The 113,120-nt window shown below is 64.9% G+C and carries 106 protein-coding genes (2 of these 106 cut by a window edge); 65 read left to right on the plus strand and 41 right to left on the minus strand.

Annotation, left to right across the window (positions count from 1 at the left end):
* A protein-coding gene (locus AC5P88_RS12820) for a hypothetical protein (RefSeq protein ID WP_495225216.1) crosses the window boundary here: on the minus strand, nt 1-343 show its start. It extends 968 nt beyond the left edge of the window; the window shows 343 of its 1,311 coding nt (coding positions 1-343); the start codon lies at nt 341-343; its stop codon lies off the left edge, out of view.
* Between the two features lie 144 nt (nt 344-487).
* Between AC5P88_RS12820 and AC5P88_RS12825 the strand changes: the two genes are divergently transcribed.
* Together AC5P88_RS12825 and AC5P88_RS12830 are read left to right on the plus strand one after the other, a co-directional pair.
* Nucleotides 488-2,062, plus strand: coding sequence for a S15 peptidase family protein (locus AC5P88_RS12825; protein WP_106548454.1), 1,575 nt, complete (start codon nt 488-490; stop codon nt 2,060-2,062).
* Nucleotides 2,063-2,349: 287 nt separating this feature from the next.
* Nucleotides 2,350-3,087, plus strand: a complete 738-nt coding sequence (locus AC5P88_RS12830; protein WP_495225217.1) for a hypothetical protein — start codon at nt 2,350-2,352, stop codon at nt 3,085-3,087.
* 202 nt (nt 3,088-3,289) lie between these two features.
* Here AC5P88_RS12830 and AC5P88_RS12835 read toward each other — a convergent pair whose 3' ends face one another.
* A complete protein-coding gene (locus AC5P88_RS12835; RefSeq protein ID WP_495225218.1) occupies nt 3,290-4,930 on the minus strand; it encodes a fatty acid--CoA ligase in 1,641 nt (546 codons plus the stop codon).
* Nucleotides 4,931-5,059: 129 nt separating this feature from the next.
* On the opposite strand from AC5P88_RS12835, the gene AC5P88_RS12840 reads away from it, so the two are divergent.
* Nucleotides 5,060-5,734, plus strand: a complete 675-nt coding sequence (locus tag AC5P88_RS12840) for a response regulator transcription factor (protein WP_106548457.1) — start codon at nt 5,060-5,062, stop codon at nt 5,732-5,734.
* 4 nt (nt 5,735-5,738) lie between these two features.
* On the opposite strand, the gene AC5P88_RS12845 is transcribed toward AC5P88_RS12840, so the two are convergent.
* Genes AC5P88_RS12845 through AC5P88_RS12860 form a run of 4 tightly spaced genes read right to left on the minus strand, consistent with a single transcriptional unit; the run spans nt 5,739 to nt 12,674 of the window.
* Complete coding sequence (locus AC5P88_RS12845) at nt 5,739-9,071, minus strand: hybrid sensor histidine kinase/response regulator (protein ID WP_495225219.1); 3,333 nt, start codon at nt 9,069-9,071, stop codon at nt 5,739-5,741.
* A 35-nt stretch (nt 9,072-9,106) separates the two neighbouring features.
* On the minus strand, nt 9,107-9,592 hold the full coding sequence (locus AC5P88_RS12850) for a MaoC family dehydratase (RefSeq protein WP_495225220.1): 486 nt from the start codon (nt 9,590-9,592) through the stop codon (nt 9,107-9,109).
* Nucleotides 9,589-10,467 carry an alpha/beta fold hydrolase gene (locus tag AC5P88_RS12855; RefSeq protein WP_106548460.1) on the minus strand — a complete coding sequence of 293 codons (879 nt, stop codon included), beginning with the start codon at nt 10,465-10,467 and terminating at the stop codon, nt 9,589-9,591. The genes AC5P88_RS12850 and AC5P88_RS12855 overlap by 4 nt, the downstream gene beginning before the upstream one ends.
* Before the next feature lie 32 nt (nt 10,468-10,499).
* Nucleotides 10,500-12,674 (minus strand): TonB-dependent receptor, encoded by a 2,175-nt coding sequence (locus tag AC5P88_RS12860; protein WP_106548461.1) that lies wholly within the window; start codon nt 12,672-12,674, stop codon nt 10,500-10,502.
* 221 nt (nt 12,675-12,895) lie between these two features.
* Here AC5P88_RS12860 and AC5P88_RS12865 point away from each other — a divergent pair, with 221 nt between their 5' ends.
* On the plus strand, nt 12,896-13,900 hold the full coding sequence (locus AC5P88_RS12865; protein ID WP_106548462.1) for an extracellular catalytic domain type 1 short-chain-length polyhydroxyalkanoate depolymerase: 1,005 nt from the start codon (nt 12,896-12,898) through the stop codon (nt 13,898-13,900).
* Here AC5P88_RS12865 and AC5P88_RS12870 read toward each other — a convergent pair.
* Nucleotides 13,881-14,774 (minus strand): AraC family transcriptional regulator, encoded by an 894-nt coding sequence (locus tag AC5P88_RS12870; RefSeq protein WP_258392025.1) that lies wholly within the window; start codon nt 14,772-14,774, stop codon nt 13,881-13,883. The genes AC5P88_RS12865 and AC5P88_RS12870 overlap by 20 nt on opposite strands.
* A 303-nt stretch (nt 14,775-15,077) precedes the next feature.
* Nucleotides 15,078-16,004, minus strand: coding sequence for a ParB N-terminal domain-containing protein (locus AC5P88_RS12875; protein WP_106548463.1), 927 nt, complete (start codon nt 16,002-16,004; stop codon nt 15,078-15,080).
* 191 nt (nt 16,005-16,195) lie between these two features.
* On the opposite strand from AC5P88_RS12875, the gene AC5P88_RS12880 reads away from it, so the two are divergent.
* The 3 genes from AC5P88_RS12880 (at nt 16,196) to AC5P88_RS12890 (ending at nt 18,990) form a co-directional block, all read left to right on the plus strand.
* The gene (locus tag AC5P88_RS12880; RefSeq protein WP_164146301.1) at nt 16,196-16,357 is read left to right on the plus strand and encodes a hypothetical protein; all 162 of its coding nucleotides are present in this window, start codon (nt 16,196-16,198) and stop codon (nt 16,355-16,357) included.
* Nucleotides 16,358-16,433: 76 nt separating this feature from the next.
* A complete protein-coding gene (locus AC5P88_RS12885) occupies nt 16,434-17,135 on the plus strand; it encodes a lasso peptide biosynthesis B2 protein (RefSeq protein WP_459047754.1) in 702 nt (233 codons plus the stop codon).
* A gap of 13 nt (nt 17,136-17,148) precedes the next feature.
* Complete coding sequence (locus tag AC5P88_RS12890; protein ID WP_495225221.1) at nt 17,149-18,990, plus strand: asparagine synthase-related protein; 1,842 nt, start codon at nt 17,149-17,151, stop codon at nt 18,988-18,990.
* Here AC5P88_RS12890 and AC5P88_RS12895 read toward each other — a convergent pair.
* From AC5P88_RS12895 to AC5P88_RS12910, 4 genes are read right to left on the minus strand one after another with little or no spacing between them, the layout of a single operon-like run.
* On the minus strand, nt 18,987-19,673 hold the full coding sequence (locus AC5P88_RS12895) for an ABC transporter ATP-binding protein (protein ID WP_239503918.1): 687 nt from the start codon (nt 19,671-19,673) through the stop codon (nt 18,987-18,989). The genes AC5P88_RS12890 and AC5P88_RS12895 overlap by 4 nt on opposite strands.
* A 36-nt stretch (nt 19,674-19,709) precedes the next feature.
* Nucleotides 19,710-21,068: an ABC transporter permease subunit gene (locus AC5P88_RS12900; protein ID WP_164146320.1), complete on the minus strand. Its 1,359-nt coding sequence runs from the start codon at nt 21,066-21,068 to the stop codon at nt 19,710-19,712.
* Nucleotides 21,065-22,528, minus strand: a complete 1,464-nt coding sequence (locus tag AC5P88_RS12905) for a DUF3526 domain-containing protein (protein ID WP_495225222.1) — start codon at nt 22,526-22,528, stop codon at nt 21,065-21,067. The genes AC5P88_RS12900 and AC5P88_RS12905 overlap by 4 nt, the downstream gene beginning before the upstream one ends.
* Nucleotides 22,529-22,535: 7 nt before the next feature.
* Nucleotides 22,536-24,926, minus strand: a complete 2,391-nt coding sequence (locus tag AC5P88_RS12910; RefSeq protein WP_495225223.1) for a TonB-dependent receptor plug domain-containing protein — start codon at nt 24,924-24,926, stop codon at nt 22,536-22,538.
* On the opposite strand from AC5P88_RS12910, the gene AC5P88_RS12915 reads away from it, so the two are divergent.
* From AC5P88_RS12915 to AC5P88_RS12945, 7 genes are all read left to right on the plus strand, one after another.
* Complete coding sequence (locus AC5P88_RS12915; protein ID WP_495225224.1) at nt 24,910-26,739, plus strand: ABC transporter ATP-binding protein; 1,830 nt, start codon at nt 24,910-24,912, stop codon at nt 26,737-26,739. The genes AC5P88_RS12910 and AC5P88_RS12915 overlap by 17 nt on opposite strands.
* A 75-nt stretch (nt 26,740-26,814) precedes the next feature.
* Nucleotides 26,815-27,978, plus strand: a complete 1,164-nt coding sequence (locus AC5P88_RS12920; protein WP_239503916.1) for a serine hydrolase domain-containing protein — start codon at nt 26,815-26,817, stop codon at nt 27,976-27,978.
* Nucleotides 27,975-28,802 carry a S1 family peptidase gene (locus tag AC5P88_RS12925; RefSeq protein ID WP_478445999.1) on the plus strand — a complete coding sequence of 276 codons (828 nt, stop codon included), beginning with the start codon at nt 27,975-27,977 and terminating at the stop codon, nt 28,800-28,802. The genes AC5P88_RS12920 and AC5P88_RS12925 overlap by 4 nt, the downstream gene beginning before the upstream one ends.
* A gap of 270 nt (nt 28,803-29,072) precedes the next feature.
* Entirely contained in the window at nt 29,073-29,738 is a 666-nt protein-coding gene (locus AC5P88_RS12930) for an RNA polymerase sigma factor (RefSeq protein ID WP_478445998.1), read from the plus strand.
* On the plus strand, nt 29,735-30,772 hold the full coding sequence (locus AC5P88_RS12935) for a FecR family protein (protein WP_495225225.1): 1,038 nt from the start codon (nt 29,735-29,737) through the stop codon (nt 30,770-30,772). The genes AC5P88_RS12930 and AC5P88_RS12935 overlap by 4 nt, the downstream gene beginning before the upstream one ends.
* 108 nt (nt 30,773-30,880) lie before the next feature.
* Nucleotides 30,881-33,337 (plus strand): TonB-dependent siderophore receptor, encoded by a 2,457-nt coding sequence (locus AC5P88_RS12940; protein WP_495225226.1) that lies wholly within the window; start codon nt 30,881-30,883, stop codon nt 33,335-33,337.
* Between the two features lie 70 nt (nt 33,338-33,407).
* Nucleotides 33,408-35,273 (plus strand): PepSY-associated TM helix domain-containing protein, encoded by a 1,866-nt coding sequence (locus AC5P88_RS12945; protein WP_478445995.1) that lies wholly within the window; start codon nt 33,408-33,410, stop codon nt 35,271-35,273.
* A gap of 87 nt (nt 35,274-35,360) precedes the next feature.
* Here AC5P88_RS12945 and AC5P88_RS12950 read toward each other — a convergent pair whose 3' ends face one another.
* The gene (locus AC5P88_RS12950; RefSeq protein ID WP_478445994.1) at nt 35,361-36,164 is read right to left on the minus strand and encodes an endonuclease; all 804 of its coding nucleotides are present in this window, start codon (nt 36,162-36,164) and stop codon (nt 35,361-35,363) included.
* A 66-nt stretch (nt 36,165-36,230) separates the two neighbouring features.
* Here AC5P88_RS12950 and AC5P88_RS12955 point away from each other — a divergent pair, with 66 nt between their 5' ends.
* Nucleotides 36,231-36,740 (plus strand): hypothetical protein, encoded by a 510-nt coding sequence (locus AC5P88_RS12955; protein ID WP_459047741.1) that lies wholly within the window; start codon nt 36,231-36,233, stop codon nt 36,738-36,740.
* A 167-nt stretch (nt 36,741-36,907) separates the two neighbouring features.
* Nucleotides 36,908-37,936, plus strand: a complete 1,029-nt coding sequence (locus tag AC5P88_RS12960; protein WP_111113802.1) for a tetratricopeptide repeat protein — start codon at nt 36,908-36,910, stop codon at nt 37,934-37,936.
* Nucleotides 37,937-38,045: 109 nt separating this feature from the next.
* Here the strand turns inward: AC5P88_RS12960 and AC5P88_RS12965 are convergent, their stop codons facing one another.
* The 3 genes from AC5P88_RS12965 to msuE are packed head-to-tail and all read right to left on the minus strand — an operon-like array spanning nt 38,046 to nt 40,741.
* Complete coding sequence (locus AC5P88_RS12965) at nt 38,046-39,080, minus strand: methionine synthase (RefSeq protein ID WP_106548479.1); 1,035 nt, start codon at nt 39,078-39,080, stop codon at nt 38,046-38,048.
* 39 nt (nt 39,081-39,119) lie between these two features.
* A complete protein-coding gene (locus tag AC5P88_RS12970) occupies nt 39,120-40,097 on the minus strand; it encodes a DUF1852 domain-containing protein (protein WP_106548480.1) in 978 nt (325 codons plus the stop codon).
* 56 nt (nt 40,098-40,153) lie between these two features.
* Complete coding sequence (gene msuE / locus AC5P88_RS12975; protein WP_495225227.1) at nt 40,154-40,741, minus strand: FMN reductase; 588 nt, start codon at nt 40,739-40,741, stop codon at nt 40,154-40,156.
* A gap of 75 nt (nt 40,742-40,816) precedes the next feature.
* Here msuE and AC5P88_RS12980 point away from each other — a divergent pair, with 75 nt between their 5' ends.
* The 5 genes from AC5P88_RS12980 to AC5P88_RS13000 all read left to right on the plus strand — a co-directional run bounded on the left by AC5P88_RS12980 (nt 40,817) and on the right by AC5P88_RS13000 (nt 47,194).
* A complete protein-coding gene (locus tag AC5P88_RS12980; protein WP_099552177.1) occupies nt 40,817-41,731 on the plus strand; it encodes a LysR family transcriptional regulator in 915 nt (304 codons plus the stop codon).
* Complete coding sequence (locus AC5P88_RS12985; RefSeq protein ID WP_495225228.1) at nt 41,731-42,600, plus strand: methylenetetrahydrofolate reductase; 870 nt, start codon at nt 41,731-41,733, stop codon at nt 42,598-42,600. Before AC5P88_RS12980 ends, AC5P88_RS12985 begins: the two co-directional genes overlap by 1 nt.
* Before the next feature lie 823 nt (nt 42,601-43,423).
* A complete protein-coding gene (locus AC5P88_RS12990; RefSeq protein ID WP_106548484.1) occupies nt 43,424-43,855 on the plus strand; it encodes a BLUF domain-containing protein in 432 nt (143 codons plus the stop codon).
* Between the two features lie 40 nt (nt 43,856-43,895).
* Nucleotides 43,896-44,414: a hypothetical protein gene (locus AC5P88_RS12995; RefSeq protein ID WP_495225229.1), complete on the plus strand. Its 519-nt coding sequence runs from the start codon at nt 43,896-43,898 to the stop codon at nt 44,412-44,414.
* A 131-nt stretch (nt 44,415-44,545) separates the two neighbouring features.
* A complete protein-coding gene (locus AC5P88_RS13000) occupies nt 44,546-47,194 on the plus strand; it encodes an excinuclease ABC subunit UvrA (protein WP_495225230.1) in 2,649 nt (882 codons plus the stop codon).
* Nucleotides 47,195-47,259: 65 nt separating this feature from the next.
* Here AC5P88_RS13000 and AC5P88_RS13005 read toward each other — a convergent pair whose 3' ends face one another.
* Complete coding sequence (locus tag AC5P88_RS13005; protein WP_111111694.1) at nt 47,260-48,162, minus strand: LysR family transcriptional regulator; 903 nt, start codon at nt 48,160-48,162, stop codon at nt 47,260-47,262.
* A 109-nt stretch (nt 48,163-48,271) separates the two neighbouring features.
* Here AC5P88_RS13005 and AC5P88_RS13010 point away from each other — a divergent pair, with 109 nt between their 5' ends.
* The 5 genes from AC5P88_RS13010 (at nt 48,272) to AC5P88_RS13030 (ending at nt 53,710) form a co-directional block, all read left to right on the plus strand.
* On the plus strand, nt 48,272-49,393 hold the full coding sequence (locus tag AC5P88_RS13010; RefSeq protein WP_495225294.1) for a 4-oxalomesaconate tautomerase: 1,122 nt from the start codon (nt 48,272-48,274) through the stop codon (nt 49,391-49,393).
* A gap of 76 nt (nt 49,394-49,469) precedes the next feature.
* Nucleotides 49,470-50,528 carry an ABC transporter substrate-binding protein gene (locus tag AC5P88_RS13015; protein ID WP_111111692.1) on the plus strand — a complete coding sequence of 353 codons (1,059 nt, stop codon included), beginning with the start codon at nt 49,470-49,472 and terminating at the stop codon, nt 50,526-50,528.
* 14 nt (nt 50,529-50,542) lie between these two features.
* Complete coding sequence (locus tag AC5P88_RS13020; protein ID WP_057504056.1) at nt 50,543-51,376, plus strand: ABC transporter ATP-binding protein; 834 nt, start codon at nt 50,543-50,545, stop codon at nt 51,374-51,376.
* Nucleotides 51,360-52,136: an ABC transporter permease gene (locus tag AC5P88_RS13025; protein WP_005409726.1), complete on the plus strand. Its 777-nt coding sequence runs from the start codon at nt 51,360-51,362 to the stop codon at nt 52,134-52,136. Before AC5P88_RS13020 ends, AC5P88_RS13025 begins: the two co-directional genes overlap by 17 nt.
* Nucleotides 52,137-52,270: 134 nt before the next feature.
* Entirely contained in the window at nt 52,271-53,710 is a 1,440-nt protein-coding gene (locus tag AC5P88_RS13030; protein WP_495225232.1) for an OprO/OprP family phosphate-selective porin, read from the plus strand.
* Between the two features lie 25 nt (nt 53,711-53,735).
* On the opposite strand, the gene AC5P88_RS13035 is transcribed toward AC5P88_RS13030, so the two are convergent.
* Both AC5P88_RS13035 and AC5P88_RS13040 read right to left on the minus strand, forming a co-directional pair.
* The gene (locus AC5P88_RS13035) at nt 53,736-54,983 is read right to left on the minus strand and encodes an arsenic transporter (RefSeq protein ID WP_286073603.1); all 1,248 of its coding nucleotides are present in this window, start codon (nt 54,981-54,983) and stop codon (nt 53,736-53,738) included.
* Between the two features lie 191 nt (nt 54,984-55,174).
* The gene (locus AC5P88_RS13040; RefSeq protein WP_495225233.1) at nt 55,175-57,751 is read right to left on the minus strand and encodes a glycoside hydrolase family 3 protein; all 2,577 of its coding nucleotides are present in this window, start codon (nt 57,749-57,751) and stop codon (nt 55,175-55,177) included.
* A gap of 216 nt (nt 57,752-57,967) precedes the next feature.
* On the opposite strand from AC5P88_RS13040, the gene AC5P88_RS13045 reads away from it, so the two are divergent.
* On the plus strand, nt 57,968-59,014 hold the full coding sequence (locus AC5P88_RS13045; RefSeq protein ID WP_111203256.1) for a LacI family DNA-binding transcriptional regulator: 1,047 nt from the start codon (nt 57,968-57,970) through the stop codon (nt 59,012-59,014).
* Between the two features lie 63 nt (nt 59,015-59,077).
* On the opposite strand, the gene AC5P88_RS13050 is transcribed toward AC5P88_RS13045, so the two are convergent.
* Both AC5P88_RS13050 and AC5P88_RS13055 read right to left on the minus strand, forming a co-directional pair.
* Nucleotides 59,078-60,538 carry an MFS transporter gene (locus AC5P88_RS13050; RefSeq protein WP_495225234.1) on the minus strand — a complete coding sequence of 487 codons (1,461 nt, stop codon included), beginning with the start codon at nt 60,536-60,538 and terminating at the stop codon, nt 59,078-59,080.
* Nucleotides 60,539-60,652: 114 nt separating this feature from the next.
* Nucleotides 60,653-63,319 (minus strand): TonB-dependent receptor, encoded by a 2,667-nt coding sequence (locus tag AC5P88_RS13055; protein WP_111111687.1) that lies wholly within the window; start codon nt 63,317-63,319, stop codon nt 60,653-60,655.
* A gap of 418 nt (nt 63,320-63,737) precedes the next feature.
* On the opposite strand from AC5P88_RS13055, the gene AC5P88_RS13060 reads away from it, so the two are divergent.
* Complete coding sequence (locus AC5P88_RS13060; protein ID WP_495225235.1) at nt 63,738-64,937, plus strand: serine hydrolase domain-containing protein; 1,200 nt, start codon at nt 63,738-63,740, stop codon at nt 64,935-64,937.
* Between the two features lie 74 nt (nt 64,938-65,011).
* On the opposite strand, the gene AC5P88_RS13065 is transcribed toward AC5P88_RS13060, so the two are convergent.
* Together AC5P88_RS13065 and AC5P88_RS13070 are read right to left on the minus strand one after the other, a co-directional pair.
* A complete protein-coding gene (locus AC5P88_RS13065) occupies nt 65,012-65,611 on the minus strand; it encodes a fasciclin domain-containing protein (RefSeq protein WP_495225236.1) in 600 nt (199 codons plus the stop codon).
* 49 nt (nt 65,612-65,660) lie between these two features.
* Nucleotides 65,661-66,074 carry a winged helix-turn-helix transcriptional regulator gene (locus tag AC5P88_RS13070; protein WP_286073598.1) on the minus strand — a complete coding sequence of 138 codons (414 nt, stop codon included), beginning with the start codon at nt 66,072-66,074 and terminating at the stop codon, nt 65,661-65,663.
* A 95-nt stretch (nt 66,075-66,169) separates the two neighbouring features.
* Here AC5P88_RS13070 and AC5P88_RS13075 point away from each other — a divergent pair, with 95 nt between their 5' ends.
* A complete protein-coding gene (locus tag AC5P88_RS13075) occupies nt 66,170-67,099 on the plus strand; it encodes an aromatic alcohol reductase (protein ID WP_495225237.1) in 930 nt (309 codons plus the stop codon).
* 42 nt (nt 67,100-67,141) lie between these two features.
* Here the strand turns inward: AC5P88_RS13075 and AC5P88_RS13080 are convergent, their stop codons facing one another.
* The 4 genes from AC5P88_RS13080 to ptsP form a co-directional block, all read right to left on the minus strand.
* Nucleotides 67,142-68,395 (minus strand): carbohydrate porin, encoded by a 1,254-nt coding sequence (locus AC5P88_RS13080; RefSeq protein ID WP_495225238.1) that lies wholly within the window; start codon nt 68,393-68,395, stop codon nt 67,142-67,144.
* An 81-nt stretch (nt 68,396-68,476) separates the two neighbouring features.
* Nucleotides 68,477-70,180, minus strand: a complete 1,704-nt coding sequence (locus AC5P88_RS13085; RefSeq protein ID WP_106548490.1) for a PTS fructose transporter subunit IIC — start codon at nt 70,178-70,180, stop codon at nt 68,477-68,479.
* Between the two features lie 87 nt (nt 70,181-70,267).
* Entirely contained in the window at nt 70,268-71,224 is a 957-nt protein-coding gene (locus AC5P88_RS13090; RefSeq protein ID WP_495225239.1) for a 1-phosphofructokinase family hexose kinase, read from the minus strand.
* On the minus strand, nt 71,221-73,731 hold the full coding sequence (gene ptsP / locus AC5P88_RS13095; protein ID WP_495225240.1) for a phosphoenolpyruvate--protein phosphotransferase: 2,511 nt from the start codon (nt 73,729-73,731) through the stop codon (nt 71,221-71,223). The genes AC5P88_RS13090 and ptsP overlap by 4 nt, the downstream gene beginning before the upstream one ends.
* A gap of 156 nt (nt 73,732-73,887) precedes the next feature.
* Here ptsP and AC5P88_RS13100 point away from each other — a divergent pair, with 156 nt between their 5' ends.
* From AC5P88_RS13100 to AC5P88_RS13115, 4 genes are all read left to right on the plus strand, one after another.
* A complete protein-coding gene (locus AC5P88_RS13100) occupies nt 73,888-74,871 on the plus strand; it encodes a LacI family DNA-binding transcriptional regulator (RefSeq protein WP_286075894.1) in 984 nt (327 codons plus the stop codon).
* A gap of 107 nt (nt 74,872-74,978) precedes the next feature.
* Nucleotides 74,979-75,599, plus strand: a complete 621-nt coding sequence (locus tag AC5P88_RS13105; protein WP_258392069.1) for a hypothetical protein — start codon at nt 74,979-74,981, stop codon at nt 75,597-75,599.
* A 46-nt stretch (nt 75,600-75,645) separates the two neighbouring features.
* Entirely contained in the window at nt 75,646-76,047 is a 402-nt protein-coding gene (locus tag AC5P88_RS13110; RefSeq protein WP_258394039.1) for a Rap1a/Tai family immunity protein, read from the plus strand.
* 104 nt (nt 76,048-76,151) lie between these two features.
* Nucleotides 76,152-76,601, plus strand: coding sequence for a GNAT family N-acetyltransferase (locus tag AC5P88_RS13115; RefSeq protein ID WP_258392071.1), 450 nt, complete (start codon nt 76,152-76,154; stop codon nt 76,599-76,601).
* Between the two features lie 97 nt (nt 76,602-76,698).
* Here the strand turns inward: AC5P88_RS13115 and AC5P88_RS13120 are convergent, their stop codons facing one another.
* Nucleotides 76,699-77,094: a response regulator gene (locus AC5P88_RS13120; RefSeq protein ID WP_495225241.1), complete on the minus strand. Its 396-nt coding sequence runs from the start codon at nt 77,092-77,094 to the stop codon at nt 76,699-76,701.
* A 203-nt stretch (nt 77,095-77,297) separates the two neighbouring features.
* On the opposite strand from AC5P88_RS13120, the gene AC5P88_RS13125 reads away from it, so the two are divergent.
* Nucleotides 77,298-77,651, plus strand: coding sequence for a hypothetical protein (locus AC5P88_RS13125; protein ID WP_495225242.1), 354 nt, complete (start codon nt 77,298-77,300; stop codon nt 77,649-77,651).
* A gap of 130 nt (nt 77,652-77,781) precedes the next feature.
* Nucleotides 77,782-78,102, plus strand: coding sequence for a hypothetical protein (locus tag AC5P88_RS13130; protein WP_258394037.1), 321 nt, complete (start codon nt 77,782-77,784; stop codon nt 78,100-78,102).
* On the opposite strand, the gene AC5P88_RS13135 is transcribed toward AC5P88_RS13130, so the two are convergent.
* The gene (locus AC5P88_RS13135) at nt 78,099-78,437 is read right to left on the minus strand and encodes a hypothetical protein (protein ID WP_495225243.1); all 339 of its coding nucleotides are present in this window, start codon (nt 78,435-78,437) and stop codon (nt 78,099-78,101) included. The two genes, AC5P88_RS13130 and AC5P88_RS13135, sit on opposite strands and share 4 nt — an antisense overlap.
* Nucleotides 78,438-78,533: 96 nt before the next feature.
* On the opposite strand from AC5P88_RS13135, the gene AC5P88_RS13140 reads away from it, so the two are divergent.
* The 4 genes from AC5P88_RS13140 to AC5P88_RS13155 are packed head-to-tail and all read left to right on the plus strand — an operon-like array spanning nt 78,534 to nt 79,638.
* Complete coding sequence (locus tag AC5P88_RS13140) at nt 78,534-78,749, plus strand: hypothetical protein (protein WP_106548496.1); 216 nt, start codon at nt 78,534-78,536, stop codon at nt 78,747-78,749.
* 56 nt (nt 78,750-78,805) lie between these two features.
* Complete coding sequence (locus tag AC5P88_RS13145) at nt 78,806-79,075, plus strand: hypothetical protein (RefSeq protein WP_106548497.1); 270 nt, start codon at nt 78,806-78,808, stop codon at nt 79,073-79,075.
* A gap of 60 nt (nt 79,076-79,135) precedes the next feature.
* Nucleotides 79,136-79,351: a hypothetical protein gene (locus tag AC5P88_RS13150; protein ID WP_495225244.1), complete on the plus strand. Its 216-nt coding sequence runs from the start codon at nt 79,136-79,138 to the stop codon at nt 79,349-79,351.
* Entirely contained in the window at nt 79,339-79,638 is a 300-nt protein-coding gene (locus AC5P88_RS13155; RefSeq protein ID WP_495225245.1) for a hypothetical protein, read from the plus strand. The genes AC5P88_RS13150 and AC5P88_RS13155 overlap by 13 nt, the downstream gene beginning before the upstream one ends.
* A 13-nt stretch (nt 79,639-79,651) precedes the next feature.
* On the opposite strand, the gene AC5P88_RS13160 is transcribed toward AC5P88_RS13155, so the two are convergent.
* On the minus strand, nt 79,652-79,936 hold the full coding sequence (locus AC5P88_RS13160; RefSeq protein ID WP_495225246.1) for a hypothetical protein: 285 nt from the start codon (nt 79,934-79,936) through the stop codon (nt 79,652-79,654).
* Between the two features lie 240 nt (nt 79,937-80,176).
* On the minus strand, nt 80,177-81,130 hold the full coding sequence (locus AC5P88_RS13165; protein ID WP_111112679.1) for an alpha/beta fold hydrolase: 954 nt from the start codon (nt 81,128-81,130) through the stop codon (nt 80,177-80,179).
* Between the two features lie 168 nt (nt 81,131-81,298).
* Between AC5P88_RS13165 and AC5P88_RS13170 the strand changes: the two genes are divergently transcribed.
* From AC5P88_RS13170 to AC5P88_RS13180, 3 genes are all read left to right on the plus strand, one after another.
* Nucleotides 81,299-81,868: a TetR/AcrR family transcriptional regulator gene (locus tag AC5P88_RS13170; RefSeq protein ID WP_111112677.1), complete on the plus strand. Its 570-nt coding sequence runs from the start codon at nt 81,299-81,301 to the stop codon at nt 81,866-81,868.
* A gap of 116 nt (nt 81,869-81,984) precedes the next feature.
* Nucleotides 81,985-82,407: a nuclear transport factor 2 family protein gene (locus tag AC5P88_RS13175; RefSeq protein WP_495225295.1), complete on the plus strand. Its 423-nt coding sequence runs from the start codon at nt 81,985-81,987 to the stop codon at nt 82,405-82,407.
* 230 nt (nt 82,408-82,637) lie between these two features.
* The gene (locus tag AC5P88_RS13180; protein ID WP_329859891.1) at nt 82,638-82,949 is read left to right on the plus strand and encodes a hypothetical protein; all 312 of its coding nucleotides are present in this window, start codon (nt 82,638-82,640) and stop codon (nt 82,947-82,949) included.
* 17 nt (nt 82,950-82,966) lie between these two features.
* On the opposite strand, the gene AC5P88_RS13185 is transcribed toward AC5P88_RS13180, so the two are convergent.
* From AC5P88_RS13185 to AC5P88_RS13195, 3 genes are all read right to left on the minus strand, one after another.
* Entirely contained in the window at nt 82,967-83,437 is a 471-nt protein-coding gene (locus AC5P88_RS13185) for a hypothetical protein (protein ID WP_495225247.1), read from the minus strand.
* Entirely contained in the window at nt 83,438-83,794 is a 357-nt protein-coding gene (locus AC5P88_RS13190; protein WP_329859895.1) for a hypothetical protein, read from the minus strand.
* A 459-nt stretch (nt 83,795-84,253) separates the two neighbouring features.
* Complete coding sequence (locus AC5P88_RS13195) at nt 84,254-85,009, minus strand: tetratricopeptide repeat protein (RefSeq protein WP_495225248.1); 756 nt, start codon at nt 85,007-85,009, stop codon at nt 84,254-84,256.
* Between the two features lie 224 nt (nt 85,010-85,233).
* On the opposite strand from AC5P88_RS13195, the gene AC5P88_RS13200 reads away from it, so the two are divergent.
* The 9 genes from AC5P88_RS13200 to AC5P88_RS13240 all read left to right on the plus strand — a co-directional run bounded on the left by AC5P88_RS13200 (nt 85,234) and on the right by AC5P88_RS13240 (nt 95,836).
* Complete coding sequence (locus tag AC5P88_RS13200) at nt 85,234-85,545, plus strand: hypothetical protein (protein WP_495225249.1); 312 nt, start codon at nt 85,234-85,236, stop codon at nt 85,543-85,545.
* A 73-nt stretch (nt 85,546-85,618) separates the two neighbouring features.
* Nucleotides 85,619-86,083 (plus strand): hypothetical protein, encoded by a 465-nt coding sequence (locus tag AC5P88_RS13205; RefSeq protein ID WP_495225250.1) that lies wholly within the window; start codon nt 85,619-85,621, stop codon nt 86,081-86,083.
* Nucleotides 86,084-86,443: 360 nt separating this feature from the next.
* Nucleotides 86,444-89,092: an RHS repeat domain-containing protein gene (locus tag AC5P88_RS13210; RefSeq protein WP_495225251.1), complete on the plus strand. Its 2,649-nt coding sequence runs from the start codon at nt 86,444-86,446 to the stop codon at nt 89,090-89,092.
* A gap of 13 nt (nt 89,093-89,105) precedes the next feature.
* A complete protein-coding gene (locus tag AC5P88_RS13215) occupies nt 89,106-93,020 on the plus strand; it encodes an RHS repeat domain-containing protein (protein WP_495225252.1) in 3,915 nt (1,304 codons plus the stop codon).
* 2 nt (nt 93,021-93,022) lie between these two features.
* Nucleotides 93,023-93,367: a DUF6984 family protein gene (locus AC5P88_RS13220; protein ID WP_495225253.1), complete on the plus strand. Its 345-nt coding sequence runs from the start codon at nt 93,023-93,025 to the stop codon at nt 93,365-93,367.
* Nucleotides 93,368-93,547: 180 nt separating this feature from the next.
* Nucleotides 93,548-94,033 carry a hypothetical protein gene (locus AC5P88_RS13225; RefSeq protein ID WP_495225254.1) on the plus strand — a complete coding sequence of 162 codons (486 nt, stop codon included), beginning with the start codon at nt 93,548-93,550 and terminating at the stop codon, nt 94,031-94,033.
* Nucleotides 93,976-94,347, plus strand: coding sequence for a virulence factor TspB C-terminal domain-related protein (locus tag AC5P88_RS13230; protein WP_495225255.1), 372 nt, complete (start codon nt 93,976-93,978; stop codon nt 94,345-94,347). The genes AC5P88_RS13225 and AC5P88_RS13230 overlap by 58 nt, the downstream gene beginning before the upstream one ends.
* Entirely contained in the window at nt 94,344-94,979 is a 636-nt protein-coding gene (locus AC5P88_RS13235; RefSeq protein ID WP_495225256.1) for a TraX family protein, read from the plus strand. Before AC5P88_RS13230 ends, AC5P88_RS13235 begins: the two co-directional genes overlap by 4 nt.
* Nucleotides 94,980-95,041: 62 nt before the next feature.
* Nucleotides 95,042-95,836, plus strand: coding sequence for a hypothetical protein (locus AC5P88_RS13240; protein ID WP_495225257.1), 795 nt, complete (start codon nt 95,042-95,044; stop codon nt 95,834-95,836).
* A gap of 41 nt (nt 95,837-95,877) precedes the next feature.
* On the opposite strand, the gene AC5P88_RS13245 is transcribed toward AC5P88_RS13240, so the two are convergent.
* Together AC5P88_RS13245 and nudI are read right to left on the minus strand one after the other, a co-directional pair.
* Nucleotides 95,878-96,237, minus strand: a complete 360-nt coding sequence (locus AC5P88_RS13245) for a DUF3653 domain-containing protein (protein WP_495225258.1) — start codon at nt 96,235-96,237, stop codon at nt 95,878-95,880.
* Between the two features lie 556 nt (nt 96,238-96,793).
* A complete protein-coding gene (gene nudI, locus AC5P88_RS13250) occupies nt 96,794-97,225 on the minus strand; it encodes a nucleoside triphosphatase NudI (protein WP_057502819.1) in 432 nt (143 codons plus the stop codon).
* A gap of 180 nt (nt 97,226-97,405) precedes the next feature.
* Between nudI and AC5P88_RS13255 the strand changes: the two genes are divergently transcribed.
* Entirely contained in the window at nt 97,406-99,589 is a 2,184-nt protein-coding gene (locus tag AC5P88_RS13255) for an AsmA family protein (protein ID WP_495225259.1), read from the plus strand.
* 74 nt (nt 99,590-99,663) lie between these two features.
* Nucleotides 99,664-100,149, plus strand: a complete 486-nt coding sequence (locus tag AC5P88_RS13260) for a TspO/MBR family protein (RefSeq protein WP_495225260.1) — start codon at nt 99,664-99,666, stop codon at nt 100,147-100,149.
* A gap of 16 nt (nt 100,150-100,165) precedes the next feature.
* On the opposite strand, the gene AC5P88_RS13265 is transcribed toward AC5P88_RS13260, so the two are convergent.
* The 5 genes from AC5P88_RS13265 to AC5P88_RS13285 all read right to left on the minus strand — a co-directional run bounded on the left by AC5P88_RS13265 (nt 100,166) and on the right by AC5P88_RS13285 (nt 102,857).
* Nucleotides 100,166-100,459, minus strand: a complete 294-nt coding sequence (locus tag AC5P88_RS13265; protein WP_495225261.1) for a hypothetical protein — start codon at nt 100,457-100,459, stop codon at nt 100,166-100,168.
* Nucleotides 100,460-100,535: 76 nt separating this feature from the next.
* Complete coding sequence (locus AC5P88_RS13270) at nt 100,536-100,754, minus strand: hypothetical protein (RefSeq protein ID WP_495225262.1); 219 nt, start codon at nt 100,752-100,754, stop codon at nt 100,536-100,538.
* Between the two features lie 101 nt (nt 100,755-100,855).
* Complete coding sequence (locus AC5P88_RS13275) at nt 100,856-101,548, minus strand: Rossmann-fold NAD(P)-binding domain-containing protein (RefSeq protein ID WP_495225263.1); 693 nt, start codon at nt 101,546-101,548, stop codon at nt 100,856-100,858.
* Between the two features lie 17 nt (nt 101,549-101,565).
* Entirely contained in the window at nt 101,566-102,237 is a 672-nt protein-coding gene (locus AC5P88_RS13280; protein WP_286075846.1) for a ChrR family anti-sigma-E factor, read from the minus strand.
* The gene (locus tag AC5P88_RS13285) at nt 102,234-102,857 is read right to left on the minus strand and encodes a sigma-70 family RNA polymerase sigma factor (protein ID WP_106548536.1); all 624 of its coding nucleotides are present in this window, start codon (nt 102,855-102,857) and stop codon (nt 102,234-102,236) included. Before AC5P88_RS13285 ends, AC5P88_RS13280 begins: the two co-directional genes overlap by 4 nt.
* Before the next feature lie 132 nt (nt 102,858-102,989).
* On the opposite strand from AC5P88_RS13285, the gene AC5P88_RS13290 reads away from it, so the two are divergent.
* From AC5P88_RS13290 to AC5P88_RS13345, 12 genes are all read left to right on the plus strand, one after another.
* Entirely contained in the window at nt 102,990-103,757 is a 768-nt protein-coding gene (locus AC5P88_RS13290; RefSeq protein WP_495225264.1) for a hypothetical protein, read from the plus strand.
* Between the two features lie 81 nt (nt 103,758-103,838).
* Nucleotides 103,839-104,789 carry an acyl-CoA desaturase gene (locus tag AC5P88_RS13295; protein ID WP_106548537.1) on the plus strand — a complete coding sequence of 317 codons (951 nt, stop codon included), beginning with the start codon at nt 103,839-103,841 and terminating at the stop codon, nt 104,787-104,789.
* A 1-nt stretch (nt 104,790) separates the two neighbouring features.
* Entirely contained in the window at nt 104,791-106,068 is a 1,278-nt protein-coding gene (locus AC5P88_RS13300) for an NAD(P)/FAD-dependent oxidoreductase (protein ID WP_495225265.1), read from the plus strand.
* Nucleotides 106,065-106,832, plus strand: coding sequence for a DUF1365 domain-containing protein (locus AC5P88_RS13305; RefSeq protein ID WP_495225266.1), 768 nt, complete (start codon nt 106,065-106,067; stop codon nt 106,830-106,832). The genes AC5P88_RS13300 and AC5P88_RS13305 overlap by 4 nt, the downstream gene beginning before the upstream one ends.
* Complete coding sequence (locus AC5P88_RS13310) at nt 106,829-108,088, plus strand: class I SAM-dependent methyltransferase (protein ID WP_495225267.1); 1,260 nt, start codon at nt 106,829-106,831, stop codon at nt 108,086-108,088. Before AC5P88_RS13305 ends, AC5P88_RS13310 begins: the two co-directional genes overlap by 4 nt.
* 1 nt (nt 108,089) lies before the next feature.
* Entirely contained in the window at nt 108,090-108,638 is a 549-nt protein-coding gene (locus AC5P88_RS13315) for a DUF2878 domain-containing protein (RefSeq protein ID WP_106548541.1), read from the plus strand.
* Nucleotides 108,635-109,420, plus strand: a complete 786-nt coding sequence (locus AC5P88_RS13320) for a DUF1295 domain-containing protein (RefSeq protein WP_495225268.1) — start codon at nt 108,635-108,637, stop codon at nt 109,418-109,420. Before AC5P88_RS13315 ends, AC5P88_RS13320 begins: the two co-directional genes overlap by 4 nt.
* The gene (locus tag AC5P88_RS13325) at nt 109,417-110,490 is read left to right on the plus strand and encodes an SAM-dependent methyltransferase (protein WP_495225269.1); all 1,074 of its coding nucleotides are present in this window, start codon (nt 109,417-109,419) and stop codon (nt 110,488-110,490) included. Before AC5P88_RS13320 ends, AC5P88_RS13325 begins: the two co-directional genes overlap by 4 nt.
* 8 nt (nt 110,491-110,498) lie before the next feature.
* Nucleotides 110,499-111,032: a lipocalin family protein gene (locus AC5P88_RS13330; protein ID WP_495225270.1), complete on the plus strand. Its 534-nt coding sequence runs from the start codon at nt 110,499-110,501 to the stop codon at nt 111,030-111,032.
* Between the two features lie 96 nt (nt 111,033-111,128).
* On the plus strand, nt 111,129-111,635 hold the full coding sequence (locus tag AC5P88_RS13335; RefSeq protein WP_495225271.1) for a GNAT family N-acetyltransferase: 507 nt from the start codon (nt 111,129-111,131) through the stop codon (nt 111,633-111,635).
* A 15-nt stretch (nt 111,636-111,650) separates the two neighbouring features.
* Nucleotides 111,651-112,523 (plus strand): response regulator transcription factor, encoded by an 873-nt coding sequence (locus AC5P88_RS13340; RefSeq protein WP_495225272.1) that lies wholly within the window; start codon nt 111,651-111,653, stop codon nt 112,521-112,523.
* A gap of 2 nt (nt 112,524-112,525) precedes the next feature.
* On the plus strand, nt 112,526-113,120 hold the start of the coding sequence (locus tag AC5P88_RS13345; protein ID WP_495225296.1) for an ATP-binding protein. The gene runs 1,712 nt beyond the window's last position; the window shows 595 of its 2,307 coding nt (coding positions 1-595); its start codon is at nt 112,526-112,528; its stop codon lies beyond the right edge, outside the window.

Consider the following 113,120-nt stretch of genomic DNA (forward strand, 5'->3'; position numbering starts at 1 on the left):
GCAGCTGCGTCCAGCGCGTGCCGGACCAGTCGACAGCGGTGTTGGCGATGATCGCATCGGGTGGAAGCTGGCCGACGAAGACCTTTCCACGTGCCTGCAGGTTGCCCTGTGCATCTGCATGGGATGCCGTGACGCGTCGGCTGCTGCGGTCTACCAGCATCATCGGCCCACACAGTGACGCTCCCCAAAGTTGGCCGTTGTCGGCCTGGCACAGCATCTGCGCCTCCTCGAAGATCGCCTCGGCGGCCACGTCGGACAGCTCCGCCCCGTCCGCGGACACGGGACCGACGGCACCCAGCATCAGGGCGGCAAGCGGGAGCGGCCGGGACCTCATGGCATCCATCCATCCTTTGGGAGGCTCCGTCATAGCATTGGTGCAAAGTTCACGACAATGCAGCAAACGTCATGCTGCGTCGCAAGGTGCCAGCCACCATTCGCACTGGTACGGTCCAACCCGTTGCACCACCACCGACGGGGAGAGACGACGATGCGCAAGGTTCTGCTGCTGTTGATCCTGCTGACCGGGCTGGCGCCCACCGCCTGGGCGGCGACGGTCAAGACCACCCATCGCACCATTCCCAGCTGGGATGGAACGCCTCTCGGGGCCTTCGTCATCGAACCGCAGGACGCGGGCAATGGCCGCTACCCGCTGCTGGTGATGCCCAGCAGCTGGGCGGTGCCCAGCGTGGAGTACGTGGGGGTGGCACAGTCGTTGGCGCGCCGTGGCTACGTGGTGATCAGCTACAGCTCGCGTGGCTTCTGGGAATCGGGCGGCAGCATCGACATCGCCGGGCCGGCCACGGTCGAGGATGTCAGCGCCCTGATCGACTGGGCGCTGGACAACACCCGGGCCGATCCCACGCGTGTTGGCGTCTCGGGCATCTCGTACGGCGCCGGCACCAGCCTGCTGGCCGCAGCACGCGACCCGCGCATCAAAGCGGTGGCGGCACTGAGTGGCTGGGCCGATCTCCAGGCCTCGCTGTACAGCAACGACACCCCCAGCGCACAGGGCATCGCGCTGCTGGTGGCGGCTGGCCTGGCCACCGGCCGTCCGGGACCGGAGCTGACTACCATCAACCGCAATGTGCTGGTGGGCAACTACCAGGGTGCGGTGGACTCACTGTTGCCTGTGGCGGCGCAGCGCAGCCCCGGGGCCAGCATTGATGAGATCAACGCCAACCAGCCGGCGGTGTTCCTGGCCAACGCCTTCAACGACAGCCTGTTCCCCCCGGGCCAGCTGGTGGACTTCTTCAACCGCCTGAAGGGCCCCAAGCAGCTGCAGCTGCGCCATGGCGACCACGCGCTCAACGAAGCCTTCGGCGCACTGGGCATTCCCAACGAGGTCTATGACTCGGTTGGCGACTGGTTCGACCACTACCTCAAGGGTGAAGCCAATGGCATCGACCGGCAGCCTGCGGTGCAGCTGAAGTCGCAGAAGGGCAGCTGGAGCACGTATCCGAACTGGCAGGCGACCAATGCCGGCGCCATCAGCTATGCGCTTACCGCACCCAAAGGACTGCTGCTGCCCACCGGCGGCCTGGCCGAGAGCGGAAGCAGCACCGGCTGGAACTACCGTATCGGCAGTGGCCTGCTGACCGCCGCCAACTCGGGCGTGGCGATGGCCTCCGGCGCGCTGCAGATGATCAATCTGCCGCCAGGCGCCTATGTTCCGTTCGTGGGCCGAAACGCCGCCGGCGTCTGGCAAGGGCCGGTCCAATGGAGTGCACGTCGCCTGGACGGCGCGCCGGAGGTGCGCTTGACCGTCACGCCCAGCCGCGCCAACACCACGCTGTATGCCTACCTGTATGCGGAGGATGTGCTGGGCAACGGCCAGCTGATCAGCCATAAGCCCTACACGCTGCGCGGCGCCACGCCGGGCCAGCCGAAGACGTTGGACCTGCGCCTGGAAGCGAGCAGCTGGAACATTCCGGCTGGCAGCCGCCTGACCCTGGTGGTTGATACGGTGGATCTGCGCTACTCGGGCATCAGCCAGTTGGGAGGCACGGTGACCTTCAGCTCGCCAGCCAACGCACCTTCGGTGCTGAAGGTGCCGCTGCATTGAAGTGGTACCGCGCCGTATGAGTGCCGTGATACGGCGCGTGATCGCCAGGAGTGGGCTGTGAAGGTAGAGGTGGACTAGACTGAATCAAGTGCCGGTGACGGATCGCCGGCTCAGGAGATGACCGGATGGGCATGCCAACGCCTGCATCACATCCTGCGGCTCGCGGAGCGCTCAACCGCTGGTTGCTGACATTCGCCGCCATGTTCGCAGTGGCCGTGCTGACCTACCTCATCTCGGCACTGTTGCCGTTGGCCAGGCCACACGGAGCCTACGCAGGAATGGGGCTGATGATGCTGCTGCCGATCCTGCTGCTGTGCGCGGTGGTTGCTGTGCTGCTGGGTGCCACGGTGACGGCGGCGGTTGCCATGCGTGCTGGTGTGCGGCGGTTCGGTCTCATCCTGGTGCTGTTGTCCGGTGCATGCCTCAATGTTGTCAGCTTCTTCGCTGGTTACGACTCACCGTTGTTCGACCCGCTGGCGGTGTCCAGCGAGGAGTTGGCCGCCCAAGAGGCGAAGTTCGAAGCGATGGCAGCGCACCGTGCTCGTCTGGAACCTGCGATCGAGCAGGACGATCCAGCGCCCTTGCTGGCCGCCCTGGAAGAAAACGCGCCGACGCTGAGTCCCGCCAAGTTGCTCTGCCTGGTGCGGACCAATGTGATCGAAGGGAAGGGCAGCGAAGGGCTGCCTGCGGTCAGCGAGGCACGTCACAAGTTTCTCCAGGCCGTGGCGGAGGCCGCCTGGAGCAAGGCGCTACCGGGTACGGAACGCCGCGCGATCGGCCTGCTTGCGCTCGATGCGGCCCTGCGTCACGGCACGAGCCAGGACGTGGAGAAGTGGCTTGATCGGGGTGTCGATCCGCGCAACGTCGACTGGGCCAGGCAGGTCACCGCCTTCACTGAACCGGCTGGCATGTGCCGCACCTTCGAGCGCTGGCCGTTGAGCACGCTGGAATACAACGAACGCGATCCCGACCGCAAGCGCGACCTGCTGCTCAAGCATGGGGTGAATGCCCTGGCCAACCAGTAGCAGGCACGCGATCCTGCCGAGCAGGGCGCACCGGCAGTGCAGGCCTGAATCCAAACGGCCCCTTTGGTGCATCCAAGTACCGAAGCCCGCTATCCACGAGCATGCCCGGCCAGCGCGGGCTGTTGGGGCTGGGGATTGCCTGGTTGGTGTCCGTCTGGGCGCTGCTCGGGGACGCGTCGCACTGAGCTGGGGTGCAGCCGCCTCAACCGGCTTCCATCCTCGGATCATGCAGCACACGCAATCGCTTCTTGTTGATCTTGCCCACACTGGTCCGCTCGATCGAATCAACGAACCGGACCTGCTCGGGGATCGCAAAGCGCGAGATATCCCCCGAGCGGCTGCGTGCCGCGACCAGCTCGATGATCTCCGCTTCGGTCACCTCGCTGCCCGCCTGCCTGACCACCAGCGGCAACGGCCGCTCGCCCCATTTCGTGTCGCTGATGCCGATCACGGCGACCTCGCTGACGGCTGGATGCAGCGCGATGATGTCTTCCAGTGCAAGCGAGGAAATCCACTCGCCGCCGGTCTTGATCACGTCCTTGATGCGGTCGGTCACGCGCAGGTAGCCGCCCTCATCGATGTTGCCGATGTCACCGGTATGCAGGTAGCCGCCGGCCCACAGCGACGCCGAGGCCTCCGGATCATGCAGGTAGCCCTGGGTGAGCCAGGGTGCGCGCGCCACGACTTCCCCGGTGGCGATGCCGTCGTGGGCAACATCCGCCATGTCCGTATCGACGATGCGCAGGTCCACCAGCGGCACCGGCAGGCCGGCCTTGGTCCGCAGTGACAGCACCTCATCGGCATCGGTCACGGTATCCACATCGATCTGGGCGATGGTGAGCAACGGGCAGGTCTCTGACATGCCATAGCCGCCGAAGATGTCGATGCCCCGTGCCAATGCACGCTGCGCGAGCGCGCGGGGCAGGGAGGCGCCGCCGATGATCACCTTCCAGTCCTGCAGATCGGCCTGCGCAGCGTCCGGGTGCTCCAGCAGCATGTGCAGGATGGTCGGCACGCAATGCGAGAAGGTCACCTTCTCGCGGGCGATGAGTGCCAGCAGGTTGGCGGGGAGATAGCGGCCCGGGTAGACCTGCTTGATGCCCATCAGCGTGGCCACGTAGGGCAGGCCCCACGCGTGCACGTGGAACATCGGGGTGATCGGCATGTAGACATCGTCGCGATGCAGGCGTCCCTGGCGGGGGGCGCTGCCAAGTGCGGCCATCGCCGACAGCGAATGCAGCACCAGTTGCCGGTGGGTGAAATAGACACCCTTGGGCCGCCCGGTGGTTCCCGTGGTGTAGAACACCGTGGCACGGGAATTCTCGTCGAAGTCCGGGAAGCGGTTGAGCGGCATGGCCTGGCGCAACCCTGCTTCGTACTCGCCAACGAAGCCCGGTGGCAGTGCGCCACCCGCATCATCCAGCAGGATGCGCGTGTGCAGGTCGGGCAGCTGATCGCCGATGGCGTCCAGCAACGGCAGGAAGTCCCGGTTTGCCAGGATGACCCGTGCGCCGCTGTGGTTCAGCGTATACGCGATCTGCTCGGGCGCCAGGCGTACATTCACCATCATCAACACCGCGCCGATCATCGGTACCGCGAAGTAGGCCTCCAGGTAGCGGTTGCTGTCCCAGTCCATCACCGCCACGGTATCGCCGTGCTTCACGCCCAGCGAGGTCAGCAGGCCGGCCAGTTGCGCGATGCGTGCCTGCAGGGTGCGATAGTCGAAGCGGACATGCTCGCCGTAGACGATTTCCTGTTCCGGGCTTACCGCCAGCGGCATCAGCAACAGCTGCTTGATCAGCAGTGGGTACGCATGGGCGTCGGAGGTCGAGGTGGATGACATGGGGGGTCCTTGTGGAGGGCGTGTCGGTCACTGGACGTCTCTACGCCACACTAGCCATCCTGCCGTCCTGCACCAGCGTACCTAGGTACCTGTGCCCAGCCGCGGGCGATTTGCTAATCTCGCCTGGACATGCCGACCCTGCTCATCGCCGACGACCATCCCTTGTTCCGCGCGGCGCTGCATCGCGCGGCCGAAGAGGCGGTCGCCGACCTGCAGATCCGCGAAGCCGATTCGCTGGACAGCGTGCTCGATGCGCTTGAGGGCCAGTCGATCGACCTGATGCTGCTGGACCTGCACATGCCGGGCAACCACGGGCTTGCAGGCCTGGCGACCATCCGTGCGCTGCAGCCGGGGCTGGCGATCATCATCGTATCGGCCAATGAGGAACCGCAGGTGATCCGGCGTGCCATCGACCTTGGCGCGGCCGGTTATCTGCCCAAGAGCTCGGGCCTGCACGAGCTGCAGGCGGCGCTGCAGTCGGTACTGGAGGGCGAACGCTGGATTCCGGCCCTTCTGCGTGAGCCGGTGGCGCGCGTGGCGCCGTTCAGCAGGGACGCCGACCTGGCCGCGCGGCTGGCCAGCCTTTCCGCTCACCAGTACAAGGTGCTGGGCCTGGTGGCCGAAGGGCTGCTCAACAAGCAGATTGCTGACCGGCTGGGTGTGCAGCTGCGCACGGTCAAGGCACACATGACGCGCATCATGGAGCGGCTGGGGGTACGCAACCGCGCGCAGGCCATCCGCGTACTGCACGAAATGGGACTGGCCGATCCCTCCCGGCAGATCGAAGAAGCGCCTGGGCCCTGATGGATCAGGGCGTGGCCGCAGTGCTCGCGGCCAGCAGGTGGTTGATCGCCCAGCGGAGTGCAAGCGGCTTGAACGGCTTGCTCAACAAAGAGAGCCCCGCGCCACGGACTGCATCGCGCGTCGCGCTGCCGGTGTCCGCACTGAGGATCACTGTCGGTCGCAGCCCATGCATGGCCGTCAGTCGCTTCCACAACGCGACACCGGTATCGCCGTCATCCAGGTGATAGTCGAACAGCCACAGCGCGGCCTCATGCGCTGATGCTTCGATCACATCGGCGCCGGTTGCCGCAATGACATCACAGCCCCAGGAGTGCAGCAGCTGGCGCATCGCCTCCAGCGCAACCGGGTCGTTGTCCACCACCAGCACGCGGATGCCCTTGAGGGCGGTGCTGCCATTGACCATGGGTCCGCTGCGCGGTGCTTCCGGACGCTCAGCGCGTGTCACGCTGAGCGAGAAGGTCGAGCCGCGATCCGGCACGCTGCGCAGGTGCAGGGGGGCATGCAGCAGACCGGCGATACGGTGTGCGATGGTCAGGCCAAGCCCCAGGCCCTGGCCATTGCTGCGATCGATCCGGTGGAATTCCTCGAAGACCACCGCCTGTTGCTCCGGTGCAATGCCGGGGCCGGTGTCATGCACGCCAATCGACAGCCTCTGGCCCTGGCGGCGCACCCCCAGCAGCACGCCGCCACGGCGGGTGTAGCGGATGGCATTGGCCAGGAAGTTCTGCAGCACCCGGCGCAGCAGCAGCGGATCGCTGTGAACCCAGGCGTGGCTTCGTACATAGCCGAACTGCAGGCCGCGGGCGGCCGCGAGCACGGCGAACTCCTGTGCAAGCGGATCCAGTACGTTCGACACGGCGAACGGTCGAGGATCGGCCACCAGCCCACCGGCTTCCAGTCGAGAAATGTCCAGCAGGCCCGACAGCAGGTCATCGGTGGAATCCAGTGCACCACGGATCTGGCGCAGGAAGCTGTCGAGGAACTCCGATTCGATGTGCTGCGACATCGCATCGGTCAGCAGCTGCGCGGCATGCAGGGGTTGGATAAGGTCGTGGCCTACGGCAGTCAGGAAGCGGGTTTTCGCCACATTGGCGCGCTCGGCTTCCTGCACTGCCTGTTCCAGCCGTGCCGTGCGGTCCTGCACGCGGTGCTCGAGGGTTTCATTGCTGCGCTTGAGTGCATCTTCCGCCCGGCGGAACGCCGTGACATCGGTGAAGGTGGCCACATAGCCGCCACCCGGCATCGGGTTGCCGCGGATCTCGACGATGGTGTCGTCGGGAAAAACCCGCTCGGACAGGTGAGGCGTGCCACGCCGCATGTGTGCAACGCGGCGCTGCAGCGCCTTGTCGGGTGTGTCACCGGGGCTTTCACCGATCTTCAGCTGGTCCAGCGCCCATGCCGTGAGGTTGACCACGGGTTGCCCGACCTGCAGCAGTTCCGGCGGGAACCTGAACAACGCGGCGTAGCGGCTGTTCCAGGCCACCAGCTGCAGCTGTGCATCCACCACGCTGATGCCCTGGCTCATGTTTTCCAGTGCGGCTTCCAGCAGGCGCTGGTTGAAGCGCAGCACCTGGGTCGCTTCGCCAACGGCGCGTGTCACCGCATCCAGCGGCGCGGCGCCACCCTCGCGTGCGGCTTCGACCAGCAGCCGTGCCATGCCTGCGCCCACCACGGCCGTCAGCTCACGCTCGACGGCGGTAACCCGGTCATCATCCAGCATCTGCCCGGCGTGGCCCTCCAGCAGCTGGCGCGCACGCTCCTGGCCGAGGAAGCGCCCGGCGGTCCTGCGCAGGGAAGCGGCAGCCACCGCATCCCGCCTCCGGGGCAGCGGCGGACGCACGGCGCGCGACACAAGGGCAACCGTCAGCAGGTTGATCGCCAGGCTGGCGCCCATGCTGATCGCGATATGGCCGGGTTGCACGCGCAGCGAGACCACGGCCAGCCAGTGCAGTCCATCGGGACTGGCCGACGGTGTCGCTGCCGGGATCACCATCGGCAGCAGTACCAGCCACAGCCAGGCCAGCGAACCCAACACGATGCCGGCCATGATGGCCGGGGAAGGCGTGCGTGGGCGGTACACGGCCAGCAGCACCGCGGGCGCCAGCTGCGAGAGGGCGGTGAAGGACATCAGGCCGAAATCACTGAGTGCCTCGGTATCGCTCATCGCGCGGCTGTACAGCCACGCCATCAGGAACACGGCGAGGATGCCGGCACGTCGGAACGCCAGGACACGCGGGCGCAGGTCGGCATTGGCCACACCGCCGATGCCGCCGAGCAGGTGCGACCCGAATCCATGGTTGCCAAGCATGATCGACAGGGTCAGCCCCGAGAGGATCATCATGCCGGTGGCCGCGCTCAGGCTGCCCAGGTAGGCCAGCAGTGCCAGCAGGTGATGACCACCGGCCTGGGGCAGGGCCAGCACATACAGGTCGGGCGATACCGATGCCGGCAGCTGCGCCGCACCGGCCAATGCCATCGGCACCGACGGCAGCCCGATCAGCAGCAGGTAGACCGGGAACATCCAGCGTGCCGTCTTCAGGTCCGAGGTCTGGCGAAGCTCGACCACGCCGACATGGAACTGGTGCGGCAGGGTGAATGCAGAGATGGCGCCCAGCGCAACCATGGTGAGATAGTCCGGCACGATGGCCGGTGGCGGCAGTTGTGCCATCTTTTCCAGCAGCGGCGTGCCGGCCGCGTGCACCGACAGCGCGGCATACAGGCCGATGGCCAGCAGCGCGGTCAGCTTCAATACCGATTCCAGACCCAGAGCGACCACGATGCCGCGGTTCGGTTCGGTGGCCGATGCCTTGCGCGCACCGAACAGCAGGGTGAAGGCGGCCATCGTCAATGCGAACCAGAAGGACATGTCCAGCTGCCAGCCCGCAGCTGTGAAACGATCACCCAACAGTGCCCCCAGCCCTTGGCTGACCGCTCTCAGCTGAAGCGCGATGTAGGGAATGATGCCGAGCAGCGCGACCAGGGTGATGGTGAAGCCAAGGCCACGATCCGCACGCAGCCGTGCGACCACCAGGTCGGCGATGGTGGCACTGTTGTGCTGCTTGGCCAGTCGCCCCAGGCGGAGCAGGAAGGGCAGGCCGAACGCGAAGATCAGCGCCATGCCAGCGAGGGTGGGTGGAATGGGGAAGCTCCATTGCAGCCCCTGCGACGCCGCGCCGTAGTACGTCCATGCGGTGCAGTGCACCGCCAGGGACAGTGCGTAGATGAGCGGCCATGCCTTCGAAAGCCGATGCCCCCGGCGCTCGCCCCACAGGGCCACGCCAAACAGCAGTGCGGTCCACGCAATGCAGGCCAGCAGCACGAAAGAGGGCGTCAACATCGCTCCAGTGTAGGCAGAAGCCGGGCGCGGCAGCGCTAGGCCGCGAGCACGATCAGTGACAACTGCTCGGCAACCAGTGCCATATCACCATCGGGAAGCCGTTCGACACTCTTGTGCTGGGTCAGCAGCCACTGCCCGGGCTGGCGCAGCTCCAGCGAGAGCAGCCGCGAGCGGACGCGCACCTTCGAACCGCTCGGCACCGGCGCCAGGAAGCGCACCTTGTTCAAACCGTAGTTGAGCACGTGGGCGATGCCGGGGAAGCCGGCGAGGGCGGCCACGTCGTCTTCCACGGTCAGTGAGAGCAGCAGGAAGCCATGCGCGATGGTGCGCCCACCCGCCAGCTGTGCCTGCGCCCGCGCCGGATCGACATGGATCCAGTTGTGGTCGCCGGTGGCATCGGCGAAAGCGTCGATGCGCGACTGGGCGATGCGGGTGGCGCCACTCAGCCGCTCGCTGGCCGCCCATTGCTGCAACGCCTGCAGGGCGGCCGGCAGGGCGGCGTCGTTGCCCTGTGGGCTCATTCCACACGCTCCAGCAGGGCCAGGATCGCACCGCGCGCCTCAGGCTCGGACAGCATGGGCGCGTGGCCGACATCCGGCACCTCCACCAGCCGGGCACTCTCCGACGTCGCCGCCATCTGCCGTGCAACGTCGGCCGGCAGGATGTCGGACAGGGCGCCACGCACCACCAGCACCGGCACGCGCGAGGTCAGCCCGCGCACCGCGCGCCACAGCACCGGCCGCAGCAGCCACAGCACCCACGGTCGCGTGGTGCGGATCACCGCCGGGTCGTAGTCCAGTTCCAGCAGTCCATCGCTGCGCGTGCGGAAGGTACGCACCGCCATCTGTCGCCAGTCATCGGTGCTGAAGCGCGGGAACGCGGCCTTGCCGATCGATGCCACATAGGCAGTGGCCTGCTCGAGATCCATCGGCGGCACCGGCTTGCCCGCGTACTTGCCGATCCGTGCCAGCGCCTCGCGCGGCACCTTGGGGCCGGCATCGTTGAGGACCGCACCAGCGATCCGCTCCGGCGCGCGCGAGGCGAGGGTGATGGTCACCAGTACGCCCAGCGAGGTGCCGACGAACACCGCCCTGTCGATGTTCTGCGAGCGCAGCAGCGCTACCAGGTCGTCGGCATAGGTGCGTGGGTTGTAGCTGGTGGGATCATGAGCACGCTCCGACCCCGCGCGCCCCCGCAGGTCGACCGCGATCACGCGCCAACCGCCGGCAGTGAGCGTATCGGCCAGCGCATCGAAATCGGCACCATTGCGGGTCAGGCCGGGAATGCAGACCACGGTGCCGCGCGGTGCCGTTCCGGTACCCGGTGCATGGTCGCGCGCATGCAGGCGCAGGCCATCATTGCTGTTCCAGTACAGATCTACGTAGGACTGCATCATGCAGGGGCTTCCTGGAAATCGTAACGGATGCGCTAGAAATCGTAACGGACGCTGAGGCTATATTGGCGCGGCGGGCCATAGAAGCCAATCAGCGTGCCGACCGCCGGGATGTTGTAACCGGTGGTGCGGTATTCCTTGTCGGCCAGGTTGGTGCCCTGCAGCGAGAAGGTCCAGGCGTCATCCAGGCGCCAGATCACACCGGCATTGACCAGTCCATAGCCGTCCTGGCGGATCACCGGGCTCAGGTCGGTGGTGGGCCAGACCTCGCTCTGGTAGCTGTAGCTGACCCGTGCAGAAAGGTTGCTGCCGTTGGCCAGGTCAGTGCGGTACTCCACGTTCAATGCACCCGAGAATTCGGGCGCATTGGTGAACTTCATCTGCCTGGCGACGTTGACGCCGCGATCGATGTACTCATCGTACTTCGTGTCCAGCCAAGCCAGGTTGCCGGAGATCAGCCAGTGCTGGCTGGGCAGGTACTGGTACTCGACTTCCAGGCCCTTGACGGTGCCGGCGCCGGCATTGGTGAAGTCGCCGAAGAAGGAATCGTCGATGCCATCGCCATTGGTGTCCAGGCCGGTGAACACCGACAGCTGGATATCCTTGTACTTGTTGTAGAACGCCGACAGGTTCAGGAACAGGCGCTGGTCGAAGAAGGCCATCTTGCTGCCGACCTCGTAGCTGTCCACGGTCTCATCGTCGAAGGGCTCGGCCGAGCGTGGCACCGCCACCGCGTTGGCGCGGATGTTGTAGCCGCCCGACTTGAAACCGCGCGTGGCCAGCCCGTAGACCATGATGTCCGGGGTGATCTGGTAGTCCAGCGAAACCTTGGGCGAGACGTTCTTGAAGTTGGTCTTCTTGTCGAAGTCCGCCGTCACCGCCACCGGCCGGCTGAAGCCCGGGTCAGCATAGAGGCGGTTCAGCACGATCGCGCGCTTGTCCTCGTCGGTGTAGCGGGCACCCACATCAAGCTTGAGCCTGCTGGTCAGGTCGAACGTCCAGTCCGCGTACAGCGCGATGCTGTCGGTCAATACCTTGCCCTGGTTGTCGGCGAACTGGGCGCTGAAGTAGTTGTTCTGGATCTGGCCGCCGGCCTCGCCACTGAACTGGTACAGGCCGACCACGCCGCGCACCCGTCCGCCGGCATCGTAGTTCAGCTGCACCTCGTTGCTGACCTGCTCGTCGTGGTAGGTGCCGCCCACGTCGGCCAGCTTGATCGGCGTGGTGTCGAAGTCGATGTTGGCCTCGCTGTCCGACTCACGCTTGGCCACCACATACTTCACGGCGATGTCGTCGTTCGGTCGCCAGTTCACCGTGGCCGAGGCGCCCTTGGTTTCCACGTTGTTGAGATTGCGCATGCCCGAACGGATGTCGTAACGGCTGTCCATCGGCGGGTAGGCGCGCAGGAACGGATTGGGCGCCAGCATCTTCGAGCCGCGCATGCCGGACTGGTCGTCGATCCAGTCCAGTGCGAACTGCACGTCGAAGTCATCGCCGGCGTACGCCCCCAGGTTCACGCGCGCCGCGTTGATCTGCTTGTCGCTGACTGGCTGGCCGTTGAAGGTGTTCTCGCCAAATCCATCGTGGTTCATGCTGGCCACCGCCACGCGGGCACGCAGGCCGCTGTCGGCACCGCCGATCGGACCGCCGATGGCTGCCTTGGCATCCAGCTGGCTGTAGTTGCCCACGGTGACCTGGGCGAAGCCCTCGGTCTTGGTGGGCAGGCCGCGCGAGATGTACTTGATCGCCCCACCGATGGTGTTCTTGCCGTACAACGTGCCCTGCGGGCCGCGCAGCACCTCGATGCGCGAGACATCGAACACGTCCAGCAGCGCCCCCTGCGGCCGCGCGATGTAAACGTCATCCAGATAGATGCCTACGCCCGGGTCGGCGCCCCAGGTGGGATCGGACTGGCCGATGCCGCGGATGTAGGCGGTAACCGTGCTGCTGGCGCCACGGGCGGCGTAGATGGTCAGGTTCGGTACCTGCGCATCCAGGTCGCTGATGTCCTGGACATTCATCCTGTCCAGAGCCTCGGAGGTGAAGGCGGTGACGGCAACCGGCACCTCCTGCAGCGTTTCCTCGCGCTTGCGTGCGGTGACCTTGATGCTGTCCAGGTTCGTGGGTGAAGCGGTCCTGCCTGCCGCCGGCACGGCCTCTGGCGTGTCCTGTGCCAGTACCGGCCCGGAGGCCAGCAGTGCGCCGATCATGAGACTCAAACAATTCCGTTTCATCCGGTCCTCCCCCAGGCAAGTGCTCACAGATGGCCCATTGCCACCCCTGCAGCGAAGGCTAGCGGTGTCATCCGGCAGCGGCGAGTGGACCTAGGTCCAGTCGGCAGTGGCCGCCGGATGCGGATACTGGGCGTGCCCCCAGCCGGACGCGCTCCCCGGTACCACTTCATCCACGACTCACGCATGAGGATCTGGCCATGAAATCCGGAATCGATTCGATCAAGGCGGTACTGCTGGCGCTGTGCTGCTGGCTGGCGTCGACAGGCACCGTGCTCGCCGCGGGCGCTGCCGGGCATTGGGACATCGGCCTGTACGGAAACCTGTTCGGCGCCCGCGAGTACCAGGTCTGGGTGCCTGCCGGCTACAGCGACCAGAAGCCGCTGCCGTTGCTGTTGGTGCTGCACGGCTGCGTCAACGGCCCCAACCTGATGGGCGAGGCCTCCGGCTTCAACGATGTGGCCGACACCGAAGGTTTCATCGTGGTCTATCCGCGCCAGAACGTGACCTCCAACCCGGCGCGCTGCTGGAACTGGCAGCTGCCGATCAACCAGGCCCGTGACAGCGGCGAGGCGTCGATCCTGGCCGGCATCGTGGACAAGGTGAAGGCCGGTTACAGCGTCGATCCGCACCGGGTCTACGTCACCGGCATTTCCGCCGGCGGTGCTATGACCTCGATCATGCTGGCCTGCTATTCGGACGTGTTCGCCGCTGGTGCCATCCATTCCGGCGGCATGTTCAAGGGTGCGACCACCATTTCCGGCAGCGCCTACGCGTTGCTGGCCGGCAGCATCTATTCGCCGGACAGCAACGGTCGGCTGGCCTGGCAGTGCTCGGGCTCACCGTCGCCGCGCCCGCTGCCGGTGCTGGTGTTCCATGGCAGCGCCGACCTCACCGTCAACCCGGTGAACGGCCAGCAGGCGGTGCGCCAGTTCCTGCAGACCAACGACCTGGCCGATGACGGCCAGGACAACGACTCGGTGAAGTACGTGCCGACCAGCACCTACCATGGCCAGGTGCCGGGTGGGCGTGCCTATACGGTGGACACCTATGCCTATGGCGGTCGCACGCTGGCACAGCACTATGTGGTACAGGGCATGGGGCATGCGTGGAGTGGCAGCCAGTCGGGCTTGCCGTTCACCGACCCGAAGGGCCCGGATGCCACGTTGATCACCTGGTTGTTCCTCAAGGATTACCAGCGCTGAGGGGCAGGGCGGTCACTGACGATGCGGGAGCCGGAGGCTCCCGCACCGCCTGGGTTTCAGCGCCTGGTCCGCGCAGCCGGGCACCCCGTTCGGCAAGGAATCGCTTGGGCGGGGCGCCCACCGTCTTTCGGAACATGGTCACGAACGCGCCCGAACTGTCGTATCCCAGGTCATCGGCAATGGCTTGCACCGTACGGCCCTTGGCCAGCATCGGCAACGCGACCACCACATGCAGCTGTCTGCGCCAGCGCCTCACGCTCAGACCCGTCTCGCCGGAGAACAGGCGGGACATGTTGCGCTCGCTCATTCCAATCCGGCTCGCCCACATCTCAAGCGTGGCCCGCTCGGCCGGGGCGGCCAGCATCGCATTGGCCAGCTTCCGCAGCCTTGGGTCGGAGGGCATGGGCAGGTGCAGCCATTCCGGCGGTGCCGCGATGAGTTCGTCCAGAAGCACAGCCATCAGGCGAGCGTCCGCACTGCCGGCTGCGTACCGCCAGGGAAGCTGTGAGGTTCGTTCAAGCAGGGCACGCATGAATGGACTGATCGCCATTGCGAGGCAGTGTGTCGGCAATCCAGCGATAGCCCCAGGCTCCACGAATACAACGAAGCCATGCGGCTTTCCCGTGCTGCTGGCCCGATGGGACAGCCCTCCGGGAATCCAGATCGCCCCCTGTGGCGGGACGACCCACAGGCCTGCAGGGGTCTCCAGCGTGATCAATCCGCTCGTGGCTACCAGGAGCTGGGCTTTCCGATGCTCATGGAAGGGCATTTCCCAGGCGTCGGTGATGGGGTCCACGCCCAGCACCATGACCGGGCTGTCGACGAGATCGGGGTAGTCCGCGCCGATACCCGCCAGTTCGACAGCTGACGTCACCACTGCATCGCCCTGCACAGCAAGGCGAGGGGGAAGTGCGCGCTGTCAATCTTCATGGTCCGCCTGCTGCGGTTCGCGCCTGTGCCAGACACAGACGAATCCCATCAGGACATGAACGATCGGCAGCTCCTTTCGTCCGGTTTCGGCAATCAGTGTGGTTGCACGCATGCTGGCATCCTCTTCTGTCGAGGATCAGAAGCGTATTGGGCCAAGCGGGGGGCGTCATTCGACAGTTCCGCCAGGTGATTCAGCAATCCGGCCATCTGCCGTGCAGCGGCCCTGACCAGTGCTCCGCCCGATGCGCTACAGCGCCGGAACCGTGATCCTCTGCAGGTCGAGCTTTGCCCGCAGGGCGTAGTGCTTGCGGGTGACCGGCACGACACAGGTCAGGCGGGGGTCAACGTAGTCCTTGAAAAGGGGCGGCCGCGGCGACGAAAGGTAGAACCCGCGATCCTGCCTGACCGCCGCCGGCAGCAGAACCTCGCTGAGGTCGCCGTCGGATGCATCTGTGACAAGGCAGGGCACATGGCGGAAGCCGAGCTTGCGCAGCAGGTACAGGCGGTGGGAGCCATTGGTCAGGATCACGCGCTTGCCGAACCGGGTGGCGCTGATCAGGTTGTCACTGAAACCGAGATAGATGACGACGGCGTGGCTGGCAGCGCCGAACGGCTCGTAACCGGTGATGGTGGCCGGATCGAGGGTCGCCACATCGAGGAAGCGCAGGTCATTGGATGCGGACGCAAAGGTGTAGCTGCCATCGGACTGGGTGAACCGGACGCCGGGGTGTGCATGGGGTCCGCTGCGGGAGACGAGCTGCATCACCTCCTGCGCGGTGGGCGAGGCGGACATTGCCGCTGCCAACTGATCGATGTGACGCAGATTGATGCATTCCTGGAAGATCACCAGTCGATCGATCTCGACCATCTGCCAGGAGCGCGGCAGCACGCTGGTCATGCCGTGCATCGAGGGTTGCCGCAACGCCTGATCGGCCAGCGGCATCATCTCCTCGGGCAACGGCTGGACAACAATGGCGTCCGCCTCATTCGCCTCGCCCTGGCGCAGGCGATGCACGTCGTTGCGTGCGGCCTTCCAGTCGGCCACCAGCGCGGCCTCGTCGAAACATCCGGGCGGGCAGCGCTCCCTGATGAAGCGGACGAAGGCCGGCAGCGGAAACAGTCCCTTCAATAGAACGGTCGCGTCCAGGCCGTCGTCAGTGATCTCGCTGCTCATCCATTCTCCACCCCGGGGATTGCATCAACGGCCAGCAGGCCGCGCCATTCGTCACGCCAAAATAATATGTTATATCGTAACATTTCGGTGCCTTGACGGCAATCGCCCTGCAACGTGCGTGGCGATGGTGGCTTGGCTGCTCCGTATCCAATGCAACGTCTGGATACATCCACTGACTAGAGGAGATGTTCATGAACGAGCTGATTGAGCTGGGTGTAGTGGCAGGACAGCAGAACCCTGAAGGACAGGGTGTGGGTGGTGAACTGATCGAGCTGGGCTCGGTGGTTTCGGAAACGAAGGCGCACAACCACGGCACGTTGTGGGATGGCGTCTTCCCGACCACCTCGCCCTGATCTGCCGCGCAATGCAGTCACTGCGGTGCATGCCCTGCATGCACCGCTTCTTGGTCCCAGGGCAGGAGAGCACGTGATGGAGCAGGGCGCCGCCCCCTATTTCCTGTCGAAGCAGGCGCATGTCTGCGTCACCGCTGATGCGATGGTGATCCTTGACCAGGGCACGGGAAAATATCTCTCCATCGACAGGCGTGGCGCCGCAAGCCTGGGAGGCCTGGTTCTCGACTGGCCCTTGCCCCCCGATGGGCAACGGATGCCAAAGCTCCTCCAGTCGCTGATCGATCGCCAGCTGATCACCCGGGATCCACGTCAGGGCAAGTCCGCCGCCAGCCCCAGTCTGGAACTGCCACGGCACTGGGTGCGCGAGGGTGAGCCTAGGGGATGCCCGAAGATCACCGCGCGCGACGTGGGAAGGTTCGTGGCGTCGGCTGCCCATGCCGCGTGCTGCAGGGCGGTCCTGCCTTTCAGCGCCACCGTGTCATCGGCCCGCAGGCGCGCCGACATCGCCCAAGGCAAAGCGGCAAGCCTCCAGGAGCTGGCCTTCCTGGTCCGGGTGTTCGATTGGCTCCGGCCCGTCGCCTTCAGGAAGACCGACGAGTGCTTTCTCTACTGCCTGGCGATGAGGGAATTCCTGTCGAAGTACGGGATCGTTCCTGCCTGGGTGTTCGCGGTCAGGACACAGCCGTTCGCTGCGCACTGCTGGCTGCAGCACGGTGACCACGTGCTGACCGATATTCCCTTCAACCTGCGCCGGATGGTTCCCATCCTGGTGCTGTAACGAAACCCGTCGCATGTATCGATACATCGCCGTGCTCTGGAACACGTTCTCCGAATCCGCAACGGCCCAGGCAGGGCAGGCGGTGGCAAGGATCGAGGCCACGCTGCCCGGTGCCAGCTGCGTGATGAGCGGAAACGGGGCTGCGATCTACGCGCAGACTGATAATCCCGGCTATTTCGAATGCAATCGATCCGGTTCCCTGGCGGTGCTCGGAACGCTGTTCCACAAGCATTTCGGCGCAGGTATCGTACCTGGGCGCGTAAACCTCGATGCGGACTCGGCCGACAGCGCCTGCAGCAGCCTCGGCCGCAGCATCGTCGAGCAGTACTGGGGCCGGTACGTAGCGTTCGGCTACCAGGCGCAGACGGCGAGCTGGTTTGTCCTGCGCGATCCCACTGCGGAGATCCCGTGCTACATGACCACGGCGGGTCAGTTGACGGTGGTCTTCTCCAACATGGAGGACTGCCTGGGGCTGGGCCTGCGCGATTTCAGCGTGGACTGGTCGTTCCTGTCCTACTCCCTGCTGTACCCGTTTCGTGATGGCCTGCAGACCGGCTTCGAGGAGGTCACTTCCGTTGAGGCCGGCGAAGCGGTCTCGATCCGCGATGGCGAGCCGGTCGGTCGGCAATGCCAGTGGGACGTGGTGCGCCTGGCCCGCGACCAGCCTGTCGAGGACATCGACGAGGCCGTGCAGCTGGCCCGTTCAACACTGCTCGGCTGCATCGGCGCGCTGGCCGGACAGCACCGGAAAATCCAGTTGCAGCTGTCCGGTGGACTGGACTCCTCGATCATCCTGGCGGGCCTGCTGCATGCGCCCTCCGCTCCCGAGGTGACCTGTATCCATCATTACGATGACGGTATCGGTGCGGACGAGCGGCGGTTCGCACGAATGGCGGTCGAAGGGGCCCGGCAATCCTCGGGCAGGCACTGCGAATTCATCGAGTATCGGCGGCAGCCACACTGCGCGCTGGAAGAAATCATGACCTTCCCGCGGACAGCGCGGCCAGCGCATTGCTCCGGCTATCTCCTCCATCGACGCGACGTGGACTTCGACGGCGACACCGTACAGTTCACCGGTGTCGGCGGCGATGCAGTGTTCCTGCGCTTCAAGGGCAACGCCGCTGCGATCGACTACGCCTGGCGTCGTGGCATCGACCGGGGATTCTTCCGCGTGGCCTTCGAAACCGCGCAGTCCGGCGACTCGCTGTACGGCGTACTGCGGGATGCGCTCGTCCATGGCCTGCTCAGGCGTCCGGCCAGCATCAACGGCCGATGGGGCAAGCCCTGCCCATGGGTGCGGGTGGAGCGCGCCGAGCAGGATGGCATGCAGCCGGCCTGGCTGCGGCATGCCGTGGAGCAGCGGCATCACGTATCCCCCTACAAGCTGGCCCATATCGGCCGGATGATATTCCCGACCAGTGTGCTTGATCCGTTCGAAGGGGCGGGACGCTGGCATGGCGTTTCACCGATCAGCGCGCAGCCGCTTGTCGAGTTGTTCGCGCGCATACCGCTGCACCTGCTCATGGCGGATGCGGAGGACCGCACCATCGCGCGGCGTGCGCTGAAAGGCCTGTTGCCGGAGGCGCTGCTGTCGCGAAAGGTGAAGTCGTACCTGGATGATCACTCCGTGGCCGTCACCCAGGGGCACCAGCCGTTCATCCGCAGTCTGCTGGTCGATGGGTTCCTGGCCAGGCGTGGCTACCTGGACAGCGCGCTGGCCGATGCGGGCATCCGGCGGGTCAGCCCGGATCATTCGTCGCAGGTGCTGGGCATCTTCGGCCCGCAGATCAACATCGAAGCCTGGCTGAGGCGCTGGTCCGGCCAGGCGGGCCAGCAGGTTGCCGGCGCGGTCTAGGCGTTCCGGCTCATCTCTTCCAGGTAGAGGCTCTCGAGATCGTTTGCGGTGATCGTGCTGGCATCCAGCGTCCTGCGCAGGCGGCCGGCGCGCATCAGGCCGATCGTGGTCGCCACCTCGCGGGCCCGGAACAGATCGTGGGTCGCCATCAGGATCGCCGTGCCGCGGTCACGCTCCCGCACGATCAGCTCGTGGAACTCGGCCGATGCCGTGGGGTCCAGGCCAGAAGTCGGCTCATCCAGCAGCAGCGCCTTGGCTTCCTTGACGATGGCCAGTGCGATGCCGACCTTCTGCCGCATGCCCTTGGAATAGAGGCCCACGCGTCGGCCAAAGGCCTCGGTTGCCAGCCCGGCGGACCTGAGCGCCTGCTTCAGCCGCGCAGGTGAGCGTTCCTCGACACCGGCCAGGCGGGCGAAATAGTCCAGGTTCTCATAGCCGGTCAATTCGTCGTACAGCGCCACGGTCTCCGGGATGTACAGCAGCAGCCGGCGTACCTCTTGTGGCTGCCGGTGCGCGCTGAATCCGTCCACATCGGCCGAGCCGGAGGTGGGCTTCAGGAACCCGAGGAACAGTTTGATGGTCGTCGACTTGCCCGCGCCGTTGGCGCCCAGCAGGCAGAAGATCTCACCCGGCTTCACCTCGAAGCTGACGTCGTCGAGCGCCCGATGCGCGCCGTGTTCCATGACCAGGCTTTTTGCATACAGCATGTGGATGTTTCCTCAGGGTGTAGCCAGCCGGCCGCGCAGCGTGGCGGCAGCAAGCAGGACAATCAGGCTGGCGATGATCAGTGCGGCAAGGTCGGCCAGGACACCCCGCTGGGCAGCGCCTGCGGTGTCGCGGAACTTGAAGCGGGGGAGCGCCTCGTACTCGTCGAGGGTCTGCGGCAGGTCACGGTCCAGATAGCCCTTGTGCAACAGCCGCCGCGCCTGCCAGAAGGTGTGGACCTGACGCTGGAACTCGAGCGCGCGCCCCGAGTCCGAGCCCGCAATGCGATCGAGCGCATCCTGGGTGGCCACGGCGGGCAGCAGCAGCCGCACCCTGTCCAGTACGCGGCGATGCGCTGCCTCCGCCTGCGCATGCGAGGCGATCAGCCTGGCCAGCTCAAGATCGGCGGCAACCCGGTCTGCATAGGCCTGGCGCACTGCATCGGGGATGACGGGTGATGACGAATGCCGGGGTGCCGGTCGTGCGAGGTGCTCGCGCTGCTGGCGCTTGGCGATGTCTGACTGCCTCGCCTTCACTTCCGTGGCGAACTGCATCTGCGACGGTGGCGGCGCGATCAGGTTCACCGCGGCCAGGGTCAATGATGGGGCCATGACCACGATCAGCAGCCACAGCGCGCCGGCGGCGATGGCCGCCTCGGTGGTGCGGCGGCAAAGGCACGCGATCAGCAGCGCCAATGCCAGCCAGAAAGCACCGTAGGCGAATACGGTCAGGGCCAGCATGATCAGCCCCACAGGGCTTCGGGCGCCTGACCAGACGGCCATGGCGATGATGATGGCCAGCGTGGGCAGCAGCACCATCAGGCCACGGGCGAGGGCCTTGACCACGAGCAGCCGCGTCGCCGAAACCGGCTGCGACAACACCAGCGCCGCGATCCCGCGCTCGCGCTCACGCGACCACAGGTCATGGGTGGCCACGAGAATGACCAACGGCAGCAGGAAGACGATGACGAAGGCCAGATCGAACCGCCCTGCCGCCCGTGCCGCCGGATTGCCGATGTCGGCCCAGACATGCTTGAGCAGTTGGGTCGGATCGCCCAACGCGACCACATCGGCGGTGTAGGGGTAGGCATCTGCCTGGCCGATCGACAGCGATGCCATCTCACCGGGCACAAGCACCGGCTGCACGCGGGGCAGCACCGACGGTGCCTTGCCGACGAACGCGCGGCTGCGATCCCGGGTCTGCTGCTCTTCCTGCTTGATCAGTGCGATGGCCGCCTCGCGCTGGTCCACCCACGCGCGGCCGTTCCATGCGGCGTAGGCGCCCAGCCCCAGCAGGAGGACGAGCAGCACCGGCAGCGCCCGGTCACGCAGCAGGCGACGGATCTCGTAGCGGGCAATCGACGCCGCGCTCATGGCGATCTGCCCAGTTGCCGCGACGAAATGACGACCGCCATGAGGCCGAGCACCAGCCAGGCCAGCAGAATGGCGAGGTTCACGCCCTGGATTGCGGCGATGCCTGCCAGGCTCTGCCGCGGCGCCTGGTACTGCACCGGGCGGGTGATGCCGGCGATATCGGCCAGATGCTTCCCGCCCCCTGGCGCCTTGTGCAGTTTCACTTCCTGGTTGAGTGCCTGGATCAACCGGTAGCGGTAGTCCTCCACGCCACGCAGGAATGCCAGATGTGCCCGGAAATCCGTGCCCGCGAACCCACGCGACCAGGACTGCAGCGCCAGCGTTGGAGAGGCAATGGCGAACAACCGCTGCGTGGCATCCTGCTGCTGGTAGGTGGCATGCAGGTTGTCGAAGTGGCGGTTGTAGACGCGGGTGGAGTTCGCCTCGGCAAACTCCAGGGCCACGCCGCGGAAGTTCACCGGCAGGTCGTCCACGCTGTCGACGCGATAGCGCGCCATCAACGCCGTGCGCAAGGCATCCAACCGCTTGTCCGCCGGGTCGTGGCCATCCGCACCGTTCTCCGCTTCTTCGGTGACGCCGGCCCTGAAGGATGGTGCGGAAGGGGTCGGATGCAGGGATTCGGCCACGGCGGGCGCCACCCTCGGCACCAGCAGCGTGGACACTACCCAGAAGCCCAGCAGCACCACCAGCGACGTCCGGGCGGAGCCGGCAAGTGCCGACACGCCCACGGTGAACGCGCAGAACACCAGCAGATAGAGCACATAGGCCGCGGCAAGTGCGAGCAGGGCGGCGATATCGGCGGCGCCGCCGTACTGGATGGACAGCCCTGGAAGGCTGATCAGCAGCATGGCCATCACCAGCAGCAACGAGGCGGCCGCCAGGGCAATCAATCGCCCGCTGATCAGCACGCCGGCCGAGGCGCCGGTGCCGAGTTCCTGGCGCAGCGTCTCCCGGGCTACATCGCCGGACAGGCTGGCGAAGCCGGCCAGGATGATCAGCAGCGGTGCCACAACCTGCAGCGCCCATGCGGCGGAGAAGCCCTGGAAGCGACTGAGCGCGGTGCCGGCGTCCACGGCGCGGTGCCGTGCCGGGTTCTGTGCATGGCCCTCGATGAACACCGAGGTCCCCAGGAAATCCGTCAGCCCGGGGTCCAGCGCCGCCAGCGGCCGCACCGGGGCAGGAATGGCACGGCCGACATGGGCGGCACTGTGGGGGTCGATCGTGCCCTGGCTGTCCCACAGCCGCGCCTCTTCCTCGCTCACTGCGTGGCGCTCCTGCGCCTGCAGGGTCATGCGTGCGGCACCGCTGAGCACCGACGCACCTGCAATCAGCAACAGGGCAACGGCGAGCCACAGCACGCGCCGCTCGCGCCACATCAGCGTGAGCTGGGTGGACGCGACAGCGAAGGCCTGCTGGATGGCCAGCGTGGGCCTCGACGGGGCAGGGGAGTGGGCACGCATGCGGGGCCTACCAGCGATGCGTCAGCGTCATGGACAGGAAACGCCCCAGCGCTGTCGCGTTGGTGGGGTCGTAGCCGGTATTGATGCTGTTGATGATGAACGGCGGGTCCCGGTCGAACAGGTTCTGCACGTTGAACGCGAGCGAGGTGCCACGCTGCCGGTCCGCAGACGGACCGAAGTGATAGGCGAGGTTGAGGTCGACGGTCGTCCATGAGCTGACATGGGGGCGGGCGAGGTTGGCCGGATCGCGATAGCTGTCCACGTAGTTGACGAACAGCCCAGCCGCGGCCTGCTGCCGGCTCAGTGCGATGCCTCCACGCAGCTTCAGGTCCACCGGGTAGTACACCGCGTTCACCGCATCCACCTCGGGCGAGGTGCTGGTCACGCGCCGCTTCGAATCGATGATGTACTGCCCGGCCAGGTCGATGGCGATGTGGGTCTGGCCGGCGTCGAAGCCATAGGAAGTGCTGAAATCGATGCCGCGCTGCCGGGTAAAGGCGTTGTTCCGGAAGCGGTTGTCGAGGATCACCTGGCTGTTGGTTTCGTCCGTTCCGGCGGGCAGCGCATACGGGCCCACGCGCGAGACGAAAAGGCCCAGCCCCGACACACCCAGCTGGCGTGCCTGCTGGATCTGCTGCTGCGTGGGGTTGGTGGTCAGGATGTCCGCGTAGGGGGCCGTGGACTGAAGGAACAGCGAGGGAAAGCTACCGCCGAAGCCACTGCCGATGCGGTCGTCGTAGTCGATGTGGTAGTAGTTCGCGTCGATCTTGAGGCCAGGCACTGATGGCGGCGCGAACGAGAAACCGCCGGTCCAGGTCTTGGCGCGTTCGGGGCCCAGATCCGGGTTGCCGTTGGACAGCATCATGAGGATCGTGTTGCCGCCGGGCGCGGCCGGGTTGGGCACGTTCGCCACCACCACGGTGTTGTTCAACTGCATGTCCTGGTACACCGGCGCCCGGTAGGAGCGGCCATGGCTGGCGCGGAACGACAATCCCTCGGTCGCCTCCCACAGCACGCCGAATTTTGGATTCAGCGTGGAACCGAAATCGCTGTAGTCGTCATAGCGCGCCGCTGCGGTCAGGGACAGGCTGCGCACACCCGGCAGGTCCTTCAGCAGCGGAACGTTGAGCTCGGCAAAGGCGGACCTGACGGTGCGCTGCAGGTCGAGCGGCTTTTCCAGGCCGCGGTGATCGAGCAGTTCGTAGCCATCACGACGGTAGCCCGCTCCGAATGCCGCACGTACGCCGCCGGCGGGCAGGTTGAACAGTTCACCGTCGGCAACCACGTCCAGGTAGCGCGATTCGGAATTGGTGTTGGTGGGCGGTGCGGTACTGGCGGAGCTGCCGGTGATGGTGGTGCGCTGGTAGGAAACATCGCTCCTGCCGAACCCGGAATCCAGGCGTGCCTGCCACGCATTGGGAAGATCCAGGGTGAGGCCGGCGAACAGGTCGAACTGCCGCGTGTGCGGGAACAGCCGCGTTTCGTCGGCCGTGCCGGAGATGGTGGTATCCATCTCGCGCTTGGCAAAAGAGCCGGTGACGTTCAGGGTCAGCACATCACTGAGCTGCTGCACGCCGTCTACGTACAGGCTGTGCCGCTTCGATCCTGGATAGAGGTCGTAGGGCTTGACCCGCACGTTTCTCGAGAAGTCCTTCTCAACCGCAGGCAGGTTGCCCTGCTTCAGGAACTCGTAGCTGGCCAGCATGTGGCCACCTTCCCACGACCAGCCTGCCGACTGCGATGCCTGGTACTCCTCCATGCTGCCGGCAGTCACCGTGCCGTAGCGCACAGCGGTCTCGTAACCGGTGAAGTCGCGCCGCAGGATGATGTTGACCACGCCCCCGACCGCATCGGTGCCGTAGATGGCCGAGGCGCCATCGGTAAGGATTTCCACGCGTTCGACGGCACTCAGCGGGATCAGCGAGACATCGACGTACTGGTAGCGGTTCGATGAGGTCACGCGGTGGCCGTTGACCAGGGTCAGCGTGGTGCCGGTACCCAGCCCGCGCAGGTTGAGGGCGGTGCCCTGGCCGAAGTTGTTGCCGGTATCGCGGTCGACCCCGAGGTTGGCAACGTTCGCACCGTTGGCGCCACCGCCGAAGTTCTGCGGCAGTTTCTCGAACAGTTGCTGCACGGTGGCCGCGCCAGTGCGGTCGATGGCCTCCCGGTCGATCACGATGACCGGGGAGGCGCCGCCCCCCACGGCGTTGCGGATGTTGCTGCCCACCACCAGGACCTTGTCCAGGGTGGCGGTCGGGGACTCGGGCAGCGGGCCTGCCGCGCTTGAACCACGGCCAGCGACCGTGCTCTGTGCCGCCGCCGGCAGGCTGGCCAGCAATGCAGCAGCGATGCCGAGGGCCAGGCGTGCACGCGGCGTAGCAGTGGATACGTTCGTCATTCCCCGGTCCATCGATCCCATCCGAAAGTGGTCTGCAACGCGGCTGCGCCGCCCCAGATGGCGATGTTATATCATATCATTTGAGCGAATGATGGGCCAACGCCGTGGGTCTGCTGGAACGACATCGATGACGAAGATCGCAGTTCCGCCGCCAGTTGCCGAAATCCTGGCGGCGTACTGGAAGGCTGATCGCCGGCTGTTGCTGCTGATCGCCTGCAGTGTCCTGCTATCCAGTCTTGCAGGTGTTGCAGCGCCGTACCTGTTCTCGCGCCTGATCGACCGCCTGCCCATCGATGGAGTCAACGCGCTGGCAGGGGGATTCCTGCTCTACGCCGTCGTGCTGGGCGTGGGCGGTGCCCTGCAGAACACGGTGCAGTACCTGTCGTTCCTCAGTGGCGAGAATCTCGGCTTCATCACCAGCACCCGCTACTTCGCCCGACTGCTGAAGAAGACCAACAGCTTCTTCCTGGACCACAATCCCGCCGAGCTGCAATCCGCCGGGGAAAAAGGCCGTGGCGCACTGAAGATCGTCGTGCAGCTGGGCCTGGTTGCCTTCATTCCCAGCGCGTCGCAGATCCTGCTGACCCTGGTGACGCTGGGCGCGTTGATCAACCTGCAGGTGGTGGTGATCGTGCTGGCTTACGGCACGGTGGCCGTCACGCTCTCGGCCATCGCCACCCGCCGTGTCCGCATCCATCGCGAAGCCGCCGTCGAGGCCGGGCAGCAGAATGCACGTTTCGTTGGCAACGCCATGAACGCCATGGAAACGCTGCGCCAGTTCGGCGGCAGCGCCTGGATGGTGCAGCGCTTCGAGCGGAAGGCCCAGGATGTGCGTGACAGCTGGCGCGCCTACGTGCTGCAGCGGATAGGCTTCATCGCCCTGCTGGGCATCGGCCTCGCAGTGGAGTTCATTGTGACCTTCCATCTGCTGCTGCCGCGCTACCAGAGCGGGACGCTCAGCGTCGGCGACATCGTCCTGTTCAATCTGCTGCTGCTCCAGTTGAACATGCCGTTCGAGATGATTGCCCGTTCCATCGACGACGTCGCGCGCTCCTGGAGCATGCTGGGCCCGCTTTCAACCCTGTGGGCGGCGCCCGAAGAACGGCAGGTGGCCCATGCCCAGCGCTTCGCCGGAGGCAATGGCCGGCTGGAGTTCCAGCGGGTCAGCCATCGCTACGGCAACGGGCGCGGGGTGGACGATGTCTGTTTCCAGGCCGGGCGGGGCGGCATCACCTTCCTGATGGGCCCCACCGGGTCGGGGAAGTCGACGCTGTTCAAGCTGGCCCTGAAGTCGATCGATCCCCAGCGTGGCCGGATTCTCGTGGATGGCGTCGAGCTGTCCGATATCGATCGTGCTGCGTGGCATTCCGCTGTCGCGGTGGTTCCCCAGGACGTCATCCTGCTCAATGAAAGCCTGGCCGACAACATCCTGCTGGGGCGTGCGCGTCATGATGGCCGGCTGCGGCATGCCGCACGCAGGGCCGCGATCCTGCCATTGATCGAGGCGTTGCCCGAGGGGCTTGAGACCACAGTGGGCGAGCGTGGCCTGAAGCTTTCCGGCGGGGAGCGGCAGCGCATTGCAATCGCGCGTGCGCTGTATGGTGAGCCGGCAATCCTGTTCCTGGACGAAGCAAGCTCTGCCCTGGATGAAGCCACCGAGCGCGAGATCATGGACCACATCCGTGCCATTGCCAGTGACGTCACCGTCGTGGCCATCACCCACCGGCGCAGCATCGTGACCGCGGCCGATCGGCTGATCGATCTCGGGGAGGGCCACCAAGGCAGGGCAGGGGCGCGTTCCGCCCCCGGGTGATCGGCCTGGCAATGGGCTATCGTGTGCGCTCTTTCCCGATCGCCCTTCAAGCGCCAGCGCATGGAAGCCCTTTCGATGACCGTTCGAAACCGGCGTTGGCTCAACACCTTCGCCCTGTCCGCCGCCCTGCTTGGCGCAGGCTGCTCCGCCGCGAAGGCTCCGCCGAAGGATCTGGGGGCGGACATCGACCAGGTCGCGCAGACCCTGATCGAGCAACCGCTGCTGCACGCGGCCTCCATCGGAGTGGTGTACCGGGGCAGCACTTTCATCCGCCATCGCGGTGACATGGAAACCGGCAAGCCAGGGCCGCCCACCGACGCAACCGTTTACGAAATCGGCTCGTTGAGCAAGACCCTGGCCGGCACCCTGATGGCCAACGCGGTCCTGGAAGGCAGGCTGGGCCTGGAGGATGACATCCGCATGTACCTGCAGGGCGACTATCCGAACCTGCAGTACCAGGGCCATCCCATCCGCGTCCGCCACCTGCTGTCGCATACCAGCGGCCTGCCGAACATGCTGCCGGAACGTGCGAACACGGTGCTGGAGGATTTCACCGACCACCGCACACCGGCTGAACTCAACGCGATCTACGCAGGCTACGGCAAGGCCGATTTCCTGAAGGACCTGCACGCCGTGCAGATCCCGCGGTTGCCGGGGAAAGAGTACGCCTACTCCAGCGCCGGCACGCAGCTGTCCGCGCACATTCTGGAACGGGTCCATCAGCGTGACTACGAGCTGCTGCTGCGTGACTTCTTCCGTGATTCGGCCGGCATGACGGGCGTCAGGATCAACCTGGGCGATGCCGAAACGCCACGGCTGGCCGTCGGTTACCACAGCGACAATCCGCTACCGACCACACCGATGCCGCAGCTGCCATGGGGCGCTTCCGGAAACGTGAAGGCAACCGTCCCCGACATGGTGAAGTATCTCCAGTTCGAGCTGGCCAACGGTCCCGTCGTAAAGGAATCACACCGTACGCTGGCCACGTTCGACGACGACTTCAGCATCGGCTATTTCTGGAACATCGTTTCCGGCGACGATCGGAAAGGCGTGTACTACGCCCATCACGGTGGCGTGCCGCGCTCGCAGTGCTACATCTACATCATTCCAAAGCACGATCTTGGCATCTTCGTCATCACCAACCAGAGCGGCGACCAGACGGCACACGCCATGGAAACGGCGATCGATACGCTGGTCGAAAGAATTGCGGCACGGGATGGCAAGGGAGGGCTTCGATGATCCGCCGCCTCTTGCTGGTGCTTGCGATGCTCCCGTTCGCCGCGGCTGCCGTGGTCATCCGCGACGATGTTGACGATGCCCGATACCGCATCGAGGCATCCGCGTTCCCGGCGCTGGCCGACATGCCAGGCGAGGGCCACGGTGTCCTCATCGCCCCCGGGTGGGTGCTGACCGCGGCCCATGCAGCGCCGATGGAAGGGATGGGCGCAACCATCGCCATCAACGGGAAGCGCTACGGCGTTGATCGGGTTTTCCTGCATCCAGGCTTCAAGCGGATGCCGGACGCCTTGGGCAAGGAGGCCATGGCAACGGGAAGTCCCTCCAGGATCCACGCCTTCCTGGCCACGTCGGACGATATCGCGCTGATCAGGCTGGCAGCGCCGGCCAGCGACGTGCCACCGGTAGCGCTCTATCGGGGCACGGGCGAGGCCGGGCAGGTTGCAGCCCTGATCGGGAAGGGCGCTACCGGCAACGGCGCCACGGGCCTGGTGCCGAACGGGTCGCATCGCACGACCCTGCGCCGGGCGTACAACGCCATCACCGGCGGCAACGAACGCTACCTCTGGTACCGGTTCGATCGGCCGCCGCAGGGCCTGCCGCTTGAAGGCGTGCTCGGCAACGGCGACAGCGGTGGCCCGTTGCTGATCGAGGATCAAGGTGCGTGGAAGCTGGTTGGCCTTGGGTCCTGGATCACTGCCGTTCCCGAGCATGCCCTTGAAGCGGGCTTCTATGGCCAGGTGGTCCACAACGTTCGCGTGTCCAGCTACATCGACTGGATCGAGGACGTGATGTGCCGCAACGGCGGCGCCTGCCGTCAGCCGTGATACCGGCGCTGGCAGGGGTTGCCCACTGACCCTGGCGTGGCTGCCTGCCAGGCCTTGCATCGGTCCTGCTGGACTTCAACTCGGGCAGGGGGTGTTTCAATTGCAAATGACTCGCATTACACTCCGGCCACTTCCCCATTGTTGACGCCTGCCGCCCACGTCGGCAGTACATCCGGCTACCCCAGTGACGTTCACGCCCCTCCTGTGCCGATCGCAGATCTCTGCAACGGGGATACCGTGTCTGCGCTAGGTCGCGACACGGCGGAGGATATGGAGGAGCCCGACGCATCATCGGTCGCGGCAGCTCGCCCGGATGCCGACAGCACCGCCACTGGCGGCATCCTGGCCAAGGCCTATGAACGTTGGCGGCGGCCGATACTGCGCAGCCTGACCCGCTTCAGAGGCAGCGTCGTCGACAGCGAGGACGCGCTGCACGACGGTGCGGTGAAGTGGATCGCGGCCCATCCGGCGCTCGATTCCTGCGAAAAGCAGGGCGCCTATCTCCGCCGGACGGTGATGAACACCGTGGCCGACGAATACCGCGAACATCATGCCGGCCGCCGCCTTCAGGTCGTGCCTCTGGCAGACGCTGAGGAAGCCGGCCACGCGATGGCCGGCGATGAATCACAGTGCCCGTTGCAGGTCACTGCACAACGGCAGCGCCTGCAGCGCCTGGCGGAGGCGCTTTCCGAACTGCCCGAGCGTCAGCGCGAGGCCTTCGTGCTCTGCCGCTTTGATGGCTTGACCCAGGAAGACGTGGCCACCCGCATGCAGATCTCCCGGCGCATGGTGGTCAAGCATCTGTCGCGTGCGGTGGCCTACTGCGAAGTGCGGGTACGCTATGCGTCCCTGGCGCAGATGCAGGCACTGCATCGGCCAACCGGGGCGGGCGAGGTGTTGGCGCCTGCCACTGATGCTGATCTCTCCTGCCGATGAATGACACTCCTCCTGCCGCAGGTTTCGATCCGTTTGCCCTGCATGAGGCGGCTGCTGCGTGGCTGGTGCGCCAGCAGGATCCGGACTGGCAGCCGGAGGATGAGGCGAGCCTGCAGCGGTGGCTGGCAGAGAGCGAAGCGCACCAGCAGGCGTTCGCCGAGGTGGCCAGAACCTGGCACGACCTGGGCCAGCTGCCGCGCCCCATGCTGGCCTCGGACGGGCCTGCGGCGCTCGCACCAACGGCACCTGCAGCTCCGCGACGGGACGGGAGGGCGCGGCGTGGGCGGTCCTGGCAGCTGCCCCGCGCGGCGACCGCTGCGGCGGTGGCGATGCTGGCCCTGGGCTACGTCGGCTGCGGTTGGTACACCGCACCCAGCTATGTGCAGGACGTGGCCACTGGCGCGGGCGAGATCCGTGACCTGCAACTGCCGGATGGCTCGCGGATTTCGCTCAATGCACGCAGCTCGCTGGCCGTGCATTTCTATCGATCCCGTCGTGAAGTCGTGCTCAGCCAGGGCGAGGCGTTCTTCGAGGTCGCCCCGGCGGCCGACCGGCCCTTCACCGTAGATGCGCAGCGCAGCAGGGTGACCGTGATTGGCACGGCCTTCAACGTGCGCAATGCGCCCGGCGAAGTCGTGGTCAAGGTGCTGCATGGGCACGTGCGGGTACAGCCGGATCGGTCCGAGGGCACCGCGCCGGTCAGCCTGCACGCCGAACAGGGCCTGGCCGTTGCCACGTTTACAGCCACCTATCGCCCCATTGCGGCAAACGCAGAGAGCATCGGCGGCTGGCGCAACGGGCGCCTGGTGTTCCGGCGTACTCCGCTGGACGAAGTAGCGCAGGAAGTCGGGCAGTATCTGGGCCATCCCGTCACGCTGGGCCAGCCTGGGCTGAAGTTCCTGCCCGTCTCCGGGTACGCAGCCACCGACGCCCCGGCCATCTTCCTGGAGGCGTTGCCGGATCTGTTGCCTGTGCAGGTGACCCGCAATGCCCAGGGCGGCTATCGCATCGACGAACGGCCTGTGACCCGCTGACGCCGCGAGGAAAAATTCTTCCGGCGCGGGTTCCCACTCCACCGCCATTTTCCGTTTACCCCAGTGAGGCCAGTGGTGGCCAAGCATGATGGAGCGGTAATGGGGTACATGAAGATCAAGCGCGCACTTGTTGCCCGCGCGTTTTCCATGGGCGTACAGGCCAGGCGCCTGCCGCTGCTCGCGCTATGCATTTCCAGCGCGCTGGCAGCGCCAGCCATCGCACAGGCACAGCCCGCCGCGCGCATGCAGTTCGCTATTCCGGCGCAACCGCTGGATGCTGCACTGCGCAGCTTCTCCGAGCAGTCACGACAGCAGGTGCTGTTCAGTGAGTCAGCGGTGGCCGGCCGCCGCGCCCCGGCCTTGAATGGCAGTTACACGCCGCAGGAAGCACTGGCGCGCCTGCTGGAGGGGAGTGGGGTGCGTGTCAACGCCAGCCGCCCCGGCGTGTTCACCCTGGTGCAGGAAGCGGCATCACCTGGCCGCGGCAAAGACACCCAGACCACGCTGCAGACGATCAACGTGACCGCCAACGCCCCGAGCGATGGCGCCTATACCGTGCGCGAGCTCAGCCTGGGCAAACTGGGCCAGACCATCCGCCAGACCCCGCAGTCGGTCAGTGTGATCACCCGCCAGCAGTTGGATGACCGCAACCTCACCACACTGGACGAGGCGCTGGCACAGACCACCGGCGTGACCAAGACCGCCCGCAACTTCGGCAACCACAAGTTCTCGATCCGCAGCTTCACCGTCGATGACAACAACTACCTGGTCGATGGCGTCGCCGGCATCGTCTATGCCCCCGTGGGCTGGCTGCCCATCGACACCGCCGTACTGGAGCGGGTTGAAGTGCTGCGCGGTGCCGGCGGCATGATGCTGGGCGCAGCCGACCCCAGCGGGGCGATCAACATGGTGCGCAAGCGCCCGCGCGACCAGGCCCATCTCGATCTGGCGGCCACCCTGGGCTCATGGGACAACTACCGCCTGGAGGTTGATGGCGGCGGCCCGCTCAACGCGGCGGGGAGTGTGCGCGGCCGTTTGGTTGCGGCCTACCAGGACCGTGGATACTTCCAGCAGGGCACTTCGTCGAAGGCACCGGTCGCCTATGGTGTGATCGATGCCGACCTGGGTGCAGACACCACGCTGACCTTCGGCCTGCGTCATCAGCAGAGTGACACCGACGGCTACTGGCTGTTCGGCCTGCCGCGCTACACCGACGGCGGCGCACTGGACATCAAGCGTTCCACCTCGCTCATCCAGGACTGGAACCGGCAGGAAGGCTCCGTCGACGAAGCCTTCGCAGAGGCGGAGCACCGCTTCAACGAGCGCTGGAAGGCGCGCCTGTCGGTGAACCGCACCGAGTCCGACCTGGACCAGCGCGTTGCGGTTCCGCTTGGCGGGGTGGACCGCGCCACCGGCGTCGGTTCGCGCTTCTACGACATCTATTTCAACCGCTCGCGCGTGCGCAGCGATGGCATCGACCTGCACACCACCGGCAGTTTCGACGCCTTTGGCCGCAGCCACCGGGTATTGCTGGGCGCGATGTGGTCGCGCCAGCGTACGCGTCAAAGCTCGGCGGACCTGGCCATCGACGTGCCGATCGATGTCTACGCACCGGACCACAGCGCCATCGCGCAGCCCAACCAGCCGGCATGGGACTGGGCGGAGAACGCCCGCGCCCAGCAGAGCGGCGTGTACAGCAACCTGCGCCTGCAGCTGGCGGAGCCCCTGCACCTCACGCTGGGCGGCCGGCTGAGCTGGGTGAAGTACCAGTCCAGCGATGGCTTCAGCGGTGCCAGGAGCCGTGACTACGAACAGAAGCACGAATTCACTCCTTACGCCGGGCTTGTCTACGACCTGGGGCCGCAATGGTCGGTCTACGCCAGCTACGCCGATACCTTCCAGCCGCAGAGCTCGTATGTCACTTCGTCCGGCTCGGTGCTGGACCCGGCCATCGGAGCCAACTACGAGCTGGGTGTGAAGGGCGAATTGAACGATGGGCGCCTGAACGTGTCTGCTGCGGTGTTCTCCATCCGCAAGACCGGCAACGCCGTGGTGGACGAGTCCGACCCGGGCAGTTGCCGTGGCTCGCTGGCTTCGTCCGATTGCTACCGCAATGGCGGCAAGCTGCGCAGCAAGGGTTTTGAGCTGGAAGCCAGCGGCGAACTGGCACCGGGCTGGCAGATGATGGCCGGCTACACCCACGTCACCAGCCGTGACGATGAGGGCGCGACCATCAGCGCCGAGACGCCCCGCCACCTGCTGCGCCTGTCGACGTCCTACCAGCTGCCCGGCAAGTGGAATGCGTTCTCCGTGGGTGGTGGCGTGTCGGCGCAGAGCAGCTACTCCTATCCGGCCTACGACGACCCGGACTGGCGCATGGGGGCGGCGGGGCGCGCCGTGTGGGACCTGCGTGCCGGCTATCGGATCAATCCGCGCTGGAGCGTTGGCCTCAACGTGGCCAACCTGTTCGATACGCGCTACTACGCCATGCTCAGCCAGATACGCCGGGGCAACTTCTTTGGTGAACCCCGCAACGTGACGCTGACGCTGCGCGGCTCGCTGTGATTCTCCACAACCGGCGGGGCGGCAGCGTGCCCGCCACGGGAACGGCATGAAGGCAGGTTTCCGCCAAAGCATGTCGTGGCTGCATACCTGGTGTGGCCTTACCAGTGGCTGGCTGCTGTGCGCGATCTTCCTGACCGGTACGCTCAGCGTGTTCCGTGAGCCGATCACGCGCTGGATGGAGGCCGGTCCCGTGCCGGCCTCCTCGCCAGCGATGGACTCGGGAGCGCAGGCGGCACGTGCGCAGCAATGGCTGGCCACCCACGCCGCCAATGCGCAGGCATGGCAGATCCGCTGGCCTGCCCAGCAGGGGTGGCCGCTGGAACTGTCATGGGAGGAGGGCGACGGCATCGCGCACGAACGCTGGGTGGATGCCAGCACGGGCATGCCACACCCTCCACCTCGCCTACGGGAAACCGAGGGCGGGCGCCATTTCATGTCCTTCCACTACACCCTGCACGGTGGCATGGCCGGCTACTGGCTGGTCGGCTGGATCACGGCCTGCATGCTGCTGGCGCTGGTCTCCGGCGTAGTGGTGCACAAGCGCATCTTCAAGGATTTCTTCACCTTCCGCCCCGGCAAGGGCCAGCGCAGCTGGCTGGATGCGCACAACCTGAGCGCTGTGCTGACTCTGCCTTTCCTGTTCATGATCGGCTACACCGGGCTCGCATTCTTCTACAGCAGCTATCTGCCGTGGCCCGTGCATGCGACCTATGGCGATGCAGATGGCGCATACGCGCGCTATGAAGCCGAACTGGCGCCCGCACAGCCGGTTCCGCCCGCAATCCTGGTTTCCACCGCACGACTGCCGGACCTGCCGCAACTGCTGGCGCGCGCGCAGGCCATCAGCGGGCAATCGCCGGCACAGATCATCATCCAGACGCCCGGCACCGTGCACAGCGTGGTGGAAGTGGTGGGTCGCAAACCGGTGGAAGGCGCGGACAGGCGCCTGCTGACCGAGGCCAGTCGGATCACGTTCGATGCTGCCAGCGGCACACTGCTGCAACAGCACGCATCGCACCCGCATGGCGTGGGTGCCGCGCAGGTGCACGAGAGCATCGAAGCACTACACAAAGCGGATTTCGGCGGTTGGCCGATGAAGTGGCTGTACTTCATCAGTGGCCTGCTGGGCACGGCGATGATCGCGATCGGTACGCTGCTGTTCTCCATCAAGCGGCGCAAGCGCAGCGAGCATGAGTTCGGTGCGCCTACGACGGGCATCTACCGATGGATGGAAGCGTTCAATGTGGTGTCGTTGGCCGGCATCGCGCTGGCCAGCATTGTCTACTTCCATGCCAATCGCCTGCTGCCGTTGGCAATGACTGACCGTAGCGGTTGGGAGATACGCATATTCCTGCTGGCCTGGGCGGTCTCGTTGCTGCATGCCTTGTGGCGCCCGCCACGCCGGGCATGGATCGAGCAGCTGTGGCTGGCCGCGGTGCTGTGCCTGGCGCTGCCGCTGGTGAATCTGGCCACCACCGGCCAGCATCTGGTGATGTACCTGCAGCGGGGCGCGTGGCAGCAGGCCGGCGTGGAGCTCACCGCACTGGCATTCGGCCTGGTGTTGGCACGAATGGCGGTGATGCTGCAGCGGCGTTGGCCGCAGGTGCAGGAGGCGCCACGCAACGCCAAGCCCGTGGAAGGGCGAGGCGCCGGCTATCGCTGGCAGGTGGCGGGTCGCGTGCTGGCCGCTTCGGCCGGCGGCTACGCGTTCACCGCGGCAACCGCCACCGCAGTGGCCTTGGGGCTGCCTGCGCTGACAGATGTGCGGCCGGCGGTCTCCGTGTTGGCCAGCTCGCTGCTGGGGTTCGTGCTGCTGGTGGCGGTGGCCGTGGGCGTATTCAGTGCCCGCAGCATGGGCAGGGCGTGGCTGGCGTTGGCCGTGGGTGGCGGCTTCATGGCGTTGTGCATAGCGTTGCTGCGGTCCGGTTCAATGTGACCCGTCACGCTGAACGCAGTTCTGTTCGTGTGGCTGTGCGAAGGCGCCTCGCCCACTGGCCCAGGTGGGGCCTCGGCCAGCATTCCACTAGAGCGCGATGATCTTCACCGACGCACTGACCAGTGGACTTGCAAGCACGCTGTAGCCATCACGATCAAAACCGACTGCTGGCGTATCGAGCCTTCGCGCTGCTGCGATCGTTGGCGCCGAGCCCAGGTACGTCCAGTTACGCACCACATGGATCTGCCGCATGTCCTCCGAGCGCTCGTCGATGCCAATCGCGCCTGCGTAGGGCCATGCCCGCCGGTGGTAGCCGGCCAGGCCACCTCGCAGGCGTTCGTCATGAGCCGAGGCCTGTTCGCTGCTGTTGCAGGCACCCGCGCAGCGCCTGAGCAGGTGGCGGAAGCAGGGCGCCCCGGCACGCACCGATTCGATCCCCAGCCGCCCGTAGCAGAGCTGGTGCTCGTCCGCCAGGCGCTGCAGTGCGGCGATGGCGGCATGACGGCCGGGGAACAGTCCATGGGCCTGAGCAGGATCGGCGCCGTGGACATCCTCGATGCGGACCCCGTCAGCCGCCAGCACGATCGTGCACAGTCGCTTGTTGCGGCGAAGCTTCCTGTTGAACAGTGGCTTGGCCTGCTTGATCAGCCGCGCTTCCAGCAGCTGCGCCCCGATGTCACCGGCGGTACGGATGCAGGAAAACCCGTCGGTCCTGCCGACAAGCCGTTGTTCGTCCGGCGCCCGAAGGTGGTCCAGCACCCGTCGCCGGATGTCCACGCTCTTGCCGATGTACAGCGCGGCTCCCGCCTCATCGTGGAAGGTGTATACCCCAGGCAACCGGGGCAGCGATGCGGCCTTGGACACGAGATCGCGATGGAGGATGTTGCGCATGGAAGACATCGGGCAACAGGGTAGCGCGTCCAGGCAGCGGACAGCCGGTGCCTTCTTGAACGATTCATGGTCGATGATCGCGGTGCCATCGCAATCTCAATCCGTGCGACAGCCGATCGTATTCTTCCGGCCATGGATTCCCGCCTTGAGATCGCAGATTCAATGTCCGTCCCCCGGCATTCCGGCTGGGTGCAGAGCGGCGAACGTTGGGACCTGTGGTGGAATGGGCGCTCCGTAGCGAACATCGTGCCGCATGCAGTGCTTGGCTTCCGGGTGTGCCTGGAAGCACGCAGAGTGCCCAGGGCAAAGATCGTTGCAGCAGCGAATGCACGGCAGGCCAAGCGCTATGCCGAGCGCTGGTGCGCTGCACGACTCTGCCCGCAGCTGCGGCTGCGCGATGCGGTGGCGAGGCTGGTGGGTGCCACACTCGAAGCGGGCAGATCGTCACCAGTACAGTCGCGGCAGCAACGGCAGCAGGCCCGTCGGTTGGCCGAGGCCGGAGCTGGGGAAGTGGCACGGATCAAGAAGGTCCTGGCGCTGCGAAGGGCAGTACCAGCACCTATAATCGCGCCCTGAGCATCGATCGCCACCCTCGATGCTCGGGGTTCCGGGGGATGCCGTGACCACGCGCGTAGGAATATTTTCCGTTGCGGAAGCCCGGAAAGGTGCAGCGCGCATGGCGATAGTGGGCGGCAAAGCCTGAGTTTGATTTGCACGCGGTATTTTTCTGGAATTGATGAAGAGTGAAGAAGTTCATGGAAGATTCGATTGGAGCCCGGGTTCGCACAGTTCTGTGCACGGGCCTGTTTGTTTTCGCCTGCAGCGCCCACGCGCTTGGCAATGACGAAGCGGCCTCGTTGAAGAGCGTGCTGGCAGCAGCCGAGACCGGCAGCGCAGATGCCGAGAATGATCTTGGAGATCGCTACAACCAAGGCAACGGTGTGGTCAGGAACCCGGTGACGGCGGTTGAGTGGTATCGCAAGGCTGCTGAGCAGGGCCATGCATCTGCCCAATCCTCCCTTGCCGTGATGTATCTGAACGGAACCGGGGTTCCCAAGGATCTCGCGCAAGCACTGTTCTGGGTGCGCAAGGCGGCGGAGCAAGGCAACGGTCTTGCACAGTCCGACCTGGGGATGATGTACCTGGAGGGATTGGGCGTGTCAAAGGATGATGCGCAGGGCCTCTTCTGGATCCGCAGGTCGGCCGAAGGAGGAGCTTCCGCGGGGCAGTACAACCTTGGCAGCCTGTATGAGCGCGGCGGCGCGGGCCTCACCAAAGACCGGGCCGAGGCCATGCGCTGGTACACCAAGGCGGCCGTCCAGGATCTGAAGGGAATTCTGGTCAGCGATGCTCGCCAGAAGCTGTGCTCGAGTGGCAAGGAGGGCCAGGTGTGGTGTGACCAGATCGAACCCCCGCCGAGGTTCAACTCGGTTGAGGAACTGATGGCAGCTGCCAAAAGTGGCGACGCCGAGGTTCAGGCCGTGCTCGCGACCATGTATGCCGATGGTATCGGCGTGCCGAAGGACGATATCCAATCAGCCGCCTGGTTCGGCAAGGCGGCAATGGCGGGCTACGCGCCCGCCCAGTTCGAACTCGGGAACCTGTATGCCAGCGGGCAGGGCGTGCCCAAGGACAGGGATGAGCAGATCTACTGGTACTGCGAGGCTGTCGCACAGGGACATGACGGGGCGTTTACCAATCTCCAGATAATGAGCGCCCTCGAACTGTTCGATCCGAAGGACTGCCCGGAGCGCCGTGCACGCAGGCGATGATTGCCATCGGGCAATGACTGCCATCTCACCCGGACCTCACGCAGAGGCCCGGGTGCAGGAAGGCCTCACACCAGGGGACGGCCGGTATTTCCGCTCAACCGGTGCCTGATCACGCCGAAAGCTCCTCACGCACGATCTTCGCCCCGGCGCTGAGCGCGCGCAGCTTGCCGCGCGCCACTTCGCGCGCCAGCGGTGCCATGCCGCAGTTGGTGCTCGGGTAGAGCTTGTCGGCATCCACGAACTGCAGCGCCTTGCGCAGCGTGTTGGCCACGTCTTCCGGCGTCTCCACCGTATTGGAGGCCACGTCGATGGCGCCCACCATCACCTTTTTGCCGCGCACCAGTTCGATCAGGTCGATCGGCACGTGCGAGTTCTGGCATTCCAGCGAGATGATGTCGATGCTGGAGGTCTGCAGCTTGGGGAACGACTCTTCATACTGGCGCCATTCCGAGCCCAGTGTCTGCTTCCAGTCGGTGTTGGCCTTGATGCCGTAGCCGTAGCAGATGTGCACGGCCGTCTGGCACTTCAGGCCTTCGACGGCCCTCTCCAGCGCAGCCACGCCCCAGTCGTTCACTTCGTCGAAGAACACATTGAAGGCGGGCTCGTCGAACTGGATGATGTCCACGCCGGCGGCCTCCAGTTCCTTTGCCTCTTCGTTGAGGATCTTCGCGAACTCCCAGGCCAGTTTCTCGCGGCTCTTGTAGTGCGCGTCGTACAGCGTGTCGATCATGGTCATCGGGCCGGGCAGGGCCCACTTGATGGGTTGCGCGGTCTGGCGGCGCAGGAACTTCGCATCCTCCACGAACACCGGTTTCGGGCGGCTGACCGCGCCAACCACGGTCGGCACGCTTGCATCGTAGCGGTTGCGGATGCGCACGGTCTCGCGCTTCTCGAAATCGACACCACTGAGGTGCTCGATGAAGGTGGTGACGAAATGCTGCCGGGTCTGTTCGCCGTCGCTGACGATATCGATGCCGGCGTGCTGCTGCTCCTGCAGGGACAGGCGCAGTGCATCCTGCTTGCCTTCAATCAGGCCATCGTCCTGCAGTTTCCAGGGTGACCAGAGCTTCTCGGGCTCGGCCAGCCAGGAGGGCTTGGGCAGGCTGCCTGCGGTGGAGGTGGGAAGCAGTTTCTTCGTCGACATTGCGTCTTGTTTCCTGGGGGCGAATGGGGAATCGGTGGATCAGCGGGCAGCCCACTGCTCAAGCACGGCGCGGTACGGCTTGATGAAGTGTTCTTCGGTGAACCTGCCCTGCTTGACCGCCAGCTGGCTGCGCTCTTCGCGGTCGTAGACGATGCGGGTCGAGGAGTAATCCTGGTGCTTCAGGCTGGGCTGGTAGACCTTGCCTGCCACGGAGTTGGCGTTGTAGATCTCCGGGCGGTAGATCTTCTGGAAGGCCTCCATCGTGCTGATGGTGCCGATCAGCTCCAGGTTCGAGTAGTCGCCCAGCAGGTCGCCCTGGAAGTAGAACGCCAGCGGTGCCACGCTGCCCGGCGGCATGAAGTAGCGCACCTGCAGGCCCATCTTGTCGAAGTACTGGTCAGTGGGAGAGAACTCGCCCTGGCGATACTCCACGCCCAGGATCGGGTGGTGGTTCTCGGTGCGGTGGTAGGTCTTGCTGCTGGATACGCTGATGCAGATCACCGGCCCCTTGCTGAAGTTGGCACGGTAGGCGTCGGACTCCAGGAAATGCTTGAACAGCTTGCCATGCAGGTCGCCGAAGCCTTCCGGAATGCCAAAGGTGGCCTTGCCTTCGTTGCTGGCCGGCAGCACCACACTGAAATCGTAGTCGCGCACGTAGGACGAGAAATTATTGCCGACGATGCCTTCGGTACGGGCACCGGTGCGGGTGTCGACGATGGTCGGACGCAGCACCTCGATCAGCGGGAACGGATCGCTGCCATCACCGCCATCGATGTGCATCTCCACCGAGATGATGTCCAGCTCGACCGCGTAGCGATCCGCGCTGGGGTTGTCCCAGTGCGCCAGATCGTTGAAGCGGTTGTTGATCATGCTGATCGTGTTGCGCAGGTTTTCCTGGCGGGACGCACCGCGGGCCAGGTTGGCGAAATTGGTGGTGATGCGCGTCCCGTCAGCAGGCTGGTAATCCTCGTTGAAGGGGATGCGCGTGATGCTGAAGGTAAAGGTGTCGGTCGTCATGGGTGGCGTTCCGTAGTGCGGGATGACATCCGGAGGCGGGCGAAGGCATCCGGCATTCAAAGTGCTGCGGCGGCCTCGAGGGCAGCGGCGCGATGGCGGGGCAGGGCCAGCAGCGGCAGGGCCCGCCGCACCGCCAGCCGTGCCCGCTCGATCAGGGCATCGTTCTGCACGCGGCCGTCGGCGAAATCGCGGTCGGTGGCGTAGACGCCCAGTGGCAGGGTGCGCGCCTGGAAGAAGCTGAAGAGCGGGCGCAGCTGATGGTCGATCACCAGCGAATGGCGCTCGCTGCCACCGGTGGCGGCCAGCAGGATGGGGGTGTCGACCAGTGCGTCCTGGTGGACGAAGTCGAAGAAATGCTTGAACAGCCCGGTGTACGAGCCGCGATAGACCGGCGTGCTCACCACCAGCACATCAGCCTGCTCGACGGCGGCCAACTGCCGTTCCACGGTGTCGGGCAGCTGCGAACGCCAGAGCGCGCCGGCCAGCTGCGGGGCCAGTTCGCCCAGCTCGACCAGGTGCTGCTCGCTATGGATGTCTTCGCCGATCAGGCCCAGCAGATGCTCGGCCAGGGTGGCGGCCCTGGAGGGGCGCTGCAATCCGCCGGAAACGGCGACGAGTCGAAGGGGGCGGGTAGGTGAAAGCATGACCCGATGCTAGCTACGCCCTTCCATGACGTAAAATGGTATTACTTCACCAATCCATGAGCAGGATTCATCATCATGCTGGAGCGGATCCACCTCAGTATCGTGCAGCAGGTCGAGCAGCAGGGCTCGCTCACCGCCGCCGCCGGCGTACTCAACCTGACCCAGTCGGCCCTGAGCCACAGCATGAAGAAGCTGGAGCAGCAGCTGGGCACCGACGTCTGGCTGCGCGAAGGCCGCAGCCTGCGGCTGACCCAGGCCGGGCAGTACCTGCTGGCGGTTGCCAACCGGGTGCTGCCACAACTGGATCTGGCCGAGGAGCGGCTGGGCCAGTTCGCACAGGGCGAGCGGGGCGCGCTGCGCATCGGCATGGAATGCCATCCCTGCTACCAGTGGCTGCTGAAGATCGTCTCGCCGTACCTGGCCGCGTGGCCGGACGTGGACGTGGACGTCAAGCAGAAGTTCCAGTTCGGTGGCATTGGCGCGCTGTTCGGCTACGAGATCGACCTGCTGGTCACCCCGGACCCGCTGCTGAAGCCGGGCCTGAAGTTCATTCCCGTATTCGACTACGAACAGGTGCTGGTGGTGGCCAGCAACCACGCCCTGGCCAAGGTGGACCACGTAAAGCCGCGCCAGCTCGGCCAGGAAGTGCTGATCAGCTACCCGGTGCCGTTCGAGCGCCTGGACATCTACAACCAGTTCCTGCTGCCGGCCGGTATCACCCCGCGACGGCACAAGGCCATTGAAACCACCGACATCATGATGCAGATGGTGGCCAGCGGCCGCGGCGTGGCGGCCATGCCACGCTGGCTGGTGGAGGAGTACGCCGCCCGCATGGATGTGGTGCCCGTTCGCCTGGGTGCGAAGGGCATCCCCAAGCAGATCTACCTGGGTGCACGCGAGGCGGATACCGGTATCGACTACCTGCAGGCTTTCATCGAACTGGCACGGAACAGCACGCCGCTGGCCAGCAATGCGCGCGGGGGCACGTAATGGCCGCACCTACGTCGCTGCGGGCGCGGGCCTTTCTGGATGCCTTTTCGCTGGAGGTGAGCGCCAAAGCCATGCCCGCGCTACACGCGGAGGCTGCCCGCATTCCACGCGGCACGACAATCTCCATTCCCTGGCTGGCCAGCGAGGACGACGACGCACGACTGGCTGCGGCGCGCAGGGTGCGTGAGCTGGGCTTCGAGCCGATGCCGCATCTCTCGGCCCGTCGCATCGGGTCGCGTGTGGTGCTTGAACGGTTCCTGCAGCGCGCCGCCAACGAGGCCGGTGTCGCCCAGTGCCTGTTGATCGGCGGCGATCTGGCCACGCCCGCCGGCCCATTTGCTGATAGCGCTTCGATCATCGAGACCGGGCTTCTGGAGAGGGCCGGCATCAAGGCCGTCGCCATCGGCGGCCACCCCGAGGGCCATCCGGTCATGGGCAGTGTCGGGTGCTGGCAGGTGCTGGAACACAAGTGCCAGGCCATCGAAGCGCGCGGCATGGCGCCGATGATCATCACGCAGTTCGCCTTCGATGCCGACATCGTTCTGGCCTGGTTGGACGCGCTGCGCGCCCGTGGCATCGACGTTCCGGTGCTGGTCGGCGTGCCGGGTCCGGCAAGCATCGCGCGGTTGGCACGCTACGCCGCAATGTGCGGGGTGGGTGCCAGTGCATCCATGCTGGCAAGGTACGGCATCTCGATCGGGCGGCTGCTCGGGACCGCAGGGCCGGAAGTATTCGTGGACCACCTGGTGAGCCGTTTGACTGACGCCCACGGGTTGGTCAGCCCGCACTTCTTTCCGTTCGGTGGTATTGCCCAATCACTGGACTGGATCAAACGGCACCGGCCGCAGGCATCGGCAGTCGGCGGCTGACGGGCCATCGATGACGGCTACCGGGCAGCGCATGTGGTTGCCCGGTCCCGTCCCGGTCAGCCCTGCCGGTGTCGTATCTCGGACGGGCAACTGATCAGGCCGGCATTGCTGATGGCCTGGCGCGTACCGCATGCGCGGCACGCAAGCACCGTTCCCCCTCTTACATGCTCCATCTCCTGCTCACCCCAGACACTGGTTGCGCCGCACGCCGTGCAGGTTGCTTCGATCTGCAGGGCCCGGGCCAGGTCGCCCTCCGCGCCTGGTCTGTAGGTGAGGTCGGTGATCTTGAATATGCCGGTATGACTCATTGGAACGCCGTTGTGGGTCTACTACGGGAAGATATCGATGCAGAGGTGTCGGGCGCGTCGGCGCGGTGTCGAGAAGCGGTGCGGGTCAACTCAGGGGTCACTACGCAACGTGAATTCCTCCAGCCGTGCACGGCTGACGGACTGGTGGTTGCCACACCCCGGGCAGCTGAGCGAAGCGGCGCCGTTGAGGTCGACAAGCCCATGATCAGGAATGGCCCGGAATTGCCTTGAGCATTTCAGGCAGGAGCAATCAATCCGGGTGACCTGCAGCAGGGTGCCATCCTCACGCGCCACTCCTTCGACGCTGACTACATAGAACTGTCCGATGTCTCGCATGAAGATGAACAATGCTCTGAACGTTTGGGGCGCCCATCATGCCGTCTGACGTGCCGTACGGCGCAGCCATCGACCGTCCTTATTCTGAAGAGTTAAGAATCAGGATCAGGGGGCAGGCTTGTGCCGGGTGCTAGAGTGTGAGCGGGTGCCGATGTGGCGCCATATTCAAGGCGAAATTCATGCCCATTCGGGCCGTTGTATATGCAAGTCAAGCAGTAGAAGGTCTTTCGATCGATCGCCTGGAGGCGCTCGTGGCCGATGCCGCGAGGTTCAATAAAGTTGCAGGCGTGACGGGCGTGCTGCTGCACGACGGCACGCGATTCGTGCAGTACTTCGAAGGGCCGGAAGATGGCGTGGCCAGCGTCTACGAGCGCGTGCTGCAATCGGCCAGCCATACGGATGTCGTGGAGCTGGCGCGGGGGCGCGTCTCCACCCGGCAGTTTCCCTATTGGTCGATGCACCAGCTTCCTGCCGATCAGCTTCTGGTCGGCAGACTTGCAAGGGCCGACTGGTCACGCTTCAAGAGAAGCCAGCCCGAGGAGATCGCAGGCTCCGCGTGGGGAATCGATGTGCTTGCCGCGGCGGTAGCGCCCTACGTGCACGCCGCCTAGTTTCGGCTTCGGCGACCACTTCATCGAGGTGTGCAGTGACATGAAGGTTCTCATCGCGCTCATCGCTGCACTGCTGGCTGCGGGCCCGGCGCTTGCCGACTCCCCGCTGCCGCCGCCGGAGAGGTTCACGGCATGTTCCCCCGCTCGAAATCTCTGTGCTGATTCCGATCCGGCCCTCAATTCAACGCGGGTAACACCACATGCATCGGGCCAGGATGCCTGGCTGATACCCGGATGGCATCGCTGGTTGTTCCCATCGGACGATGGGGAGTCGGTTGTGGTCGGCTACGAGGGCATGAACCTGGTTCCGGCTGACGTGACGTTGAGCGAGCCGGTGCTGCATTTCTACAATCGCGGCCGCCTGGTTCGCACCGTTACGCTCGATCAGTTGTATCGGCGCACATCGCAGCTTCGGCGCACTGTCTCACACCTCTCGTGGGTGACCAACATCGGCTTCAATCGCTCCAACCAGTTCGTCGTCGAGCTGGTCAATGGAGAGAAGGTGGCGTTTGCTCCCAGAACGGGGGCCCGCGAGCCGGTTCGGCCGGACGGGCGCTGACAGTCCGTTATGGGTGTTCGGAAGTCACGCATGGCGTGACCGCGCCATGCCCCATGTTCACCCCGCAGCAGCGAGAATGCACCATCGGGCGCGCCTCACGCGCGCTTTCCTCTGCCCGCAGGATCGCGAAGATGTCCAAGCCCCCCTTTGGTGAATCGTCATGTGCCGCCGCTGCCAGCGGTTGCGTCGAGGTACGCGGCGCGCGCGAGCACAACCTCAAGAATGTCGACGTCTCCATTCCGCGCAACGCATTGGTGGTGTTTTCCGGCGTTTCGGGCTCCGGCAAGTCATCGCTGGCCTTCGGCACCGTCTTCGCCGAAGCGCAGCGACGCTACTTCGAATCCGTTGCGCCCTATGCGCGGCGCTTGATCGACCAGGCCGGCGTGCCCGATGTGGACGCCATCGACGGGCTGCCACCGGCAGTGGCGTTGCAGCAGCAGCGCGGCGCGAGCAATGCGCGTTCATCGGTGGGCAGTGTCACCACGCTCTCCAGCCTGGTACGCATGATGTATTCGCGTGCAGGCGCATATCCGGCCAACCAGCCGATGCTCTACGCGGAAGACTTCTCGCCCAACACGCCGCAGGGCGCCTGCAGTACCTGCCACGGGTTGGGGCATGTCTACGAAGTGACCGAAGCCTTGATGGTGCCGGACCCGTCGCTGAGCATCCGCGAGCGCGCCATCGCCTCCTGGCCGCCGGCATGGCATGGCCAGAACCTGCGCGACATCCTGGTCACGCTCGGCTACGACATCAATGTGCCGTGGAAGACGCTGCCGAAGAAGGATCGAGACTGGATCCTGTTCACCGAGGAAACACCCACCGTGCCGGTCTATGCCGGCTTCACGCCTGCCGAGACCCGGGCAGCGCTCAAGCGAAAGCTCGAACCGAGCTACATGGGCACGTACACCGGCGCGCGTCGTTATGTGCTGCATACCTTCGCCAATACCCAGAGCGCGCTGATGCGCAAACGGGTTTCCCGCTACATGGAAGGCAAGCTGTGCCCGGCCTGCCACGGAAAGCGCCTGAAGCCGGAGGCGCTCTCGGTCACCTTCGCGGGTGTGGATATCGGTGAGTTCATGCGGTTGCCTCTGGATCAATTGGCAGATCTGCTGGAGCCCATCGCGCGAGGTGACTTCAGCGCGCACAGCCGGGGCGAACGCACCAGCAAGACGACCACGCGACGCGACCGCAGCCAGCGAGCGGCCAGCGGTCGCGCCGTCCACGCTGCGGCTCCGGATGTACGCCTGACCTCGGCCCTGTCCGAAGAGAAGCGGCTGGCTGCACAGCGGCTGGCGGGCGGGGTCATGGGGCGGGTGCGGCAACTACGGGAGCTTGGCCTGGGCTATCTCTCGCTGGACCGCGCCACGCCCACCCTGTCCGCTGGCGAACTGCAGCGCCTGCGGCTGGCCACCCAGCTCAGCTCGCTGCTGTTTGGCGTGCTGTATGTGCTCGACGAACCTTCGGCCGGCCTGCACCCGGCCGACAGCCAGGCGCTGTACGACGCGCTGGACCGGCTGCGTGATGGCGGAAACTCGGTGTTCGTGGTCGAACACGATCTGGAGCTGATGCGCCGCGCGCAATGGCTGGTGGACGTGGGGCCGGAGGCCGGCGAGCGGGGAGGGCGCGTGCTTTACAGCGGCGAACCTGATGGCCTGCGCCAGGTACAGGATTCGCGCACGGCCCGGTATCTGTTCGACCAGGTGCCTGCACCCGCCAGCCGCCAGCGCAGCGCCGGGAACTGGCTGGAGCTGAAAGGCATCCACCGTCACAACCTGCAGGGCGTGGACGCGCAGGTGCCGCTGGGGTTGCTGACGGCAGTGACCGGCATTTCCGGCTCGGGCAAGTCCAGTCTGATGGCGCAGGCGCTGCCGGAGCTGATGCTGCTGCATCTGGGGCACGAACCCGCGGACGATGGTGCCGAGGCCTCACCCACGGACGGGCCGACCGTGATCGAAACCACCCGAGGCCAACTGGCCGGTGATGTGGACGCCATCCAACGCGTGGTGCAGGTGGACCAGAAGCCGATCGGCCGCACACCGCGCTCCAACCTGGCCACCTATACCGGGCTGTTCGATCACGTACGCAAACTGTTCGCGGCGACGCCGGCCGCACGTCGTCGCCGGTTCGATGCGGGCCGTTTCTCGTTCAACGTGGCCAAGGGCCGATGCGAGACCTGCGAAGGCGAGGGTTTCGTGAGCGTCGAGCTGCTGTTCATGCCCAGCGTCTACGCCCCATGCCCCACCTGCCACGGCGCGCGTTACAACGAAGCCACGCTGAAGGTGCTGTGGAACGACCGCAACATCGCCGAGGTCCTGCAGATGACGGTGGACCAGGCGCACGCATTCTTCAGCGCGGAGGAGCCCATTGCCCGCCCGCTGCAGTTGCTGCAGGAAATCGGCCTGGGTTACCTGCGGCTGGGCCAGCCGGCCACCGAGCTTTCAGGCGGCGAGGCCCAGCGCATCAAGCTGGCCACCGAACTGCAGCGCAGCCAGCGCGGGCGCACGCTGTACGTGCTGGACGAACCCACCACCGGCCTGCATGCGTCGGATGCGGACAGGCTGCTGGTTCAGCTGCAGCGGCTGGTCGACGCAGGAAATACGGTGGTGATGATCGAGCATGACATGCGGGCGGTCGCGCAGGCGGACTGGGTGATTGACGTCGGGCCGGGCGCAGGCAGTGCCGGTGGCACCATCGTGGCGAAGGGAACGCCGCAACAGGTGGCGCGCGCGCAGGGAAGCAGGACAGCGCCTTTCCTTGCGCGAGAGCTGGCTCATCTGTAGGGCCGAGCCATGCCCGGCCACCACCCTCGGCCAGATCCAGGGTCGGCCCGTCCAGCAAACGATGCTCAGGTCTCCCCACGCCACTGGCTCATCAGCATCTGGAGAAAGCGTTCCGCAGTAGGCGAGAGCAGGGCGCCTCGGCGACGGACGATCCCGATCGTGCGCGACACCACAGGGTTGCCTATCGAGCGCGTCACCAGGGTGGGATGATCCCCGTCCGGCGTAGCCATTTTCGGCAGGACAGACACGCCGATGCCGGCCTCGACCATGCCCAGTGACGTCGACAGGTGGGTCACCTCGTAGTGCCAGCTCAGTTTGAGGTTCTCGCGCGCCAGGGCGCCGTCCAGCAGCGTGCGATTGCCGCTGGTGCGATGCACGGTGATCAGCTGATGCTCTGCCAGGTCAGCCCACTCCACCCTGCGCTTGCGGGCCAGGGGGTGGTCGCGGCGGCAGGCCAGCACAAACGGGTCTTGGGCCAGTACGTCGAAATCGAGATTCGGATCGTTGGCGCCCATGAAGTTGATGCCGAACTCGACTTCGCCACGTTCCACCGCCTGCAGGCCCTCGGTCGCCGGGATATCCAGGATCCGGAAGCGCACGTTGGGATGCGCTTCGTGGAAGCGCGCCATCACGCTGGGCAGGAAGTAGAACGCCGCCGTGGGCAGGCAGGCGATGGTGACGGTAGCGCCCCGCGTATCGTCCCGGCCCCGCAGTGAGAACAGTGAACCATCGAATTCCTCCAGCATGCGACGCACCAGCGGCAGCAGGTTCTCGCCGACGGCGGTGGTGCTGACGCTGCGCGTGGTGCGCTCCAGCAGTGGCGAACCCACCGCCTGCTCCAGCTTCTGTATCCGTCGGCTGAGTGCCGGCTGGGAGACGTGCAGGATCTCCGCGGCCCGATGGAAGCTGCGCGTCTCCGATACCAGCAGGAACGCGCGGAGATCGAGGATTTCGCAATTGATGCTCATTGGGTATCAATCATCCAAAAATCAGCAATTCACAGATCAATTGGGGTCATGCCAGTATCGAATCACAGAGGGGTCATTCATCCCCTATACGCATCAATCTAGCACACGTATGTCCAACGATCTGCTCAGCATTCCCTGCGTGCTCATGCGCGGTGGCACCTCCAAGGGCCCGTTCTTCCTGGCCAGCGACCTTCCGGCGAACACCGCCGAACGCGATCGCCTGCTGGTGGAAGTGATGGGGTCGGGTCATCCGCTGCAGATCGACGGCATCGGTGGTGGCAACGCGCTGACCAGCAAGGTGGCCATCATCGACAGATCCAGCCGGGCAGACGCCGACGTGGACTATCTGTTCGCCCAGGTAAGGGTGGAGCAGCAGGTGGTGGACACGTCCCCCAACTGCGGCAACATGCTGGCGGCGGTGGGCCCATATGCCATCGAGCGGGGGCTGGTGCAGGCCCAGGATCCGCAGACCGAGGTGCGCATCCACAACGTCAACACCGGCAAGCTGATCATCGCGACGGTGGAAACGCCCGGCGGCAATGTGGTCTATCGCGGTGATACGCGCATTGCCGGCGCGCCGGGCTCGGCCTCGCCGGTCAGGCTCTCCTTCCTCGATGCGGCAGGCGCCCGCACCGGCAAGCTGCTGCCCAGCGGGCACGCGCAGGAAACCATCAATGGCGTGCCGGTCAGCCTGGTGGACTGCGCCATGCCGATGATGCTGGTGCGTGCCGAAGACCTGGGCGTGCACGGTGATGCCTCGCCCGCCGAACTGAACGCGGACGCGGCGTTCATGCGCCGGCTGGAAGCGCTTCGCATCGAGGCGGGGGCCCGCATGGGCATCGCCGACGCCGGCAACACGGTCATCCCCAAGCCGGTGCTGCTGTCGGCGCCCCAGCATGGGGGCGATCTGCAGGTGCGCTATTTCATGCCGCACCAATGCCATACCGCACTGGCCATTACCGGCGCGGTCGGCCTGGCCACCGCCGCCGTCACGCCGGGTACGCTGGCCCACACTTTGGTCGGATGCCTGTCCGTTCCCGGCAGCATTACCCTCGAACATCCGAGCGGGGCCCTGGAGGTGGGTCTCAGTCGCAGTTCGGACGATACGCCGGTGATTGCCAGCGTGGTGCGCACCGCACGCCGACTGTTCGACGGTCGGGTATACGCAACTTCGCCCGCGCACGCCACGGCCAGTACCACCCAAGACCGCCAATGGACGTCAGCGGCATGATCTGAAACCGGCTGGGTCGGCACAGGCGTGCCTGCCCCGCCACCACAACGTAGATGCTTCACTCCTGGGAGGGATGATGTACAAGCAGTTCCTGATGGCCGCGCTGTGCGCGGCCGGCCTGGCCGCGGCCGGGTGCAGCAACAGCGGCCGCGCCGAAGGTGCGACCACAGGCAGCGCTGACAACGCACCGGTGCGCATCAGCGTCGGCTCCTACAACCTCAACAACCTGCCGTTCTTCATCGCCGACGCCAAGGGCTATTTCAAGGATGTCGGTCTCGAAGTGAAGACCGAGAACTTCGCCCAGGGCGGCTCCAAGGTACTGCAGGCGCTGGTGGCCAATTCCACCGACGTGGCCGTCGGCTTCTACGACCACACCATCCAGATGCAGGCCAAGGGCAAGGACGTGGTTGCCTTTGTGCTGCTCTCGCGCAATTCCGGGCTGGTGATGGCCGGCCGCGAAGATGCCACCTTCGATCCGGCCCGGCCGGAAACCATCAAGGGCCAGAAGGTCGGGATCACCGCGCCGGGCTCCTCGTCAGACTTCTTCGTCCGTCACTTCCTCGCCCAGCATGATATTCCGGCCGACAGCATCTCGCTGATCGGCGTCGGCTCCGGCGCCGCAGCGGTTGCCGCCCTGGAGCAGGGCAAGATCGACCTGCTGGTCAACTACGACCCGGCCGCCACCCTGATCACCGAGCGCAAGGTCGGCAAGATCCTCCTCGACGCGCGCAGCGACGACGGCGCCCGCCAGGTCTATGGCGGCTTGTACCCGACCTCGGTGATGTATGCCAACCAGAGCTTCCTGGACAAGCGCCCGCAGGCAGCCGAGAAGATCGCCCGTGCCGAGCAGATGGCGTTGAAGTTCATCGCCGACAACAGTGCCGAAGAGATCGTTGCCGCGCTGCCGGACAGCTACGTCTCCGGCGATCGCGCCACCTATGCCCGCGCGGTGGAGAACGCCCGCGCGATCTTTACACGCGACGGTCACTTCACGCCGGCCGACCTGGAAACCCCACTGAAGGTGCTGCGCGAGTTCAACACGGATGTGGCCAAGGCCAACATCGATCTGTCCAGGACCTACACCAATGCCTTCGTCGAGCGTGCCCACGCTGCGGCGCCGGCGGCCCAACCGTGATCGGAGGTAACCCCATGGCCCTCAATGCCACCGTGCGCCAGCTCAACGGCGCGCCGCAGCTGGAGCCTGCACAGACCATGGTCGCCCTCAACAAGGTGACCATGTCCTTCGGCGAATTCACCGCCGTGCGTGATGTCGACATCCAGGTGGGTGACGGCGAGTTCCTTGCCATCGTCGGGCCGACCGGCTGCGGCAAGAGCACCATCCTCAATTCCGTGGCGGGGCTGTTGAAACCGTCCTCCGGCGAAGTAGCCATCGATGGCCGTACTGTCAGCGGCGTGCAGGAGTCGGTCGGCTACCTGTTCCAGCAGGATGCGCTGCTGCCGTGGAAGACGGCTTACCAGAATGTTGAACTCGGCCTGCGCTTCCGCGGCGTGCCCGAAGCCGAACGCAAGGCCAAGGCCAACGCGTGGCTGGCCAAGGTCGGCCTGGCCGGTTTCGAACATCGCTACCCCCATCAGCTGTCCGGTGGCCAGCGCAAGCGTGTGCAGATGGCGCAGGCGCTGATCGTCGAGCCGAAGGTGATCCTGATGGATGAACCGTTCTCGGCGCTGGATATCCACACCCGGCACCTGATGCAGAACGAGCTGCTGCGTCTGTGGCAGGAGGACCGGCGCTCGGTGATCCTGATCACCCACGATCTGGAAGAAGCGATCGCCCTGGGGGATCGCGTGGTGGTGCTGTCCTCCGGCCCAGCCAGCCGCGTGGTGCGCAGCTTCGACGTGGATCTGGAGCGTCCGCGCAACGTGGCCGAGATCAAGCTGGATGACCGTTTCACCGACCTGTACCGCGACATCTGGGCCTGCCTGCGCGGCGAAGTGGAGAAGAGCTATGCACGCCAAGACTGACAAATTCATCCAGCTGGCCCTGGTAGTCGCCGTTTTCGGCGGCTGGGAAGGCGGTATCGCGCTGGGCGTGATCGATCCGTTCTTCTTCCCTTCGCCGACGGCGATCGTGCAGCAGGCCTGGACCTGGTTGTCCGATACCTCGTTCTACCAGCACGTCTACATCACCCTGACCGAAACCGCGCTGGGCTACATCATCGGCACCGGCCTGGGTGTCGCCGGCGGTGTCTGGCTGGGCCTGAGCCGCCGCTCGGCGCGCATCCTCGATCCCTTCATCAAAGGCTTCAACGCAATTCCGCGCGTAGTGCTGGCGCCGATTTTCGTGTTGTGGCTGGGGCTGGGCCTGTGGTCGAAGGTGGCGCTGGCGGTCACCCTGGTGTTCTTCACCACGTTCTTCAATGCCATGCAGGGCGTGCGCGAGGTGAATCCGGTGGTGCTGGCCAATGCCCGCATCCTGGGCGCAAGCCGCAGCGACCTGCTGCGCCATGTCTACTTCCCGGCAGCAGCCAGCTGGATCCTGTCCTCGCTGCGCACCTCGGTTGGCTTCGCGGTGGTCGGCGCGATCATCGGTGAGTACCTCGGGGCCTCGGCGGGCCTGGGTTACCTGATCGCGCAGGCCGAGGGCAACTTCAATGCCGTGGGCGTGTTCGCCGGCATCATCATCCTGGCCGCCTTCGTGCTGGTCATCGACGCTCTGCTGGACGTGGTCGAGAACAAGCTGATCACCTGGCGTCCCAACGCCCAGGCACAGGCCACCAGCTGAACCGGCCGCGCTGAGCCGGCCTGCCGCGCCGCCGGACCGATCCGGCGGCGCGCACTTCCTCCCCCGATCTTCCCCCGCACCACCGCAACAGGCCAGCGCCGGGCCAGGGGGCCGGCTGGCCGGAGAGAGAGCCCATGAATCATTCCACCGTGCTGCCGCTGGCAGCGCTGTCGGTCGCGCTCGGCCTGCTGTTGGCCAGCGGTCACGCAGGCGCCCAGTCTGCTTCGCCCCAGCCCGCACCACTGAGCCATGCCGAACTGTCACGCCTGGTGCAGCAGCAGGCGCTGCAGATCCAGCAATTGGAAGCGCGCCTGCGCGCCGTCGAGGGAGGGCAGGGCATAGCGGCCGGGCTACCCACGCCGCCGGAGCCCGCACCTGTGCTTGAGACGCGGGTGGCGGCACTGGAATCCAACCAGTCCAAGCTGCCGAAGGTGTCCTGGGCCAAGGGCGCACCGGAGCTCAGCAGTGCCGACGGCAATACGGTGTTCCGTCCCCGCGGACGCCTGTTCGTCGATGCCTCCAGTACTGACGGTTCCGCGGTCGCCGACCGCAACGTTTCGGGAACGGAGATCCGTTCGGTACGCCTGGGCGCAGAGGGACGCTACGGAACCCTGGGCTGGGTGGTGGAGGGCGACTTCGCCGACAACGCGGTGGCCTGGAAGTCGGTCTATGCCACGCTGGACCACACCCTGTTCGGCCTGCCGGCCGATCTCACGGTTGGCAATCGCTTGAATGATCGCGGTATCGATGGCTCCAGCAGCACCTCCAACACGCCATTCCAGGAGCGCAACGTGGTCGGCACGCTGATGCTGCCGCAGCGCGGCCTGTTTGGTGTCGGGCTGACCGAGCGCGTGTATGGAAAGGGGTGGCATGCCAGCGTGTCGGTGGCCGGCAACGATCTCAACAACGCCGGCACCGACAACGACAGCCAGACCTGGGCCACGCGCGTGCACTGGAACCCCGTGGCCAGCGACGCGGTCACGGTGCACCTGGGGGCCTGGGCGTTCCACGAGGAGATCGCCGCAGGCGCCAGCGGCGTTGTTCGCAGTTCGGCCATCGCCGGGCATTTCAACGATCTGGTCAAGATCGCGCCGGGCACACTGCTGGGCGCCGAGCGCAGCACGGCTTACGGTGCCGAACTGGCCGGCTTCTTCGGAAAGGCGTGGGCGACCGGCGAATGGGGCACCCGCAGCCTGCGGGGGAGCGACGCCAGCGGCCGTTATGATCGTGACCACGAGGCCTGGGCGATCTCGGCCGGCTGGTTCTTGGCTGGCGCACGCCCGTCCTACACGGGCAAGACCGGTACCTGGGGACGCGTGAAGGTGGCCGACCCGGTGACGCGTGGCGGTCGCGGCGCATGGGAGCTGAAGGGCCGCTATGAAGACGTGGACTATGCCGAACTGCCCAGTGGCGGCACCGGCCACGCATGGACGCTGGGCGCGAACTGGTACCTCAACGATTTCAGCCGCGTGATGTTCGAAGCCGTCCGTTGGCAGACCCGCCACCGCAGTGGCAGTGCAGCAGGCAGGGATGAAGGCACTACCTTCAATACCCGCCTGCAGCTGGCGTTCTGACACCGATACGCCGCCCGCGCGCCGATCAGAGCAGCAGCAGCGCTCCGATCAGCGCGGGCGGCATCACCAGCGCGCCGACGCGCAGGAAGTCGAGCGCGCTGACATGCTCGCCCTCGCGACGCAGCGCCACCAGCCACAGCATCGTGGCCAACGAGCCGGTCACCGACAGGTTCGGGCCCAGGTCCACGCCAACCAGCAATGCGGCACGGGTCTGTGCCGGCAGCTCTGCCATCTGGCCCAGCGAACCGGCCGCCAGGCCGACCGGCAGATTGTTGGCCAGGTTGCTGAGCAATGCGGCCGCACCACCCGCCAGCCAGCTGGCCTGCTGCGGCGACGCCTTCGCCAGCGCCTGCAGAGCGCCGGCTGCACTCTGGATCACGCCGGTCTGCGCTACCGCTTCCACAAGCACGAAAAGCCCGGCCACCAGCGGCAGCACGCCCCAGGATACGTGGCGCAGCAGCGGTAGCGGGCTGCGGCGCTGACGAACCACCACCGCCGCCACGCTCAGTGCACCGGCGCAGAACGTGGCCAGGCCCAGCGGCCCGTCAAGTGCAGAGGTCACCAGCAGCACGCTGCCGGTGAACAGCACACCCAGCGCACTCAGGCGCCCGCCCTCGGTCAGCGGGCGATGCTGCGGCGCGGCCACCAGCGGCTGTGCGATCTCGCGCCGGTGCACCCAGCGCAGCACAAGATAGGTCGCACCGATCGCCGCCAGCGAGGGCAGTGCGAACTGCGCCAGCCACTGCAGCAGCGGTGGCATGTGCTGGCCGTAGACCACCAGGTTGGCCGGGTTGGAGATGGGCAACACGAAGCTGGCCGCATTGGCGATGAAGGCACAGACGAACAGGTAGGGCAGGGGATTGGCGCGGGCCGCCTTGCAGGCCGCGTAGACCGCCGGGGTCAACACCACGGCTGTCGCATCATTGGAAAGAAATACCGTTACCAGCGTGCCGACCAGGAACACCAGGTCGAACAGGCGCCGCCCCGAGCCGCCCGCATGCCGCACCGCATACAGCGCCAGCCAGTCGAACAGCCCTTCGCGGCGGGCGAGCTCGGCCAGCACCATCATGCCGACCAGGAAGAGGTAGACGTCGCGGCCTTCGGCGACTGCGTGCCAGGTAGTGCCGAACGACACGGTGCCGCTGAGCGGAAGCAACGCGGCCGCGCCGAGCGCCCACGCGTACTCCGGGATGCGGAACGGGCGGAACAGCAGGCCGACAGTGGCAATGGCCACCGCCATCCAGATGATGAGCGAAGAATGGGAAGCGAGCATGGAGTAGGGGCGTGCGTGGTGCCATCCATCGACCCCGCCGCCGGTTCTCCGGCGTACGTGATCGGCGTGCAGGCGCCCGCTGCGATCAGTGCAAGTGCCGGGGTTGCGGCATCATACCGTGCCGGCTGCCCAGCGAATGCCCTGGCGCGGCGCGTTCCGTGACGGCCGCGCCAAGGCATTCAACACGGCGCCTACTGCGTCGCGCACTCCACCTTGCGATCGAACTCCGTGCCCAGTACGACCGATGTGATCGCAAGCGTTGTGCCCTTTCCGGCGCGCAGTGCGAACGGTACGCTCAAGCGGCTCATGTCTGCCCCGGCCTTGGCCAGGCACTTGAGGGGAACGCCCAACCTGACCCACTCATTCCGCGGCGCTGCCGACAGCGCAGGGCCCAGCGCAACCTCGGCAGCACACGCCGCCCCGCAGACGGTACCCAGTGTCACTGCGGATTCCGCCGGGAGCTGTTCGACACGCACGGTCGCTACCACGGAGAGCTCGCCGTTGGTCTCGCGCGACCAGTCCAGCGGAGTACTGGCCTGCAACGCCACCGTGGCCGGCGCCCGGAAACTGAACTGGCGTGCGCCCTCCTGCACATCGGTGTTGATCGCGACCATCGCCAGTGACTGGTCGGCAGTGGTTGCATTGGGATGCACGACATCGGTCGATTCGCCATTGGCGGCAGTCAGGCGAAGCATCAGGCCGGTGCCGGCTACACCACGCTCGAACAGGGTGCCGCTACCCGCGGCGTCCGGATCAATGCCGGGGTCTTCGGAAAGCGCAGGCAGATTTCCCTTGTCGGCATAGGTCAGGCCGTATCCGAAGGCGAACTGCGGGTCGTAGTCCTTCTGCCCCACGTTGTTCTCGTACTGGTTGGCGCGGCGTGGCCAGGAGTAGCTCAGCTTTCCGCGGAAGTCGTGTTGTACGCGCCCATCGCCCCCGCGCAGCAACACATCGGCCACGCCCCCACCTTCCGAGCCCGGCAGCCACGCAGCCACGAAGGCATCGGCGGCGTTGATTTCGCGGTTCAGCCACAGCGGGCGCCCGCTCAGGAACACCCCCACGACCGGAATGCCGTCTGCCTTCAGGCGTCGCATCAGCTCCAGGTCTCCGGACTTGCCGTTCTTGAACATCAGGTTGGGCAAGTCGCCCTGAAATTCGGCGTAGGGATCTTCGCCGAACACCACGATGGCTACATCGGGGCGATTGCGGTAACGGCCATCGATGGCCAGTTCCGCCTGGCCGCCTCCCGACTTGACCTGTGCCTGCAGACCTTCCCAGATCGTTTCCGCATTCGGGAAGTCCTCGCGACGCGTGCCATCGCCCTGCCAGCTGAGCGTCCAGCCGCCCGCCTGACGGCTCATGTCGTTGGCGCCATCGCCGGCAACCAGTACGCGCTGTTTCGGCGAGAGTGGCAGCAGCTGGTTCTGGTTCTTGAGCAGCACCAGCGATTCACGCACGGCCTGCCGCGCCACCTGGCGATGCGCCGGCGCCCCGAGCAGCTCGAACTTGCCGCCCAATGCGCGCTCGGAGGGCTTGGGTTTGTCGAACAGGCCCATGCGCATCTTCACCCGCAGGATGCGGCGAACGGCATCGTCCAGCCGCGCCTCCGGCAAGCTGCCGTCCTTCACGTGGGCCAGCGTGCTTTCATACATCCCCTTCCAGCTGTCCGGTGCCATGGCCATGTCCAGGCCGGCGACGTAGGTCATCGCGCAGTCGGTGTTGCTGCAGCCCTTGATCTGGCCATGGCCGTTCCAGTCACCGACCACGAAGCCGCCGAAGCCCATCCGGCCCTTCAGCACATCGGTCAACAGTGGCTTGTGCCCGTGCATCTTCTCGCCATGGAAGCTGTTGAACGACGCCATCACCGACTGCGCGCCCGCATTGATCGCCGGCAGGTATCCTGCGGCATGGATGTCACGCAATTCGGCCTCGCTGACCGTGGTGTTGCCCTGGTCCTTGCCGTTGCCCGTGCCGCCATCGCCGAGGAAATGCTTGACCGTGGTCATCACGTGGTGGTCGTCGAGGAAGTCCGCAGCCCCCGCCTTGCCCTGCAGGCCTTCGACGAAGGCCCCTGCATAGCTGGCCACCAGTGCCGGATCTTCCGAGTAGCCCTCGTACGTGCGCCCCCAGCGGTCATCCTGCGGGACGGCCACGGTCGGTGCGAAGGTCCATTCCATGCCGGTCACGCGGGTTTCGGCCGCGGTGATCCTTGCGATCTCGCGCAGCAGTTCCGGGTTGCGCGCTGCGCCCAGGCCGATGTTGTGCGGGAACAGAGTGGCACCCACCACGTTGCTCTGGCCATGCATCGCATCAATGCCCCAGACGATGGGAATGGCCTTGCCACCGTTGCGCGTGTCCATCGACGCTTCCCAGAACGCGTCGGCCAGCGCAAGCCATTCGGCGGGCTTTGCGTTGTAGCGGCCACCTGGGTCGGATGCGCCGCCTGCCAGTATTGAACCCAATCGATATCTGCGCACGTCATCGGGCGTGATGCTGGCGATATCACCCTGCACGATCTGGCCGACCTTTTCTTCCAGCGTCATTGATGCGATCAGCGCGCCGATGCGTCGTTCCATGGCCGGATCGTTGGCCAGCGGCCAGGTTGCCCTGGGCCAGTGCGCGGGAGTGATGGTACCTGCGTCGTTCACCGCGGCAGGGGCCGCACCGGACGCAGGTACCAGGGCCATGGCAAGCGCCGCAGCCAGCATCAGGCGGTGGGGATGGAACACGGGGTTGCGCTTCGCACGATCGGAATGACGGACGTTCATCGGAACAATCATCTCGGAAGGGTGGCTTGGGTGGGCTCGGCGGCCGGAAAGCAACCTGACAGCGTTGTCAGTCAAAACCGAGCATACCCAGCCCGTGGGACGAATGCTTGCTGCACAGCGGCATGGGTTTTGAGGATAAAGTTGCATCTGCATCCACATCCCGTGGTGCAGGATTCAGGCAAAGATGGTGAGGCTATGACGGGCAGAGGGCGGGGGATGCCGGGAGCTGAGCAGGTGCTCGCAGGCAGGCCGGGACGCGTGCGGATCGAGGATGTCGCGGCAACGGCCGGTGTCTCGATGAAGACCGTCTCGCGGGTGCTCAACAACGAACCGAACGTCTCCAAGAGCACCCGGGCCCGGGTGGACGCGGCGGTAGAAAAACTGCGCTACCGCCCCTTGCCCTCGGCACGGGTCCTTGCTGGCCGGCGTTCCTACCTCATTGCGATGCTCTTCGATAATCCCTCCTCGAACTATCTGATGGAGATCGAGATGGGGGTGCTGGACGCGTGCATGGAACAGCACTACAACCTGATGCTCGCTCCGCTGATCTACGACGCGGCCGATATCGTGGAAAAGGTCGAGTCATTGATCATGCAGTCGCAGCTCGACGGGGTGGTGCTGACGCCGCCGCTGACAGACGACACCGCCCTGCTGGAACGCCTGGTCGACCTCGGCATCCCGTATTCCAGCATTTCGGCGAAGGAGCAGAACCGGAACGTGGGCGTCGTCGTGGATGAAATCGGCGCGGTGGTAGCGCTGATCGCACACCTGGCCTCGCTGGGCCATACCCGTATCGCCCATATCAAGGGACACGCCGCGCATGGCGCAAGCATGTGGCGCCTGGCAGGCTATCGCGAAGGCCTGCGCAGGGCAGGCTTGCGCTACGACCCCAGCCTGGTCCTGGAAGGCGAGTTCTCATACGAATCCGGCTACATCGGCGCCAACGCGCTGCTTGCTCGGCCTGATCGACCGACCGCCATCTTCGCCGCCAACGACGATATGGCGGCAGGCGTCATCTGTGCGGTGTTTGAACACGGCCTGTCGGTGCCAGCCGATATCTCGGTCTGCGGTTTCGATGACACGCCGATCGCCCGTCAGATCTATCCGGCATTGACCACGGTCTGCCAGCCCACCCGCGAGATGGGCCGGCGCGCGGCCATGGAGCTGATCAAGGAAGTGCGCGAGCTCGGCAGCGGTGGCGTGGTCGATATTGCTTACGCCCTGAAGGTCCGGCGATCCACGGGGCCCGCCCGTCACGATTGAGCGCAGGTCCGATGGCGCGCCGGCGCAGCCGGCGCGCCATGCTGGCAGAGCAGGGCGTGCGGCTCAGTGGCCGCCTTCGGTGGCCAATCGCTCCAGGTCTACGCCCTGGCGACGCAGCGTACGGCCGGCCGCCCACGCGTAGAACGCCAGATAGCAGAAACACAGTACGCCAATGATGAAGCTGTAGTGCACGCCGACCTTGTCGGCCAGTGCCCCCTGCGCCCAACTGACGATGCCGCCGCCCATGATCATCATGATCAGCAGGCTGCTTGCCTGGTTGGTGTGGCGGCCCAGGCCCGTGATGGCCAGGGTGAAAATGCAGGGCCACATCGTGCTGCAGAACAGCCCGACACTGATGAAGGCAATCACACTGGTCATTCCGGTGGTGAACATGCCGACCAGCTGCGCCGCAATGCCACACACGGCAAAGTACAGCAGCATGCGCGATGGATTGCCCTTGCTGGCCAGGGTCGCGATGATCATCAGGACGATCACCGGCGCGTAGTGGAGGAACTGTGCGGAGTTGTGGCCAGAGATCGCGTTGACGGCAAGGTAGATGGCAAATGCAATGAACGGCAGCACCAGCATCAGCAGCTTCTGCGCGCCTGCGCGCACGTCGAACGCTTCGGCGGCACCACACCAGCGGCCGATCATCAGGCTGGCCCAGTACAGCGAGACGAACGGGGCGATCACCGAGGTTTCCAGGCCCAGCCCACCCTTGCTCAAGGGTTGCTCAAGGTAGGCTGGAAGATTGTCGATGGTCGACACCTCCACGCCGACGTAGAGGAAGATCGCGATCATGCCCATCGCCAGTTGCGGGTAGGAGAGCGCAGATCCGCGATCTGCCTGGTGATTCGTCCCGGTCGCACCTGCGGGGACCGTGGCGCGCAGCTCGACATGATTGGGCACGCTCGAGAACCGCAGCAGCACGGCGACCAGTACGAAGGCGACGCCCAGCACCAGGTATGGGATCTTTACGCTCTCGATGCTCGCCTCTGTGTTGCCCGCTGACACGCTGCCAAAGATGGCAATGCTCACCAGCAGTGGGCCTACCGTTGCGCCCAGGTTGTTGACACCGCCGGCCATGGTCAGGCGCTGCGATCCGGTGGCCGGATCACCCATGATCACCGCCAGCGTATTGGCTGCGATCTGCTGGAGCGAGAATCCCAGGCCCACGATGAACAGGCCGGACAGCATCAGTGCAAACGAGCCGGTATTGGCCGCCGGATAGAAGAGCAGGGCACCGAGCGCCGACACCAGCAGGCCAAGGCAGATGCCGTTGCGATAGCCCACCCGATGCAGCAGGTCGTTGCCGATGGCGCGGGAGATGGCGATGTAGATCAGCGAACCGGCGGTGTAGGCAACGTAGAAGGCCATCGCCACGTACATGCTCTGTGCTTGGCTGAGATGGAACGCTTTCTTGAACACCGGAATGAGGATGCCGTTGCTTGCAGCGACGAAACCCCAGAAGAAAAAGACGGTGATGAGTACACCGAACTGCGACCAGCGGGTTGTGTGTTTCATGATTCTCGTGTCATCACGGGCAGGACGACGCCCCGTGCGTTGCCGCACAGGGCAGGACGTGGTGATTGCGCGCGGAGGGCCGGCGAAACCGGCCCTCCTTCAAGGCAGCGTTGCTCAGAACTGGTAACGCAGGCGCAGGCCGTAGCTGCGCGGGTCGTTCAGGAAGCGGACGTTGATGCCGGAACCCACCAGGGCCTTCTGCGAGACGTCGTTGCCCAGCAGATTGTTGCCCCAGGCCTCCACGCGCCAGTTGCCGCTCAGTGAGGTGAAGCCGATGCCCGCGTTCAAGGTGGTCTCGCCCTTCTGGCGGTCAGGGAAGCCGGCCGCAGCGGCGCTTTCGGTACGGTCATGGACCAGCTCACCACTGGCTGGATCCTGTCGGATGAACTCCACGTCCCGGTTGTTGTACTGGGTGAGGTAGAAGGCCGAGCGGTACGAGGCCAGCAACTGCCAGTCGAAGGTGCCAAAGCGCAGCTCGGTCGTATGCTGCAGCCTTACGTTGAAGGTAAGCTTCGACGCCAGCGGCAGTTCGTTGCCGGACAGGTCGATCAGCGAGGTGGCACCACCGGCGTCGTAGTTCTGGCTGCGGACATCGGCGACGGTGCCACGCTTGATCTCGCTGTCCATCCAGAGCGCGTTGATGTTGACCATGAAATTGTGCGGAAAGCGCAAGGTGCTTTCCGCCTCCAGGCCGTACACCGCGGACTTGCCGACGTTGCGGTTGACCAGGGCATAGCCGGTCGCTTCACCGGTGGTCGGGTTGGTGGCGATCACCGCCAGGTCCTGGAACACCTGGTCGCTGTAGTCGTAATAGAACCCGCTGACGTTGAAGGTCGAGGTGCGACCCAGCATCTGGAAGGAGTTCTTGCTGCCGATTTCGTAGGCAATGATCGATTCGGGCTTGAAGGTCTCAGGAATCTCCTTCGGATCAAACGTGTCGTTGAAGCCCCCCGCTTTGTGGCCGGTCGACACCAGTCCGTACAGCAGGCTGTCATCGCTCACGTCGTACTCGAAACCCGCGCGCCAGTCGGTAAAGCTGAACTTGCTCTTGCCGAACTGCTGGGCCGGAATCGCGCTGACCTGGGCCCAGCTCTGGTACGGGCAATCGACGGTATCGCCACCGATGTCGGGGCGATCCACGCAACCGAATGGGCCGCCATCGGGCACCGCGCCGATCTGCTGCAGCAAGGTGTCGTTGCGACCATGTCGCAGCACACCCTGCAGCAGGAAGCGGGCCATCTCCGCCTGCGAGGTGATGTTGCTGACGTCAAAGTTCGGACGGCTCATGAAAGCCGGCTCGAAGCCGGGCGTGCCGAGGCGCGTGGCAAAGTCCCCGCCCTGGCCAGGCAGGCCCAGCGACCAGTTGCCGCCAATGCCGTAACGCGACTTCTTCTCCTCGGAGTAGCGCAGGCCGCCCTTCAGGCGCAGGCGATCGTTGACGTCGAATGTACCGTCGGCGAAAACGGCGGATGACTTGCCATTGACCTTGGGCATGGTGAATTCAGTGCCCGAATACCAGCGCCCTTTGTCCACCAGCGAAAGGTAGCCCACCCGCTGGTCCTCATTGAAGTGGAACAGGCCGGTGGTCCAGCGCAGCCGTTCGTCCTGGTCGGACGTGAACCGCAGCTCATGTACCTGCGACTCCGACTCGGTCAGCCAATACTGCGTGGAGTAGTTGTCGTAGTCGATGCCGCCCGGGTTGCTGGGTGATACCGGATCGATGTTGCGGCCCGGCCAGAGGATGCCTTCGCTCTGCGCATTGGTCTGGCGGTAGTCCACGTTGCGGTAGCTGCCGTTGTACTCCACCGCCACCTTGCCGAAGTCATAGGAAATGCTGGTCTGCGCCCCCCAGTTGGTGCTGTCGAGCTTGCCCTGCGCGCCGCGGTAGATGATCTTTCGCAGGTCGACATCGTCCGGCAGGTAGCCGGCCTTGGCGGCGGTGTAGACGTTGGCGCCTGGATAGCCCGTACCGCCTTCCTTGCCGATGTCGGCCATGGCGAAGATCGACAGCTTGTCATCCGGCTGGTAGAGGAACGACAGGCGTGCGCCCCGGTCGTCCTGCACGCCAGCCGGTTCCAGGTCCTGCGCGCGCCCAGCATTCTTGAACGGAGAGTCTTTCTCCACCTTGTAGCCAGCCACCCGGAAGGCCGCGCCACCGCCGATCGGAAGATTCAGGGCGAATTCGCCACCGCGATGGTCACGATTGCCGGCCTCGGCCTGAACGTACCCGCCGAAGGCTTCCAGGTCAGGGCGCTTGGTGATGATGTTCAGCGTGCCGGCCAGCGCATTGCGGCCGCGCAGCGTGCCCTGCGGGCCCTTGTTGATTTCCACCCGCTCGACATCGTAGAACATGCCGCCCAGACCGCGCGGTCGTGCAATGTAGGCCCCGTTGATGTGGGGCGCGGCGCCCGGATCACCCAGCTCGGTGTTGTTCGAAGAACCCACGCCGCGGATGAAGATCTCCAGGTTGCCTTCCTGGTTGGCCATGCTCATGCCTGGCACCAGGGCTTGGATGTTGCGCAGCTCATTGTTGATGCCCAGCGCACGCGTATCGTCCGCGGAAATTGCCTGGGCGGTACCTGCATATTTCTGCAGGTCCTGTTCCCGGCGTTCGACAGTGACGATGACGGCGTCCAACGTCGAGGCCTCCCGTGCCTCGCTGGTGGCGGTGGAACTGCTTTCCTTGGCTGATTGCGCCGCGACCGGCAGCGCCGCAGTGGCGGTGACGATGGTGGCAAGGACTGCCTGTGCGAGTGTGCTCTTCCTGAAATGGCCGGTCATAGGGTCCCTCTCTCCCCATAGATGATGTCTGGACGTTCCCGCGCCGTGCGCCGGACCTGGGCTCTTGTAAGTGCCACCTGACAACGCTGTCAATCAGAATGAACGATGGATGACCAGAAGCTCGGGAAATCAGACAGTTGAGCGATCAGAAGTGCTGTTTGACACGCCGCATTTGCTGCAGTGCGAAACGAAATCGGGCGGTGTAGCGCTCGACGTACGGCTGCCCCGCCGGATTGGAGCGATCAGAACGCAGGCCGGCGGCAAGGGCCATCGACTTCGCGTGTTCCCCTGGCGGGCTGCGGGGGCCATGCGGGTGGCGACGTGATGATGCTGCCATGTGGTCGGGCATGACTTCAGGCACTCGGCCGTGACTACACCTGTAGTCAATGTAACCAGGCATTCACCGTAGGAGATGCCCATGAAAACTGCACGATGGCTGTCCAGCTTCGCGGCCTTGATGCTGGCCGTCCCTGTACTGGCCACCACGACCACCACGGCCGACGCCGTCGCGACAATCGAACACAATGCCCGTGCCGCGCATTCCGACGCGGTACTTGTCTGGAAGGATGGAAAAACACTGCTGGAGCCCCAACCAGGGACGGGCGAGGAGCCGATTCACCTCATGTCGGCCACCAAGTCGGTGGTGGCGCTGGCCATCGTGCTTCTGCTGGACGAGGGAAAACTGGCCTCGATCGACGAGCCGGTAAGCAACATCTTCGCGGAGTGGAAGCAGGGGCGGAAAAGGGACATCACGGTACGCATGCTGCTGGACCATACCTCTGGCCTGCAGAACGTGGCCAACGCGGGGGAAGAGCTGGAAGCTGCGCCGGACCTGGTCAAGCTTGCGCTGGCGGCAGAGCTGAGCCGCGATCCAGGCACCACGTTCTCCTACAACAACAAGGCTACCAATCTGCTGCCCGGCATTGTCGAGCGTCTGGCAGGGGAACCGATGGATGCCTACCTTGAGGCGCGCCTGTTCAAACCGCTGGGCATTGCCCGATATACGTGGTTGAAGGACGATGCGGGCACGCCCTTGGGCATGGCCGGATTGTCGCTGAGCGCCCGCGATCTGGCGACCATCGGACAGCTGCTGCTTGATGGCGGCGTCACCCCGGCGGGTACGCGCGTGCTGAGCGAACGGTCTGTGGCGCTGCTGACTGGAGCAAGTGCCCGCTCGCCGGATGTTGGTCTCCTGTGGTGGCGCATTCCAGCATGGGAGCGTTATGAGCTGAAAGGCCAGATGGCCGGCTTCCTGGCGCAGCATGAAGTCAGCGCCCCGGTCCAGCAGGCATTGCTGGCAACCGGGGGCAGGGCATTCGACAGCAGGAGTGCATTGATTGCGTACATGGCCGAGCGACTTGGGGCGGACTGGCCGCAGCACTATGGCAGCGAGATCACCGGTCGTGGACTCAAGCTCTCCGACATGTTCGACATCCAACGCGGCCCAACCGTTGCCTACGCCGCCAATGGCTACCTGGGCCAGCACCTGGTCATCGTTCCGCAACAGCGGGTGGTTGCCGTGCGCCTCATCCACCGACGCGACACCCATCGCGCGCCATTGGATGACTACGCGACGTTCCCGGCGGATGTACTCGAACTGGCCCAGGCGCTTCAGTGAAGGGAGGAGCCGGGCCTGTGCCCGGGTCCTCGTCCGCTACGTCATGCTGCTGGCCGGAGCGGCAGGGCGTGCCACTACTTCGGCATCAGCACAGCATCAACAACGTGGATGACGCCGTTGGATTGGTTGACGTCGGCGATGCTGATACCTGCTTTGCCGCCCTTGGCGTCGATCACCCACAACATGCCGTCATGAAGTGCCACGGTAAGCGGCTCGCCTTGCACAGTCTTCAGCGTGGCTTTTCCACCGTGCTTCCTGGCATCGGCCAGGAGCTGGGCGGAACTGAAGCGTCCTGGGACCACGTGGTAGGTGAGGATCCGGGTGAGCTGTGCCTTGTTTTCAGGCTTGACCAGTGCATCGACCGTGCCTGCTGGAAGCTTGTTGAAGGCGGCATTGGTGGGTGCGAAGACGGTAAAGGGACCGGCGCCATTGAGCGTGTCGACCAGGCCCGCGGCCTTGACCGCTGCCACCAGAGTGGTGTGATCCCTGGAGTTCACAGCGTTTTCAACGATGGTCCTGGTCGGGTACATCTCGGCCCCGCCAACCATCACGGTATCTGCGGCGAAGCTGGCGGAAGCGGCTGAGACGAGTACGACGAAGCTGACTGCGGCGGCGATGCGCTGAAGAGCGTTCACGGTGCGTTCCTCGGTAGGATGCCCGCACAGCGCGGGCATCCTACATACGGCTGGCGGGAGCGCCTGGATGCACCGGATGCAGGCCTGGTCAGTCAGGGGGAGGGCCTTGGTGCGCGTCGAAATTCTCCCGGCAGCGGCGGAATTCCTCGGCGTGTCCCACTACCCAGGTCCACATCGGGATCATAAGAACCAGCAGCTCCCTGCCCAGCGGAGTGATGGTGTACTCCACGCGCGGCGGAACCTCACGGAAATCCTGCCTATGGATCAGTCCGTCCCTTTCAAGCTGACGCAGGGTACGCGTCAGCATACGCTGCGTGACTCCCTTCATCCGCCGCGCCACATCGGCGTGACGCAGTGTTCCGTAGACCCCCAGGGCGTGAATGATGCCCAGCGACCAGCGGCTGCCGGCATGCGCGAGCACCTCGCGGCGCAGACCGTCGTCGTCCGCACTCATGCCGTCGCATATCGATTGTGAATGTCGCAGAAGCTCATCGGTGCTCATGAACGGTGCGGTCGGTATCATCGGTGTGCCTTCTTACGTGGCAACTAGGGAGGGGCGCAGAATCGCCGCCATCGTACACACTGATGGTGGTTTCAATGTCTCCCCCGATTGTTTCCCGCTCAATCCTGGTCCTGGGTGCCGGCGAACTCGGAATGCCCGTCATCCGCAACCTGGCCCAGCTCGCGGTTGTGCATGACGCAACCATCAGCGTGATGCTGAGGCCTGCGTCGATTGAATCCACACTACCGGACAAGCGTACGGTCATTGACCAGATCCGCTCGCTGGGAGTGGCCCTTGTTCCTGGCGACCTGGTCACTGCCACGGTCGATGAGCTGGCTGATCTATTTTCCGGTTATGACACGGTCATCGGCTGCGCCGGTTACGCCGCTGGCCGCGACACTCCCATGAAGGTAGCGCGCGCCGCCGCGAAGTCGGGCATTACCAGGTACTTCCCTTGGCAATTCGGGGTCGACTTTGACGCCATCGGACGCGGCGGGCCACAGGATCTTTTCGACGCCCAGCTGGATGTACGCGACTATCTCCGCTCACAGGCCGAAATGGACTGGGTGGTCATTTCCACCGGCATGTTCACCAGCTACCTCTTCGAGCCGGAGTTTGGCGTCATCGATCTTCCCGGCAGAAAGGTCAATGCACTTGGCACAGCCTCCAATGCGGTTACGCTGACCACACCGGAGGACATCGGTGCAATGACTGCACAGATCGTCTTCCACTCGCCCCCCCTTCGAAACGAGATCGTCTATCTTGCGGGAGACACGGTCCGTTATGAGCAGCTGCCCGCCATCCTTGAGGAAAGGTTCGGTGTTCCTTTCAAGCTGATCGTGTGGAGCGTTCCCCAGCTGATGGAGGAGCTTGCCAGTGACCCATCAAACATGATCAGGAAGTACCGTGCTGCCTTCGCCCAGGGCAGGGGCGTCTCCTGGAGCCTGGACGGGACGTTCAATGCCAGCATTGGCGTGAAACTGGAGGGTGTCGACGACTGGCTGAAAGCCCACTTCGAGACTTGATGAGCCGTTGAGCGGCAATCGCGTGGACGAAAACGGATTCTCCTACAGACTCCAATCGACCCGCAGGCCGGCGATCAGCGCATTCGGCAGATCATGCTGGCGTGCGGGTTCGTTGAACTGGTCCGGATGCACGATGTAGTGCAGGTTCGGCGCGACCCGCAGCTGCGGGGTGACCTGGATGCCATAGCTCAGTTCCATCATCACCTGGCTCCCGTGCGGGGTGCCGCTGCCGCCCGCTGCGGCACGGGCAAGGCGCAGGTTCTCCAGCGCGATGCTGCTGTACTTCTGCTGGGTCACGACGAAGGCGATGCTGTCCTGCGGCCGGCTGGCGAACGTACCTTTCTGCACCAGCCCGGCCTGCAGGAAGTGATCCTCTATCAACTGGCCGGAGGTACCCTTGAGCGCGGCGCCGAAAAGGGTCAGGCCACGGTCGCTGCCATCGCTGGTGAGCTGCTGCTCGAAGCGGGCGAATGCACCGGAGCGACCGTGACGTGTCGCGTATTCCTGGCCACTGAGCAGCGCCGGCATGCCGTTGGCATCGCGCAGCGGGTCGCGGTAGGTCGAGTTGTCCTGCCAGCCACCCAGTTCGTAGCGGGCCTTCAAGCGCGCCGACGCCGGGCTGCGCCAGCCGATCGTGTAGGGCACGATCCAGCCGGTGGCCTGGTTCGTGCTCCATTTCAGTCCGTGCTGGCCATCTTCGGCTTGGCTCGGGTCGACCTGGTACGCGCCCACGCGTACGTAGACATCCGGCGTCACCCATGCCGTGGCATCAGCCATCCAGCTCGATACCGGCCACCAGGTGAAGCTGCTGGTACGGAATACGTAGGTCGGGTTGCCGCAGGCCGAGTTGCCCTGGAAGTACTGGCACAACTCCGAACCGAGATGATGGATGTTGGCGACGCTTCGCCCTGCTTCCAGCACCAGCCGGTCGTTGAGCAGTTTCTGCTCGAGCGTCAGGTTGGCCAGGCGCGTTCCCTGGCCACCGTAGATCTCCTGCACCGAGGTGCTGTTGCCCGTGCTGCTGTTGGCGAGGTTGGTGCCGTGGCGGTTGATGCCGTAGGCCTTGATCGTCGCGCCCCGCCAGCCGAACGCGGCGTCCAGGTCCACGTCGGCACCGAACATCAGCTGGCCGGCATAGGCCGTGCCGCTTCGCTTGCCACCATCGAGCGTGGCAGCCGCTTCGCCGGTGTATGCCAGCTTGGGGGTGAGGACGTCGCTCGCGTCGGTGGCTGCGGCCAGCGACGGCAGGGCCAGCAGGATCGCTGCCGGCAACAGGCGGTGGAAAGAGCAGGTCATGGGCGGAGCTCCGTGTGCAGGGCGTAGGTCGCTGGATCCCTGCATGCACAGGGACTGCGGAAGGACCGTGAGGGGCAAGGGTCAGGCTGGCGTAGTGACCGGCTTCTTGAGGATGCGCAGCGCGACCGCAGTGACGGCCACGCCGGCCAGCAGTGCCAACAGGTAGATGCCGAGGTGGGTGACTGCGTTCGGGATCGGCAGCACGAACACGCCGCCGTGCGGCACCTTCAGCTCGACGCCAGCGGCCATCGAGATTGCACCTGCCACCGCGGAACCAAGAATCAACGCCGGAATGGTGCGCAGCGGATCGCGCGCGGCGTAGGGGATCGCGCCTTCGGTCACGAAACTGAGGCCAAGCACGCCGGCGGCGCCGGCCGTGCCACGCTCCTCGGCGGTGAAGCGGTTGCTGAACAGCCATGTGGCCAGTGCGATACCCAGCGGCGGCGTCATGCCGCCGATCATCGTCGCCGCCATCGGCGTGTACACCTGGCTGGAAATCAATGCGGTGGAGAAGGCGTAGGACGCCTTGTTGACCGGCCCGCCCATGTCCACCGCCATCATTCCACCCAGCAGCAGGCCAAGCAGGATCGCGCTGCTGCCCTGCATGCCGCGCAGCCAGTCGGTCAGCCACGCCAGCAGTCCGGCCACGGGCGTACCGATCACGTACATCATCAACAGGCCGACCAGCAGCGTGCCCAGCACAGGCAGGATCAGCACCGGCTTGAGGCCTTCCAGGCTGCGAGGCAGGCGCAGCGCACGGTTGATCCAGTGCACGCCATAGCCGGCGATGAAGCCGGCAAGGATGCCGCCGATGAAGCCCGCGTCCATGTTCACTGCTACCAGTCCGCCGATCATGCCGGGCGCAATGCCGGGGCGGTCGGCGATGGAGTAGGCGATGTAACCGGCCAGGGCCGGCACCATCAACATGAAGCCGGACTTGGCGCCGATCTGGAACAACGACCAGGCCAGCGTGCCCTTGTGGGCATCGTCGAAGGCATAGATGCCGCCGAGCGCGAATGCCAGTGCGATCAGCAGGCCGCCAGCAGTGACGAACGGCAGCATGAACGACACGCCGGTCATCAGGTGCTTGTAGGGCCCGGTGGCCTTGGTCTTTTCGGTCGTGCGCCCCGATGTTGCCGTACCTGCCTGCACGCCGGCCTCGGCCAGTGCCTTGCGGATCAGGTTCTGGCCGTCATTGATCGCCGGCTTGGTACCGCTCTTGAAAAGACGCTTGCCAGCGAAGCGCGACAGATCGACTTCGCGGTCTGCGGCGATCAGAACAAGGTCTGCGGTGGCGATTTCTTCGTCGCTCAACGCGTCCTGCGCGCCGACCGAACCCTGTGTTTCGACCCGGATTGCATGGCCCAGCGCCTTGGCGGCCTGTTGCAGCCCCTCTGCCGCCATGAAGGTGTGAGCGATGCCGGTGGGGCAGGAGGTAACGGCAACGATGCGCTTGCCCGCATTCGTGCCGGCGTCGTTCGAATATGCGGCCGCGAGCGGTGCGAGCGCCGCAACCGGGTCGTCCAGTACCTCGCCCAGGCTGGCATGCGCGATCTCAGCATTGGCGAAGCGCGCGATGTCCGCCTCACCATCACCCACCAGCAGCAGGTGCGTCGCGGCGGCGGCGTTCGATGCAGGCAGTGCGCCGGTCACGCCCTGGTCGCTGCGGATCTCGATCATCAGCTCGAGCCCGCGCTGGCGGGCGGCGCGGCGCAGCGCTTCGGCGGCAAGAACCGCTTCGATGCTGCGCTCGCCAGCGGCGATGACTACGGTGGAAGCGTGCATGGGAACTCCTGGAATTCTTCGGGTTCGTCCTTGCCGAGGGCGCTGCGGTTGGCCCAAAGCCAGCCGCCGCGCCTCCGGCGGGAGGGGTCAATCCAACCGCTCGATCAGTACATCGCCGGCCCATGCGCGTACCTGCGCCGGGTCCAGCCGTCGTGCATCACCGCTTTGCAGCCGGCTCATCGAGAAGGCGGTCGCCCGCCGTGCGCAACCGGCCAGATCGAGGGAGGGCTCCAGCATCGCGGCAGCGATGCCGGCGACCATGGCGTCGCCCGCACCGACCGTGCTGCCCTGGGCCAGTCGCGGCGGTCGTGCGACCAGCGCGCCGCTGCGATCAATGAACAGCGCGCCGTCGGTACCCATCGAGATCGCTACGAGCGCGACCCCGCGTTCGACCAGGGCCTGGCCAGCGACGCGCAGAGCGCTGCGATCCAGCAGCTGCGTGCCGGTCCAGGCCTCCAGCTCCTGGCGGTTGGGCTTGACCGCGTAGGGCAGTGCACCCGCGGTGCCACTTAAGGCAGCGGCAAGCGCATCGCCACTGGTGTCCAGCAGCACGCGCGCCCCGGCGGCACCGGCCTGCGCCTGCAGTCGCGCCCATGCATCGGCTGGCAGTCCGGACGGCAGGCTGCCGGACAGCACCACCGGCAGGCCAGGCAGCAGCAAGGCACCGAGCCGGCGCGACACGGCGTCCAGATCGGCACCGTCGAGTGCCAGGCCCGGCAGGTTGATGTCGGTGGTTTCGCCGTTGTCCTCGTCAACCAGCTTGATGTTGGTGCGGGTGCTGCCCGGAATACGCAGGCAGCCATCCACGATGCCGCGCGCCGAGAACAACGTGCCGAACACACCGTCGTTGCTGCCACCGAGCACGCCCAGTGCCGTGGTTGGCACGCCCCAGTCGGCCAGGCAGGCGGCCACGTTGATGCCCTTGCCACCCGCATCGTCGCCGCTGCTGCGCGCGCGGTGCACATGGCCCGGCCGCAGGCTGGCCAGCCGCACGGTCTGGTCGATTGCCGGGTTCAACGTGACGGTGACGGCGCGGGCATTCATGCGCCTGCTCCATCGAGGGCGCGCACCTGCTCGGCGGTTTCGGAATCCAGCGCGGCGTTGGCCAGTCTCTGCAGATCTGCCAGTGCCGTGCCGCGCAGGCGTGCCTTCACCGACGGGATGTCGTTCGGGGTCATCGACAGTTCGTCCACGCCCAGCCCTGCCAGCAGCATCGCACCGAACGGATCGCCGGCCAGGCCGCCGCAGACACCCACCCAGCGCCCCTGCGTGCGTGCACCTTCCACCGTGGCGCGGATCGCGCGCAGCACGGCCGGATGCAGGCTGTCGGCTTCCGCGGCCAGCTCCGGGTTCTGGCGGTCGATGGCCAGCACGTACTGGGTCAGGTCGTTGGTACCGATCGAGAAGAAGTCGGCGTGGCGCGCCAGCGCATCACTCTGCGCTGCGGCGGCCGGAACTTCGATCATGATGCCGATCGGCACGTCGGGTGCGTCCAGTTCGGCGCGCAGGCGCTCGCAGATGGCGCGCAGAGCGACCAGCTCAGGCACCGAGGTGATCATCGGGAACATGATGGACAGCCGTGCACCGTCCCTGGCTGCGCGATACAGCGCACGCAGCTGCGGTTCCAGAAGATCCGGGCGGCGCAGCAGCAGGCGCGCGCCGCGTACGCCGAGGAAGGGGTTTTCCTCTCGCGGCAGCTCCAGGTGGGCGACCTGCTTGTCGCCACCGATATCGAGCGCGCGCACGATCAGCGGACGGCCGTCCAGCGCTTTGGCCATCGCCATGTAGTTCGCGTACTGCTCGTCCTCGCTGGGCGTGCTGCCGCGTTCGAGGAACAGGAATTCGGTGCGCATCAGGCCGACAGCTTCCGCGCCCTGTTCCAGCGCCAATGGCACCTGCTCCGGCAGGTTCACGTTGGCGCCGATGTCGATGCGATGGCCATCGGTGGTCTGCGCCGGCTGCGCACGTTGTGCGGCTTCGCGTGCGCGGATCTGCTGCTGCTCGGCGATCCAGGCGCGTGCCGAAGCAAGATCGGCCTCGGAGGGGGACAGGTAGAGCCGCCCGCTGCTGCCGTCGATGATCGCCTCGCGGCCGGCCTGGATCGCCAGCAGTTCGGCTCCACCGGCAACCAGCGCCGGCAGGCCGAGCGTGCGCGAGAGGATTGCAGTGTGTGAAGTGGGGCCGCCCAGTGCGGTGGCGAGGCCGAGCACGCGGTTGGTGTCGAGGTTGGCGGTATCCGAGGGCGACAGGTCGGCGGCAAGCAGGATGCACGGCTGCGCCGGCAGATCAGCCAGGCCGCCGCCGGCCGCAGAAGGGTCAAGCTGCGCCAGCACGCGCCGGCCCACATCGCGCAGGTCTGCAGCGCGCCCGGCCAGCACCGGGTTGCCCAGCGCCGCCAGCCCGGAGGCGATCTGCTCGATGGCCTGGTGCCAGGACCACGCAACGCCGTGGCCTTCAACCATCAGCTGGCAGGTGCGGGTAATCAGGTCGGTGTCGTCAAGCAGCGCAGCCTGCGCCTTGAAGATTGCTGCATCCGAGGCGCCAAGGCGGCGCTGGGTATCATCCTGCAGCGCGGCCAGCTGCTGGCGAGTGCGGCCGAGTGCATCCTGCAGGCGTGCGCCGCCCTCGCCGAGCGGGGCAGGGCGATCGGCAACGTCGGCCTGCGCGCTGGCCAGTACATGCACCGGGCCGATGGCCAGCCCGGGGCTGGCGCCGATGCCGGCGATCGCCGCCTGCGCTTCGGGCGGATTCCAGCCCGCGACCGGCGCCGCCTTCCGCTGTGCTGCACGCTCCGCATCGGCCTTTTCCTGCGCCACCAGCCCCTCCATGACCTTGCTCAGTGCGGCCAGCAGTGCGGGGGCATCGGCGCCTTCGGCAGAAACACTCACGGCATCGCCTTCGCGAAGCCCAAGCTGCAGCAGTGCTACCAGACTCTTGGCATCGGCTGCCTGATCGCCCGCGCGTACCTGGGCACGGGCCGTGAAGCCCCGCGCCGTCTCGGCCCAGCGCGTGGCCGGGCGCGCGTGCAGCCCGCTGGGGTAAGCGATGGTCCAGTCGAAGCGCTCGGCCAGGTCCGTCACCGGTAGGTGGGCGACAGTGACGGTCGCATCACTGGCCAGCGCATTGACGATCTCGCCCGCATCGGCGGTGGTGAACAACCGCTGCAGCGCCGCCTCGTCCTGGATCAGACGGGTCAGCCTGCGCAGCAGGGTGATGTGGGTATCGGACTGGGCGGCAATGCCAACCACCAGGCGGGTGACCTGGCCCGGGTTCCATTCCACGCCTTCCGGCAGCTGCAGCACCGCAATGCCGTCGTGGCGCACCAGGTGGCGGTCCTCGCCGAGCCCATGCGGGATGGCCACGCCATGGCCGAGGAACGTGTTCGCCAGCGCTTCGCGGCGCCCCATGCTGGCCTCGTAGCCCGGCGCCACGCAGCCTGCGGCGACCAGCATCTGGGCCACCTGGGCAATGGCATCGGTCTTGTCCTGTGCCCGCGCGTCCAGGCGGATCAGTTCCCGGCTGACGGGGGAGGGGGAGGTCAGGGGCGACAAGGCGGGCTCCGGGAAGGGGTGGCTGGGGCGTATTGGGAACGTTCCCAGTCCGCATTTCAATGTGCACTGCACAAAAAGCCAATAGTCCTTTGGCGTTAGCATTGTCCTGAACGGCCATCCGGCCATGAACAGCGCACGTTTCCGGGAACGTTTCCAATGAGCATCAGCATCAACGACGTCGCACGCGTGGCGGGGGTATCCAAATCCACGGTGTCACGGGTGCTCGGCGGCGGTCCGGTCAGCGAGGACGTGCGCGGCAGGGTCGAGCTGGCGATCCGCCAGACCGGCTATCGACCCAACCTGCAGGCCAGGCGGCTGCGCTCCCGGCACACTGGCATCATCGGCCTGATCGTCGCGGACATCCGCAATCCCTTCTTCACGGCGCTGATCCGGGCGGTGGAGGAGGTGGCCTATCGCGAAGGACTGCGCGTGACCCTCTGCAACACCGACGAGGACCCGGAGCGGGAGGCGCTGTATCTGCAACTGATGCACGAAGAGCGCATCAGTGGCCTGATCTTCGCGCCGACCCGGACCACGGTGGGCCGGCTCGAACGGCTCACGCTGGACTATCCAACGGTGCTGGTGGACCGCGCCGCGCCCGGCGGGTCGATCGACAGCGTGGTACTCGACAATCCGGCAGCGATGGCGGGCCTGGTCGAGCATCTGGTCGAGCGCGGCTATCGCCGTATTGGCGGATTGTTCGGCAGCACCAGTACCACGGCGGCCGAGCGTCGCGACGGCTATCTCGCTGCAATGCGCACCCATGGGTTGGAGCCGGACTACCGCGAGGTTGAACCCACGGCCGAAGCCGCCATCGCGACGGTCGAGCAGTGGCTCGCCACGTCATCCCGCCCCGAAGCACTGGTCACCAGCAACAGCCTGCTGTTGATGGGAGCATTGAAAGCCGCCCGTAGCGCAGGGCTGGCGATTCCAGACGCGTTGGCACTGGCCGGCTTCGACAACGAACGCTGGACCGAGCTGGTCGAGCCGGGCATCACTGTGATCGAGCAGCCGGTCGAGGAGATGGGGCGGGCCGCGATGTCGCTGTTGCTTGAACGCCTGCGCACGCCGGAGCTGCCGGTGCGCCGACTGGTGATGACGGGCCGGTGCGTGGCCAGAGGGTCGACGGCTGCGCGATAGCTCGACGCCCGATCGCGGCGAACCCTGAGAGCGACGTTCGGGTGTTGGCGGGCCAACCGTTGTCTGTTACAAGCCATCTGTACACGCAGACACGATGGGGGATCGCTTTGTCAGAGCCTTATTCAGCGCTGCTCCGCCTGCAGCTGTGCCCCGAAGATCTCTCCAGATGGCTGGCCGCGCCCGTGCCCGCAGCATCCCGATGGTCCGACTGGCGATGCATCGCCGGGCAGTGGCTGCTGGGCAACGGTGAATACCTGGCCTCTTCAAGCGACGAGGCGTTGCATCACCTGCTTGCGGACTGCCAGGCGCTGCTGGCCCGCTACCCCGACAATCGCGCCGCATTGAACGCTTTCCTGGCCTCTGCACAGGCTGAGAACATCCAGGTTGCCGCCTATGACCGCAGCAGCACGCACTTTGTTGCAGGATCGCTGACCTATTCGGAAAGCCTCTACGATCTCATCGCGTTTCTTGCTGTGGCACGAAGCGCCGCCGACTTCCTGAAGGCAGGTGACCAGGGGGTGGCGCTGATCCACGACTATCTCTGGGCCGAGGACGATGAGCGGGAGACCATTGCCGCGATTGCGCTGGTAGGCCACGGCGAATCCAGCTTCCTGTCTTCCACGGACCTGGATACCGCCACCGCATCCTTCGAGACATTGGTGGAGGCCATGCTGGAAGACCAGGACGACCCGGAGTTTCATCCGCGCAACCAGCTCGATCGACTTTGACCCTCGCTGCGTGGAACCCGCAGAGACGACCACCAAGGACCCCGACATGAAAGGACATCACGCCCCCCACGCGCGCCGCGGCATGCGTTGGCTCCTCGCACTGGGCCTCTGCGTCCTGGCGGGATCCGCCCTTGCCGGAACAACGCAACCGGCACGCACCTGGCTTGTCAGTGGAGCCGAACTCATCACCCTGCTGCAGGGCAAAGGCGCTGATGGCTTCTGCGACGGCGATCAGTGCCGAAGCCTGTCCAGCGCTCGCGCCAGCGCCTATATCCAGGGCGTTGCCGATGCCAGCCACGCCCAGTGGTGTGGCCAAGGCCGGATTCTCCCGCACGAGTTGGTTGACCGGGTCGCTTCACATCTTCGACAGCTGCCCCAGGGGAGACTGCAGCAGGATGCTGCACCCTTGGTCGTCGATGGCCTGAGGGCGGCCTTTCCCTGTGATTGAGGGGCATGACCCAGTAATGCCCGAAGTGTGTCGGCCTCCTCCGCGGAGAGGTCCGCGCCCTTCGTGGAGCCCTCTCTGTTCCGCCTGAAGCTGGAGCCGAAATAGTGAAGACACGCACACGATTGGCGAGCGCGGAAGATCTTGAACAGGTCGCTATGCTGTTCGACAGGTATCGCCAGTTCTACGAGCAGCCCGCAGACCTGCCATTGGCAAGGCAATTCATGCATGCACGCCTGTCAGAAGGCTCTTCGCTTGTACTGGTGGCCGAGGCAGATGGGGGCGGCCTTGTCGGGTTCACCCAGCTGTACCCGCTGTTCGACTCCATCAGCGCACGCCCAAGCTTTGTACTCTATGATCTTTACGTCGACAGACCAGCACGTCGTACTGGTGTTGCCCGCACACTCATGATCAACGCCGTTGAAGAGGCACGAGGACGCGGCGCAGCGCGCATCGAGCTGCAGACGGCGAAGGACAACGCGGCTGCCCAGGCGCTCTATGAAGGTCTCGGATGGCAGCGCGATGATGATTTCTTCATCTTCGCCATTCATCCTTGATTGCCGTATCCGCCGCGCTTCGGATCGCCGAAGGACTCAGGCGACCATAGCAGAGGCAGCACGCCCTTCGAAGGCGTGCCGTGCTGGTTAGCGGGGATCAGTGAGTGATGGGTGGTGCGCCGTCGTTTCCCATCACATGCTGCACGGCCTCCCGCAATCGCTCGACATGGAAAGGCTTGGCAACGAAGGTGGCGCGTCGATGGCGCAGCGGCACCAGCTGGTCGTACACCGCAGAAACGAACAGATAGGGGATGCCGAGTTCGGCCAAGCGATCGGCGACGGGGAAAGCCACACCGTCACGAAGCTCCACATCCAGAACGGCACCGTCGAATCGCTGCGTATCCAGCAGCCCCAATGCATCGAACACACTGTAGGCGTGTGTTACCCGGCCGCCGCCCTCTTCAAGCGCCTGTTCCATGAGGGCAACAAGGTCCAGTTGGTCTTCCACCAGCAGCAGACTGTATCGATTCCGCTGGTTCATATCGGGTTGCATTGGCACATGCCTGCGTTGCCATCGGAGCTGCAGTGTGTCCTGTGCTGCATCAACGCGACGCGTGTGGGTTGTCAGCTCGGTGTCGAAGCGGCCCCGCCTCTCGATGCCGTCCACGTCGCGTGGAAGGTGCCACGGGATGTGTTGACGGCGTCTTGGCGAGCGCTATGGATACTGCCGCCGTCCCCTGCACTGGAGTGTCCGCCATGCGCCGATCCCACGCCAACCCCGCTTCGCCACGTGTACTGCGTGTGGAGTGCATGCCCCTGGACTGCGGAGGCGCTGCCATCGTGGTGGAGCTGGACCGCATCCCTGAACGGGCGTGGATGAAGTCATTGAAGCGGGCACTGCAGGCCGACGATCTCTTCGAGGGCGCACAAGCCAAATTCGATGGACGTTTCGTTTACGTCGTGGGCGTCGAGGGCAGCGAGCATCGTGCGCAGCATCGGGTGGTGCAGGCGCTTGAAATGCCGCAGGCATTGGTCAGTACGTCGCGCTCACGCATTCCGGTGGCGGACGCGCGGCATGCCTGCACGGTTGACGCTCAGATTGGCCATTGATTCCAGATGGGCGCGCTCATGCGTAGCGCATCGACGGTCACCCGTGGCAGAGGCGGCCGCCCACTCCCACGGGGCAATCCGTTGTATTGTGGCCAGTACTCGCAGCGCCCATCAGCGAGAGGATGTTCAGGTGAACGCTTCCATGCTCCCAAGAATCGTCGGCTTCGATGTCCCGTTGCTGCACGAGCGTGTAGACGCATCCACCGACGAGGCCATCACCGCGCTGCTGGATCTGGCGCCCGGCGCCCGCTGGACAGAGCTGTTCCTCATCAAGTGCAGAGCCCTGGCGTCCCAGCTCCAGCTGGCGGACGTTCGCATTGAAGGCTCCAGGATCTACTTCTACGGATCCATCAGCGATTCCCGCGGACTTGCCGACGCGGTCATCTCCATTGTCAACGTACTGAATGATGAGTTGATGCGCGAGCGGAATCACGCGGCTGGCCGCGCCTAAGCGCAGCCAAGCAAGGACCAGCATCGATCGGCGATCTCTGCTGCCCCAGGGTGGCCGCGCAGGCTCGATCGTTTCGCAAGCCTGCCCTGCAGATCGTCGATCCATGCCGACCGGGTGCCGTGCGGATCTCTCACATAGATGTCGCAGGCAAGCCGGATAACCGGCGCCACTTCGTAGCGGAAGCTCATCGCGGGCAGGGCGCCCAGGTTGAATGCGATTTTCCAGTGGGCCAGCTCGCGCTCGACGTCGACAAGGTGCCTGCTTCTTCCCTGGATCATGGCGTTACCCCTTTTTGAAACCTCACTGTACACACTTGTTGCTGCGAGCCTGTTCATGACAGTCGTTCATATGGGGCGCTTCCCCGTACGTTCCCGTAACGGCGACACGCCCACAGTCAATCGGCAGCAGACTTGCTGCGGCGGAGAATCGAAATGAACAGCGTCCCCGAACAGAACAGGAATGACCGCTCCAATGCTTCCTCTGAAGCAGAACAGCCCGCACAGCAGGGGCAGGTCGAGGGGGGCGAACCCGGAGGGGAGGAGCCTGGCAAGCAGGGACAGCAACAGCAGCAGGACAACAAGGATCGCGAGAGCCCAAAGCCAGCGGACGAAAAGAAGGGCGGTCTCGGCGGCGATACACGCCGCTGAGAAAGTGGGGGAGCCGCGCGCCGCGCGGCTGCTTCCGTTGCAGACAGGGAGCGTGCATGTCATCGCAGAGCCGGGCGATCAGCCTGATGACCAAGATCATGTACCAGTGCCGCCCGGAGAAAACCACAACGATGGCGCAATGCCGTTGCTGCCATGCGCCCAGCCCAGGCGGCATGGAGTGCGCACGGTGCCTGACCGGAAGGCTCGGCGACATGATTCAGAACCGTGGCGCAGCATTCAGCTGGCTGGACTCATTCCGCAGGGTCCAGCAGGACGAAGCACACGTGTTCGAATGCGCGAAGCGCGTCGATGCGGCATCTTCCTAGGCGTCGCATCCGGACCTGACATCGCGCAAGCGTATGCTCAAGTCATTCAGGAGCAACGCGATGACTTTTCCGATCAGCATCTACGATGGAACGGGCACGGGGCTCCGGCTGCCCGCGGGATGGTGGATCGACCTTCAGTCCGATCTGCCTGCACTGGTGAAGGGTGCCGCGCGCATCGACCTTCCGCGATCTTCAAAGGACGAGCACCCACGATTGGATCCTGAAGTTCTCAGGGATCTCTTCCGGCGCATTGGAGGCTCGCAGTGGCTAGGTTGAATCCAACCCAGTCCCTGGGAGTGCGCTGGCTGTTCTTTCGCCTTCGCAACGGGCAGTCCATCAGTCCCGCGAGGCTGATGTCTGTCTGGTCCGAGGCGGCTGAAACCAACGACTGCGCCGTGCGCCGCGAAATCATCGACGGCGCCGGGTACGTCTATGCCTTGTACGCGCCCAACAGCCTTCTTTCACCCAGGCGCGTGGAGCTGCGCATGAGAGCGCTGCTGGAAGAGGCCGGCTACGCCTTCACGATGGGCAGCCTGGCGGGGCGGCGTCCGGGCGAGGGCTGAGGCGCGGCGCTCGTCAGTCAGGTTTTGGATCAAAGAGCGCCATCACCCGTTCACGGCGGCACTGCTCGAGCCAGTGGTGCCATATCTCCACCTCGTCCATCAGCCCTGTTGCACCGCATGCAGGGCAGGTGAGCTTCGTGCCCAATGGACTCGTCTGAATGCCGGCGTCCTCGGTCATCGAAGAACGCAGGCCGCAGCTCTTGCAGGTGGATCGCAACTGATCGAGGCGAACGATTGCGCCATTGCGCGCAAGAAGGGGCTGGATCGCGTGGATCCGGAAGGCATTGGGAGGATGCATGGCCGTGTCGTCTGAGGCTGGACACGGGAGCAAAGGATTCTGCGCCGGAGAAGAGCCGTGAGGGCGCAGTGTCCTCCGTTGGAGGTTAACCCTTCATCAAAGTGCGGAACGCGCTCCATCGTTGGCCTGAAATCCCACGGCCGCAATCGTTCACTGACGTGGCAGCCGAAGCTCATCCGGCGCCGGCCCTGCTTCTGGGCAGGAAGGGCTCCGCCATCCCAACGGAGCCCCCCCGGTCACTCACTTTTCCTGCAGGAACGTCAGCAGGTCCTGGTTGACCCTGTCCTTGTGGGTGTCGGTCAGGCCATGCGGTGCACCCGGGTAGACAATCAGCCTGGCGCCCTTGATGAGCTTTGCCGATTGGCGACCTGAGATATCGATCGGCACGATCTGGTCGTCGTCACCGTGGATGACCAGCGTGGGCACATCGAACTTCTTCAGGTCCGCGCGGAAATCGGTGGCCGAGAACGCGGCGATCGAATCGTAGGTGTTCTTGTGGCCGCCCTGCATGCCCTGCGCCCACCACGCATCGATCAGCCCCTGCGACACCTTCGCGCCCGGGCGGTTGAAGCCGTAGAACGGGCCCGACGGGATGTCCTTGTAGAGCTGCGCGCGGTTATCCAACTGTGCCTTGCGGATGCCATCGAACACTTCGATCGGCAGGCCGTTGGGGTTGTCGGCGGTCTTCAGCATGAACGGCGGCACCGAGCTGATCAGCACGGCCTTCTTCACTCGCCCGGTGCCATGCCGGCCGATGTAGCGCGCCACCTCGCCGCCACCGGTAGAGAAACCCACCAGGGTGACATCGTGCAGGTCCAGCGTATTGATCACCGTGGCCAGGTCATCGGCGTAGTGATCCATATCGTTGCCGTCCCACGGCTGGCTGGAGCGACCGTGACCACGACGGTCATGCGCGATCACGCGGTAGCCATGATTGGCCAGGAAGAGCATCTGCGATTCCCAGCTGTCCGAGTTCAACGGCCAGCCGTGGCTGAAGGTCACGACCGGGCCGTCCTTCGGACCCCAGTCCTTGTAGTAGAGCTGCACGCCGTCGGCGGTGGTGATGTAGCTGGCGGTGCGCGCGATGGCGGTGACCGCCGCCGGCCTGGCCGGTTCGGCGGCCTGCGCGGACAGGCCGGCCTGGAGCGAAAGGGCGAGGGTGGCAATGGCCAGTGAGCGGGCGAAGGTATTCATGCGGGAACTCTCATGGGTGGGTGGTGAGGCGTACTTTGCGCCCGTAATCAGGCGTCCGGGTGATGCACTGTCCGGATTTCTTGATAGATCGTCTTGCACGGATGTGCGCGCACGAATCGCCTGCCATCGCTTGTTGACGAGGGAGAATGATCGTTCTACCTTGTGATCATGAGCAAGGCCACCACCGACACCCAACAGAAGATCCTGGCCACGGCCGAGGCACTGATCTACCAGAACGGGATCCACGCCACCGGCATGGACCTGCTGGTGAAGACCTCTGGCGTGGCGCGGAAGAGCATTTACCGCCACTTCGAGAACAAGGACGACGTGGCCGCCGCTGCACTGAGGGCGCGCGACGTCCGTTGGCTGGCCTGGTTCCGGCAGGAGTGCGACAAGGCTGATACCCCGGAAGCACGCATCCTCGGCATGTTCACCGTGCTCAGGGATTGGTTCCAGTCCGAGGGCTATCGCGGTTGCGCGTTCATCAACACCGCGGGCGAGGTCGGCGACCCTGCCGATCCGATCCGGGAGATCGCGCGGAACCACAAGCAGAAGCTGCTCGATTACACGCTGGAACTTGCCGGGCAACTTGATGTGGAGCAGCCGGCGGTACTGGCCCGTCAGCTGCTGGTCCTGATGGAAGGCGCCATCACCCTGTCGCGCGTGATGGGTGATTTCAGCGCCGCAGACACCGCGAAGGATGTCGCGAAGCTGTTGTTGGAACAGGCCAAGCGCTAGCGCCTGAGTACGCCAGATCGTTTGAAGCAACTCGTATATCCATCTCGATTGGAGGTCTCCCCGTGTCCGCAGAACAATCCCGTCCGCCGCTTCCTCCGTTCACCCTTGAATCGGCCATGCAGAAGGTGCGCCTTGCCGAGGATGGCTGGAATTCCCGCGATGCCGACAAGGTGTCGCTTGCCTATTCGCTCGACACCCAGTGGCGTAATCGTGCCGAGTTCACCAACGGCCGGGAAGAAGCCCGGCAGTTCCTGGCACGCAAATGGAACAAGGAGCTCGAGTACCGCCTGATCAAGGAGCTCTGGGCCTTTACCGAGAACCGTATTGCGGTCCGCTACGCGTACGAATGGCACGACGACTCCGGCAACTGGTTCCGTTCCTATGGCAACGAAAACTGGGAGTTCGGAGAGGACGGCCTGATGCAGCGCCGCTTCTCGAGCATCAACGACTTACCGATCAAGGAAAGCGACCGCAAATTCCATTGGCCGCTGGGGCGTCGCCCGGATGATCATCCCGGGCTGTCTGAGCTGGGTATGTGATTCCCGCTGAGGCGCCATCCGAAGCGCGCTCAGGTACGATGGGGCGGCCGGCATCTGCGCCGGCCGGGGCAGGGGTGCAATGGATATGCAGGCAGGGGGCGGATTCGATCCGCTGGCAAAGACCGATTCGCAAGAACTGACATTCCACTGGCTTTACCAGCGTGTGCAGGGGCTGGCCGAATCGATGGGTTCCGCTCACTGTTACTTCTCCGTTCGTCACGGCATGCCTCGTGGTGGAGCTCAGTAGTTTCGTTGTGGCCGGCATTCTTGCGGCCCGCAGGGGTATCCGCCAGTTCAGCCAGCCGCGGCTCTCGCACGCCCAGGAAATGGACACTGAGTTCGCTCATTGGCAAGTCGTGATTACTGACCTCCGCTGCTTCCCCAGGGTCGAGCGCGAGCGGCGACTCAAGTTCGTCAGCACCTTGCGCACCAACATGGTGGGCTGGATGCTGATCGGCCTGCGCACCCGCCTGGACACTTATGTCGCCCTGCTTGAGGGCTCCATACAAGAACCCGAACCGGACGTGGTAGCGCCCTTGTAGAGCCGAGCCATGCTCGGCTATTCCGTCACACATCGCGCCCCATCAGGCACTCCACCAGCGAGAACCCCCAGCATCCGATCCATCAAAACGGGCTCCGGCACACCAGCAAGCACTTGTTCCAGGTAGTCCAATGGCTGCAGCTGCCGTTGCAGCAGCGCTCGCAGCAGTAGAGCGTCGGGTGCCCGCTGTTCTGCATCCAGTGATTCCTGCATCAACAGGTGCTGAGAGCGCCTCTCCAGCCACAGCACCGGAACGCCTCTGCAGAGAATCTGGAAAGCGCCGTCTTCATGCCGTTCGACGAACTGGAAGCCATGCCTCGGCCGTGCCTCGACGAACTGGATCGCCTGGCAACGCAGCTGCGAATAGCGCTCACCGGAGATGCTCTTGAACGCGAGAGGCGAGGGCATGGGGCGCGCCGATAACTGACGCTGTGCCGCAACCAATGAGGCGATGCACAGTACCAAGGCCGCCCAGCGGTGCCACACCACTCAACCCTCCGGCTGCAGCCGCGTGCTGGCGTGCGCGGTGAGTCCCATCCCGGCCATGATCAAACCCTCCATCACCCGCGGGCCGACGTACTGCTCCAGCTCGCCGTTCTCGCGGGCGCGCTGCGCGGCCAGCAGGATCTCCAGCACCACGCGCAGGCCCGCCAGCGAGCAGTCAGTATCGGCCAAGGCCAATCGTCGGCCGGGCATCTGATGGCGCTCTGGCCACGGCTGGCCATCGGAGGCGACGCCGGAACCGATGCTGTGCAGCAGGGCGATGAGGGTGTTCGGGTCCAGCGTGGGGCCGTTGGCGGGCGCGTCGTGGATGGGGTGCGGGGCAGGGGAGTGGGGCTTGGTCATGGCAGGGCTCCTTGCGTGCAGGCAGAAGCCGCCACCGATAAAGGTGGCGGACGATGCGTGGCTCGAAATCCGGCGTGCAATCAGACCGGCAGGCGCAAGGCCTCCACGCACCGCCCGCCATAGCCGGCAGACGGATTGCCAGCCGGCACCACCTTGGCGATGGTGCCGACTGGCAAGCGTAAGTCACGATTACACAACCGGGATTTCGAGGCCCGACCACCTGTTTTCGGTGGCATGGCAAGGAATACGCCCGGTTGTGCGCGATGCCAATGCAGTAAGGCTGATGCCGTCACCACATTCAACATTTTCAGAATCGTTGCATTCGGCGCAACGGGAACGGATCCTTGCGCTGCAAGGCTAACGGCGATGTGGGCTGTGGATGACTGCACACTGTCGGCATCCACCCGGCCGGGTCATAAGCGAGACGGATGCGACAGTTTTGCCAGGGGCTATCAGGCGTCAGTAACTCTTGAGCGCGGCTTTGGTCCGCTCCAGCCATGCTGCATTGTGGCTGCGCGCATGGCGGGACCAGTGCTGGGCATCGTCGATGATGCTGGCGAACAGAGTGCGGGCCTGCTCGCGGTCGGCAGGCTGCGGCTGCGCCATCAGCCATTCTGCGTACAGGCAGCGGGCGGCCGCATCGTTTCCGCATTCCACGGCGCGCTCGAACGCGGCGCGGGTGCCGGGCGCCTGGGTAGCTGCCAGTGCCTGCGCGTAAAGCAGGGTCTGTTCCGGCTTGCGGCGCACATCCGGGTGGCGGGCGAACAGGCCATCCAGCGTTTCAGACGCGAGCGCGGGCTGCCCGGAATCGAGGCGGGCACGCGCCAGGCCGGTCAGGATGTAGGGATCGTCGCCCAGTGGCGAACTGGCCGCCTGCTCAAACAGGGTTCTGGCTTCCTCGGCCTGGCCGGCATCCAGCAACGTCATGCCGAGGCGAACGCGGTTCTGCACGGTAGGTGTGCGAGCCAGCTCCGTGCGGGCGTTGCGCAGATCCTGGCCTGGGTCCATTAATTGCTTGGCGGAGCGGATGGCCTGTCGGGCGCCGCGCGAGTGGCGGACTTCCGGGAAGTAGATCGCCAGGAAGTAAACGACGCTGCCGAGCAGCGGGAACGAGAAGAGCAGGATGAGCCAGTAGAGGCTCTGGCCCGAGCGGATGGCGTGCACCGCGAAGTAGATGGCTGCCAGTACGTGGAGTCCGATTCCGATATAGGGCATGTGTGCCGCCTCGTCCTTGTGAGGGGTGGAACTATAGTGGGGGAGGGGTGGGGCGCCAATGGGGTGCTGCCGAATAGGCGTGACGCGTCACGTTAATGAGGGCAATTCCTGCGACGCACCGTGCTGCAAGTCACTATCAGGTGGGACGGCACATCGCGGAACTGCACCTCCAACTTATCAACCCATTCTCTAGCCTGGATCGACCTTTACCCGGAGATGATCAAATGAGGCCGTACAACATCGCCCTTTCGGCGATCGAGTCCTTTTACTCAGTCGAAACCGGTGATTGGCCCGGAATGATTGAGTTGTTCGAAGAGCGGCTCGAACAGGTACAGGTGTACAGGGAAGGCGTAAGGCGGGAGCTCTACGAGAGCTTGAGCGATTCCGAATTCTGCTGGAGATCGGCACTCTGGAATGACGATTGCCATGTGGAAGAGTTTGATACGGAGGAAGGTGCACGCTCTTTCATCAGGAGCGTTGTACTTCCTGCGGTCGAGCGCGCCTTCAGAAAGATGCAGGCTTCGCCGAGTATCTGAGACTAGGTGTCGCCACTGCCACTGCTCTCACGATGGCTACAGAAGGGCAACAAGAGGATCAATGGAATCATCCATGAAGATGCTACGAATGCTGCGCGCTCCGTACTCGTACGCCTATCTCGTTGCTGCCAACCTGGAGGTATTTTCTGATTTCGACGGAAGTTGGCGGCGCATTGGCGCCTCCATCATCGTTGCACTCTACATGGTCCTCCAGGCGCTTTTCGTGATCATGCTGACGAGATACTTGGGGAGTGGCCTCTTTGAAGGCAGGAGCAATCCGCCATTCTGGGTGATGCTGATCGCAGCGTTTGTGCTGGTATGGCTTGTCTCAGGGGAGGTAATTAGACATGGTGAATCTCTGGTCGCTGGACATGACGGCAAGTGGAAAACCATCCTTGCGATCTACCTGATACCAGGGGCTGGCTTCGGATGGATGCTTCTCTGGAAGCTGTACGTGCCATTTGCGTTCGTGCACGCCGCCATTATCTATCTTCTCTACTTCTCGTATGGTCGATATGTTGAATGGAGACCGGACTGATGGGGCCTCTATTGGAGAACGGACAAGGCCGATGCCTATGCGTAGCTCGTCCTGCCCTTCCAGCTCATTAACGCCATCTGACGGTTATGCCCAGCTGATGCCATCCCAACGCGCAGGAGAATTCTGCCGCCTGAAGCTTGGACATCGTGGTGACAACCAAGGAAGGAGGAGCCGTAAGCGCACGTACAGTCACGCTCATCGGTATCTGGCTGTTCGGCCTTGGTCGGCATCGGCATTGCCTAGCCTTCCAAAATAGCGCCTCGCAGAGAAGGGCTTGACAAGCCAAGGGGAGGGGGCGTAATTCTTCGCCTGAACAAAAGCTGAGTCGCGCACCAATCTTCAGTCAAGGATGTAACGGACATGATTTCTGCTAGGGACAGGCGGGAGGGAAAGGCTCCCCGCACTACTTATCGCAGCCTGCGGCTTTGCTCGCTCATCGCGGGCGTGGCCCTTACGTTCGGGGCCGGATTCGAGGCCTCAGCCCAGAGCGGGATTTTCAACTACCAAGAGTATGAGAAGCGGGTAAAGAGCGCGCAGTCGCTTGCCGCCATTTCTGCCGATCAGGTGTTCGGGGATCGGACTTCGGGTTTCGACGGCAGCACCGAGTTCTTTGTCGAAGACGTCTCCATTCCCGGTAATTTTGATCTTCCTGTCAGTGTCGCCCGGCGCTTTGGAGTGGAGGCGGTCAACCGAGGCCTTCGCTATAGCGAGGCCAAAGGGCTGACGCTCTTCGACGACTGGGAAATCGTTGTCCCCCACATGTCTGGCGTATGGACCAAGGGCGCTGGTTGGATCACGGGCGATCGAGGGGCGCAGACCACCCAGCGTTGTACGGTCAACAAGGCGCCCTTCCTATTGGAGACATGGGGTTATGCCAACATCGGCTTTGGCATCGACGTGAAGTGGCAGGATGGAAACGGCGAGGAACTTCTGATTGCTGACGATCCATCCTACGCCTCGGCACCAGGCTTGGAGGCGCCCAAGTGGATGACGGCCTCCAGGGCGCGGTTCACTTGTCTGGCCGCAACGCGCAACGGCTATCCGGGCGAGGCGTTTGTTGGGCACACCCCTGATGGAAAGAAGTACTTCTTCGACTGGGGCGTGGAAAGGCCTTATGCGACGGCTCAGTTCAGCGATGGCGCTGCCAATCGTTCGGTGGGACGTAAGCGGGTCTATCTGCTGGCGTCGCGTGTGGAGGACCGCTATGGGAACTGGGTGTCCTACAGCTACGACGGGGACAAGCTGACCAAAATCGAGTCCAGCGACGGTCGCCGGATTGACCTGAGCTACGACGGCGACGGCCGGGTGACCAGCGTGACCGCCAATGGGCGCGTGTGGCGATATACGTACGTAGGCGACACCGACAGCAATGACGGCGGCTTGTCCCAGGTGGCACTTCCCGATGGTTCCGCGTGGACCTACAGTCATCGCGGGCGGCTTCAGTCCAGCTTTCCCTACCGCAAAGCCGATGATGAAGGCGGGTGTGAGATCCGGGCCGGCCAAGAGCCTCCGCCCACGCAGATGACGGTGGTCTCACCCTCAGGTGCTCGAGGTGTATTCGACTTTGAAATGGAGTTGTTTGTTCGCTCCGATCCGTGCAATGGGCTGACGCCCCCATACTACCAAGCCTGGTCCCTGAAGAAGCGCACCATCACCGGGCCCGGCCTGCCTTCGATGGTCAGCACGCGAAGCTACAACCTGCAGTTGCCGGGAAGCGGTCGCTGGTCCAGCCTGACCAAACCGGATGGAACACAGATTCGCGAGCGCTATGGCGCAAATCCAGCACTGAATGAGCGCAAGCTTCTGCAAAAGCAGACGCTGGACGCAGCGGGCCAAGTACAGCGCGACGAGTTCTACACCTATACCTTTGGCTCCGAGACCGGCCCGTTCAGGGCACGGGTTGGGCACTCGATCGGGGTCCAAGCGGGTCAGTTCCTGGCAGGTATGCTTAGTGCGCTGAGCGAGAGCCAGTTCTCTCAGGATGGTGATACCTATCGTGCGGTCTACAGCGACTTCAACCGCAATGCTCGTCCGGCGCGGGTGACCTACACCGGTCCTTCCGGAACCAAGGCCGAGATCAGAGAGCATCTGGATACGGCCAGCCCTTGGGTCCAAGATCAGGTACTGAGTGTCAAGGAGGCTGCATCGGGCAAGATCACTGCACAGTACGCCTATGATGGTATGGCCAAGCCCAATGCCGTCTATCGAGCCGGGGCCTTGCTGCAGAGTGTTACTTATGCGTCGGATGGCACGATCAGTGCAGTGCGGGACGGAAAGGGGAACGAAACGCAGATCCAGGACTGGTATCGCGGCGTGCCGCGATTGGTCATCAATCCCGATGGCACCACCAATCGCATGTCGACAGATGGAAACGGGTGGATCACCTCCACCACGGACGCGCTACAAAGGACTACTTCCTATCTGCACGATCCGATGGGCCGCGTGCGCGAAGTCCAACCGCCGATCGATGAGAACCAGTGGGCCAAGACTACCATCTCGTTCCGTCAGGTCGCGGCCGATGAGTACGGCCTTTCGCCGGGGCACTGGCGAGTCGACAACGCCCAAGGAGCACGTCGTCAGGAAACCTATTTGGACGCGCTTTGGCAACCACGCTTGGTCCGTGAGTACGATGCCAACGACGTCACCGGCACCCAGCAATGGGTTAGAAGCAGCTACGACACCGAAGGCCGTCCGACGTTCACCTCCTATCCTTCAAGGGATAGCGCTATGGCGACCGGCACCTGGACCGAGTACGACGCGCTCGGAAGGAAGACCTCTTCGTCCCAAGACAGCGAGCAGGGCCTGCTGATCACAACCTTTGGCTACAGCAGCAATGCCACGACCACTGTCGTCGACCCGCTTGGCCATCAGACCATTACCCGTTTCGATGCCTTTGAGGGGCCGGACTATGAGAAACCGGCACAGATCATTCGTGCCGACGGTAGCAAAGTCAGCATCAAACGCAACGCGTTTGGCCTTACGACCGAAGTAGCCCAGTCCGCCAACTGAAAACATGTCAAGGATGGCACGCGTGAACGCTGAAAAACTGCGCATGGCCGCAGCGGTTCTGCTGGGGTTAGTCCTCATCTTCCTTGGCCAGGCGGCCCAAGCCCAGGCTTGGATTGAGCTTACTGGACCGGCCCAGACCTCCTATACGGCGCCTGCGACCTATCAGTTGCAGGTTAAGAGTGGCGTCAGAGGCACTGGCCCCAAGGCCGAGTACCTGTCAGGCATACAGCTCACGCGCAATGGCCAGGTGATCTCCCGGATTCCGAATGGGACGCAAACCGAAAGTGGCCTGTCGCCGGGAACATATCAGTATGTTTTCAGGGCGCTCGCCATACGCAACGGCAATGGTGATGAGTTCACGCGGGAGCTGACCTCGCCGGTCATCACGATCACGGTGGCCGCGCCACCAGCCCCCTTTGACGGGGCGGAGTATGTATCGGCCAGTTGGCCGAACTCGGCTGATCGAGGAACCCCGTTCAGCGGCACCGTTACTTTCCGGAACTCGGGCAACACGACGTGGCGAGCGGGCGATGGCTATCGCCTTGGGCAGGCCGCCGAGCGCTATGTCGCCAGCGCCGTCAAGCTCGGGATTGCCGAAGTGCCCGTTCCCCACGACGTGGCTCCGGGCGGGACGGTGACGATCTCCTTCAACGGGGCGGCGGCCACTGACAACGGACCGAGCACGGTTCAGTGGCAGATGAACCGCAACGGTGCTCGCTTCGGAGGCACCAGTAGCGAGCAGACCTTTGAGACGACAGGAAGGCTCAATCGCGGCGTCATGTATGAGCAAGAGGTCCCGACCAGCATGGAGGCGGGACGGACCTATCGCGTCAAGCTCAAATTCGTCAATACGGGCAATACCACCTGGTCGGCATCGGCAGGTTACGCGCTGGGATCCTGGAATCCCAATGACAATGGGCGCTGGGGCAAGTCGCGGGTCCCGATGCCCAACGATGTGATTCCCCAACTACCGGCGTTCTTTGAATTCGATGTGGTTGCTCCGCCATTGCCTGGTGTCTACAGCTTCCAATGGCGGCTACTGGAAGAAGGGAAGGAGTGGTTTGGCCGGGAAAGCGACAACGTCCAGGTCACGGTCACCGGCCCGCCATCCAAGGTCATCGGCAACATCGATGGCGTTACCAGCGATGGCCAGATCAGTGGTTGGGCATGCTCAACGGGCATCGAATCTTCGATTGACGTTCATGTCTACACCGGCGGGGCCGCTGGCAGTGGCGGAACGATCTTCCTGATCGGCAAGGCGGATCTGCCGGGCGAGCCCGCCGTGGCCGCCGCATGCAAGGCGGGCGGCACCCATCGTTTCTTGATCCCAATGAGCAACGAGCAGCGGCGTCAGCGTAGCGGGCAGTCGATCTATGTCCACGGGATTTCGCCGGTTGGACAGCCCAACAGCGCTATTGGCGGCTCGGGTGCCTTCGTCGTTCCTGCGGCTCCTACTGGCACGCTTTCTGCGTCCCCGGCGATGTGCCAGATTGCATCGGGTTCGCAGACCTGCAACGTCACCTTGGCCTGGTCGGCCACGGATGCGCGCGCAGAACTCAAGCGTGAGGGCGGCTCAGTGGCGGGCAGTGGCACCAGCGGCTCCGTTGTTGTGCCCATCGGCGCTGGATCAAATCGTTTTTTGCTTTCGGTCGCCGGCGATGTAATTGCCCAGGCGCTGGCCACCGCAAAGGCCGCGCCTACGGCGCCCGTCAATCCAGACAATCCTGCCCCAACCGTTGCCCGGCAATACGTCTATGACGACAACCTTAGCCTGTGCAAGGTCATCGAGCCAGAAACAGGGGCGACCGTGCTTGGCTACGATGCGGCCGGAAACATTGCTTGGAGTGCAACAGGACTCGATTTGCCCAGCCTGACGGCATGTGATCGTGAGTCACCGCAGATTGCTGCTCGTCGCATTTCCCGCAACTACGATTCCAGCAATCGCCTCCAGGCCGTTGTCTATCCTGATGGCCTGGGTGATCAGCAGCTGGAGTACACCCCTACCGGTCAGCTGAAGAGCGAACGGGTCTTCAATCAGGACCGGGTGCCGGTGTTGACCACCCGCACCTACAACTCACTCGGGGCGGTGGCCAGTCAGAGCCGTGTCGTGGGCAATGCGGGCGTGAGAACCTTGGCCTTCGGCTACGACTCGCTGGGACAGCACATCCGTACCGACTATCCCGATGGCTACTCCGTCCGGCAATCCGTGAACGCCTTGGGTCAGCCGGTGCGGTTGCAGGACGGTAGTGGTGCGGTGCTCGCCAGCAACATCGTCTACGCTCCCAGCGGCCAAGCCATCGCGCTTACCTACGGCAATGGCATCGTTCGTAGCGTGACTGAGAACGCGCGCCAACTGACCGGTCGCGTCGTCGACGGTGGTGTGGTCGATCTGAACTACAGCTATGACGCGGCGGGAAACATCACCCAGATCCGCGATGGCATGCGCGGTGATTCTGGGACAATCAGCCTGGGCTACGATCGCCTCGATCGACTGGTTCAAGCCAGCGCTCCAGCCTATGGCGGCAATGGGCAATACACGTTCGGCTATGACACGCTGGACAACATCGTCTCGATGCGACTGCCCGGCAAGCGCGAGCGCACGTTCCACTACGACGCCCGCAATCGTCTGGAGCTGTTGCGCGATCCAGGTGGCAATGGCGTGTCTGGCTTCTCCTATGACAGCGCCGGCAATCTGGCGGTGCGCAACGGCCAGAAGCTCACGTACGACGTGGGTGGTCAGCTCCGTTCGGTGGGAGGTGTGCAGAAGTACTACTACGACGGCGCCGGACTGCGTGCCTACGCATCAGCATCAACGTCGGCACCGACATCAGAAAATTCACCCGGGTTGGGCAAGCCCCCCATCACCGGGACTCATGATTGGGATAACTCCATCCCAGGGGGCGGTGGCGGAGAGCTGGTTCTCTTGGCAGGTGATCTGGACCGCACCTGGCAGTACCTGGCGGGTGGGGAGCTGATTGAATCCACCCAGGACGGGGAAACATCCGACTACGTTTACCTCGGCAAGCGGCTGCTGGCGATTCGTACGAGCTCTGCCGCCGGCACAAAGCTCACCTACCTGCATTACGATGCGCTCAAAACGCTGGCGGCCACCAGTAACGCCAGTGGTGCGGTGCTCACGCGTCACTTTTGGTCGCCGTATGGCGAGGCCGACGCGGCACCTGCTGCGATGATTCCAGGCTATTCGGGGCACCTCACAGATGCCGACGCCGGGCTGGTTTACATGGGGCAGCGCTACTACGATCCGCAAGTGGGAAGGTTCCTGTCAGTGGATCCGGTGACGGCGCACAGCAACCCGGTGGGCGCGTTTAACCGGTATTGGTACGCCAACAACAACCCGTACAGGTTCATGGATCCGGATGGCCGCCAGTCCTGTGAATCGAGTTCAATGAAGTGCCATCCATCAATCGCGAGCTCTGTGACGACAACAGGTGGGATCCCGCAGGCGCCTGTTGATGGTGCGAAAGGTTCTCAGCCTGCTCAGGCATCCTCTAGCAGTCGATGGAATGACATTAAAAGCAGGCTTGGGCTACAAGGCGATTTGACGAAGAATGGAAACATCTTCGATGTAGGTGCCCTGGCTCACGACGTTTTTTATCCATTGATGGATTCCCCAGGGGGGGCAGGGTTTAAAGTTGCTGGCTTAGGCTTTCTGGCAGCAACTCTCAGGGCGGAAGGGCAGCTGGCCTTTAGAACGGGACACTATGCGAGTCGTCTCGAGTCGGCAGGATTGAGCGTATCGCGAACCGAGGCAGTTATTGGGCGCGAAGTTGCTAGGATTCGACCGAACATGGCGGTTGGCGCTGATGTTGTTGGCAGGATTCGAGTAAACGGGGTTCTCGTTGAATACAGGGCGAGGGCGCTGGCTGACGGTACAGTCAACGTTGGAACCATTTTTCCGGTGAAATGATGATGCGAGATATCTCTGATTTCGAGAAAAGTTTGGTCGAAGGGGTGGCGCAAAGGCTTCCGCCCCTTGAGGCGTCAAAACTAATTGATGACTTGATGTTAGCTTCCGTAGATGATTCATCCTCGGATCCAACTAGGATATTCTTCGTTATTGACGGTCATCCTCATCCGCCATATGCAGGGCAGCACCAATATCCCGTTGAAATCAGGCTGAGTGATGTGGATGGCGCGGATATAACTGCGGTATTGTATGCAAATGAAAACAATAATCTTTATGAACTTGAGCTTATAAGATGGGATGGCAAGGATATTTCTTGCCCAAATATTGACTCAATTTCATTTTATTGAGTCATATATTTATGACGCGACTGATGTAACTGGCGCTACAGGTGCGGGTACACTTGCGGTTCGGGCTGCTCGCGGTGGAGAGAATGCGGCAGCGGCGGCTGAATGCGCAGCGCACGGAGCTCTAGCCGAAAGAGTTGCAGCGAACATGTGGCCGGGGAGGTCGGCGGCAACACCGAGCCGATGATTGAACGGCTGGAAGGACACTGCCGTGAACTTGCCATCGAACTGCGAACGCCTGATCGCTCAGAGCGGATCGTGCGTCGTGCAGTGCGCGCCCACGAAGACCGCTTCCACAATGGCATCTGCCAGCGGTTATCGCCCGCGACGCGTCAGCGGCTCAATGCCTTGCTGCGTCCAGAAATATCGGAAAGTGAAGAACTTGTCGACGTTATTCAAGAAGAACCTGCAGGCAGCGCACCGGCCGTTCTACTGAAACTACGCGGCGGTCCTGGCCGGCCCAGCCTTGCCAGCATGCAGGACGAACTGGCGAAACTGGAACTGATCCGCAACATCAACCTGCCCGCTGACCTATTCGATCAGGTTGCACCGCGAGATCTGGAACGCTGTCGGAGGCGTGTATCGGTCGAAGCACCGCACGAAGCGCCGCCATGGTTTTCGAGTTCAAGCCACTGTGTGATTTCTCTCGGTACATCCGCGGCATGGTGATCGCATTCGCGGCCATCGTTGCTGCCTACATCACGGAGCAGGGCGCCACGTGCGTGATGGATCAGCAGCAATGCAGGCTCGTTGCACGTGAGGGCCAGTACGAGCCGTTCCTTGACACGAATCAGGCTAAGGCGCGGCGCATGAACGACTACCAGCAGTCGGCCTACTATCAGGAGGAATCCCGCCGCATCCGCAGCGAGGCGGGCGGGGCGGTGATGCAACACGTGGAGCGGGCATCAGGCACGTTCCCCGAATCCAAGGCGCATGAAACCAGCACCGTCCTGACCACCTCCACGGCGCCGAACCTCCTATGACCAGCAGCGCACGCGAACTGTTGAAGTGGCTGGTCGTGATCCTGATGACCGGGGATCACGTCGCCAAGGTGATCTACGGCGGGTATGTGCCAGGTCTCAGCGAAGTGGGGCGGGCGGCCTTCCCTCTGTTCGCGCTGGTGATAGCGTACAGCCTCGCCCAACCCGGCGCCGATGTGTTCAAGTCCGTTCGCAGGCTTGCCATTCGGGGGGGGGGCATCGCCCAGCCGGTGCATGCACTGGCCTTCGGCTACTGGATTCCGCTCAACATCCTGCTGACGTTTGCGCTGTGTGCCGCTGCCCTGTGCGCGGCCAGCGAACGCCGATGGGTTGTCCTGGCATTCGCCGCGGTGGTGCTGCCGTCATTCGTGGACTACCAGTGGTCCGGCGCGGGCGTCGTGTTGCTGGCGTGGTTCGGGTTCCGTACCGGCCGGCCGCTGGCGGTACTGGCCGGGTTTGTGCCGCTGTGCCTCTTCAATGGCAACTTGTGGGCCTTGGCGGCGCTTCCGATGGTCATGGTCCTGTCCGGCGTGCGCTGGCAGGTGCCGCGAGGCCGGTGGGCCTTCTATGGCCACTACGTATTACACCTGGCCTGCATTTCGGCCGGAGGATCGCTTGGCATATGGCAAACCTAGAACGAAGCCAGTTAAGCTCCTAGCAGCGAGATCGATCGGATCTGAACTGCCAAGGGGGCGGAATGTTTGACGACATAGTTAAGGGGATCCGGGAGTACGTATCTGACAGATTCATGAGCCCTTTAGGGGCTTCGCTCACGGTCTCATGGTGCCTCTGGAACTACAAGGCACTGCTGATAGTGCTGTCAGGTGAATCCGCGATTCGAAAAATACACTTGCTACACCTGATCTACCAAGAAAACGTCTACTCCGCAGTCCACCTGGCGGCTGGCCCCTTGGCTACGGCAGCATTCTACATTCTTGCTTTTCCTTATCCGTCCAACTGGGTCTATAGCTATTCCCTAAGACGCCGCAAGGAGGCTCTTGATCTGAAGCGTAAGATAGACGACCAGACGGTCCTTACGCACGAGGAGTCGCGCGCTCTTCGAGTGCAGTTCGAAGAAATGGACCTGGAGCACAGGTCTGCGACGCTGAAGCTCAATAGTCGCATTGACGCACTGAAGGAGCAGCTTAAGCAAGCCGTCGATGAAAGAGACGGTGCTCTCAAACAGTTGAACGACGTACGCGTCTCGGTCGCTGATTCAGTGACTGACGAGGAGCATGACGGAGTCCAAGAGATTGTTCTAAGCAAGCTTCAATGGCGCGTGATAGACGTACTTGGTCGTCGCGGCAATCAGGTTCCGATCTCAACGTTGGCGAACCTTCTTGAATTGGGCGAGGCGGCGGCTGGGATTTTGCTCGGAGATTTGGAGGAGATGGGCCTCGTCTACCGCGAAGATTATGACTTTGAAACTGACATCCCAACGCATGCCGGGTTGACAGAAGGCGGGCTTAGGCTGTTTATGAGCAACCTCTAGTTATCCGCGGGGTGTAGGAGCAGCGCCCCTACGGAAGCGCTTCACACGCGCTGGCGCGGCCTCGGCCCACGGCTCATGTAGACCACATTGGACGTCTCGGCGTCGGAACCGGGCTCACGTACGCCGAACCGTCGTTCTCGGCGAATTCTGATCGCTTCGGCTAGGTAGATGACACTGGATTTCGCCGTGGTCGACGCCTTCTGTGTAGCGGAGGTCCGAGGAGCCGCATCAGCCATCATCAGCCGCCATTCCCGCGCGATGTTGCAGGTCAGGGACCACCAGGTCATGTCGCAAGGCTCCAGTTGGTGACCCTCAGGGGTGAACATGTGTCCACCCTGGAATCCAAAACCGGCCCAGGGGCCGGTCAGGTCGATGCGATCATGGGGATCGATCTTGCTCATGCTGCAATCTCATCCTTGTTCGGGGAGCCAGCAGGGAGGCAAGAGCCAAGCCAGAGCCGGAGCCCACGAACCGTATTAGGACAGACACATCATTTCGCATAATGTATATTATGTTCAAGGCATCCCGTGGGGCGCTGGCGTAGCGCTCGCCTCAACCACCGACCTTGCCATGACAAGAAGCCAGCTTTCCCAGCAGGCCCCTTCGCGGCCTGGCAGCTACGGCTTCCTCCATCGTCCGATCAGGGTCTTGTACATGACCCAGGCGATCCAGCCGCAAACCAAGCCGACCCCCGCGACAATGATCTCTTCCTCTTCAAGGGCGGCGCCATTCAGTCCTTGATAGGCCACGAAAGCCAGCGCTCTCAATGACAGCAAGGCAAATAAAGCTATAGGTGCCCAAAGTAGGACCTTCATCGTTCTCCCGCCTCCAATCGCATCGGCCGGTCACTTGCCCTGACAGGAACGTGATTTCCGTCTGGCGTGACGCGTCACGTTAATAGCCTATGGTAGTCCGCTGGCGCAGGCCCTCGATATAGACCCGGTGCCTCTTCCTGCACTAGCTCGAAAGCAGCCCCTTCGCCAGAAGCGTGATTCGGGTCGCCGCATTGAGGTCGTACGCACCCAGATCCTTCGGCTCTACCCAGGCATGGGCATCAAACTCTTCGTTGATCGTAACGTCGCGATTCAGTGCTTCGCAGTCGAAGATCAGGTAGATCATGTGGATCTGCTCGCTGGAACCGTCCGGATAGAGCTTGGTGCGGATGTCGTCACGGAAGGTCCACGGTTGAACGGCACCGATCTGCAGCGCGTGCCCCAGCTCTTCGCGGATCTCCCGGCGCAGGCCTTCCTCGATGCGTTCGTCGGGCTCCAGCCCACCGCCGGACAGTGCCCATTGGCCTGGAAATGCACCACGATCCAACGGCATGCGGCACAGCAGGTAGGCGCCCTGGTTCTGGATCAGCGGGCATACGATGACGCGTTGTCTCACAGTGTCTTCCTTGGATATCGGATAGGTGCCGGATGGATTGTATGAAACCCTGTCCCACCTCGATGGGTTGCAATTGATTTAGCATGGCACGTCACAACGAACCTGCGCGGCGCGCCGGCTTCACATGCTGCCGCCGCTCACTTCGCAATAGTGCGGGTGTCCTCGTTGTTCGAGTGGTTCATGTCCCCTCCTCCTGCGTCCGCACATCACCTGCCCCGGCGATGGCGCATTGCCATCTACATCCTGCTGGGCTTGTATGTTGCCTACCTCCTGGCGGGCAACATCTTCCTCAACACGCCACTGTTCGACCAGGTCACCAACCGCAAGCCGCACAAGTTCGTGATGACCACGGGCCCGGCCATCACCTTGCTTCCCGGCCACGTGATCGCCTGGAACGTGCACATGCGCGGCCACGTCAACCACACCGTCTACGTGCTGCATGCCGACCGGGCAAGCGCCAGGCTGGCAGTCCTGCCGCTGCTCCAGCGCGAAGTACGGGTTCCGCGCCTGCAGGCCACGGGCGTGTCGGCCGAGATCAGCCGCGTTGAAGATGCCATTCCGCCGCCCCCGCGCAGCGACCAGGGCTGGACGCTGCGTTTTGATGCCATCCACAGCGACAGCATCCGCAGCGCCCGTTTCGGCAAACTGCTGATCATCGGCAAGGGCCAGGGCACGGTCGGCTTCGTCAAGCAGCTGCGCGGCGGTCCGTCGGAACTGCTGGATTCAACCGTAACGTTCAAGGGTGCGGACACCAGTTTCGACGGCGTGCAGCTGCTGGGCGACATGAACCTGGCTGCACGCTTCAGCTACCCACGCCATTACCGGGACCAGGCGCCTGGGCTCGCCAAACTGAAGATCCTGCGTGCCCAGCTGGACGTTGATGCACGCAGCCAGGGCCTGCGCATGGATACGGATGCCACCACCCCGAATATCTCCAGCGCCCCGGTGCCGGGCCGCCTGCAGCTCTCGGCACACCTGATCGGTGGCCAGCTGCAGGCTGGCGACCACGCGCTCTGGCAGGTGCCGCTCTACCTTGGCGACGGCGCTCCCGACCGCGGCGTGCTGGCCCTTCAGCTCAATGTGGCCAATGACCTGCGCCTGCAGGCGCGCCTGCCACCCCGGCCCGGCTCGGGCAGCGAAGTGGACGCGGACCTGCACATCACGGGCCGTGATATCCCCTTCCAGGATCCGGCCCAATTGTTTGAGCGCAGTTCCGGCACGGTGCGCGGCGAATGGACATTCACCTCGCTCAACTGGATCCCTGCCCTGTTCGTTCGCAAGCCGTGGCTGCAACTGGACGGCGGCGGCACACTGAAGGCCGACCTGCGGCTGCGCAACGGCGAGCTGAGCGAAGGCAGCACGGTGGACATTCTCTCTGCCGAAGCAGTTGCCGAGGTCGCCGGCGTCCGGCTTGCAGGTACCGCCAGCGCCCACGGGGAACTGAAGTCAGGCGCTCCAAATCAAGCGCTGCTTTCCGTGCGACTGCCCCGCTTCACCGCACGGCCCAACGGTGCCAAGGACGTGCGGCTGTTCGATGGTCGTGATCTGGCGCTGGACCTGACCGGCGACGGTCGCCTGCAGGAGCTGCGCAAGGGGGTGCGTGCGCATCTGAGTTTCAGCGAGGCCACGATTCCGGATCTGTCCGCCTACAACCGCTATCTCGGTTCAAAACAGGTGCGCCTGCTTCGCGGCACCGGCTCACTCAGCGGAGATGCCACCCTCGATACCGATGGCCGCGTTGGCCATGGCACGGCCCGCCTGCAGGGGCGCAACACCAGCGCGAAGGTCGCCGGCCTGGACATGGGGGGCGATGTGGACGTGAATGCAACGCTGCGCCGGGGCGACTTCAATCAGCGTCATTTCGACCTGTCAGGCACCACGGTCGAACTGCGCAACGTGCAGGTGGCCGGCACCGAACGCTCGACCGCGTGGAGAGGTCGCGTGGCCTTCAAGCGCGGCCGCATCGATGCGCAATCGCCCTTCCAGGTGGACGCCACCACCGACCTGACACTCAGCGACGCGCGCCCCTTGCTGGCGTTGTTCGCCGAACGCACGGACTATCCGCGCTGGACCCTGTCGCTGCTGGATTCCGGACAGGTGGATGCACAGGCCTCACTGCGCTGGCGCCCGGGCCATCTGGTGATCGATGGCCTGCAGGCCGAGAATGATCGACTGTCGGTGCGCGCGCGACTGGATCTTCTGGAACAGCGCAAGCGCGGCGACCTCTATCTGCGCTGGGGGCTGTTGGGAGCGGGCATCGAGCTGGATGGCGACCAGCGCCAGTGGCACCTGGCCAAGGCGCGCGAGTGGTTTGACGAGCGCCCTTCCCTGCTGCCTGCAAGCACTGGCGGGTCTTCAGACTGAAAGCTGCGGCGCCTGCATCCAAATGCCGCTTTCATGCGTATGCAGGGGCATACGGAGCATGGAGCAGTATCGGAATGAAGCGCGGTACACAGATTTCCGGGTTTCTGGGCTGGGTGGCGATCACCTTCGCTGCGGCCGCGTTGGGCGCGTGGGGATCTTCAACGGCGGCCACCTTCTATGCCTCGCTTGTGCTGCCCACGTGGGCGCCGCCGGCCGGTGTCTTTGGCCCGGTGTGGACGCTGCTCTATGCTTTGATGGCCGTGGCGGCCTGGCGGGTCTGGCGCGAGCGCGGCTGGCGCGGTGCGCAACCGGCGCTTCTGCTCTATCTGCTGCAACTGGCCGTCAACGCACTGTGGAGCTGGCTGTTCTTCGGCTGGAAGCTTGGCGCCGTCGCGTTCGCTGACATTCTTCTACTGATTGTGCTGGTGTGCGCCACGGTCGTCACGTTTGCGCGCGTCAATCGCGTTGCGGCGATATTGCTGCTGCCCTATCTGGCCTGGATCTCGTTTGCCTGTGCGCTGAACTACGCGGTCTGGCAGGCCAACCCCGCGCTGCTGTGACGGCAACGCACACCAATCAGGCCCGGGCAATCGCCTGCGGACGCCACGACCTCAGCAGGGACGGCTTGAAGGCCTGCTGGCCGCAGCCCGTGGGGCAGCGCACCACTCTGGCAGAAGAATGGCTCACCAGCCCCTGGCCTTCCTCTGCCTTGAACACCGTCTCACAGGAAAGGCAACGAGCCACCAGCGAATACAGATGCAGCAGACGGCCGCTGGCAGGATCCTGCAGGGCATCAACATCCAGCAATTCAAACTGGCAGCTGTCGGGCAGCATGCGATACGGGAGGGGTGGCAGCGTCTGCAGGTTCACGGGCGTGGCAACTGTTGAAGGTAGACCAACCCTAGGTCACCCCGTGTCGAGCCGGTGTGCAGCCCATATGCACCGGCTACGAAACCTCTACACGCCGGTGGGCGCGGTTCTGCCAGGGTGCCTGCCGATGTCCGTGCCCATCCCAGCCCGCCCTCATGCCGTTCCTCTCAGCCTGATGCTGAAGGAACACGCCCGCAGCACTCACGGCCGCCTCGATCAGCATTTGCTGGAACAGCGCATCTTCGCCGCGCGCGAGCGCTATCTGGGCTTCCTGCACGTGCAGTGGCAGTTCCATGCGAGCCTTGCGCCGCTTTACCAGAACCACCACGGGGGCGCAGCCAGATTATCGCTGATCGAGGCGGACCTGCAGGATCTGGGGGCGTGCGCACCAAAAGCTCAAGGCGCCGGATCAGGTGTTCCCGCTGCGATCCGGTTGATGTCCGCGCACTCCACCGTCGCAGGTGGATGCTCCCGTCCGGCCAGTGCGATCATCGCCTGGCCCACCGCCAGATTGCTGGTGACCAGTGAAGGGACGAGTACTCCAGCCAGTTTCATCAGCGGTGCGCCACCCCAGTACAAGGGCTTGAGCACCGCGTGGCGCGTGCCGGTTCCCGATACCGGCCGCACGCCGCCCGGGCGCAGCATCACGGTACGCACCGGCATCGTGCGGAGCGCCAGTTCGATTTCGCCCTTGATCCGCAGCGGCATCACCCGGCTCTGCGGGTCCGCGCCGGCGCCGGACACATACAGGAAGCATCCGTCGGGATTCACTGCCGCCCACGCGCGGGCCACGGCCAGTGTGGTGTCCAGCGTCACCCGCCGGTACTCGGCTTCGGCGGTGCCCACCGGAGGTGCGCCCGCGCAATAGAAGCACGCGTTGAAGCCAGCCAGATCGTCACGCTGCTCATCGATGCGCAGGAAATCCGGCACGACCCGCTCGCTGCCCGCACCGTTGAGGCTGCCCGGACGCCGTACCAGCGCGGTCAGGTGGCCGACCTGCGGTGAGCGCTGGCAGGCCAGCGCCACGCCCTGCCCCACCAGCCCGGCGGCGCCGGTCAACAGAACACGCAATGCTTCTACCCTGGCCATCACCGTCTCCTGCCCCGCTAGAGCTTCACGAAGCGCTGGATCTTCCGCGCCAACCAGCCACTGAACACCAGCGGCGCATCCAGCGCCGAAACGCAGATGCACGGCACCCCCGGCGCGGTCACCGGCTGGTGCTCCACGTCCTCATCCAGGTCCGCCACGTCGCCGGGCGCGAACAACCCCAGCGCATCGTTGTACGAGCCGCGCAGGATCTGGGTCAGCTCGCTGCGGCCGTGGCTGTGCATCGGCAGGCACTTGCCCGGGGCGATCTTCAGCATGATCAGCGAAGGCATCTGCTCTGCACGGATGCAGTGCACGCCTGGCGCCATCCAGCGCCAGCGCAGGTCGCTGAGCGACGCACCGAAATACGGGTGAAGCGAAGCAGGGAGATGGTCCGGATCGGCTTCGGGTCGCTCTCTCGAAACGGGTCGCAACGCCACTGCCGAGGCAGGCGCGTCCGCCGCCAGGTGCATCAACATCGCCTCGCGCAATTGCGCGTGGCGTAGATCGCCCGTGGAAGGTTGGGTCTGTTCCAGCAAGGCCGATCCGATCGCCTCGGCCTCGCGCAGGCGCTGGCGACAGTGCGGGCACTGCTCCAGATGGGCACCCGCCACGATGCTCAACGGCGCCGGAAGCGCGCCCGCGGCGTAGCTCATCAGCGTGGATTCGTGCAGATGATGGTGCGGATTCACAGCGCACCTCCCACTTTCGACTGCAGTTGCAGGAACGCACGCCGCAGGTGCGATTTCACCGTGCCCAGCGGCATGCCCAGCGCTTCGGCGATCTCGCTGTGGCTCTTGGCCTCGAAGTAGGACATGCGCACCAGCCGCGCCTGCACCGCGGGCAACTCGTTGATGCGCTGGCGCAACCGGGCCTGGTCGGCGAACTGTTCGGCGCTGCTGCGCTCGACCACGTCCATCGTTGCGGCGTCCTCCACCGCCACCTGCACCTGCATCCAGCTGCGCTCGCGACGCACGCGGTCGATATGCAGGTTGCGGGCGATGCGGTACAGCCAGGTGCTCAGCGCACCCTGCGCGGCATCATAGTCGGCCGCACGCAGCCACAGGCGCAGCAGGCATTCCTGCGCCAGCTCCTCGGCCACCGCCTCGGGCGCGCCCAGCCCGCGCAGATAGACGCACAGGCGCGGCATGAAATGGTCATAGATCCGCATGAAACAGTCGCGGTCGCGCAGCCGCGCGACACCGTCCATGTCACCGGCCCAGTTTTTCGGCTCGCTGCTGGGCTGCTGGGAGCTGGACACGGTGCGTGCGCTGTTGAAGTTGGCGAGGGTGCTGGCGGCGTCAGGGTACATCTGCGTTCGCGGCGGGCGGGTGAAGGTCTGTCCCCTGTACGCGCGGGAATGGCAATTGGATGCAGCCCGCATTGCGCATCCAACCCGCCCCGCCTGCCGTACGACCTGGACCCGCCCTTACGGATGAATGCCATGCGCATCGCCTGGCTGTTGTTGTGCCTGCCCCATGCCGCGCTGGCGGCCCCCATGCTGCGGAGCGAGGGCATCGCCACCTCCCCGCAGGGCCGGGTCCTCTACCGTGAAGTGCACTGGCGCCGCGATGCGACCGAGGGTGCCGAACGCTGGGTGCTGTACCAGTGCCCGGGGGGCCAGCCGTTCGCCCGCAAGCACCTGCCAGCCAGCACCCGTCCGCAGGCACGCGGCTATTCACTGGAGGACCGGCGCAGTGGCCAGACAGCCGAGATCGAGGCCGTCAGCGGCGCAGTATCGGTCGCCTGGAAGGAGGACGCAGCCAGTCCGCTCCGGCAGCGCAGGCTCGATCTGCCGCAGGACGCGGTGATCGATGCGGGATTCGATGCGGCGGTCCGCCTGCACTGGGCGGCGCTGATGCAGGGCGAGCGCCTCTCGCTGCCGTTCCTGGTGCCCGGGCGACAGCGCTACTTCCCGGTGCAGGTGCGGCATACCGGCACCCTGCGCTGGCAAGGCATCGACGCCCAGTCGATCGAGGTCAGCCTCGACACCTGGTATGGCGGCATCGCGCCCCGCCTGTCGCTGGTCTATGCCAGCGCCGACCGGCGCCTGCTGGAATTCAACGGCACCAGCAACCTGCGCGATGCGCGCGGCACCTATCCGCAGGTGACGGTGCGCTTTGGCTCGCCACCCGCGCAACGCCCCGCGCCTGAGTGGCAGCAGGCATGGGCGCAGCCACTGGTCGACCGCTGCCCCGTCACGAACACGTGAAGCCGACATTCACTGCAACACGTCGCATCCATTACGCATTCTGCTGCGTACAGGAAGACACGACACCCGCCGAGATCCGCCATGGCCTCTGTATCGCCCCTCCCCCGTCGACGCTGGCGCCTGCTGCACACCCTGCAGCGTTGGGTTGATACCGGCAACGATGCGGATACCAGCACGGAACAGCCGGGCCGCATCGACTGGCTGCGGGCGGTGCCGTTCGCGCTGATGCACGTGGCGTGCATCGCGGTGATCTGGGTTGGCGTCTCATGGACAGCCGTCATCGTGGCCGCGGCGCTCTACGCGGTGCGCATGTTCGCCATCACCGCGTTCTATCACCGCTACTTTTCGCACCGCACCTTCCAGGCACCGCGCGCCGTGCAGTTCGTGTTCGCGGTGATCGGCGCGTCCAGCGTCCAGCGCGGTCCACTGTGGTGGGCGGCCCATCATCGCCACCATCACCGCCACGCCGACCAGCCACTGGACCCGCACTCGCCGCGCGAAGGCGGCTTCTGGCGCAGCCATATGGGCTGGTTCCTGACCCGCGAAGCCTTCGCCACCGACCTGTCGCGGGTGCCGGACCTGGCTCGCTTCCCGGAACTGCGCTGGCTTGACCGTTTCGATACCGCCGTTCCCGTGTTGCTGGCCATCGGCCTTTATGCATTGGGTGCAGCACTGGAGCACTGGGCGCCGGGCCTGCACACCTCCGGCCCGCAGTTGCTGGTGTGGGGATTCTTCATTTCCACCATCGTGCTGTTCCACGCCACGGTCACCATCAACTCGCTGGCCCACCGCTTCGGTCGTCGCCGCTTCGAGACCCGCGACGACAGCCGCAACAACCTCTGGCTGGCCCTGCTGACGTTCGGCGAAGGCTGGCACAACAACCACCATTTCTTCCCCGGCACCGTGCGCCAGGGCTTCCGTTGGTGGGAGATCGACCTGACCTGGTATGGGCTGCGTGCAATGGCGGCGTTCGGCCTGGTCAAAGGCCTCAAGCCCATCCCCGAATGGGTGCTGGCCAAGGCGAGGTACTGACATGCGCATCGCCATCATCGGTTCAGGCATCTCAGGGCTGGCCAGCGCCTGGTGGCTGCAGGAACGGCACGACGTGACACTGTTCGAGGCGAGCGATTACCTGGGCGGCCACACCCATACCCACGACGTGCAGATAGACGGCACGCGCATGGCCGTGGACACCGGCTTCATCGTCTTCAACCCCCGGCACTACCCGCTGCTGACGGCGCTGTTCGATGAGCTGGGCGTGGCGTCGCAGCCAACCACCATGAGCTTTTCAATGCACAGCGAGCGCAGCGGCGTGGAGTACAACGCCACCTCGCTGGATGGCCTGTTCTGCCAGCGTCGCAACCTGGCATCGCCGCGCTTCTGGGGCATGCTGGCCGATCTGCGCCGGTTCTACCGGGATGCGCCGCTGTTGCTGGCCGAGGAGGAAGGCCCGACGCTGGGCGAGTACCTGCGCACCCAGCGCTATGGCGAGGCCTTCATTGAAGAGCACCTGCTGCCGATGGCCTCGGCGCTGTGGTCGTCGCCCACCGCGACCGTGCAGGACTTCCCCGCGCGCTATCTGGCCCAGTTCATGGCCAATCACCAGATGCTGCAGATGACCGGGCGATCGTCCTGGCGGGTCGTTACCGGCGGCTCGGCCCGCTACGTGGATGCATTGCGACGCCGCTGGCGGGTGCATGAGCGCCTGCAGTGCCCGGTCCAGCGGGTGGAACGCATGCCCGGGGGTGCACGCGTGCACAGCGCCGCAGGCGTCGAGGCGTTCGACGAAGTCATCCTGGCCTGCCATAGCGACCAGGCGCTGGCCCTGCTGGGTGATGCCGCCCCCGTCGAGCGCGAGGTACTGGGTGCCATCCGCTACCAATCCAACGAGGCGGTACTGCACACGGATGCATCCTTGCTGCCGCGCAACCGCAAGGCATGGGCAGCATGGAACGCGCATGTCCCGCAGGATCCAGCGGCGCCCTGCACGGTCAGCTACTGCATGAACCTGCTGCAGGGCCTGCCCGGCAGCACGCCGCTGGTAGTCACCCTCAACCGCAGCGAGGCCATCGATCCGGCCAGGGTGCTGCGCACGCTGCACTATGCCCATCCAGTGCACGATCATGCTGCGGTTCGCGCGCAGCAGCGCTGGGCAGAGCTGCAGGGCCATCGCCACACCTGGTTCGCAGGGGCCTACTGGGGCTGGGGCTTCCATGAGGATGGCATCCGCAGCGCCCGCCGCGTGGTGGATGCGCTGGAGACCTGCGCACCGCATCGCGAGGTATCGCTACCGGGCGAGGTGGCGGCATGAGCGCCAGCGCACTGTATTTCGGGCAGGTGATGCACCGCCGCCATCATCCGCACCCGCATGCGTTCCGTTACCCCGTTGCGCAGCTGCTGCTCGACCTGGATGAGCTGGAGACCGTGTTTGCCGGGCGCTGGCTGTGGTCGCTCAATCGCCGCAACCTCGCCGAGTTCCGGCGCAGTGACTATTTCGGCGATCCCGCACAGCCTCTGGCCGATGCCGTGCGCGACCATGCCGCGAAGACGCTCGGTCATCGACCTTCAGGGCCGGTGCGCCTGCTCACCCACCTTCGCTTCGCAGGGCGTGTGTTCAACCCGGTCAGCTTCTATTACTGCTATCAGGCCGACGGCAGCACGCTGGACTGCATCGTTGCCGAAATCACCAACACGCCCTGGAAGGAACGGCACGCTTATGTATTGCCGGTCGCTACGGCCACGCACGACGGCACCTCACTGCGTTGGCAGTTCGACAAATGCTTCCACGTCTCGCCGTTCATGCCGATGGACTGCCGCTACGACTGGCGCTTCAGCAGCCCCGATGAGGACCTGCGCGTGCACATGCAGGTCTGGCGCGACGGCATCCGGCAGTTCGATGCCACCCAGACGATGCACCGCCGCCGCCTGGATGGCCGCGGGCTGGCGCGGGTCCTCGCCTGCTACCCACTGATGACCACCCAGGTGGTGGCCGCCATCCACTGGCACGCGCTGCGGCTGTGGCTGAAGCGCAACCCTGTACACGACCACCCCACCCTTGCCGGGAAACCGCGATGAACTCGATGACACCTTCGGTGACTCTGCCGCGCCCCGGCGCGCTGGACGCCTTCCTGCGCCGCCGCCTGCTGGCGCAGCTCGCCCCCTTGCGCGATGGCCACCTGTGCGTGCGCGATGCCCTTGGCGAGGTCCGGCTGGGCAACGCCCACGCCGGGCTGCAGGTGACGGTGACCATCGAAGACCCGGCGTTCTACCGCAAGGTGGCTGCGCAGGGCAGCGTTGGTGCCGGCGAGAGTTACATCCAGGGCGAATGGCACTGCGATGATCTGGTGGCTCTGATACGCCTGCTGGTGCGCAACCGCGACCTGCTGGACGGCATGGAGCGCGGCCCGGCCCAGGTGGGTGGGTGGCTGCTGCGCGGCTGGAACCGGCTGCATCGCAACAGCCGTGAGGGCAGCCGGCGCAACATCGCCGCCCACTACGACCTGGGCAACGATTTCTTCGCCCTGTTCCTGTCACCGGACCTGGTGTATTCGTCGGCGCTGTTCGCCAGCGAATCCGAATCACTGGAGTCCGCCTCGCGCCGCAAGCTGGACCGAATCTGCCAGCAGCTGCAACTCAAGCCCGGCGATCGCGTGGTGGAAATCGGTACCGGCTGGGGTGGCTTCGCGGTGCACGCCGCGCAGCACTATGGCTGCCACGTCACCACCACCACCATCTCCGCCGAACAGCATGCGCTGGCCGCCGAGCGCGTGCGGGCCGCCGGCCTGCAGGACCGGGTCACCCTGCTGATGCAGGATTACCGCGACCTGCAGGGGCAGTTCGACAAGCTGGTGTCGATCGAGATGATCGAAGCGATCGGCGCCGAATACCTGGACACCTACATGGCCACGCTGCAGCGGCTGCTGAAGCCCGATGGTATTGCCCTGCTGCAGGCCATCACCATCGAGGACCATCGCTACGAGCAGGCACGGCGCAGCGTCGACTACATCAAGCGCTACGTGTTCCCCGGCAGCTTCATCCCTTCCATCAACGCCATCATGGCGGCCAAGACCCGCGCCAGCGACCTGCAGCTGATCGCTCAGCAGGATTTCGGCCACTCCTACGCGCTGACCCTGCGCGCCTGGCGCCAACGCTTCCTCGCGCAGTTGCCTGCGGTGCAGGCGCAGGGGTTCGATGCCCGCTTCTGCCGCCTGTGGGATTTCTACCTGGCCTACTGCGAAGGCGGCTTCCTGGAGCGTTCGATCGGTGTCTCGCATCTGCTGCTGGCACGCCCAGGCCATCGGCCTGCATTCTCGCCTGGTGAGGGCAACTGAAATGCGCCGGTTCTGGGCCAACCTGATTGGCAACCAGCTGGTCTGGCTGTGCGCGGTGGCGGGCGCCGGGCGCGGCTGGCAGTGGCCCGCGTTGCTGGCTGCGTCACTCTACATCGGCAGCCAACTGCTGACATCGGCGCAACCACGCCTGGACCTGCGGCTGCTGGCGCTTGCGTTGGCCTGCGCCTGGCTGGTCGACGCCAGCGCTGCCGCCAGCGGCACCGTGCGCTACGCCGCGGCTCCGCTGGGATGGGCGCCGCCGCCCTGGATCATGGCCTTGTGGGCTGCATTCGCCATGACCCTGACCACCTCGATGCGCTTCCTGCAGCGCCACTCCGCCCTGCCGCCGCTGTTCGGCCTGCTGCTGGCGCCGCTGGCGTACCTGTCGGCCGCGCGTGGGTTCGGCGCCGTGCAGTTCAACAGCCCGATGTGGCATGGCGTCCTGGTGTTGGGCACGGGCTGGGCCATTGCACTTTTCCTGTTGTGCCGCGCCGCCCGTAGCAGCCCGCGCACCACACCGCGGCCACCTCTCGTCGGAGCGTCATCATGATCAACCTGCTCTGGGTGTTGCTGTATGCGGCGCTGGTGATGAGCTGGGGCTGGGCCTGGCAGCGGCGTCACTACAACATCGGCGTTGTGGATGTGCTCTGGGCCAAAGGCGTGGCTGCCGCCGCGCTGCTGCTGGCGTTGCTGGGCGATGGTGCGGTGACGCCACGGGTGGCGCTGGCTGTGCTCGGCGGCCTGTGGGGCGGTCGCCTGGCCTTTCATCTATGGCATCGCGTCCGGCACGAAGAAGAGGACGGGCGCTATCGCTACCTCCGTGCGCACTGGCAGGGACACCAGGGAAAGATCTTCGGGTTCTTCATGGCGCAGGCACTGCTGGTGGCGCTGTTTGCCCTGCCCTTCGTCGCGGTCGCCGCCAATCAAACCCCCGGCATGGCGCCCTGGGTGCTGGCGGCCGCGCTCGTCTGGCTGCTGAGTGTGGGCGGAGAGGCACTGGCCGACCGCCAGCTGGCCCGGTTCCGCAGCAGCCCGGCGAACAAGGGCCGCACCTGCCGTGATGGGCTCTGGCGGTACTCCCGCCACCCCAACTACTTCTTCGAGTGGCTGCACTGGTTCTCCTACGTGCTGCTGGCCGTCGGCTCACCGCTGTGGTGGCTGGCCTGGCTCGGCCCCGTGCTGATGTATGTATTCCTGCGCTATCTCAGCGGCATCCCATTCACCGAAAAGCAGGCCCTGCGCAGCCGCGGCGACGACTACCGCGCCTACCAGCGCAGCACATCGATGTTCTTCCCCTGGTTCCCCCGCCCTTCCAAGGAGCATTCCGCATGAACGCGATACCGTCACTGAATCCGGCCGAGGAAACGGAAACCGGGCTGACCGCCTGGGCCGAACGCGGCCTGCTGCCGGATGCCGCGTTGCGTGCTGGCATACGGCGGCTGTGCGCGCAGCGCCTGCAGGAAGAATTGGAAGGCGGTATCGAAGCGCAGTCCGCGCGTTTCAGCCGCCGCATCGCCGAACTGGCCGACAGCCCGCTCGCCCTGCATACCGATGCGGCCAATCGCCAGCATTACGAAGTGCCCGCGGCGTTCTTCCAGGCCTGCCTGGGCAAGCGACTGAAGTACAGCAGCTGCTACTACAGCACCGGGCGCGAAACGCTGGACCAGGCTGAAGAAGCAATGCTGGAGCTGTACGGCCAGCGCGCAGGCCTGGCCGATGGACAGCACATCCTCGAACTGGGCTGCGGCTGGGGCTCGCTGACGCTGTGGATGGCCGAGCGCTATCCGCACGCAGCAATCACTGCCGTGTCCAACTCGCACAGCCAGCGCCAGCACATCATGGCGCAGTGCCAGGCCCGCGGGCTGCACAACGTGCAGGTACTCACCCGTGACGTGAACCAGCTGGAACTGCCCTCGGCGCAGTTTGATCGCTGCGTTTCGGTCGAGATGTTCGAGCATGTGCGCAACTACGAGCGCCTGCTGGCGCGCATCGCGCAGTGGCTGAAGCCGGACGGTGCGCTGTTCGTGCACATCTTCGCCCATCGCACGCTGATGTATCCATTTGAGACCCGGGGCGGCGACAACTGGATGGGCCGCCACTTCTTCACCGGCGGCCTGATGCCCGCCGCCGATACCCTGCTGCATTTCCAGCGCGACCTGCGGCTCGATCAGCGCTGGTTGCTGGACGGCACTCACTACCAGCGCACTGCGGAACACTGGCTGGCCAATCAGGACGCTGCACGCGACCAGGTGATGCCGGTGCTGGCGGCGACCTATGGGCCGGCGGCCGCGCGGATCTGGTGGCAGCGCTGGCGGATGTTCTGGATGGCGTGTGCCGAACTGTTCGGTTACGACGACGGCCAGCAATGGCTGGTGGCCCATTACCTGTTCCGTCCCCGCTGAGGTGTGACATGCGCATGTTCCCGCTGCTTCCGCTGATCGCGGTCGGCCTGTTCGGCTCAGGCTGCTCCTCCAGCGATACCCGGCCACTTCCGCAGGCGCCCTCGGTGGATGTGCCACGCTTCATGGGCGACTGGTACGTGATCGCCCATATCCCGTCCTGGCCAGAACGCGACGCCTACGATGCAGTGGAAAGCTATGCCTTGAAGCCCGATGGGCGCATCCAGACCACCTTCACCTATCGCAAGGGCAGCTTCGATGCCCCGCAGAGGTCGATGCACCCCATCGGCCATGTCGAAGAGGAAGGCCATGGCGCGGTATGGGGCATGCAGTTCATCTGGCCGATCCAGGCCGAGTACATCATCGCCTGGCTGGATGACGACTACCGCCAGACCATCGTGGCGCGCAGCAAGCGCGACTATGTCTGGTACATGGCACGTACGCCGCAGGTGTCCGACGGCGACTACCAGAAAGCCGTGCAGCGCATCGCCGAAATGGGCTACGACATCCGCCGGCTGAGGCGCGTGCCGCAATCCATCCGGTAGTGCGTGGCAACAACGACCCGATTGCGTCCTGCGTCATGCATCACCCGGCAGAGGATGCCAGAATTGCCGGACAGACCTGAGCCGGGGATCAGCACGATGGGCAGCCACGCAGAAGCGACATGGAACGGGCTTGAAGTGCGGCAGATCCGTGCGAGCGACCTGGATGTGATCTGTGCCCACCGCGAAGCCATGTTCCGCGAGAGTGGGCGGACCGAGGAGGTCCTGCGGGCGATGGCGGCTCCTTTCCGTACCTGGCTGGCGCCGCGCCTGGCCTCGGGCGAGTACTTCGGCCATGTTCTTGCAGACCACGGCAGAACCATCGCCGGCATTGGCCTGATGCTGATCGACTGGCCACCCCACCCTGCCCATCCGGAACAGGGCTGCCGCGGCTACGTCCTCAACGTGTATGTGGAACCGGAGTACCGCCGCCGGGGCATCGCCCGGAAGCTGATGGCCCTGGCAGACCACGCCTTCGCCGAGCGTGGCGCCACCTACGCGGTCCTGCATGCCACCGCGCAAGGGAAGCCGCTGTACGCTGACCTTGGCTGGGCCGGAACCAGCGAGATGGCACGCAGCCTGCGCGACGAGGGGCGAACGCCCTGAAGTCGACCCCGATCGGTGTGCATCGCTGCCGTGCCGCCCCGGAAGCTTCCCGATGACATCCACGGCAAGCGCCGTCACGCCTGCGGAAATGGCTTGTTTCCCGCCTGGCTATCCATCGCGCCAATGGATAGCCCCGAATCGATGGATACAGCGCATCGATTCTTAGGAATAATCGCAAAAATCAAGCAATTTCGATGTTCGCCGCGACAGCAGCGCCAGAATGATCATCACGCCCCATGGGCGCCGATCACCTCCCTGCGCATGAATGGACTTCCTGCCCCGCGCCCGCTGCGACTGGCACTACTGGACGACCATGAGGTCGTCCGTCGCGGCACTGCCCTGCATCTCTCCCGCGACGTCCGCTTCCATATCGTCGCCAGTCATGCCCGCAGCGACGAACTCATCGACAGCCTCCAGCAGACGCGGGTGGATGTCGCGATCATCGATCTGACCCTGGCCCGCGACGACCGCAGCGCGGCGGAGCTCACTCCGCTGCTGCGCGAGCACTTTCCACGCGTCCCCCTGCTCGCTTTCGCAACCCTGTCCCCCTTGACCCACATCAACCAGCTCATCGCCAGCGGCATCAGTGGCGTGGTGAGCAAGACCGAACCACTGCCGATGCTTTCGGACGCGATCGTGCGGGTATCGCAGGGGCTTCCACGATTGCCGCCCGACTGCACCCTGCCGGGAGACTGCGAGGAGCTCAGCCGCAACGAGCGCGAAGTACTGGAGCTGCTGCTGGCCGGCCTGACCGTTTCGGAGATCGCGCTCCGGCGTCATCGCAGCATCAAGACCGTCAGCACGCAGAAGGTTGCGGCCCTGCGCAAGCTCAGGCTGCGCAACGATGCCGAGATCTACGCCATGCGGCAGCAGCTGGAACTGCCGTGAAGATGTGCGGCCGACTGCGCACATCCACCCTCCTTCTGCTGGCGCTCATCCTGCTGCCGGCCGCGTCCGCCGAGGATGCATCGTCGCTTGGATGGGGGCCGGGACGCGAAGTCCGGGTGGCGACCGCGCCATCGCTGCACCCGCTACCCGCCGCACTCGCTGACGGCGCGACGTTGCCAAGCCTGGCCCACGGCTACGCCAATCTGGTTGCACGGCGTTCGCAACTGCAGTTCCAGGAGCACCCGCATCCCAGCACCGGTGCATCAGTGGCTGCCGTCTGCAGGCGGGAAGCGGACCTGGTACTGGTGATTGGCACCCACCTGCCACCCCCCTGCCCCGGGCTGGTGGCATCCAGAACGTTCCGCGGTGGCAAGACGATGCTCGCCGCGCGCAGCGGCGAACGCCTGCCGCGCGACATCACGGAGCTGGACCATCGCGTCCTGGCCGTGGTCGAAGGGGGGCCGTATGCGGGATGGCTGGCGGCGCGCCATCCACACGTCCGCCTGCTGCACCTGGCCGATCGGCACGCCACGCTGGCAGCCGTCGAGAATGGTACCGCCGATCTGGCAATCGGCCTGGAAACCACGCTGCGCCCGC

The sequence above is a fragment of the Stenotrophomonas sp. YJH_SMC_8 genome (genome assembly GCF_059371315.1).

What these genes read in the sequence shown, in the direction of transcription:
- AC5P88_RS13150 (WP_495225244.1), top strand. Translation starts at nt 79,136, where the DNA reads ATGACTTTTCCGATCAGCATCTACGATGGAACGGGCACGGGGCTCCGG.
- AC5P88_RS12945 (WP_478445995.1), top strand. Translation starts at nt 33,408, where the DNA reads ATGTCGTGGCTGCATACCTGGTGTGGCCTTACCAGTGGCTGGCTGCTG.
- AC5P88_RS13190 (WP_329859895.1), bottom strand. Translation starts at nt 83,794, where the DNA reads ATGACCAAGCCCCACTCCCCTGCCCCGCACCCCATCCACGACGCGCCC.
- AC5P88_RS13040 (WP_495225233.1), bottom strand. Translation starts at nt 57,751, where the DNA reads ATGAACGTCCGTCATTCCGATCGTGCGAAGCGCAACCCCGTGTTCCAT.
- AC5P88_RS12855 (WP_106548460.1), bottom strand. Translation starts at nt 10,467, where the DNA reads ATGATGCAGTCCTACGTAGATCTGTACTGGAACAGCAATGATGGCCTG.
- AC5P88_RS13315 (WP_106548541.1), top strand. Translation starts at nt 108,090, where the DNA reads ATGCGCCGGTTCTGGGCCAACCTGATTGGCAACCAGCTGGTCTGGCTG.
- AC5P88_RS12955 (WP_459047741.1), top strand. Translation starts at nt 36,231, where the DNA reads ATGGTCGATGATCGCGGTGCCATCGCAATCTCAATCCGTGCGACAGCC.
- AC5P88_RS13215 (WP_495225252.1), top strand. Translation starts at nt 89,106, where the DNA reads ATGGCACGCGTGAACGCTGAAAAACTGCGCATGGCCGCAGCGGTTCTG.
- AC5P88_RS13050 (WP_495225234.1), bottom strand. Translation starts at nt 60,538, where the DNA reads ATGAAACACACAACCCGCTGGTCGCAGTTCGGTGTACTCATCACCGTC.
- AC5P88_RS13255 (WP_495225259.1), top strand. Translation starts at nt 97,406, where the DNA reads ATGTCCCCTCCTCCTGCGTCCGCACATCACCTGCCCCGGCGATGGCGC.
- AC5P88_RS13090 (WP_495225239.1), bottom strand. Translation starts at nt 71,224, where the DNA reads ATGAATGCCCGCGCCGTCACCGTCACGTTGAACCCGGCAATCGACCAG.
- AC5P88_RS13060 (WP_495225235.1), top strand. Translation starts at nt 63,738, where the DNA reads ATGAAAACTGCACGATGGCTGTCCAGCTTCGCGGCCTTGATGCTGGCC.
- AC5P88_RS13210 (WP_495225251.1), top strand. Translation starts at nt 86,444, where the DNA reads ATGATTTCTGCTAGGGACAGGCGGGAGGGAAAGGCTCCCCGCACTACT.
- AC5P88_RS13140 (WP_106548496.1), top strand. Translation starts at nt 78,534, where the DNA reads ATGAACAGCGTCCCCGAACAGAACAGGAATGACCGCTCCAATGCTTCC.
- AC5P88_RS13015 (WP_111111692.1), top strand. Translation starts at nt 49,470, where the DNA reads ATGTACAAGCAGTTCCTGATGGCCGCGCTGTGCGCGGCCGGCCTGGCC.
- AC5P88_RS12875 (WP_106548463.1), bottom strand. Translation starts at nt 16,004, where the DNA reads ATGAGCAGCGAGATCACTGACGACGGCCTGGACGCGACCGTTCTATTG.
- AC5P88_RS13045 (WP_111203256.1), top strand. Translation starts at nt 57,968, where the DNA reads ATGCCGGGAGCTGAGCAGGTGCTCGCAGGCAGGCCGGGACGCGTGCGG.
- msuE (WP_495225227.1), bottom strand. Translation starts at nt 40,741, where the DNA reads ATGCTTTCACCTACCCGCCCCCTTCGACTCGTCGCCGTTTCCGGCGGA.
- AC5P88_RS12985 (WP_495225228.1), top strand. Translation starts at nt 41,731, where the DNA reads ATGGCCGCACCTACGTCGCTGCGGGCGCGGGCCTTTCTGGATGCCTTT.
- AC5P88_RS12935 (WP_495225225.1), top strand. Translation starts at nt 29,735, where the DNA reads ATGAATGACACTCCTCCTGCCGCAGGTTTCGATCCGTTTGCCCTGCAT.
- AC5P88_RS13300 (WP_495225265.1), top strand. Translation starts at nt 104,791, where the DNA reads ATGCGCATCGCCATCATCGGTTCAGGCATCTCAGGGCTGGCCAGCGCC.
- AC5P88_RS13290 (WP_495225264.1), top strand. Translation starts at nt 102,990, where the DNA reads ATGCGCATCGCCTGGCTGTTGTTGTGCCTGCCCCATGCCGCGCTGGCG.
- AC5P88_RS12845 (WP_495225219.1), bottom strand. Translation starts at nt 9,071, where the DNA reads ATGTTGACGCCCTCTTTCGTGCTGCTGGCCTGCATTGCGTGGACCGCA.
- AC5P88_RS12970 (WP_106548480.1), bottom strand. Translation starts at nt 40,097, where the DNA reads ATGACGACCGACACCTTTACCTTCAGCATCACGCGCATCCCCTTCAAC.
- AC5P88_RS12880 (WP_164146301.1), top strand. Translation starts at nt 16,196, where the DNA reads ATGAACGAGCTGATTGAGCTGGGTGTAGTGGCAGGACAGCAGAACCCT.
- AC5P88_RS13070 (WP_286073598.1), bottom strand. Translation starts at nt 66,074, where the DNA reads ATGAGCACCGATGAGCTTCTGCGACATTCACAATCGATATGCGACGGC.
- AC5P88_RS13220 (WP_495225253.1), top strand. Translation starts at nt 93,023, where the DNA reads ATGCGAGATATCTCTGATTTCGAGAAAAGTTTGGTCGAAGGGGTGGCG.
- AC5P88_RS12850 (WP_495225220.1), bottom strand. Translation starts at nt 9,592, where the DNA reads ATGAGCCCACAGGGCAACGACGCCGCCCTGCCGGCCGCCCTGCAGGCG.
- AC5P88_RS13240 (WP_495225257.1), top strand. Translation starts at nt 95,042, where the DNA reads ATGTTTGACGACATAGTTAAGGGGATCCGGGAGTACGTATCTGACAGA.
- AC5P88_RS13270 (WP_495225262.1), bottom strand. Translation starts at nt 100,754, where the DNA reads ATGGAACTGCCACTGCACGTGCAGGAAGCCCAGATAGCGCTCGCGCGC.
- AC5P88_RS13305 (WP_495225266.1), top strand. Translation starts at nt 106,065, where the DNA reads ATGAGCGCCAGCGCACTGTATTTCGGGCAGGTGATGCACCGCCGCCAT.
- AC5P88_RS13005 (WP_111111694.1), bottom strand. Translation starts at nt 48,162, where the DNA reads ATGAGCATCAATTGCGAAATCCTCGATCTCCGCGCGTTCCTGCTGGTA.
- AC5P88_RS13145 (WP_106548497.1), top strand. Translation starts at nt 78,806, where the DNA reads ATGTCATCGCAGAGCCGGGCGATCAGCCTGATGACCAAGATCATGTAC.
- AC5P88_RS12950 (WP_478445994.1), bottom strand. Translation starts at nt 36,164, where the DNA reads ATGCGCAACATCCTCCATCGCGATCTCGTGTCCAAGGCCGCATCGCTG.
- AC5P88_RS12895 (WP_239503918.1), bottom strand. Translation starts at nt 19,673, where the DNA reads ATGGAACACGGCGCGCATCGGGCGCTCGACGACGTCAGCTTCGAGGTG.
- AC5P88_RS13285 (WP_106548536.1), bottom strand. Translation starts at nt 102,857, where the DNA reads ATGTACCCTGACGCCGCCAGCACCCTCGCCAACTTCAACAGCGCACGC.
- AC5P88_RS12835 (WP_495225218.1), bottom strand. Translation starts at nt 4,930, where the DNA reads ATGTCATCCACCTCGACCTCCGACGCCCATGCGTACCCACTGCTGATC.
- AC5P88_RS12925 (WP_478445999.1), top strand. Translation starts at nt 27,975, where the DNA reads ATGATCCGCCGCCTCTTGCTGGTGCTTGCGATGCTCCCGTTCGCCGCG.
- AC5P88_RS12965 (WP_106548479.1), bottom strand. Translation starts at nt 39,080, where the DNA reads ATGTCGACGAAGAAACTGCTTCCCACCTCCACCGCAGGCAGCCTGCCC.
- AC5P88_RS13205 (WP_495225250.1), top strand. Translation starts at nt 85,619, where the DNA reads ATGAAGATGCTACGAATGCTGCGCGCTCCGTACTCGTACGCCTATCTC.
- AC5P88_RS12840 (WP_106548457.1), top strand. Translation starts at nt 5,060, where the DNA reads ATGCCGACCCTGCTCATCGCCGACGACCATCCCTTGTTCCGCGCGGCG.
- AC5P88_RS13295 (WP_106548537.1), top strand. Translation starts at nt 103,839, where the DNA reads ATGGCCTCTGTATCGCCCCTCCCCCGTCGACGCTGGCGCCTGCTGCAC.
- AC5P88_RS13120 (WP_495225241.1), bottom strand. Translation starts at nt 77,094, where the DNA reads ATGCAACCCGATATGAACCAGCGGAATCGATACAGTCTGCTGCTGGTG.
- AC5P88_RS12990 (WP_106548484.1), top strand. Translation starts at nt 43,424, where the DNA reads ATGCCCATTCGGGCCGTTGTATATGCAAGTCAAGCAGTAGAAGGTCTT.
- AC5P88_RS13165 (WP_111112679.1), bottom strand. Translation starts at nt 81,130, where the DNA reads ATGAATACCTTCGCCCGCTCACTGGCCATTGCCACCCTCGCCCTTTCG.
- AC5P88_RS13125 (WP_495225242.1), top strand. Translation starts at nt 77,298, where the DNA reads ATGCGCCGATCCCACGCCAACCCCGCTTCGCCACGTGTACTGCGTGTG.
- AC5P88_RS13235 (WP_495225256.1), top strand. Translation starts at nt 94,344, where the DNA reads ATGACCAGCAGCGCACGCGAACTGTTGAAGTGGCTGGTCGTGATCCTG.
- AC5P88_RS13175 (WP_495225295.1), top strand. Translation starts at nt 81,985, where the DNA reads ATGCAGAAGGTGCGCCTTGCCGAGGATGGCTGGAATTCCCGCGATGCC.
- AC5P88_RS12860 (WP_106548461.1), bottom strand. Translation starts at nt 12,674, where the DNA reads ATGATCGGCGCACTGCTGGCCTCCGGGCCGGTACTGGCACAGGACACG.
- AC5P88_RS13025 (WP_005409726.1), top strand. Translation starts at nt 51,360, where the DNA reads ATGCACGCCAAGACTGACAAATTCATCCAGCTGGCCCTGGTAGTCGCC.
- AC5P88_RS13065 (WP_495225236.1), bottom strand. Translation starts at nt 65,611, where the DNA reads ATGCCCGCGCTGTGCGGGCATCCTACCGAGGAACGCACCGTGAACGCT.
- AC5P88_RS13135 (WP_495225243.1), bottom strand. Translation starts at nt 78,437, where the DNA reads ATGAACAGGCTCGCAGCAACAAGTGTGTACAGTGAGGTTTCAAAAAGG.
- AC5P88_RS12885 (WP_459047754.1), top strand. Translation starts at nt 16,434, where the DNA reads ATGGAGCAGGGCGCCGCCCCCTATTTCCTGTCGAAGCAGGCGCATGTC.
- AC5P88_RS13020 (WP_057504056.1), top strand. Translation starts at nt 50,543, where the DNA reads ATGGCCCTCAATGCCACCGTGCGCCAGCTCAACGGCGCGCCGCAGCTG.
- AC5P88_RS13110 (WP_258394039.1), top strand. Translation starts at nt 75,646, where the DNA reads ATGAAAGGACATCACGCCCCCCACGCGCGCCGCGGCATGCGTTGGCTC.
- AC5P88_RS12910 (WP_495225223.1), bottom strand. Translation starts at nt 24,926, where the DNA reads ATGACGAACGTATCCACTGCTACGCCGCGTGCACGCCTGGCCCTCGGC.
- AC5P88_RS13000 (WP_495225230.1), top strand. Translation starts at nt 44,546, where the DNA reads ATGTCCAAGCCCCCCTTTGGTGAATCGTCATGTGCCGCCGCTGCCAGC.
- AC5P88_RS13100 (WP_286075894.1), top strand. Translation starts at nt 73,888, where the DNA reads ATGAGCATCAGCATCAACGACGTCGCACGCGTGGCGGGGGTATCCAAA.
- AC5P88_RS13030 (WP_495225232.1), top strand. Translation starts at nt 52,271, where the DNA reads ATGAATCATTCCACCGTGCTGCCGCTGGCAGCGCTGTCGGTCGCGCTC.
- AC5P88_RS13055 (WP_111111687.1), bottom strand. Translation starts at nt 63,319, where the DNA reads ATGACCGGCCATTTCAGGAAGAGCACACTCGCACAGGCAGTCCTTGCC.
- AC5P88_RS13225 (WP_495225254.1), top strand. Translation starts at nt 93,548, where the DNA reads ATGATTGAACGGCTGGAAGGACACTGCCGTGAACTTGCCATCGAACTG.
- AC5P88_RS12890 (WP_495225221.1), top strand. Translation starts at nt 17,149, where the DNA reads ATGTATCGATACATCGCCGTGCTCTGGAACACGTTCTCCGAATCCGCA.
- AC5P88_RS12900 (WP_164146320.1), bottom strand. Translation starts at nt 21,068, where the DNA reads ATGAGCGCGGCGTCGATTGCCCGCTACGAGATCCGTCGCCTGCTGCGT.
- AC5P88_RS13170 (WP_111112677.1), top strand. Translation starts at nt 81,299, where the DNA reads ATGAGCAAGGCCACCACCGACACCCAACAGAAGATCCTGGCCACGGCC.
- AC5P88_RS13085 (WP_106548490.1), bottom strand. Translation starts at nt 70,180, where the DNA reads ATGCACGCTTCCACCGTAGTCATCGCCGCTGGCGAGCGCAGCATCGAA.
- AC5P88_RS13230 (WP_495225255.1), top strand. Translation starts at nt 93,976, where the DNA reads ATGGTTTTCGAGTTCAAGCCACTGTGTGATTTCTCTCGGTACATCCGC.
- AC5P88_RS12995 (WP_495225229.1), top strand. Translation starts at nt 43,896, where the DNA reads ATGAAGGTTCTCATCGCGCTCATCGCTGCACTGCTGGCTGCGGGCCCG.
- AC5P88_RS13035 (WP_286073603.1), bottom strand. Translation starts at nt 54,983, where the DNA reads ATGCTCGCTTCCCATTCTTCGCTCATCATCTGGATGGCGGTGGCCATT.
- AC5P88_RS13200 (WP_495225249.1), top strand. Translation starts at nt 85,234, where the DNA reads ATGAGGCCGTACAACATCGCCCTTTCGGCGATCGAGTCCTTTTACTCA.
- AC5P88_RS12980 (WP_099552177.1), top strand. Translation starts at nt 40,817, where the DNA reads ATGCTGGAGCGGATCCACCTCAGTATCGTGCAGCAGGTCGAGCAGCAG.
- AC5P88_RS13325 (WP_495225269.1), top strand. Translation starts at nt 109,417, where the DNA reads ATGAACGCGATACCGTCACTGAATCCGGCCGAGGAAACGGAAACCGGG.
- AC5P88_RS12930 (WP_478445998.1), top strand. Translation starts at nt 29,073, where the DNA reads ATGGAGGAGCCCGACGCATCATCGGTCGCGGCAGCTCGCCCGGATGCC.
- AC5P88_RS12830 (WP_495225217.1), top strand. Translation starts at nt 2,350, where the DNA reads ATGATGCTGCTGCCGATCCTGCTGCTGTGCGCGGTGGTTGCTGTGCTG.
- AC5P88_RS12920 (WP_239503916.1), top strand. Translation starts at nt 26,815, where the DNA reads ATGACCGTTCGAAACCGGCGTTGGCTCAACACCTTCGCCCTGTCCGCC.
- AC5P88_RS13080 (WP_495225238.1), bottom strand. Translation starts at nt 68,395, where the DNA reads ATGACCTGCTCTTTCCACCGCCTGTTGCCGGCAGCGATCCTGCTGGCC.
- AC5P88_RS12905 (WP_495225222.1), bottom strand. Translation starts at nt 22,528, where the DNA reads ATGCGTGCCCACTCCCCTGCCCCGTCGAGGCCCACGCTGGCCATCCAG.
- AC5P88_RS12940 (WP_495225226.1), top strand. Translation starts at nt 30,881, where the DNA reads ATGAAGATCAAGCGCGCACTTGTTGCCCGCGCGTTTTCCATGGGCGTA.
- AC5P88_RS13195 (WP_495225248.1), bottom strand. Translation starts at nt 85,009, where the DNA reads ATGCCCTATATCGGAATCGGACTCCACGTACTGGCAGCCATCTACTTC.
- AC5P88_RS13275 (WP_495225263.1), bottom strand. Translation starts at nt 101,548, where the DNA reads ATGGCCAGGGTAGAAGCATTGCGTGTTCTGTTGACCGGCGCCGCCGGG.
- AC5P88_RS13245 (WP_495225258.1), bottom strand. Translation starts at nt 96,237, where the DNA reads ATGAGCAAGATCGATCCCCATGATCGCATCGACCTGACCGGCCCCTGG.
- AC5P88_RS13310 (WP_495225267.1), top strand. Translation starts at nt 106,829, where the DNA reads ATGAACTCGATGACACCTTCGGTGACTCTGCCGCGCCCCGGCGCGCTG.
- AC5P88_RS13160 (WP_495225246.1), bottom strand. Translation starts at nt 79,936, where the DNA reads ATGCATCCTCCCAATGCCTTCCGGATCCACGCGATCCAGCCCCTTCTT.
- AC5P88_RS12865 (WP_106548462.1), top strand. Translation starts at nt 12,896, where the DNA reads ATGAAATCCGGAATCGATTCGATCAAGGCGGTACTGCTGGCGCTGTGC.
- AC5P88_RS13320 (WP_495225268.1), top strand. Translation starts at nt 108,635, where the DNA reads ATGATCAACCTGCTCTGGGTGTTGCTGTATGCGGCGCTGGTGATGAGC.
- AC5P88_RS12825 (WP_106548454.1), top strand. Translation starts at nt 488, where the DNA reads ATGCGCAAGGTTCTGCTGCTGTTGATCCTGCTGACCGGGCTGGCGCCC.
- AC5P88_RS13075 (WP_495225237.1), top strand. Translation starts at nt 66,170, where the DNA reads ATGTCTCCCCCGATTGTTTCCCGCTCAATCCTGGTCCTGGGTGCCGGC.
- AC5P88_RS13260 (WP_495225260.1), top strand. Translation starts at nt 99,664, where the DNA reads ATGAAGCGCGGTACACAGATTTCCGGGTTTCTGGGCTGGGTGGCGATC.
- AC5P88_RS13010 (WP_495225294.1), top strand. Translation starts at nt 48,272, where the DNA reads ATGTCCAACGATCTGCTCAGCATTCCCTGCGTGCTCATGCGCGGTGGC.
- AC5P88_RS13335 (WP_495225271.1), top strand. Translation starts at nt 111,129, where the DNA reads ATGGGCAGCCACGCAGAAGCGACATGGAACGGGCTTGAAGTGCGGCAG.
- AC5P88_RS13330 (WP_495225270.1), top strand. Translation starts at nt 110,499, where the DNA reads ATGCGCATGTTCCCGCTGCTTCCGCTGATCGCGGTCGGCCTGTTCGGC.